This window comes from Stappia sp., from assembly GCF_965276915.1.
In the GTDB taxonomy this organism is placed as follows: Bacteria; Pseudomonadota; Alphaproteobacteria; order Rhizobiales; family Stappiaceae; genus Stappia.
In genome coordinates this window covers 3,963,878-4,074,002 of sequence record NZ_OZ255709.1, presented here as the reverse complement: position 1 = coordinate 4,074,002, position 110,125 = coordinate 3,963,878, and the positions used below count along the sequence as shown (strand labels likewise).

At 65.8% G+C, this 110,125-nt stretch carries 116 protein-coding genes, 5 tRNA genes and 1 pseudogene (2 of these 122 cut by a window edge); 82 read left to right on the top strand and 40 right to left on the bottom strand.

The window, feature by feature from the left end:
- Positions 1-703: the 5' portion of a hypothetical protein gene (locus ACQY46_RS19010; RefSeq protein ID WP_428697549.1), read on the bottom strand. The gene continues 365 nt to the left of window position 1, outside the view; the window shows 703 of its 1,068 coding nt (coding positions 1-703); it begins with the start codon at positions 701-703; its stop codon lies off the left edge, out of view.
- Between the two features lie 212 nt (positions 704-915).
- Between ACQY46_RS19010 and ACQY46_RS19005 the strand changes: the two genes are divergently transcribed.
- Together ACQY46_RS19005 and ACQY46_RS19000 are read left to right on the top strand one after the other, a co-directional pair.
- A complete protein-coding gene (locus ACQY46_RS19005) occupies positions 916-1,500 on the top strand; it encodes a nitroreductase family protein (RefSeq protein ID WP_428697548.1) in 585 nt (194 codons plus the stop codon).
- Positions 1,497-2,105 carry a flavin reductase family protein gene (locus tag ACQY46_RS19000; RefSeq protein WP_428697547.1) on the top strand — a complete coding sequence of 203 codons (609 nt, stop codon included), beginning with the start codon at positions 1,497-1,499 and terminating at the stop codon, positions 2,103-2,105. Before ACQY46_RS19005 ends, ACQY46_RS19000 begins: the two co-directional genes overlap by 4 nt.
- A 37-nt stretch (positions 2,106-2,142) precedes the next feature.
- Here the strand turns inward: ACQY46_RS19000 and ACQY46_RS18995 are convergent, their stop codons facing one another.
- Positions 2,143-3,024 carry an HpcH/HpaI aldolase/citrate lyase family protein gene (locus ACQY46_RS18995; RefSeq protein ID WP_428697546.1) on the bottom strand — a complete coding sequence of 294 codons (882 nt, stop codon included), beginning with the start codon at positions 3,022-3,024 and terminating at the stop codon, positions 2,143-2,145.
- Positions 3,025-3,026: 2 nt separating this feature from the next.
- Complete coding sequence (locus tag ACQY46_RS18990; protein ID WP_428697545.1) at positions 3,027-3,479, bottom strand: MaoC family dehydratase; 453 nt, start codon at positions 3,477-3,479, stop codon at positions 3,027-3,029.
- 175 nt (positions 3,480-3,654) lie between these two features.
- On the opposite strand from ACQY46_RS18990, the gene ACQY46_RS18985 reads away from it, so the two are divergent.
- Both ACQY46_RS18985 and ACQY46_RS18980 read left to right on the top strand, forming a co-directional pair.
- Positions 3,655-4,743, top strand: coding sequence for a lytic transglycosylase domain-containing protein (locus ACQY46_RS18985; RefSeq protein ID WP_428697544.1), 1,089 nt, complete (start codon positions 3,655-3,657; stop codon positions 4,741-4,743).
- 249 nt (positions 4,744-4,992) lie between these two features.
- On the top strand, positions 4,993-6,147 hold the full coding sequence (locus ACQY46_RS18980; protein WP_428697543.1) for a DUF2336 domain-containing protein: 1,155 nt from the start codon (positions 4,993-4,995) through the stop codon (positions 6,145-6,147).
- Between the two features lie 90 nt (positions 6,148-6,237).
- Here the strand turns inward: ACQY46_RS18980 and ACQY46_RS18975 are convergent, their stop codons facing one another.
- The 3 genes from ACQY46_RS18975 to ACQY46_RS18965 all read right to left on the bottom strand — a co-directional run bounded on the left by ACQY46_RS18975 (position 6,238) and on the right by ACQY46_RS18965 (position 8,362).
- Positions 6,238-6,762 (bottom strand): Hpt domain-containing protein, encoded by a 525-nt coding sequence (locus ACQY46_RS18975; RefSeq protein WP_428697542.1) that lies wholly within the window; start codon positions 6,760-6,762, stop codon positions 6,238-6,240.
- Between the two features lie 88 nt (positions 6,763-6,850).
- The gene (locus ACQY46_RS18970; RefSeq protein ID WP_428697541.1) at positions 6,851-7,426 is read right to left on the bottom strand and encodes a response regulator; all 576 of its coding nucleotides are present in this window, start codon (positions 7,424-7,426) and stop codon (positions 6,851-6,853) included.
- A 153-nt stretch (positions 7,427-7,579) separates the two neighbouring features.
- A complete protein-coding gene (locus tag ACQY46_RS18965) occupies positions 7,580-8,362 on the bottom strand; it encodes an NAD kinase (protein WP_428697540.1) in 783 nt (260 codons plus the stop codon).
- Between the two features lie 69 nt (positions 8,363-8,431).
- Here ACQY46_RS18965 and cutA point away from each other — a divergent pair, with 69 nt between their 5' ends.
- Positions 8,432-8,755 (top strand): divalent-cation tolerance protein CutA, encoded by a 324-nt coding sequence (gene cutA, locus ACQY46_RS18960; protein ID WP_428697539.1) that lies wholly within the window; start codon positions 8,432-8,434, stop codon positions 8,753-8,755.
- Between the two features lie 2 nt (positions 8,756-8,757).
- On the opposite strand, the gene ACQY46_RS18955 is transcribed toward cutA, so the two are convergent.
- The 3 genes from ACQY46_RS18955 to ACQY46_RS18945 all read right to left on the bottom strand — a co-directional run bounded on the left by ACQY46_RS18955 (position 8,758) and on the right by ACQY46_RS18945 (position 11,199).
- A complete protein-coding gene (locus ACQY46_RS18955; protein ID WP_428697538.1) occupies positions 8,758-9,675 on the bottom strand; it encodes a c-type cytochrome in 918 nt (305 codons plus the stop codon).
- 127 nt (positions 9,676-9,802) lie between these two features.
- Entirely contained in the window at positions 9,803-10,336 is a 534-nt protein-coding gene (locus ACQY46_RS18950) for a c-type cytochrome (RefSeq protein WP_428697537.1), read from the bottom strand.
- On the bottom strand, positions 10,333-11,199 hold the full coding sequence (locus ACQY46_RS18945; protein ID WP_428697536.1) for a helix-turn-helix domain-containing protein: 867 nt from the start codon (positions 11,197-11,199) through the stop codon (positions 10,333-10,335). Before ACQY46_RS18945 ends, ACQY46_RS18950 begins: the two co-directional genes overlap by 4 nt.
- Positions 11,200-11,382: 183 nt before the next feature.
- Between ACQY46_RS18945 and ACQY46_RS18940 the strand changes: the two genes are divergently transcribed.
- The gene (locus ACQY46_RS18940) at positions 11,383-12,378 is read left to right on the top strand and encodes a fatty acid desaturase (RefSeq protein ID WP_428697535.1); all 996 of its coding nucleotides are present in this window, start codon (positions 11,383-11,385) and stop codon (positions 12,376-12,378) included.
- A 3-nt stretch (positions 12,379-12,381) separates the two neighbouring features.
- Here the strand turns inward: ACQY46_RS18940 and ACQY46_RS18935 are convergent, their stop codons facing one another.
- The 5 genes from ACQY46_RS18935 to ACQY46_RS18915 form a co-directional block, all read right to left on the bottom strand.
- Positions 12,382-13,077 carry an orotate phosphoribosyltransferase gene (locus ACQY46_RS18935; RefSeq protein ID WP_306030800.1) on the bottom strand — a complete coding sequence of 232 codons (696 nt, stop codon included), beginning with the start codon at positions 13,075-13,077 and terminating at the stop codon, positions 12,382-12,384.
- A 125-nt stretch (positions 13,078-13,202) separates the two neighbouring features.
- Positions 13,203-13,278 (bottom strand) — tRNA-Thr (locus ACQY46_RS18930).
- A 102-nt stretch (positions 13,279-13,380) separates the two neighbouring features.
- A complete protein-coding gene (locus ACQY46_RS18925; protein WP_428697534.1) occupies positions 13,381-14,538 on the bottom strand; it encodes a cytochrome-c peroxidase in 1,158 nt (385 codons plus the stop codon).
- Between the two features lie 10 nt (positions 14,539-14,548).
- The gene (locus ACQY46_RS18920; protein WP_428697533.1) at positions 14,549-17,245 is read right to left on the bottom strand and encodes a hypothetical protein; all 2,697 of its coding nucleotides are present in this window, start codon (positions 17,243-17,245) and stop codon (positions 14,549-14,551) included.
- Between the two features lie 198 nt (positions 17,246-17,443).
- Complete coding sequence (locus ACQY46_RS18915; RefSeq protein WP_428697532.1) at positions 17,444-18,367, bottom strand: TrmH family RNA methyltransferase; 924 nt, start codon at positions 18,365-18,367, stop codon at positions 17,444-17,446.
- A 209-nt stretch (positions 18,368-18,576) separates the two neighbouring features.
- Here ACQY46_RS18915 and ACQY46_RS18910 point away from each other — a divergent pair.
- The 46 genes from ACQY46_RS18910 to ACQY46_RS18685 all read left to right on the top strand — a co-directional run bounded on the left by ACQY46_RS18910 (position 18,577) and on the right by ACQY46_RS18685 (position 57,235).
- Positions 18,577-18,661: transfer RNA gene (locus ACQY46_RS18910), tRNA-Tyr, on the top strand.
- Between the two features lie 19 nt (positions 18,662-18,680).
- A tRNA-Gly gene (locus ACQY46_RS18905) sits at positions 18,681-18,754 on the top strand.
- Positions 18,755-18,887: 133 nt separating this feature from the next.
- Positions 18,888-20,063 (top strand): elongation factor Tu, encoded by a 1,176-nt coding sequence (tuf, locus tag ACQY46_RS18900; RefSeq protein ID WP_428697522.1) that lies wholly within the window; start codon positions 18,888-18,890, stop codon positions 20,061-20,063.
- Positions 20,064-20,398: 335 nt separating this feature from the next.
- Positions 20,399-20,474, top strand: a tRNA-Trp gene (locus ACQY46_RS18895).
- Between the two features lie 104 nt (positions 20,475-20,578).
- Complete coding sequence (secE, locus tag ACQY46_RS18890; RefSeq protein ID WP_428697531.1) at positions 20,579-20,776, top strand: preprotein translocase subunit SecE; 198 nt, start codon at positions 20,579-20,581, stop codon at positions 20,774-20,776.
- 34 nt (positions 20,777-20,810) lie between these two features.
- A complete protein-coding gene (gene nusG / locus ACQY46_RS18885; protein WP_306031378.1) occupies positions 20,811-21,341 on the top strand; it encodes a transcription termination/antitermination protein NusG in 531 nt (176 codons plus the stop codon).
- Between the two features lie 230 nt (positions 21,342-21,571).
- On the top strand, positions 21,572-22,003 hold the full coding sequence (gene rplK / locus ACQY46_RS18880; protein WP_428697530.1) for a 50S ribosomal protein L11: 432 nt from the start codon (positions 21,572-21,574) through the stop codon (positions 22,001-22,003).
- Positions 22,004-22,007: 4 nt separating this feature from the next.
- A complete protein-coding gene (gene rplA, locus ACQY46_RS18875) occupies positions 22,008-22,703 on the top strand; it encodes a 50S ribosomal protein L1 (protein ID WP_428697529.1) in 696 nt (231 codons plus the stop codon).
- Positions 22,704-23,041: 338 nt separating this feature from the next.
- Entirely contained in the window at positions 23,042-23,560 is a 519-nt protein-coding gene (gene rplJ, locus ACQY46_RS18870) for a 50S ribosomal protein L10 (protein WP_428697528.1), read from the top strand.
- Between the two features lie 60 nt (positions 23,561-23,620).
- Positions 23,621-23,998 (top strand): 50S ribosomal protein L7/L12, encoded by a 378-nt coding sequence (gene rplL, locus ACQY46_RS18865; RefSeq protein ID WP_306031374.1) that lies wholly within the window; start codon positions 23,621-23,623, stop codon positions 23,996-23,998.
- 204 nt (positions 23,999-24,202) lie between these two features.
- A complete protein-coding gene (gene rpoB / locus ACQY46_RS18860; protein WP_428697527.1) occupies positions 24,203-28,345 on the top strand; it encodes a DNA-directed RNA polymerase subunit beta in 4,143 nt (1,380 codons plus the stop codon).
- Positions 28,346-28,447: 102 nt separating this feature from the next.
- On the top strand, positions 28,448-32,647 hold the full coding sequence (rpoC, locus tag ACQY46_RS18855) for a DNA-directed RNA polymerase subunit beta' (protein ID WP_428697526.1): 4,200 nt from the start codon (positions 28,448-28,450) through the stop codon (positions 32,645-32,647).
- A 156-nt stretch (positions 32,648-32,803) separates the two neighbouring features.
- Complete coding sequence (locus tag ACQY46_RS18850) at positions 32,804-33,103, top strand: regulator (RefSeq protein WP_428697525.1); 300 nt, start codon at positions 32,804-32,806, stop codon at positions 33,101-33,103.
- A 704-nt stretch (positions 33,104-33,807) separates the two neighbouring features.
- Complete coding sequence (gene rpsG, locus ACQY46_RS18845; RefSeq protein WP_428697524.1) at positions 33,808-34,278, top strand: 30S ribosomal protein S7; 471 nt, start codon at positions 33,808-33,810, stop codon at positions 34,276-34,278.
- A gap of 22 nt (positions 34,279-34,300) precedes the next feature.
- Complete coding sequence (gene fusA / locus ACQY46_RS18840; protein ID WP_428697523.1) at positions 34,301-36,376, top strand: elongation factor G; 2,076 nt, start codon at positions 34,301-34,303, stop codon at positions 36,374-36,376.
- 49 nt (positions 36,377-36,425) lie between these two features.
- Positions 36,426-37,601: an elongation factor Tu gene (gene tuf / locus ACQY46_RS18835; protein WP_428697522.1), complete on the top strand. Its 1,176-nt coding sequence runs from the start codon at positions 36,426-36,428 to the stop codon at positions 37,599-37,601.
- 52 nt (positions 37,602-37,653) lie between these two features.
- Positions 37,654-37,962 carry a 30S ribosomal protein S10 gene (gene rpsJ / locus ACQY46_RS18830; protein ID WP_067216522.1) on the top strand — a complete coding sequence of 103 codons (309 nt, stop codon included), beginning with the start codon at positions 37,654-37,656 and terminating at the stop codon, positions 37,960-37,962.
- Between the two features lie 23 nt (positions 37,963-37,985).
- Positions 37,986-38,696, top strand: coding sequence for a 50S ribosomal protein L3 (gene rplC / locus ACQY46_RS18825; protein ID WP_428697521.1), 711 nt, complete (start codon positions 37,986-37,988; stop codon positions 38,694-38,696).
- Complete coding sequence (rplD, locus tag ACQY46_RS18820; protein ID WP_306031039.1) at positions 38,696-39,316, top strand: 50S ribosomal protein L4; 621 nt, start codon at positions 38,696-38,698, stop codon at positions 39,314-39,316. The genes rplC and rplD overlap by 1 nt, the downstream gene beginning before the upstream one ends.
- Positions 39,313-39,606, top strand: coding sequence for a 50S ribosomal protein L23 (locus tag ACQY46_RS18815; RefSeq protein WP_306031038.1), 294 nt, complete (start codon positions 39,313-39,315; stop codon positions 39,604-39,606). The genes rplD and ACQY46_RS18815 overlap by 4 nt, the downstream gene beginning before the upstream one ends.
- Before the next feature lie 16 nt (positions 39,607-39,622).
- Entirely contained in the window at positions 39,623-40,456 is an 834-nt protein-coding gene (gene rplB, locus ACQY46_RS18810) for a 50S ribosomal protein L2 (protein WP_428697520.1), read from the top strand.
- Positions 40,457-40,468: 12 nt separating this feature from the next.
- A complete protein-coding gene (rpsS, locus tag ACQY46_RS18805; protein ID WP_158192884.1) occupies positions 40,469-40,747 on the top strand; it encodes a 30S ribosomal protein S19 in 279 nt (92 codons plus the stop codon).
- Between the two features lie 2 nt (positions 40,748-40,749).
- Positions 40,750-41,130: a 50S ribosomal protein L22 gene (rplV, locus tag ACQY46_RS18800; RefSeq protein ID WP_428697519.1), complete on the top strand. Its 381-nt coding sequence runs from the start codon at positions 40,750-40,752 to the stop codon at positions 41,128-41,130.
- On the top strand, positions 41,130-41,846 hold the full coding sequence (gene rpsC, locus ACQY46_RS18795; RefSeq protein ID WP_306031034.1) for a 30S ribosomal protein S3: 717 nt from the start codon (positions 41,130-41,132) through the stop codon (positions 41,844-41,846). The genes rplV and rpsC overlap by 1 nt, the downstream gene beginning before the upstream one ends.
- Before the next feature lie 45 nt (positions 41,847-41,891).
- The gene (gene rplP / locus ACQY46_RS18790; RefSeq protein WP_306031033.1) at positions 41,892-42,305 is read left to right on the top strand and encodes a 50S ribosomal protein L16; all 414 of its coding nucleotides are present in this window, start codon (positions 41,892-41,894) and stop codon (positions 42,303-42,305) included.
- Positions 42,306-42,328: 23 nt separating this feature from the next.
- A complete protein-coding gene (gene rpmC, locus ACQY46_RS18785; RefSeq protein ID WP_306031032.1) occupies positions 42,329-42,529 on the top strand; it encodes a 50S ribosomal protein L29 in 201 nt (66 codons plus the stop codon).
- A 10-nt stretch (positions 42,530-42,539) separates the two neighbouring features.
- Positions 42,540-42,782 carry a 30S ribosomal protein S17 gene (gene rpsQ / locus ACQY46_RS18780; RefSeq protein ID WP_306031031.1) on the top strand — a complete coding sequence of 81 codons (243 nt, stop codon included), beginning with the start codon at positions 42,540-42,542 and terminating at the stop codon, positions 42,780-42,782.
- 55 nt (positions 42,783-42,837) lie between these two features.
- Positions 42,838-43,206, top strand: coding sequence for a 50S ribosomal protein L14 (rplN, locus tag ACQY46_RS18775; protein WP_067216497.1), 369 nt, complete (start codon positions 42,838-42,840; stop codon positions 43,204-43,206).
- Positions 43,206-43,523 (top strand): 50S ribosomal protein L24, encoded by a 318-nt coding sequence (gene rplX, locus ACQY46_RS18770; RefSeq protein ID WP_428697518.1) that lies wholly within the window; start codon positions 43,206-43,208, stop codon positions 43,521-43,523. Before rplN ends, rplX begins: the two co-directional genes overlap by 1 nt.
- Entirely contained in the window at positions 43,516-44,073 is a 558-nt protein-coding gene (rplE, locus tag ACQY46_RS18765) for a 50S ribosomal protein L5 (RefSeq protein ID WP_428697517.1), read from the top strand. The genes rplX and rplE overlap by 8 nt, the downstream gene beginning before the upstream one ends.
- Positions 44,074-44,096: 23 nt before the next feature.
- A complete protein-coding gene (gene rpsN, locus ACQY46_RS18760; protein ID WP_306031028.1) occupies positions 44,097-44,402 on the top strand; it encodes a 30S ribosomal protein S14 in 306 nt (101 codons plus the stop codon).
- 12 nt (positions 44,403-44,414) lie between these two features.
- Positions 44,415-44,813, top strand: coding sequence for a 30S ribosomal protein S8 (rpsH, locus tag ACQY46_RS18755; protein ID WP_428697516.1), 399 nt, complete (start codon positions 44,415-44,417; stop codon positions 44,811-44,813).
- A gap of 43 nt (positions 44,814-44,856) precedes the next feature.
- Positions 44,857-45,390 carry a 50S ribosomal protein L6 gene (rplF, locus tag ACQY46_RS18750; RefSeq protein ID WP_428700521.1) on the top strand — a complete coding sequence of 178 codons (534 nt, stop codon included), beginning with the start codon at positions 44,857-44,859 and terminating at the stop codon, positions 45,388-45,390.
- Positions 45,391-45,401: 11 nt separating this feature from the next.
- Complete coding sequence (gene rplR, locus ACQY46_RS18745) at positions 45,402-45,764, top strand: 50S ribosomal protein L18 (protein ID WP_428697515.1); 363 nt, start codon at positions 45,402-45,404, stop codon at positions 45,762-45,764.
- Between the two features lie 42 nt (positions 45,765-45,806).
- The gene (rpsE, locus tag ACQY46_RS18740) at positions 45,807-46,379 is read left to right on the top strand and encodes a 30S ribosomal protein S5 (protein WP_306031022.1); all 573 of its coding nucleotides are present in this window, start codon (positions 45,807-45,809) and stop codon (positions 46,377-46,379) included.
- Between the two features lie 42 nt (positions 46,380-46,421).
- Entirely contained in the window at positions 46,422-46,613 is a 192-nt protein-coding gene (gene rpmD / locus ACQY46_RS18735) for a 50S ribosomal protein L30 (RefSeq protein ID WP_306031021.1), read from the top strand.
- 19 nt (positions 46,614-46,632) lie between these two features.
- Positions 46,633-47,103 (top strand): 50S ribosomal protein L15, encoded by a 471-nt coding sequence (rplO, locus tag ACQY46_RS18730; protein WP_306031020.1) that lies wholly within the window; start codon positions 46,633-46,635, stop codon positions 47,101-47,103.
- A gap of 48 nt (positions 47,104-47,151) precedes the next feature.
- Complete coding sequence (gene secY, locus ACQY46_RS18725) at positions 47,152-48,486, top strand: preprotein translocase subunit SecY (protein WP_428697514.1); 1,335 nt, start codon at positions 47,152-47,154, stop codon at positions 48,484-48,486.
- A complete protein-coding gene (locus ACQY46_RS18720; protein WP_428697513.1) occupies positions 48,483-49,079 on the top strand; it encodes an adenylate kinase in 597 nt (198 codons plus the stop codon). The genes secY and ACQY46_RS18720 overlap by 4 nt, the downstream gene beginning before the upstream one ends.
- Before the next feature lie 156 nt (positions 49,080-49,235).
- Complete coding sequence (gene rpsM / locus ACQY46_RS18715) at positions 49,236-49,604, top strand: 30S ribosomal protein S13 (RefSeq protein ID WP_428697512.1); 369 nt, start codon at positions 49,236-49,238, stop codon at positions 49,602-49,604.
- A 70-nt stretch (positions 49,605-49,674) separates the two neighbouring features.
- On the top strand, positions 49,675-50,064 hold the full coding sequence (rpsK, locus tag ACQY46_RS18710; protein ID WP_428697511.1) for a 30S ribosomal protein S11: 390 nt from the start codon (positions 49,675-49,677) through the stop codon (positions 50,062-50,064).
- Between the two features lie 80 nt (positions 50,065-50,144).
- On the top strand, positions 50,145-51,167 hold the full coding sequence (locus tag ACQY46_RS18705; protein WP_428697510.1) for a DNA-directed RNA polymerase subunit alpha: 1,023 nt from the start codon (positions 50,145-50,147) through the stop codon (positions 51,165-51,167).
- A gap of 72 nt (positions 51,168-51,239) precedes the next feature.
- A complete protein-coding gene (gene rplQ / locus ACQY46_RS18700) occupies positions 51,240-51,665 on the top strand; it encodes a 50S ribosomal protein L17 (protein ID WP_428697509.1) in 426 nt (141 codons plus the stop codon).
- A gap of 154 nt (positions 51,666-51,819) precedes the next feature.
- On the top strand, positions 51,820-53,265 hold the full coding sequence (locus ACQY46_RS18695) for a DegQ family serine endoprotease (RefSeq protein ID WP_428697508.1): 1,446 nt from the start codon (positions 51,820-51,822) through the stop codon (positions 53,263-53,265).
- A gap of 40 nt (positions 53,266-53,305) precedes the next feature.
- On the top strand, positions 53,306-54,613 hold the full coding sequence (locus ACQY46_RS18690; protein WP_428697507.1) for a replication-associated recombination protein A: 1,308 nt from the start codon (positions 53,306-53,308) through the stop codon (positions 54,611-54,613).
- Positions 54,614-54,736: 123 nt separating this feature from the next.
- Positions 54,737-57,235, top strand: coding sequence for a patatin-like protein (locus ACQY46_RS18685; protein WP_428697506.1), 2,499 nt, complete (start codon positions 54,737-54,739; stop codon positions 57,233-57,235).
- On the opposite strand, the gene folB is transcribed toward ACQY46_RS18685, so the two are convergent.
- From folB to lipB, 3 genes are all read right to left on the bottom strand, one after another.
- The gene (gene folB, locus ACQY46_RS18680) at positions 57,201-57,578 is read right to left on the bottom strand and encodes a dihydroneopterin aldolase (RefSeq protein WP_428697505.1); all 378 of its coding nucleotides are present in this window, start codon (positions 57,576-57,578) and stop codon (positions 57,201-57,203) included. The genes ACQY46_RS18685 and folB overlap by 35 nt on opposite strands.
- Before the next feature lie 174 nt (positions 57,579-57,752).
- Complete coding sequence (locus ACQY46_RS18675) at positions 57,753-58,217, bottom strand: hypothetical protein (RefSeq protein ID WP_428697504.1); 465 nt, start codon at positions 58,215-58,217, stop codon at positions 57,753-57,755.
- 132 nt (positions 58,218-58,349) lie between these two features.
- Positions 58,350-59,060, bottom strand: coding sequence for a lipoyl(octanoyl) transferase LipB (gene lipB, locus ACQY46_RS18670; protein WP_428697503.1), 711 nt, complete (start codon positions 59,058-59,060; stop codon positions 58,350-58,352).
- 125 nt (positions 59,061-59,185) lie between these two features.
- Here lipB and ACQY46_RS18665 point away from each other — a divergent pair, with 125 nt between their 5' ends.
- From ACQY46_RS18665 to crcB, 6 genes are all read left to right on the top strand, one after another.
- The gene (locus ACQY46_RS18665) at positions 59,186-59,452 is read left to right on the top strand and encodes a FliM/FliN family flagellar motor switch protein (protein ID WP_428697502.1); all 267 of its coding nucleotides are present in this window, start codon (positions 59,186-59,188) and stop codon (positions 59,450-59,452) included.
- 143 nt (positions 59,453-59,595) lie between these two features.
- A tRNA-Leu gene (locus tag ACQY46_RS18660) sits at positions 59,596-59,682 on the top strand.
- Between the two features lie 146 nt (positions 59,683-59,828).
- A complete protein-coding gene (locus ACQY46_RS18655; RefSeq protein WP_428697501.1) occupies positions 59,829-60,818 on the top strand; it encodes a class I SAM-dependent methyltransferase in 990 nt (329 codons plus the stop codon).
- Between the two features lie 271 nt (positions 60,819-61,089).
- A complete protein-coding gene (gene mgtE / locus ACQY46_RS18650) occupies positions 61,090-62,505 on the top strand; it encodes a magnesium transporter (protein ID WP_428697500.1) in 1,416 nt (471 codons plus the stop codon).
- Between the two features lie 31 nt (positions 62,506-62,536).
- The gene (locus tag ACQY46_RS18645) at positions 62,537-62,965 is read left to right on the top strand and encodes a VOC family protein (RefSeq protein WP_428697499.1); all 429 of its coding nucleotides are present in this window, start codon (positions 62,537-62,539) and stop codon (positions 62,963-62,965) included.
- Positions 62,966-62,970: 5 nt separating this feature from the next.
- Positions 62,971-63,357, top strand: coding sequence for a fluoride efflux transporter CrcB (gene crcB / locus ACQY46_RS18640; protein ID WP_428697498.1), 387 nt, complete (start codon positions 62,971-62,973; stop codon positions 63,355-63,357).
- Between the two features lie 7 nt (positions 63,358-63,364).
- On the opposite strand, the gene ACQY46_RS18635 is transcribed toward crcB, so the two are convergent.
- On the bottom strand, positions 63,365-63,763 hold the full coding sequence (locus tag ACQY46_RS18635; RefSeq protein WP_428697497.1) for a RidA family protein: 399 nt from the start codon (positions 63,761-63,763) through the stop codon (positions 63,365-63,367).
- Between the two features lie 160 nt (positions 63,764-63,923).
- Between ACQY46_RS18635 and ACQY46_RS18630 the strand changes: the two genes are divergently transcribed.
- Entirely contained in the window at positions 63,924-64,520 is a 597-nt protein-coding gene (locus ACQY46_RS18630; RefSeq protein WP_428697496.1) for a TetR/AcrR family transcriptional regulator, read from the top strand.
- A 30-nt stretch (positions 64,521-64,550) separates the two neighbouring features.
- Here the strand turns inward: ACQY46_RS18630 and ACQY46_RS18625 are convergent, their stop codons facing one another.
- Positions 64,551-65,150 (bottom strand): TetR/AcrR family transcriptional regulator, encoded by a 600-nt coding sequence (locus ACQY46_RS18625; protein WP_428697495.1) that lies wholly within the window; start codon positions 65,148-65,150, stop codon positions 64,551-64,553.
- Between the two features lie 193 nt (positions 65,151-65,343).
- Here ACQY46_RS18625 and ACQY46_RS18620 point away from each other — a divergent pair, with 193 nt between their 5' ends.
- From ACQY46_RS18620 to ACQY46_RS18605, 4 genes are all read left to right on the top strand, one after another.
- Complete coding sequence (locus tag ACQY46_RS18620) at positions 65,344-65,880, top strand: DUF1772 domain-containing protein (protein ID WP_428697494.1); 537 nt, start codon at positions 65,344-65,346, stop codon at positions 65,878-65,880.
- 84 nt (positions 65,881-65,964) lie between these two features.
- Positions 65,965-66,975 carry an RluA family pseudouridine synthase gene (locus ACQY46_RS18615; protein WP_428697493.1) on the top strand — a complete coding sequence of 337 codons (1,011 nt, stop codon included), beginning with the start codon at positions 65,965-65,967 and terminating at the stop codon, positions 66,973-66,975.
- A 3-nt stretch (positions 66,976-66,978) separates the two neighbouring features.
- Entirely contained in the window at positions 66,979-67,674 is a 696-nt protein-coding gene (locus tag ACQY46_RS18610) for an HAD-IA family hydrolase (protein WP_428700520.1), read from the top strand.
- Positions 67,674-68,465 (top strand): ATP12 family chaperone protein, encoded by a 792-nt coding sequence (locus ACQY46_RS18605; RefSeq protein WP_428697492.1) that lies wholly within the window; start codon positions 67,674-67,676, stop codon positions 68,463-68,465. Before ACQY46_RS18610 ends, ACQY46_RS18605 begins: the two co-directional genes overlap by 1 nt.
- Positions 68,466-68,587: 122 nt before the next feature.
- Here ACQY46_RS18605 and ACQY46_RS18600 read toward each other — a convergent pair whose 3' ends face one another.
- Together ACQY46_RS18600 and ACQY46_RS18595 are read right to left on the bottom strand one after the other, a co-directional pair.
- Positions 68,588-68,983: a hypothetical protein gene (locus ACQY46_RS18600; protein ID WP_428697491.1), complete on the bottom strand. Its 396-nt coding sequence runs from the start codon at positions 68,981-68,983 to the stop codon at positions 68,588-68,590.
- A 73-nt stretch (positions 68,984-69,056) separates the two neighbouring features.
- Positions 69,057-69,947 carry a hypothetical protein gene (locus tag ACQY46_RS18595; RefSeq protein ID WP_428697490.1) on the bottom strand — a complete coding sequence of 297 codons (891 nt, stop codon included), beginning with the start codon at positions 69,945-69,947 and terminating at the stop codon, positions 69,057-69,059.
- Between the two features lie 205 nt (positions 69,948-70,152).
- On the opposite strand from ACQY46_RS18595, the gene ACQY46_RS18590 reads away from it, so the two are divergent.
- Positions 70,153-71,007, top strand: coding sequence for an endonuclease/exonuclease/phosphatase family protein (locus ACQY46_RS18590; protein ID WP_428697489.1), 855 nt, complete (start codon positions 70,153-70,155; stop codon positions 71,005-71,007).
- A 28-nt stretch (positions 71,008-71,035) separates the two neighbouring features.
- Here ACQY46_RS18590 and ACQY46_RS18585 read toward each other — a convergent pair whose 3' ends face one another.
- Positions 71,036-71,695, bottom strand: a complete 660-nt coding sequence (locus ACQY46_RS18585; protein ID WP_428697488.1) for a TetR/AcrR family transcriptional regulator — start codon at positions 71,693-71,695, stop codon at positions 71,036-71,038.
- A 61-nt stretch (positions 71,696-71,756) separates the two neighbouring features.
- On the opposite strand from ACQY46_RS18585, the gene ACQY46_RS18580 reads away from it, so the two are divergent.
- From ACQY46_RS18580 to ACQY46_RS18570, 3 genes are read left to right on the top strand one after another with little or no spacing between them, the layout of a single operon-like run.
- Positions 71,757-73,085 carry an HlyD family efflux transporter periplasmic adaptor subunit gene (locus tag ACQY46_RS18580; RefSeq protein WP_428697487.1) on the top strand — a complete coding sequence of 443 codons (1,329 nt, stop codon included), beginning with the start codon at positions 71,757-71,759 and terminating at the stop codon, positions 73,083-73,085.
- On the top strand, positions 73,082-74,257 hold the full coding sequence (devC, locus tag ACQY46_RS18575) for an ABC transporter permease DevC (RefSeq protein WP_428697486.1): 1,176 nt from the start codon (positions 73,082-73,084) through the stop codon (positions 74,255-74,257). Before ACQY46_RS18580 ends, devC begins: the two co-directional genes overlap by 4 nt.
- 2 nt (positions 74,258-74,259) lie before the next feature.
- Complete coding sequence (locus ACQY46_RS18570; RefSeq protein ID WP_428697485.1) at positions 74,260-74,949, top strand: ATP-binding cassette domain-containing protein; 690 nt, start codon at positions 74,260-74,262, stop codon at positions 74,947-74,949.
- 12 nt (positions 74,950-74,961) lie between these two features.
- Here ACQY46_RS18570 and ACQY46_RS18565 read toward each other — a convergent pair whose 3' ends face one another.
- The 6 genes from ACQY46_RS18565 to ACQY46_RS18540 all read right to left on the bottom strand — a co-directional run bounded on the left by ACQY46_RS18565 (position 74,962) and on the right by ACQY46_RS18540 (position 82,143).
- Positions 74,962-75,693, bottom strand: a complete 732-nt coding sequence (locus ACQY46_RS18565) for a peptidase (RefSeq protein ID WP_428697484.1) — start codon at positions 75,691-75,693, stop codon at positions 74,962-74,964.
- A gap of 116 nt (positions 75,694-75,809) precedes the next feature.
- Positions 75,810-76,628, bottom strand: a complete 819-nt coding sequence (locus ACQY46_RS18560) for a transglutaminase family protein (protein WP_428697483.1) — start codon at positions 76,626-76,628, stop codon at positions 75,810-75,812.
- Between the two features lie 111 nt (positions 76,629-76,739).
- Positions 76,740-77,687, bottom strand: coding sequence for an alpha-E domain-containing protein (locus tag ACQY46_RS18555; RefSeq protein WP_428697482.1), 948 nt, complete (start codon positions 77,685-77,687; stop codon positions 76,740-76,742).
- A 6-nt stretch (positions 77,688-77,693) separates the two neighbouring features.
- Positions 77,694-79,115, bottom strand: a complete 1,422-nt coding sequence (locus ACQY46_RS18550; protein ID WP_428697481.1) for a circularly permuted type 2 ATP-grasp protein — start codon at positions 79,113-79,115, stop codon at positions 77,694-77,696.
- A 408-nt stretch (positions 79,116-79,523) separates the two neighbouring features.
- Positions 79,524-81,314, bottom strand: a complete 1,791-nt coding sequence (locus ACQY46_RS18545; protein WP_428697480.1) for a methyl-accepting chemotaxis protein — start codon at positions 81,312-81,314, stop codon at positions 79,524-79,526.
- Between the two features lie 232 nt (positions 81,315-81,546).
- Entirely contained in the window at positions 81,547-82,143 is a 597-nt protein-coding gene (locus tag ACQY46_RS18540) for a hypothetical protein (protein ID WP_428697479.1), read from the bottom strand.
- Positions 82,144-82,226: 83 nt separating this feature from the next.
- On the opposite strand from ACQY46_RS18540, the gene ACQY46_RS18535 reads away from it, so the two are divergent.
- Entirely contained in the window at positions 82,227-82,982 is a 756-nt protein-coding gene (locus ACQY46_RS18535) for a helix-turn-helix transcriptional regulator (RefSeq protein WP_428697478.1), read from the top strand.
- Here ACQY46_RS18535 and ACQY46_RS18530 read toward each other — a convergent pair.
- From ACQY46_RS18530 to ACQY46_RS18520, 3 genes are all read right to left on the bottom strand, one after another.
- Positions 82,937-83,305, bottom strand: coding sequence for a hypothetical protein (locus tag ACQY46_RS18530; protein WP_428697477.1), 369 nt, complete (start codon positions 83,303-83,305; stop codon positions 82,937-82,939). The two genes, ACQY46_RS18535 and ACQY46_RS18530, sit on opposite strands and share 46 nt — an antisense overlap.
- Before the next feature lie 132 nt (positions 83,306-83,437).
- Complete coding sequence (locus ACQY46_RS18525; RefSeq protein WP_428697476.1) at positions 83,438-84,259, bottom strand: aldo/keto reductase; 822 nt, start codon at positions 84,257-84,259, stop codon at positions 83,438-83,440.
- 169 nt (positions 84,260-84,428) lie between these two features.
- Positions 84,429-85,043, bottom strand: coding sequence for an ATP-dependent Clp protease proteolytic subunit (locus tag ACQY46_RS18520; RefSeq protein ID WP_428697475.1), 615 nt, complete (start codon positions 85,041-85,043; stop codon positions 84,429-84,431).
- Between the two features lie 266 nt (positions 85,044-85,309).
- Between ACQY46_RS18520 and ACQY46_RS18515 the strand changes: the two genes are divergently transcribed.
- Positions 85,310-85,774 (top strand): Lrp/AsnC family transcriptional regulator, encoded by a 465-nt coding sequence (locus tag ACQY46_RS18515; protein ID WP_428697474.1) that lies wholly within the window; start codon positions 85,310-85,312, stop codon positions 85,772-85,774.
- Between the two features lie 21 nt (positions 85,775-85,795).
- Here ACQY46_RS18515 and ACQY46_RS18510 read toward each other — a convergent pair whose 3' ends face one another.
- Positions 85,796-86,674 carry a MurR/RpiR family transcriptional regulator gene (locus ACQY46_RS18510; protein ID WP_428697473.1) on the bottom strand — a complete coding sequence of 293 codons (879 nt, stop codon included), beginning with the start codon at positions 86,672-86,674 and terminating at the stop codon, positions 85,796-85,798.
- Between the two features lie 254 nt (positions 86,675-86,928).
- Here ACQY46_RS18510 and ACQY46_RS18505 point away from each other — a divergent pair, with 254 nt between their 5' ends.
- From ACQY46_RS18505 to ACQY46_RS18495, 3 genes are all read left to right on the top strand, one after another.
- Positions 86,929-87,879 carry a sugar ABC transporter substrate-binding protein gene (locus tag ACQY46_RS18505; RefSeq protein ID WP_428697472.1) on the top strand — a complete coding sequence of 317 codons (951 nt, stop codon included), beginning with the start codon at positions 86,929-86,931 and terminating at the stop codon, positions 87,877-87,879.
- Positions 87,880-87,995: 116 nt separating this feature from the next.
- Positions 87,996-89,117 carry an ABC transporter permease gene (locus ACQY46_RS18500; protein WP_428697471.1) on the top strand — a complete coding sequence of 374 codons (1,122 nt, stop codon included), beginning with the start codon at positions 87,996-87,998 and terminating at the stop codon, positions 89,115-89,117.
- A 2-nt stretch (positions 89,118-89,119) separates the two neighbouring features.
- Positions 89,120-89,929, top strand: a complete 810-nt coding sequence (locus ACQY46_RS18495) for an ATP-binding cassette domain-containing protein (protein ID WP_428697470.1) — start codon at positions 89,120-89,122, stop codon at positions 89,927-89,929.
- A 112-nt stretch (positions 89,930-90,041) separates the two neighbouring features.
- Here the strand turns inward: ACQY46_RS18495 and ACQY46_RS18490 are convergent, their stop codons facing one another.
- From ACQY46_RS18490 to ACQY46_RS18470, 5 genes and pseudogenes are all read right to left on the bottom strand, one after another.
- The gene (locus ACQY46_RS18490; RefSeq protein ID WP_428697469.1) at positions 90,042-90,839 is read right to left on the bottom strand and encodes an adenylate/guanylate cyclase domain-containing protein; all 798 of its coding nucleotides are present in this window, start codon (positions 90,837-90,839) and stop codon (positions 90,042-90,044) included.
- A gap of 96 nt (positions 90,840-90,935) precedes the next feature.
- A complete protein-coding gene (locus ACQY46_RS18485; protein ID WP_428697468.1) occupies positions 90,936-91,475 on the bottom strand; it encodes a DUF2867 domain-containing protein in 540 nt (179 codons plus the stop codon).
- Positions 91,476-91,592: 117 nt separating this feature from the next.
- Positions 91,593-92,075: a hypothetical protein gene (locus ACQY46_RS18480; RefSeq protein WP_428697467.1), complete on the bottom strand. Its 483-nt coding sequence runs from the start codon at positions 92,073-92,075 to the stop codon at positions 91,593-91,595.
- Between the two features lie 972 nt (positions 92,076-93,047).
- Positions 93,048-93,611, bottom strand: coding sequence for a hypothetical protein (locus ACQY46_RS18475; protein WP_428697466.1), 564 nt, complete (start codon positions 93,609-93,611; stop codon positions 93,048-93,050).
- Positions 93,608-94,611: pseudogene (locus ACQY46_RS18470) on the bottom strand (ornithine cyclodeaminase family protein). Before ACQY46_RS18470 ends, ACQY46_RS18475 begins: the two are co-directional and overlap by 4 nt.
- 786 nt (positions 94,612-95,397) lie before the next feature.
- Between ACQY46_RS18470 and ACQY46_RS18465 the strand changes: the two are divergent.
- The 7 genes from ACQY46_RS18465 (at position 95,398) to ACQY46_RS18435 (ending at position 102,164) form a co-directional block, all read left to right on the top strand.
- Positions 95,398-95,871, top strand: a complete 474-nt coding sequence (locus tag ACQY46_RS18465; protein ID WP_428697465.1) for a MerR family transcriptional regulator — start codon at positions 95,398-95,400, stop codon at positions 95,869-95,871.
- Positions 95,868-96,317, top strand: coding sequence for a PaaI family thioesterase (locus ACQY46_RS18460; protein ID WP_428697464.1), 450 nt, complete (start codon positions 95,868-95,870; stop codon positions 96,315-96,317). Before ACQY46_RS18465 ends, ACQY46_RS18460 begins: the two co-directional genes overlap by 4 nt.
- Complete coding sequence (locus ACQY46_RS18455; RefSeq protein ID WP_428697463.1) at positions 96,310-96,774, top strand: N-acetyltransferase family protein; 465 nt, start codon at positions 96,310-96,312, stop codon at positions 96,772-96,774. Before ACQY46_RS18460 ends, ACQY46_RS18455 begins: the two co-directional genes overlap by 8 nt.
- Positions 96,775-96,839: 65 nt before the next feature.
- Complete coding sequence (locus ACQY46_RS18450; RefSeq protein ID WP_428697462.1) at positions 96,840-98,015, top strand: isovaleryl-CoA dehydrogenase; 1,176 nt, start codon at positions 96,840-96,842, stop codon at positions 98,013-98,015.
- A gap of 43 nt (positions 98,016-98,058) precedes the next feature.
- Complete coding sequence (locus ACQY46_RS18445) at positions 98,059-98,724, top strand: hypothetical protein (RefSeq protein WP_428697461.1); 666 nt, start codon at positions 98,059-98,061, stop codon at positions 98,722-98,724.
- A 1,522-nt stretch (positions 98,725-100,246) separates the two neighbouring features.
- Positions 100,247-101,212, top strand: coding sequence for a YeiH family protein (locus tag ACQY46_RS18440; protein WP_428697460.1), 966 nt, complete (start codon positions 100,247-100,249; stop codon positions 101,210-101,212).
- Positions 101,213-101,261: 49 nt separating this feature from the next.
- On the top strand, positions 101,262-102,164 hold the full coding sequence (locus tag ACQY46_RS18435; RefSeq protein ID WP_428697459.1) for a LysR substrate-binding domain-containing protein: 903 nt from the start codon (positions 101,262-101,264) through the stop codon (positions 102,162-102,164).
- A 42-nt stretch (positions 102,165-102,206) separates the two neighbouring features.
- On the opposite strand, the gene ACQY46_RS18430 is transcribed toward ACQY46_RS18435, so the two are convergent.
- Positions 102,207-104,726, bottom strand: coding sequence for a hypothetical protein (locus ACQY46_RS18430; protein WP_428697458.1), 2,520 nt, complete (start codon positions 104,724-104,726; stop codon positions 102,207-102,209).
- A 548-nt stretch (positions 104,727-105,274) separates the two neighbouring features.
- Here ACQY46_RS18430 and ACQY46_RS18425 point away from each other — a divergent pair.
- Positions 105,275-106,378 (top strand): NAD(P)/FAD-dependent oxidoreductase, encoded by a 1,104-nt coding sequence (locus ACQY46_RS18425; protein ID WP_428697457.1) that lies wholly within the window; start codon positions 105,275-105,277, stop codon positions 106,376-106,378.
- A 42-nt stretch (positions 106,379-106,420) separates the two neighbouring features.
- Here ACQY46_RS18425 and ACQY46_RS18420 read toward each other — a convergent pair whose 3' ends face one another.
- Together ACQY46_RS18420 and ACQY46_RS18415 are read right to left on the bottom strand one after the other, a co-directional pair.
- Complete coding sequence (locus ACQY46_RS18420; protein WP_428697456.1) at positions 106,421-108,598, bottom strand: DUF294 nucleotidyltransferase-like domain-containing protein; 2,178 nt, start codon at positions 108,596-108,598, stop codon at positions 106,421-106,423.
- Positions 108,595-109,221 (bottom strand): esterase, encoded by a 627-nt coding sequence (locus ACQY46_RS18415; RefSeq protein WP_428697455.1) that lies wholly within the window; start codon positions 109,219-109,221, stop codon positions 108,595-108,597. The genes ACQY46_RS18420 and ACQY46_RS18415 overlap by 4 nt, the downstream gene beginning before the upstream one ends.
- 250 nt (positions 109,222-109,471) lie before the next feature.
- Between ACQY46_RS18415 and ACQY46_RS18410 the strand changes: the two genes are divergently transcribed.
- On the top strand, positions 109,472-109,738 hold the full coding sequence (locus tag ACQY46_RS18410; protein ID WP_306031284.1) for a DUF4212 domain-containing protein: 267 nt from the start codon (positions 109,472-109,474) through the stop codon (positions 109,736-109,738).
- Between the two features lie 12 nt (positions 109,739-109,750).
- On the top strand, positions 109,751-110,125 hold the 5' portion of the coding sequence (locus ACQY46_RS18405) for a sodium:solute symporter family protein (protein ID WP_428697454.1). The gene runs 1,485 nt beyond the window's last position; the window shows 375 of its 1,860 coding nt (coding positions 1-375); the start codon lies at positions 109,751-109,753; its stop codon lies beyond the right edge, outside the window.

Genomic DNA, 110,125 nt, shown 5'->3' with positions numbered 1-110,125 from the left:
TCAGCCGGACGATGGCGCCCGGCTTGACGTTGCCGGCGACCAGCTTGCGCTCGCCGCGGCTGTCGAAATCCCGCTCGTAGATGTCGAAGACGACGCGCCCGGTCTGGATCGGCTGCTGGCCGGAGAACTGGGCGTCGAGCTTGATGCCGCCGGCATTGAGCATCACCGTCTGGCTGGTCAGCCCGTCACGCACGGCGATCCGGCTGGTGCGGCCGGCATAGCCATAGGCGGTGTGGACGAAATAGTCGCCCGGCGAGAGGCGGAAATCCGCGTCGCCGCCCTGCGCCGTCGCCACCAGTTCCAACTTGCCTTGCTCGTTCGGGGCGTTGGCATAGACACGCCAGCGAACGCCCTGGGTGAGGGAGGGGCCGTCCTCGGCCAGGCGGGCCACCAGATAGACCGGTGACAGGGTGGAAGGGCCGGGCATGCCGGTGTTCGGAGTGACCGCGGGGGCATAGGGCACGACGGGGGTGGAGGAGCCCGGCACGGCATTGCCGCCGAGCAGGCTTCCAAGCGGAGCGGGCGTGTCGAGCAGGGCCGGCGCGTTGAGCGGAGCGGGATCGTCCGGCAGCGCGGTGGCCGGCGCGGAAGCTCCGAGATCCCCGGGCTTTGCCTGCGGTGTGATCACGTCCTGCGCGGAGAGAGGCTGGACCGCCAGCCCGAGGGCGCACAGCGCGCATGCAATAAGCCTGGTCACCCGCATTGGCCGGTACGTCCCACCCGTTTCACGATCGATTTCATCCACCCTGTTTCCAACCCAAAACTGGGGCGATTTCAAGTCATCTCGGCCGATCGGCATGGGATGATTGACAGGGGCGAAAACCTGACTAGGTCATTGAGGTGAAAAATGCTGCCAGTTCAGCCCACCTTCTCATGCCCCGACCGCCGGTCGGGGGCCGATATCAAGGAAATGCGATGACGACGGAGCAATCCGAAACCCTGCGCCTGCTGCTGACGCGCCGGTCGCATCCGGCAATCAGCCTGGTCGAGCCGGCGCCTGCAGGCGACGTGCTGCGGGACATCCTGCAGGCGGCCTCGCGCGTGCCGGACCACGGCAAGCTGGTTCCCTGGCGCTTCATCCTGCTGAGGGGCGAGGCGCGTGCCGACCTCGGCAACCGCCTCGTGTCGCTGCTGGAGACCCGCGAGGGACCGCTCGCCGGGGATCGCCGCCAGCAGGAGGCGACGCGCTTCACCCGCGCGCCGCTGGTGGTCGCGGTCGTCAGCCGTGCCGCGGTCCATCCGAAGGTTCCCGTCTGGGAGCAGCAGCTTTGCGTCGGCGCGGTCTGCATGAACCTGGTGACCGCCGCCCATGCGAGCGGCTTCGCCGCGCAGTGGCTGACGGAATGGATGGCCTTCGACGATGATGTGTCGGCGATGCTGGGACTGGCCGAGGCCGAACGCATCGCCGGGTTCGTTCACCTGGGAACGCCGTCGGAGACCCCGAGCGAGCGGCCCCGGCCGGACCTTGACGGCCTGATCAGCGAGTGGACGGGCGCATGAGCACCTACAGCTACGAAGTGGCGAAGGGCCACGGCCTGCCGCACAATCCCTTCAAGGCGATCGTCGCGCCGCGGCCGATCGGCTGGATCTCCACCCGCTCGCCCGAGGGCACGCTGAACCTTGCGCCCTACAGCTTCTTCAACGCGGTGTGCGACACGCCGCCGATCGTCATGTTCTCCTCGTCCGGCTACAAGGACAGCGTGACCAATGTGGATGCCAGCGGCGAGTTCGTCTTCAACCTGGCGACCGAGGATCTGAAGGATGCGATGAACGTCTCCTCGGCGCCGTATCCGCACGGGACCTCGGAATTCGAGAAGGCCGGCCTGACGGCAGCCGCATCGACGCTGATCGGCACGCCGCGCGTTGCCGAGGCGAAGGCCGCGTTCGAGTGCCGCCACCTGCAGACCCTGCGCCTTGCCGGACTGGACGGCAGGCAAGCCGACAACTGGGTGGTGTTCGGCGAGGTCGTTGCCGTGCATATCGATGAAAGCGTGCTCGTCGACGGGCTCTTCGACGTGACCCGCGCCCGGCCGCTCGCCCGTCTCGGCTACATGGACTATTCGGTCGTCGACGCCGTGTTCCAGATGACGCGCCCGCGCGCCTGACGTTTGCATACCCGGCGCGAGGCCGTCTCGCCGCCCGTCACGAGCGGCTGGCGGCCTCGGCCCGCGCCAGCACCTTTTCGGCGCGGCGCAGGTGAGGACGGTCGAGCATCTCGCCGTCGAGGCCGACCACGCCCGGATTGCCGGCCGCCGTAAAGGCCCCGATAACCGCGCGCGCCTTGGCCACTTCGCCCTCGGACGGGGTGAAGACCTCGTTGATCACCACGACCTGGGCGGGGTGGATCGCCATCTTCGCGGTGAACCCGTCATGCAGGGCCTGAAGCGCTTCCGCCCGCAAGCCGTCCATGTCCCGGAAATTGGTGAAGACCGTGTCGATGGGCGCCGCACCGGCCGCGACCGCGCCGAACAGGCAGAGATTGCGTGCCAGCCGGAACGGCTCGCTGAAGGCGCCGTCCGGCATGCGGCTGGCCAGCGCGCCGATATCCGCCGAAAGGTCTTCAGCGCCCCATGTCAGGCCTTCCAGGCGCGGGCTCGCGCCCTGGTAGGTGCCCAGATTGAACAGCGAGGCGGCGGTTTCCGTGGCGACGGCGAGGATACGGGTCTGGCCGTCCGGGATGTCATTCTCCGCCTCCTGCACGGCGAGCTTCGCGGCGAGGTGCTGGACATCCGCGCCGGAGGCGGACTTGGGCAGCATGATGCCTTCCGGCATCGCCGCCATCACCGCCGCAAGGTCCGCGTCCGTCTTGCCGGTGTCGAGCGCGTTGACCCGCACATAGAGGCGGGGCCGGCTGGCGACCTCGCGCTGGGCGGCAAGGAAGCGGGCGGTGATGTCGCGCGCGGCCTGCTTGGCGTCGAGGGCGACCGAATCCTCCAGGTCGACGAGCAGCACGTCGGCACCGCTCGTCACGGCCTTTTCGAGCTTGCGCTCGCTGTCGCCGGGAACGAAGAGAAGCGAGCGCATGACTATCCCTTCTTTCGCATGAACGCCTGGCGCCGGCAGATGGCGACGAGCTTGTCGTGCTGGTTGAACGCCTTGTGCTCGAACTCGACAATGCCGGCGTCGGGACGCGACTTCGATTCGCGCGTGGAAATCACCTCGGTCGTGCAGTGCACGCTGTCGCCCTGGAACAGGGGATGCGGGAACTTCACGTCGTTCATGCCGAGATTGGCGATCGTGGTGCCGACCGTCGTGTCATTGACCGAAATGCCGATCATCAGGCCGAGCGTGAACAGGCTGTTCATCAGCGGCTGGCCCCACTCGGTCTGCGTTTCGCAGAAGTGCCGGTCGATATGGAGCGGCTGCGGGTTCAGCGTCATGTTGGAAAACAGCATGTTGTCCATCTCCGTCACCGTACGGGTGAGCGTGTGTTGGAATACATGGCCGACGGTGAAGTCCTCGAAGTGCAGGCCCGGCATGGTGTCCTCCCTGTGGATTCCGGCGATATGGCGCCAAAAGCGGCGAATCGATTCTCCCGATTAAAGCCACAAAACCCAATGAGCAACGGGCCTTAGCGGGTGTTAACCACTCGTTAACCAAATCTTCACGACTGTTAAATAAATCCTAAGACATGCGTTGCCAGGAGAGCGGAGCATGAAAGTCGGCGAACCGTTCTCGATCGCGTCCAGGATCGAGCAAGCTTTTCAGTCCGCGAGCACCTCGACCGGAGCCTCTTTCGAGTATCTGGTCAAGACCGCGAAGCGGGAATCCAATTTCGACGAGACGGCCAAGGCGCGCACCTCGAGTGCGACCGGGCTGTTCCAGTTCATCGAAAGCACCTGGCTGGAGACCCTCAAGGAATCGGGCGGCCGGCACGGGCTTGGACAATATGCCGAGCATATCGAGCGCGGGGCAAACGGCCGGTATCGCGTCTCCGATCCGGCGATGCGCGCCCAGATCCTCGACCTGCGCAACAATGCCGAGATCTCGTCGCGCATGGCCGGCGAACTGACGCAGAAGAACGCGGCCTATCTGACCGAGAAGCTCGGCCGTCCGCCGAGCGAGGGTGAGCTGTACATCGCCCACTTCCTCGGGGCGGGCGGCGCGCGCAAGCTGATCAGCCTGGCGCAGAGCCAGCCGGATCTCGCCGCCGATCGCGTCTTCTCCCGCCAGGCAAAGGCGAACAAGCCCATCTTCTACGACCGGGGCGGCGCGCGCAGCGTCTCCGAGGTCTATGCCAATCTTGTCGCCAAGCACGGCGGCCCGATGCCGACGCTGCCAGGCACGACCCAGATTGCCGCGCTGCCCGAAGCCAAGCCCGGCGCGTCCGCCGCGACGACGGTTGCAGCCGCCGCCACGACGGGCACGGAGACGGCCGGCGAAGACCTTTCGATGGGCGATCCGACGAGCCGTGTCCTGACCGCGTGGTCGGCGACCACCGACGTTTCCTCGCCGTTCCATGCACTGTTCCGCAATGGTGTCGAGGCGAAGCGGGTGTCGTTCGATTCGCGCTTCACGTCGGCCTTCGCGGCGCAGGAGGCCGGGCAGGCGGAGGCGCTTGAGCGCGCCGCCGCGCGTGCCGACAGCCAGACGGATGCCTACAGCCAGCGGCGCTCGCGCATCCTCACCGAGGCGGGCACCACCCGCACGGCCAGTCTCGTCAGGGGCCAGCCGATGGACCTGACGGGCTTCCTCAACTACCGGCCGACGCTTGAGCAGAAGGACCTGCTGCCGCCGGTGTGACCCCGTCCGTCGGTCCGGTCTGTCTGCAACGCGCAGGCGAAACCTGCGGATCATTTTACCAGGCGCGCGGCTTCCAACCGGACCGTGCGCCTTTTTCATGAGCGCGGGGCCGGCCGAAACAGCACGCGGCAGGCGTTGAGCGAGCCGCCTTTCGGCGGCTTTCTTTTATGGTGAACGAAGCTTTAAGCGTTTCCGTCGCAGACTGGTCCTGTCGCCGCTTCATGCGGCGCGGCAGGAGACTATCGCACCATGATCGTACAACAGTTTCTGCGATGGATGGCCGACGCACCGGTGGCGCGGCGGGCCGAGGCGACCAGCGCGCTGGCGCGGGCCTATCTCCATTCGGCAATGACCGAGGCGGACCGCGAAGCGGCGGAAGCCGCGATGACGATCCTGCTCGACGATCCCGCCGTCCAGGTGCGGCGCGCGCTGGCCGAGGCGCTGTCGCGCAGCGCCGACGCGCCGCGCGAGGTGATTCTGGCGCTCTCCGCCGACCTGCCGGACGTGGCGAGCCTCGTGCTGGAACGCTCGCCCGTGCTGCTCGACATGGAACTGGTCGACGCGGTTGCCGGCTTTGCCGATCCGCTGCCGGCTGCCGTCGCCCGGCGCGTCGGTCTGGGATCGCAGGTTGCCGCCGCGATCGCCGAGGTCGGATCTCTGCAGGCATGCCAGGCGCTGGCCGGGAACCGCGAGGCGGAGATCCCGCGCTTCAGCATGATCCGGCTGGTCGAGCGCCATGGCACGGACGCCACCTTGCGCGAGGCGCTGATGGCGCGCGGCGAAACCCCCATCGAGATCCGTCAGATGCTGCTGAAGCAGGTCGGCGATCTCCTGAGCGATCATCCGCTGGTGCGGCGAGGGCTCAAGGACGACCGCGCCCGCGCCGTCGTCACGGAAGCGCGCGAGCGCGCCACGGTGACACTGGCCAGCACGGCGGCGCCGCACGAGACGCCGGCGCTGGTGGAGCATCTCGTCCAGTCCGGACAGTTGACGCCGGCGCTGTTGTTGCGGGCGGTGTGCACCGGAAACATCGTCCTGTTCACGGCCGCGCTGGCACGCCTGTCGGGTCTTGGCGTGTCGCGGGTCGAGGCGGTGCTCGGCGCGGCCCGCGGCCTGCCGCTGCGCGCGCTGCTGTCGCGCGCCGGGCTTCCTCAGCGCACGCATGGCCTCTTCCAGGTGGCAATCGGGGTCTGGCGCGATCTTGCCCGGGAAGTGACGCCGGTTCTTGCCGTTCCGGGCAATCCTGCCGTCGCGCGGCTGCTGATCGGCGAAGTGCTGGACAGGTATCAGGAACAGGATGGGGTCGAGGCCGACGACCTGGTCGTCATGCTGCGCCGGTTCTCGGCGGAAATCGCGCGGGATGCGGCACGCGCCTATATGGACCGGACACTGGCGGCCGCATAAGCGACCGGCAGGGGAGCAGGCCGGATAACGGCAGACCGGACAACAGCCGGCCGGAAGGCGGGGACCAGTCCCGGCCGCCGGCCTTGAGCATCAGTCCTCGGCGTCGGGCGCGGCGCGCCTGATGAAGTCCTCGGTCACGTCGGCGAGACGCTCGACCAGTGCGCGCGCGGTGGCATTGTCCTCCTGCCGCGAGGTCTCCGCGACCATGGCGCGGACGGCGTCGACATGCTGGGCGACCAGCGGCTCGGGCAGGTCGGAGGGCGGCACATGCTCGATCAGGTGGCAGAGGTTTCCGGCAACGGCGCCGACCAGCGGATAGCCGAAGGTGCTGGCCTGTCCCTTGATGTCGTGAGCGGCCCGGAACAGGGACGCGCACCGCTCCTCGCTCATTCCGTTGGCCTGTATGTCTGTCCAGGCATCGACCAGGGCCGTCGCCTCCGTCGCCATCCAGTCGTCGAAATCGTGGGAGAGACGCTGCAGCGCGGCTTCCGCCGACTTGACCGGATCGAACCGGGCGGCCTCGCGGTCGCTCATCACGCGCACCTTCGAGCGCAGGTCGCGCGGCGGCTTCACCAGTTCATAGCCGTCGTTCTGCTTTGTCGGGTCGCTCGTCATCTTGCTTCTTTTCCCGGCCGTGTTCCGGCGTGTCGGTTTGCGTGCTGCCTTGGCAACCGGAGCACCTGATCACTGAAATACGGCGTCATCACGCCGCCGATTCCCTTGACATGTCGTTCGGATGACTTTGCGGGAGATCGTTCGGGTCGTCCAGAGTGTATCCGTCGTCGACCTTCACGCCGCGTCTTTCCGCGCCGCTGAAGGAGGGGTTCTGGAAACGTCGCCTGTCGGGGCCGAAGAAGCCCTTGGTCCTGACGAAGTCGCGCTGGTTCAGGACGCAATTCGCGACCCGCAGATAGAGGCCCTTTGCCGAGACCGGCTTGCACATGACCTCGGTGGCGCCGGCGTCGCGGGCCGACATCACACGGTGCTTCTGGGTATGCGCGGTGACCGCCACGATCGGAACGAAGCAGCCGGGCTTCTTCGAGGCACGTATCTTGCGCGTGAGTTCCCGTCCGTCGACGATCGGCATCAGCCAGTCGAGAATGACAAGGTCGGGGTCGTTGTTCTTGATTTGCTCGAGCGCGGCCGCGCCGTCTTCGGCCTCATAAATCTGGCCGACGCCGAAACCCGAGGCCATCGTCCTCAGGATCCGTCGCATGTTGGTGTTGTCGTCGACGATCAGAATGCGGAGCGCACTCAGGTCCAGATGGGGTATCTTCATCTTCCGCACGGGCGATCTGGGCAGCGCCAGCCACCAGCGCAATATTGCGCCAGGACCGGCGCGCAGCCGGTTCTTCGTTGGTGTGCGCGAGTCTGGATCGGATAATTAAATAAATCGCGAATATAATGGTATATCAGTGTTCTTCCGTAGTGATCAGTACCTGAACATCTCCGAAAGAATACGCTCGTCCCAGTTGTGGTCGGCGTCGAAGAGCGCCAGGCTGGAGGAATTCTTCTCCTCCCGAACCCGAACCTCGATGACGTTGCGGATCTCCGTATAGTCGGCCGCCGCGCTGACCGGCCGCTTTGCCGGATCGAGGACGGTGATGCGCACTTCGACATAGTTGGGCAGCAGCGCGCCGCGCCAGCGCCGCGGCCGGAAGGCGCTGATCGGAGTGAGAGCCAGCAGTTGCGCGTCGATCGGCAGGATCGGGCCGTGGGCGGAGAGGTTGTAGGCGGTGCTGCCGGCCGGCGTGGCGACGAGAACGCCGTCGCAGACCAGTTCCTCCATGCGGATGCGCTCGTCCACCGACAGGCGCAGCTTCGCCGCCTGGTGAGTTTGCCGCAGCAGCGAGACCTCATTGATTGCCAGCGCTGAATGAACATGGCCGAGGGCGTCGGTGGCCTCCATCACCAGCGGATGGATGCGGCTGACGACGGCCGAGCCGATGCGCTCGATCAGGTCGTCGGCGCCGTATTCGTTCATCAGGAAGCCGACAGACCCTCGGTTGAGGCCGTAGATCGGCTTGCCGGTGTTCATGAAGCGGTGCAGCGTCTGCAGCATCAGCCCGTCGCCGCCAAGGGCGACGATCACGTCCGCCTTCTTGGGGTCGTGGGCGCCGTAGCGGGCCTCGAGCTCGCGGCGCGCGTCGTCCGCCTCCTCGGTCTCGCTTGAGACGAAGGCCAGTTTCTCGATAGGGTGCGGCAGCCGGTCCATGTTTCTGACGTAGCACGGGCCGGAGTGATTTGGGACCCGTCTTTTGAGGCAGGCGATATGGATATCCGGTTGATCTACGCGACTTTTCCGGACATGGCCACGGCTCGAACGGCAGCCGGCCCGCTGGTGCGGGGCGGGCTCGCGGCCTGCGTCAACATGTGGCCGGGCATGGTTTCGCTCTATTGCTGGGAAGGCGCTGTGGAGGAAGGCGAGGAGGTCGTCTTCCTCGCCAAGACCACCCTTGCCAGGCAGGACGAGGCGGTGGAGGCGATCCGCGCGCTGCACCCCTACGACGAGCCGGCCATCCTGGTGCTGCCGGTGGAGGGCGGCAGTGCGTCCTTCCTCGACTGGATCCGCGCGGGAAGCAGCGGGCAAGGCCCTGGCGCGAGCTGACCTCAGTCCGCGGCCGCGGCCGATGGCGGGATCGTCTTCAGATAGGCGGCGACGGCCTCGCGGTCGGCGGCGGGCAGTTTCGCCCAGCTTTCCTGCACCGCCGTCATGCTGCCGCCGACGCTGTCGAAATCCGGGGTGAAGCCGCTTTCCAGATAATAGGCGATGTCGGTCGCCGACCAGGAGCCGATGCCGTGCGGGGAGGGTGTGATGTCGGGGATGGAGCCCTCGCCGTCCGGATTCGGTCCGCCGCCCAGCCAGCGCGCCGTGTCGAGCCCGCCCAGCGCGTTGCGCGGCGTGTGGCATTCGGCGCAGTGGCCGGGTCCGGCGACCAGATAGGCGCCGCGTTCGGCCAGCTCGCCGGCACCCGGCGGTGCCGGGACCGGGGTCGTGTCGAGGAAGAGAAGCTTCCACAGCCCGAGCGCGCTGCGCCAGGAGAAGGGGAAGTCGAGAGCGTGGTCGGCGACCTGGTTGGCGGACGCCGGCAGCGTGTCGAGATAGGCCTTCATGTCGATCAGGTCGGTGAGGGCCATGTTGCGATAGGAGCCATAGGGGAAGGCCGGATAATAGTGCAGCCCCTCCGGCGAGGTGCCCTTGGTCATCGCGTTGAGGAAGTCCCCGTTCGACCAGCCGCCGATGCCGTGCTCCGGCGAGGGCGAGATGTTGGGAACCCGGAACAGGCCGAAGGGGGTGTCGAGTTCCAGCCCGCCGGCAAGTACCAGTTTGGCGTCGCCGCTCGCGCCCGGTGTCGCGTGACAGGAGGCGCAACCGCCGGCCCAGAACATGCGCTCGCCATTGGCAAGGTCGGGTGCGTGATCGGGGATCGACGCGGGATCGACCCGTTCGGGCCGGGTCAGGTAAAGCCCGCCGGCAATCAGCAGCAGGACGACGCCGACCAGACGGCGAAAGGTGCGACGGGTCATTCGGCGGTCTCCCTGCGAGAAAAAGGGCCCGTGGCCCGCAAGAAAAGGGCCTGCGGCGGCGGCTGCCGCGACGCAGGCATTCCCCGGGGAATGTCTCCCCGGGGATCATCTTCGTGCCCTTGTTAGATCAGTTTTTCTTGACGCGGTAGGTCTCGTGACAGGCGCGGCAGTTCTGCGCCACCGAGCCGAAGGCGCCCTTCAGCGCGTCGAGGTTCTCGCTGGCCGCCGGGATCGCGGCGAGCGCTGCGTTCTGCATGTCCATGGCGACCTTCTCGAAGCCGGCGCGGTCTTCCCAGATTTTCGGGCCGGCCTCGCTGGTGGCGGAATCGGAGCCTTCCGGGAACTGGGTGACGAAGCCGGCCGGCGTCGTGAACAGGATGCGCATGGCCAGCCCGGCAAGGGCGGCGTCATAGGGGATTTCGCCCTTGACCATCTTGCCGAGCGTGCCGGTGGCGGCGCCGACGGATTTCATCATGTTCTGGCGGATTTCGATCGGTTCGGCGGAGGCAATCGACGACGCTGCCAGCAAAGGCAGCGCGACTGCGATGGCACGGACGCAGGACTTGAGCATGTTCGGTTCTCCCTCGGTCGCGGCGACACTGGGCCGCGCGACCGGAATCTCGGCATTTTTCTCGTTGCCGCTCAAGCGCTTCGTCTTCACGAAGGCGTGACCTGACGGGCGCCGGCGAGCTGGCGGATGTGCTCGGCGGCCCGGTCGGGACCGACGCTCGCCGCGCGGATCAGCATGTCGAAATGCCGGGTCAGGGCGCGGATGTGCTCGACGGAATTGACCACGAGGTAGAGCGAGCCGAGAAAAAGGGCCGCGCGTTGCGGTCCGAACACCGTGTAGGCGGCCGAGTAGCGGTTGCGCGCGTCGAAGAGAAACAGGCGGAAGGTCGGGTAGAGCTCGTCGGCCAGACGGGCCATGTGATCGAGCTGATCCTGCCGGTCGCCGGGGCTGAGGGCGCTCCAGATGCCGGAGCCGGCTGCGATCTCCTCCAGCGTCTGCAGGGGCATGCAGACTTCCATGTCGGTCTCCGGGCGCCTTGTGTAGGCAAGCAGCCGGCGCCCCTGGTCGGCCTTGGCGGCGGCCTTGGCGGTTTCCGGCGCGCCGAACTCGTAGGCGAGCACCGCTTCGGTGCGCAGCAGGTCGGGAATGGTGGAGGGGACGTAGCGGATCTTGTAGCCGATCGCCTCCTGATGCCAGCTTGCCAGCAGCGTGTCGCCGCGCCCGTTCTCGGTCTGCTCGATCTGGATCGCAGGGGCGATACCGGCGGCATCCGCCGTCGTCTGCGTCAGGCCGAGCAGCCAGTCGGTGGTCACGCCCTCGGCGCGGGCGACGTCGGCGAGCGCCTCGGCACGCGGCATGCGGGTTGAGGCGGGGTCGAGGAAATGGCTGAGCGCCGAACGGTCGAGCCCGACGCGCTGCGCGAAACGGCCCGGCGGCTCGCCGCGCCGCGCAATCAGGACTGCCAGCCGTTCGCGGAAGAGTTCCGCCAGTTCCCGCTTGTCAGCCCGTGCCATACGAGCACCCCGCTTCCGCCGCGGGACGATCCACGGCACTTGTGATTACGAGATCAATTTGTGAATTCACACCAAAAATACGTTTTAGTTATTAAATCACATTTTGATTTGGATATCGACACATTGTCTCGGGGCATCGCCGGGAGGATGACTTGAGGGATCACCCTCAAGGAGTTGCAATCCGTGAAGCCCGATACCGTCCGACCGTCCCTTGCCGCGCATCCGGAGGCAGGTGCGGGAGGTCCGGTGTCGGCCCGGCTCTCTCCCGTATCCGGCCTTGCGGCGGGCATCGAGTGGCCGACCATCGCGCTCCTGGCCGGGGTGCATGTGCTCTTCGCGCTGCTGGTGATCGGCGCGCCCACGGTCGGGCCGCTCGCCTGGCTGGCGCTGGTGCCGGTGATCACGCTGCATTCCTCGCTGCAGCATGAATTGCTGCACGGGCATCCGTTCCGCAATCCCCGGCTCAATGCGCTGCTGGTGGCGCTGCCGCTCGGTCTCTTCATTCCCTACTGGCGGTTCCGGGCGTTGCATATCGCCCATCACGACGACCCGCGCCTGACCGACCCTTACGAGGATCCGGAAAGCTGGTACCTGCATCCGCGCGACTGGGCATCGGCCGGCCGGGCGCGGCGCGGCCTGCTCCGCATCAACAACACGCTCGCCGGGCGGATCGTGCTGGGGCCGCTGATCGGGCTTTCGGGCTTTCTGGCGGCGGAATTCCGGCTGGCCCTTTCCGGCCGGCGGGACGTGCTGCGCGCCTGGGGCTGGCATCTTGTCTTCGCCGGTGTCCTGGTCGCTCTGCTGCGCCAGGTGCCGGGCTTTTCCTTCGGCTGGTACCTTGCCGCCTGCTACGGCGCCTATGCGCTTTTATGCGTGCGCACGTATCTGGAGCACCGGGCGGAGGAGGAGGTCGGCCACCGCACCGTGCTGATCGAGGATCGCGGGCCGCTGGCCTTCCTGTTCCTGTTCAATTCCCTGCACGCGGTGCATCACCGCTTTCCGCGCCTGCCATGGTACCGGCTGCCGGAGGTGTATGCGCGGCACAGGGAGACCTTCGTCGCCGACAATGGCGGCTACGTCTACCGGTCCTATCTGGAGATCGCGCGGCGCTACGCCTTCACCGAGAAGGAGCCGGTGCCCCATCCGCTCGCCGGACGGGGCAACGCCCCCGATCGCTGAAGGTCAGACGGCGAATTCCGAAATGCCGCCATGGGCGGCCGACCAGGCCAGCGGCGCGTCGAGGAAGGCTTCCACCGAGGCAAGCGTCTCGGGCGGGAAGTGTCCGCCCTCGCGCGCGGCCGCGAGCACGTCGCGCCAGGTGGCGAGATAATGCAGCGTCAGGCCGTTGCGGGCCATGGCGTCGTGGGTCTCGGGGAAGATGTCGTAGAAGAACAGCACGATCGCATGATCGACCTGGGCGCCCGCCTTGCGCAGCGCCTCGGCGAAGCGGACCTTGCTGCCGCCGTCGGTGGTCAGGTCCTCGACCAGCAGCACCCGGTCGCCCTCCTTGAGCACGCCCTCGATCTGCGCGTCGCGGCCGAAACCCTTCGGCTTCTTGCGCACATACTGCATGGGCAGCGCGAGGCGTTCGGCAATCCAGGCGGAAAAGGGGATGCCGGCCGTCTCGCCGCCGGCGACCGCGTCGAGCGATTCGAAACCGATGTCGCGCAGGATCTTGGCCGTGGCGAAATCCATCAAGGTGGCGCGCAGGCGCGGATAGGAGATCAGCTTGCGGCAGTCGATATAGACCGGGCTCGCCAGCCCCGAGGTGAGCTTGTAGGGCTCGTCGGCGCGGAAATGGACCGCCTTGACCTCGAGCAGCATCTTCGCCGTCTGGCGGGCGACGAAGGCGGGATCCGGAAAGCTGATCAGGGTCATGTTCTGTCCTCTTGCTGCTGCCGCGTCTTGCGCGCTGCCGGCCCGGCCGGGGTGCCGGCAGGCGAAACCGTTCGACCCGCGATGCGGACCGTGCCGTTTTCGGACTGGGAAACATCGGGGAAAGATGGTGCCGGCAACAGGATTCGAACCCGTGACCCCCTGATTACAAATCAGGTGCTCTACCAGCTGAGCTATACCGGCATCGCGGCGGCATTTAGCACACCTTTGCCGCGCGCGCACCCGTTTCGAACGCGACTTTCCTCAAAAACCACCTTGTCCCCTGTACCGGCATGCAAACGGGGCTCACAGGGTCTCGAGAAAGGCGACCAGCGCCTCGATTTCGGCCCGCTCCAGTTCGAGTCTCTTCAGAAGCGCCGATGTGCGCGCAGCGTGGGGCAACAGAGGATCGGCCGCCTCCGCCTCGTTGCGCGGACGGATTCGCCCGCCGCCCTGGACGTAGAAGGCGATGACGTTGACGAGGCGGGGCAGGACCCCGTTGTGCATGTAGGGCGCGGTCAGGCGTACATGGCGCAAGGACGGCGTGCGGAACAGGCCGACATCCTGCGGGTCGCCGGTCTCCTCGTAGCGGCCCAGATCCTGAAGCCGCCTGCGAAAGAAGGTGAGCCCGAGATTGTGCATTTTCTCGTCGGTCAGCATCGGGCCGAAATGGCAGTTGGCGCAGCCCGCCTTGCCGCGAAAGAGGTTCAGGCCCCAAAGCTCCTCGTCCGAAAAGCGGACCGGCAGTCCGGCGGCGAAGCGGTCGAAACGGGTGCCGCGTTCCAGGGTGCGCTGGAAGGCGGCCAGGGCGTCGGCAACCTGCGAGAAGGAGATGGGCGTGTCGTCGTAGATTTGGCCGAAGGCGCGGACATAACCGGGTCTTGCGCGCAGGCGCGCGACCACGTCGGCGAGACTTTCGTTGGCCATCTCGACCGGGTTGAGCAGCGGGCCGGCGGCCTGTTCCTCGAGACTTGCCGCGCGGCCGTCCCAGAAGAAGGCGTCGCGATAGCCGACCCCGAAAAGCGGCGGGGCGTTGCGCCGCCCGGTCTTTCTTCCGTGGCCGACCGAAACCCTCAGCCCGTCGCCCCAGCCAAGCTGCCGGTTGTGGCAGGACTGGCAGGAAAAGTGCCCGGATGCCGAGAGCAGCGGGTCCTCGAACAGCCGCCGCCCGAGGCGGACCTTTTGCAGTTCCGCGCCCTCCGGTCGGGGACGTATCTCGAGCGGCCCGAGTTCGACGAAGGCGACCTCCGGCGCGACGTGAGCCGAAGGCCAGTCGGAGGCGGGGCGGGAGTATGCCCGGCGCAGCGCCTCGAAATCATCCGCGGCCGGCTGCGCCGGGAAGGTCGCGGCAAGCCTTGTGTCGCTTGCACGCCGCCAGTCCTCGCGCACGAGCAGGGCCGGCATGACGAAGACGATGGCGATGAACAGTCCCCAAAGGAGAACGAAGAGCCGGAAGAAGGGCATGGCGAGGTCTTCAGAACGTGGTGTTGAGGCCGACCCAGAAACTGCGCCCTTTCCGGAAAGGATTGCTGTTGCCGGCGCTCGCGTTGCCGATCTCGTTGAAGAGATTGTCGACCACGAGGTTGAGGCGCACGCTCCTGTGCTCCTGGCGCAGGAGCTCCAGGCTCGAATGCAGGTCGACCGTGAGCGTGCCGTCGAAGTCCCTGTCTTCCCAGACGTCGTGGCGGATGCCGTTGAATATTTCCGTGCGCCCGGTGTCACTGACACCGATGAAGGGGAAGTTGTAGTTGGCGGCGACGCCAAGACTGAACTTGCCTTCGTACCAGTTCGTCGTCATCGCGAGCTGGGCGCGCATGGGAATGTCGAGATTGCCGGTGACCACGGAGAAGCCGCCGACCGAATAGGACCTGCCGTTGTAGAGAATGCGGTCGAGAAGGTCGTCCTCGTCATAGAAGTAGCTGTCGGGCGAGAGTTCCTGCGCCGACCAGGTGAAGGACCCGGTCAGGGTCACCCGGTCGAGGGAACGCACCCGTTCGACATCCCAGGTCCTGGCATATTCGGCGGTGGCGGATTCGTAGGCGCCGGTGCCGGAATTGGTCAGGCGTCTGGTGTTGTTTCCAAGGTCTGCGCTGGCATACTGGTCCTTCATCGCCCTGTTGATGTAACGCAGGCGGAACGTGCCCTCGGTCAGCGGGTCGACGACCTTGATGCCGGCCGTCCATTCGTCCGTGTAGGGGGTGCGCAGGTCCGAGGCCTTGTTGCCGTAGACGCCGGTTTCGGTACGCATCGTCCAGGTGTCGGTGACATTGCCGCTGCCGTCATGGCTGCGGAGATAGGCCTGGCCGCGCGGCTGGTTGTCGCGGATGGCATACTTGACGCCTTCCGCGTCGTAGTAGCGGTTGAAACCGGCGGAGAGCTCGATCCGCTCGGTCGGCGTGATCGTCGCGGCGATGCGCGGGGCGACGTTGACGTTCTTCTGGTAGTCGTCGACCTGGAGGCGCAGGCCCGGCCGCACCGTCAGCCAGCCGAACGTCTGTTCGAGCTGCAGCCAGGCGTCGAACGAGTTGAGCGTCACCTTCGTGTCGTGGGCGTCCCAGACGGTCCTGGTATTCGCATACTGGTCGGGGCCGCAGGCCTCGCTCCCCAGGCAGTTGAACTGGCTCAGGCCGAGCGCGCGGGCATCCCACAAGGTGTTGACGCTGGTGTAGAAGGTGAAGTCGTTTTCGCGTGCCCGCCGGGCACTGGTATGGGCCAGGTCGTAGCCCGCCTCGAAGGTGCCGGCCCAGATCGAGCCGGCCGCGTTCTGGCTGAAGAGATACTGGGTCTGCCCCTGTTCCTTGTTTGCGCCGTATCCGCCCTCGCGGCAGATGACATTTCCGGTGGAGGTCGGGTCGACACGGCACCAGGAGAGGATGTCCGGGTCGCTTGAGGTCCAGTAGACAGTGTTGGTGCGGGCACTGCCTTCCCTGATCTGATAGACCCGCGCCACGTCGCTGTTGGTCTCGTTCCGGGTCGCGGTGTGCGAAACGACGGCCTTGCTGTCGAGCGTCAGGCCGAGAATCTGGCCAAACGGTGTGTCGAGGTTGCCGAACGTGTAGGAGTGCTTGAGCTTGCCGGCATAGGTCAGTGTGGAGACATTGACATGCAGGTCGCGCCAGTCCTTGCTTTCGAAGCCTTGCGAATAGTCGGTGACCATGCCTTCCAGCGAGAAGGTGCCGTAGTCGGTATTGGCATCCACCTGGAGCCGGTAGAACGCGTTCAGGGATTTTTCCCGGATGTCTCCCGAGTAGTAGATGTATTCCTTCTGCTTCTTCGTCGCCGCATCCGTCCGGCTGTATTGCACGATCGCGGAGAAGACTTCATTGATCGGGCCGCTGAGCGAGAACGACGATCTGATCTTGGTGAATTCGGGCGGCTTGCGTCCGAGCGGATTGGTGCCGTCCTCGGTCGCCACCACATAATTGACGAACCTGTCGGTTTCCACCGCGACGCTGGCCGTTCCCCTCCAGCGCCGACGGTCCGGCTTGGTCAGTTCGTAGGACACGACGCCGCCCTGGAAATTGCCGTATTTCGCCTGGGCGTTGCTGTCGATCACCGTCGCGCTCTCGACGAAGTCGGACGGCACGAAGATGGTCTGCGGGTGAAGGCCGTAGACCCGGTCGGCATTCGGTGTGTTCTCGTCGCTGGTCAGTTCCCCGCCGCCGTGGCGCTCGACCGAGCCGGTGACCGTGTTGGCCGGAATGCCGTTGACGATGAAATTGTTCTCGTAGATGCGCCCGCCGGAGATGGAGAGGAGCTCGGGGCGCGTGTTGAGGATCTGCTGCCCGTCGATGCCGGCGTCGGTGTCGGTCTCGTTCTGGTACTGGATGTTGGGCAGGCCGCGCAGGAAGGTGTTGGCATCGCCGCTGCCGTCGGTGCGCACGACGAAGTTGCCACGGTCGAGAGACGTCGTGCCGATATCGGCCGGGCTCTGGCTTCCCAGATAGTCGAGCAGCGGAACAACGATCTTCTGGAGTGCGGAGACGCCCAGCTGTGCGCCGGCCGCCGGCCGTTCGGCCGTATTGCGGTCCGTGGCTTCGCTGGCCGGGTCTTCGGCGATCGCCTCCGGAAGGGGGGCGGGGGCCTGCGTCTGGGCAAGGGAGGCTGTCGGCAGGGCGAGCACGAGCGTTGCGACACCGCTGATCGCGGTGCGCCTGGAAGTGGTGAGCACGATGGGACCCTCAATGAGTGTTTTGGGGCGGGAAGGGAGGGGTGGCTCGCGCTCGGGCTGGCTCGGGCGATCAGGCGCCCGGAAGGCAGCGGATATTTAAGTTGAGTAAATGAGTCAAGAATTATTGCGAAAATTCACAGGAGCGGTTTTCCGGGGCGCGAAAACCGCGCTCCGGACATGTTCAAACCCGAAAGGGCGTCAAAGCCCCATTTTCGTCCGGGTGACGTAGAGCGACAGCACGGCGGCGTTGGAGACATTGAGCGAGGCGATGGCGCCGGGCATGTCGAGCCGGGCGAGCGTGTCGCAGGCCTCGCGCACGCCCTGGCGCACGCCCTTGCCCTCCGATCCGAGCACCAGCAGCACCTTGTCGCCGAGTTCCGTTTCCTCCAGCCGGGCGGGGCCCTCGCTGTCGAGCGCGATGGTGCGGAAACCGGCCTCGCGCATGTCGGTGACGAAGCGGGCCATGTTCTTCACCCGCACATGGCGGACCATGTCGAGGGCGCCGGAGGCCGACTTGGCGAGCACGGACCCTTCTTCCGGCGCGTGCCGTTCCGTCGTCACCACCGCGTCGGCGGCAAGGGCGACGGCCGAGCGCAGGATCGCGCCGACATTGTGCGGATCGGTGATCTGGTCGAGAGCCAGGACCAGCCGGGCGCGGGCGAGATCGCGCGCGCCGAAGGCGGGCAGGGGATCGGCCTCCAGCACGGCGCCCTGGTGCACCGCGTCGCGGCCGACGAGGTGATCCAGCTGGCGCGGGGCGACCGTCTCGACGGGCACGTCGAAGGAGATGCCGCGTTCGCCCAGCCGGCGCTGGGCGTTCTCGGTGGCAAGCAGCCGGTGGCGCCGGCGGTCCGGATTGCGGAAGGCGGCCTCGACCGTGTGCAGCCCGTAGAGAAGCACGGGGCCGTCCTCCTCGCCGCGGTCCTGGCCGGGGCGGCCGCGCGGCTTCGCCCAGGGGCGGCGTCCGTCGCCGTCATGGGCGGCGCCGGGTCGTGCGGCGCCCTGGCCGCCGCTGCGCCCCGGGGGTCCCTTGCGCGCGAAGCGCGGTTTTTCGCGTGGGCTGCGCGGGCTGCCGCCGTCTTTGGCGGGCGGGCCGCCGGTGGGGTTCTTCGGTCCTGTCATGAAACGAGCGCTTATCCCGGAGGTGGCCGGCCGGCAAGGAGAAACCGCTTCGCGGCGGGGCGGTGTTTTTGTGTCCACAGCGGGCAAATGGGTGTTGACACCCCCATGCCTGTTCTACATAACACGCGCCACGGCAGCGGCCTTGCAATTGTTTTGCGAGGCGTTTTCGTGAAGCCATCCAGGACGCTTCGGCGATAGGGCGGTGAAACGGAGGAGTGCCCGAGTGGTTAAAGGGGACGGACTGTAAATCCGTTGGCTTTGCCTACGTTGGTTCGAATCCAACCTCCTCCACCATCCCTCCCTGCGGCCTGCGGCGGGTGTAGCTCAATGGTAGAGCAGCAGCCTTCCAAGCTGATGACGAGGGTTCGATTCCCTTCACCCGCTCCACTTGACGAGTTGCGTTCGATCCCGGTCTGGTTTCATGGCAACAGCTTGCCAAGCCGCAGCATCCACCGTCCTTAGGCGGTCGGGTCTCATTCGGATTTGATGGACTTAACCGCAAGCTAAGAGAGCGACGCCGATGGCGAAAGCAAAGTTTGAGCGGACGAAGCCGCACGTTAACATTGGCACGATCGGCCACGTCGACCATGGCAAGACGACGCTGACGGCTGCGATCACGAAGTTTTTCGGCGAGTTCAAGGCGTACGACATGATCGACGCCGCGCCGGAAGAGCGTGCACGCGGCATCACGATCTCGACGGCGCATGTGGAGTACGAGACGGAGAACCGTCACTACGCCCACGTGGACTGCCCGGGTCACGCCGACTACGTGAAGAACATGATCACGGGTGCGGCGCAGATGGACGGCGGCATCCTGGTTTGTTCGGCCGCCGACGGCCCGATGCCGCAGACGCGCGAGCACATCCTGCTTGCCCGCCAGGTCGGCGTTCCGGCGCTTGTCGTGTTCCTGAACAAGGTCGACCAGGTCGACGATGCGGAGCTTCTGGAACTGGTCGAGATGGAAGTGCGCGAGCTGCTTTCGTCCTACGAGTTCCCGGGCGACGACATTCCGATCGTTGCCGGTTCGGCGCTTGCGGCCCTCGAAGGCCGCGACGAGGCGATCGGCGAGACGAAGATCCGCGAGCTGATGGCTGCGGTCGACGACTACATCCCGACGCCGGAGCGTCCGGTGGACATGCCGTTCCTGATGCCGATCGAGGACGTGTTCTCGATCTCGGGTCGCGGCACGGTGGTCACGGGCCGCGTGGAACGCGGCATCGTCAAGGTCGGCGAGGAAGTCGAGATTGTCGGCATCCGCGACACCAAGAAGACGACGGTCACGGGCGTCGAGATGTTCCGCAAGCTTCTGGACCAGGGCCAGGCAGGCGACAACATCGGCGCACTGATCCGCGGCGTCGGCCGCGAGGACGTGGAGCGCGGTCAGGTTCTGTGCAAGCCGGGTTCGGTCACGCCGCACACGAACTTCAAGGCCGAGGCCTACATCCTGACGAAGGAAGAGGGTGGCCGTCACACGCCGTTCTTCACCAACTACCGTCCGCAGTTCTACTTCCGCACGACGGACGTGACGGGCGTGGTGAGCCTTCCGGAAGGCACGGAGATGGTGATGCCGGGCGACAACGTGTCGGTCGAGGTCGAGCTGATCGTGCCGATCGCCATGGAAGAGGGCCTGCGCTTCGCCATCCGCGAAGGCGGCCGTACCGTTGGCGCCGGCGTCGTCGCTTCGATCATCAAGTAATTGCGGACATCAGGCGGGAAAAATCCCGCCTGACCCGCACGGTATCAAGGGGCGCGGTCCGCAAGGGTCGCGCCCCTTTTTTCTTTGTCCGGCTTCCCTTGCCGGGGCGGGGACGAAAGTGAGCCCGCATGCGCGGCAGCGATGCGGCGGGGACGGGGACAGGAGGCAGGCGACCGCGACCAGGGCGCCGCTTTTGCCCGTCGCGGGTGCCGGAAGGTCCCGGGCAGCGTTCCACCGCGTCGGAAATTCGCGAGATATGTGAATAATTTGCGGGCTTTCACATTTCGCGCTTGAAGCCACCGGCAAAGTTATCTAAGTGAGACTGCGAAAGGTCTAGGGGTGTAGCTCAGCTGGTAGAGCATCGGTCTCCAAAACCGAGGGCCGGGGGTTCGAGTCCCTCCGCCCCTGCCACCTTTGCTCTTGATCGACGGGCCGTTAGGCCTTAATTAGGGCTTTCGACCAAGGCGCGTGGATGATTCCGCGCGCCTGTGTGTCGTGACAAGACCGGCAGTTGAATGGCGAAATCGAATCCTTTCACGTTCATCCAGCAGGTGCGTTCGGAAACGTCCAAAGTGACGTGGCCCACGCGCCGGGAAACCGCGGTGACGACCGTCATGGTGTTCATCATGGTATTCCTCGCCGCCATCTTCTTTTTGCTCGCCGACTGGCTGATGGGCCAGGGTATCGGCTTGCTTCTGGGTCTCGGCGGCTAAAGCGGGATCCGGTTCACAATCGGCTTGAGGGATTATGGCCAAGCGTTGGTATATCGTCCACGCCTACTCGAATTTCGAGAAGAAGGTGGCGGACGCGATTCGGGAAAAGGCGCTGCAGCAGGGTCTTGAGGATCTGTTCGAGGAAATCCTCGTTCCGACCGAGAAGGTCGTCGAGGTGCGGCGCGGCCGCAAGGTCGACGCGGAGCGCAAGTTTTTCCCCGGTTACGTTCTGGTCAAGATGGAGATGACCAACGAGGCGTTCCATCTGATCAAGAACACGCCGAAGGTCACCGGTTTCCTTGGTGCCGACCAGAAGCCGATGCCGATTTCCGAGGCCGAGGCCATGCGGATCCTGCATCAGGTGCAGGAAGGCGTCGAGCGTCCGAAGCCCTCGATCAGCTTCGAGATCGGCGAGCAGGTGAGGGTGGCGGACGGTCCGTTCGCGTCCTTCTCCGGTCTTGTCGAGGAAGTCGACGACGAGCGGGCGCGGCTCAAGGTGGCGGTGTCGATCTTCGGTCGGGCAACGCCCGTGGAGCTGGAATACGGTCAAGTCGAGAAGCTTTAAGCGGTTTTGCGGTTCGGGCGTGCTGTGTCGCTGTTCGGACCGCTTTCCCGTGTCTGGTCAGCCTTTCGGGGTTGATGCGCGGGTGGTTTCCGCCGGAAACGGCGGGATTGTCGGGATGAAAGTCCCGCTCCCTGGTGGGAGGTCGAGCGCGGTTCCTTCGCCGGACGCGCAAAGCCGGACCACCTGATCTGAGAACGCCGGTTCGCCGGCAGCGCCAGTTGGAGAGACGAATGGCGAAGAAAATTGAAGGTTACATCAAGCTGCAGGTGCCGGCCGCCTCGGCGACCCCGTCGCCGCCGATCGGTCCGGCACTTGGTCAGCGTGGTCTGAACATCATGGAGTTCTGCAAGGCGTTCAACGCGCAGACCCAGGATATCGAGAAGGGCACGCCGTGCCCGACCGTGATCACCTATTACTCCGATCGCTCCTTCACCTTCCAGGTGAAGACGGCTCCGGTCTCTTTCTTCCTGAAGAAGGCCTCGGGCCTGAAGTCGGGTTCGAAGACCCCGGGCAAGGGCGGCTTCGTCGGCAAGGTCACCCGTGACCAGGTCCGCGAGATCGCGGAAGCGAAGATGAAGGACCTGAACGCGAACGACATGGACGCAGCGATGCTGATGGTCGAGGGCTCGGCGCGGTCCATGGGTCTCGAGGTCACGGAGTAAGACGATGGCGAAGGTTGGAAAGCGCATCAAGGCTGCCCGCGAGGGCGTCGACCGCAACAAGCTCTACGCACTTGACGAAGCACTCGCGATGGTCAAGGAGCGGGCCGCGTCGAAGTTCGACGAGTCCGTCGAGATCGCCCTCAATCTGGGCGTCGACCCACGTCACGCCGACCAGATGGTCCGCGGCGTGTGCGTGCTGCCGAACGGCACGGGCAAGTCGGTTCGCGTCGCGGTGTTCGCGCGCGGCGACAAGGCCGACGAGGCGACGGCCGCAGGTGCCGACATCGTCGGCGCCGAGGAGCTGGTCAACGAGGTCCAGTCGGGCAAGATCGATTTCGATCGCTGCATCGCCACGCCGGACATGATGCCGCTCGTCGGCCGTCTCGGCAAGGTGCTCGGCCCGCGCGGCCTGATGCCGAACCCGAAGGTCGGCACGGTGACCCCGGACGTGGCTTCGGCCGTGCGTGACGCCAAGGGCGGCGCCGTGCAGTTCCGCGTCGAGAAGGCCGGCATCGTGCATGCCGGCGTCGGCAAGGCCTCCTTCGAGGCCGACAAGCTGAGCGAGAACATCAAGGCGATCGTCGATGCCGTGGTCAAGGCCCGCCCGACGGGCGCCAAGGGCACCTACCTGAAGCGTGTCGCCCTCAGCTCGACCATGGGTCCGGGCCTGAAGGTCGACCCGTCGACGGTGACGGCCTGATTTTTCCCGGCGCGTTCGCGCGCCGGATTTGAAGAATTCCGTCCGGTGCAAGCCGGGCGGATCGCCTGCCGGAAACGGCAGGTGTCCTGTCCGAGACTGCAGGTGTGTTCCACGCGGCCAAGGCCACGGGGGATCGCTTAAGCCCACAGCGGGCCTGCATAGACGGGTGCGAACCGAATTCGCGGCGCTGCCGCCGGTTCGAACCGTTTGTCCTTGCCGCGCCGTAAGGCTCGCGAGGGGGCAGGATCCTCGGTGTTGTCCGCCGAAGGTTCCGAAAGGCACCGTCGACGGGCGGCAAAGACAAACCGGCGGCGCAAGCCGCCAGATGGAGTAGGCAAGTGGAAAGAACGGAGAAGCGAGAGTTCGTCGCGTCGTTCAACGAGGTGTTGAATAACACCGGCGTTGTCGTCGTTGCGCACTACGCCGGCCTTTCGGTTGCGGAGATGACGGCCTTCCGGTCGCAGGTCCGTGCAGCCGGCGGATCGGTCAAAGTCGCCAAGAACCGTCTTGTAAAGCTTGCCCTTCAAGGCACTGAGCTCGAACACATCGCCGACCTTTTCAGCGGCCCGACGGTCCTTGCGTATTCGCAGGACCCGATTGCCGCCGCCAAGGCCACGATGGCGTTCGCCAAGAACCAGAGCAAGCTCGTGGTTCTCGGCGGCGCACTGGGCTCGACGAACCTGGACGCGGACGGGGTCAAGGCACTTGCCGACATGCCGTCGCTCGACGAGCTGCGCGCAAAGCTGCTGGGCATGATCCAGACGCCCGCGTCGCGCATCGCACAGGTCGTCAACGCACCGGCCGGGCAGCTCGCCCGCGTCTTCGCTGCGTATGCCGAGAAGGACGAAGCCGCATAAGGCGGATTGCATTCACACTGTCGAGACCGAATACGGTTCGAACTATAGGGACTTACGCAAATGGCTGATCTCGAGAAGATCGTTGAGGAACTGTCCGCGCTCACCGTCATGGAAGCTGCGGAGCTTTCGAAGCTGCTTGAGGAGAAGTGGGGCGTTTCCGCCGCTGCTCCGGTCGCCGTCGCCGCTGCCGCCGGTGGCGCTGCTGCCGCTCCGGCCGAGGAAGAGAAGACCGAGTTTGACGTGATCCTCACCGACGCCGGTGACAAGAAGATCAACGTCATCAAGGAAGTCCGTGCGATCACGGGTCTTGGCCTGAAGGAAGCCAAGGACCTGGTCGAGGGCGCTCCCAAGCCGGTCAAGGAAGGCGTCAACAAGGACGAAGCCGCAGAGCTGAAGAAGAAGCTCGAAGAGGCCGGTGCCAAGGTTGAGCTGAAGTAATCGGGTTTCATACCCGGCCGGTCCCGGCGCTCATTGGGCGCCGGGACCGCTAGTTTGCCAAACCCCGGCGGGAAATCCTGTCCGGGGTATCAGTCCCTAAGAAGGGACGGTTCTCCGAAGGGCCGTAAGCATGCCAGGCATGCGCGCGGTTGAGCCGGGATCGGCTTTTCGGAGAGCCGTACCAGATCGAAACGAGGAGCGACAATGGCGCACACGTTCAACGGTCGCAAGCGGGTCCGTAAGGTCTACGGATCGATCCGCGAAGTCGCCGCGATGCCCAATCTCATCGAGGTCCAGAAGGCGTCCTACGACCAGTTCCTTCAGGTTGAAAAGCCTGAGGCCGGGCGTGGCGACGAAGGCCTGGAGGCGGTCTTCCGCTCCGTCTTCCCGATCTCCGACTTTGCGGGCACCGCATTGCTGGAATTCGTGTCCTACGAGTTCGAAGCGCCGAAATACGACGTCGAGGAGTGCCGCCAGCGCGGCATGACCTTTGCCGCGCCGCTCAAGGTGACGCTGCGCCTGATCGTGTTCGATGTCGACGAGGACACCGGCGCCAAGTCCGTCAAGGACATCAAGGAGCAGGACGTCTACATGGGCGACATGCCCTTCATGACGGACAACGGCACCTTCGTGGTCAACGGCACCGAGCGCGTCATCGTCTCGCAGATGCACCGCTCGCCGGGCGTCTTCTTCGATCACGACAAGGGCAAGACCCACTCCTCGGGCAAGCTCCTGTTCGCCGCGCGCATCATTCCCTATCGCGGGTCGTGGCTCGACATCGAGTTCGACGCGAAGGACATCGTGCATGCGCGCATCGACCGCCGCCGCAAGATCCCGGTCACCTCGCTCCTCAAGGCCCTCGGCCTCGACGGCGAGGAGATCCTCAACACGTTCTACAAAACCATCGACTACACCCGCGACGAGCCGGGCTCGTGGCGCGTGGCGTTCGACGGCGACCGCCTGAAGGGCACCAAGGCCTCGTTCAACCTGATCGACGCCGACAGCGGCGAGATCGTGGTCGAGGCCGGCCGCAAGATCACCGCGCGCACCGTGCGCCAGCTCGCCGACAAGGGCGTCAAGGCGCTCAAGGTGATGGATGAGGACCTCTACGGCCAGTACCTGGCCGAGGACATGGTCGATCCGTCTTCGGGCGAGGTCTATGCGGAAGCCGGTGACGAGATCACCGAGAAGGTGCTCGGCGACCTGATCGACCAGGGTTACAGCGAGATCACCATTCTCGACATCGACCATGTGACGACCGGCGCCTATATCCGCAACACGCTCTCGGTCGACAAGAACGAGACGCGTGAAGACGCGCTGTTCGACATCTACCGCGTCATGCGCCCGGGCGAGCCGCCCACGGTGGAGACGGGCGAGGCGATGTTCAAGTCGCTGTTCTTCGACAGCGAGCGCTATGACCTGTCGGCCGTCGGCCGCGTCAAGATGAACATGCGTCTCGACCTGACGGCCGAGGACACCGTGCGCACGCTGCGCAAGGACGACATCCTGGCGGTGATCCGCGAGCTTCTCGAGCTGCGCGACGGTCGCGGCGAGATCGACGACATCGACAATCTCGGCAATCGCCGGGTGCGTTCGGTCGGCGAGCTCATGGAGAACCAGTACCGGGTCGGCCTGCTGCGCATGGAGCGCGCCATCAAGGAGCGCATGTCGTCGGTCGAGATCGACACGGTGATGCCGCAGGACCTGATCAACGCCAAGCCGGCGGCCGCCGCCGTGCGCGAGTTCTTCGGTTCCTCGCAGCTGTCGCAGTTCATGGACCAGACCAACCCGCTGTCGGAAGTCACCCACAAGCGCCGCCTGTCGGCGCTCGGGCCTGGCGGCCTGACACGCGAGCGCGCCGGCTTCGAGGTGCGCGACGTGCATCCGACGCATTACGGCCGTATCTGCCCGATCGAGACACCGGAAGGCCCGAATATCGGTCTGATCAACTCGCTCGCGACCTTTGCCCGCATCAACAAGTACGGCTTCATCGAGAGCCCGTACCGCAAGGTGAAGGAAGGCCAGGTGACGGCCGAGACCGTCTATCTCTCCGCAATGGAAGAGGCGAAGTACCACATCGCCCAGGCCAATGCCGAGATCGACGTCGACGGCCGCTTCGTCTCCGACCTGATCACCTGCCGCCATGCAGGTGAGAACATGCTGCTGCCGCCCGAGCGGGTGGAGTTCATGGACGTGTCGCCGAAGCAGCTCGTGTCGGTTGCCGCCTCGCTCATTCCCTTCCTTGAGAATGACGACGCCAACCGTGCGCTGATGGGCTCGAACATGATGCGTCAGGCCGTGCCGCTGGTGCGTGCCGAGGCGCCGTTCGTCGGCACCGGCATGGAATCGGTCGTTGCCCGGGATTCCGGTGCCGCGATCGGCGCGCGCCGGACCGGCGTCGTCGACCAGGTCGACGCGACGCGTATCGTCATCCGCGCCACGGAAGATCTCGATCCGTCCAAGTCGGGCGTCGACATCTACCAGCTGATGAAGTTCCAGCGCTCGAACCAGAACACCTGCATCAACCAGCGTCCGCTGGTGCGTGTCGGCGACGTCATTTCCAAGGGCGACATCATCGCCGACGGTCCGTCGACGGATCTCGGCGACCTGGCGCTCGGCCGGAACGTGTGCGTCGCGTTCATGCCCTGGAACGGCTACAACTTCGAGGATTCGATCCTGCTTTCGGAGCGCATCGTGCGCGACGACGTGTTCACCTCCATCCACATCGAGGAATTCGAGGTGATGGCGCGCGACACAAAGCTCGGACCGGAGGAAATCACCCGCGACATCCCGAATGTCTCGGAAGAGGCCCTGAAGAACCTCGACGAGGCCGGTATCGTCTATATCGGTGCCGAGCTGAAGCCGGGCGACATCCTGGTCGGCAAGATCACGCCGAAGGGCGAAAGCCCGATGACGCCGGAGGAAAAGCTCCTGCGCGCCATCTTCGGCGAGAAGGCCTCCGACGTGCGCGACACGTCCCTGCGTCTGCCGCCGGGCGTTGCCGGCACGGTCGTCGAAGTGCGCGTCTTCAACCGCCACGGCGTGGAGAAGGATGAGCGCGCGATGGCGATCGAGCGCGAGGAGATCGAGCGTCTCGCCAAGGACCGCGACGACGAACAGGCGATCCTGGATCGCAACGTCTATGGCCGCCTGGCCGAGATGCTGCTCGGCAAGGTCGCGGTTGCCGGCCCGAAGCACTTCAAGAAGAGCACCGAGGTCACCGGCGACGTCCTCAACGAGTTCCCGCGCTCCCAGTGGTGGCAGATCGCGGTCGAGGACGAGAAGCTGATGAGCGAGGTCGAGGCGCTTCGCGGTCAGTACGACGAAAGCCGCAAGCGGCTCGAGCAGCGCTTCATCGACAAGGTCGAGAAGCTGCAGCGCGGCGACGAACTGCCGCCGGGCGTGATGAAGATGGTCAAGGTCTTCGTCGCCGTGAAGCGCAAGATCCAGCCGGGCGACAAGATGGCCGGCCGCCATGGCAACAAGGGCGTGGTGTCCAAGATCAACCCGATCGAGGACATGCCGTTCCTGGACAATGGCGAGCATGTCGATATCGTGCTCAATCCGCTCGGCGTGCCGAGCCGGATGAATGTCGGACAGATCCTCGAGACGCATCTCGGCTGGGCCTGCGCCGGCATGGGCAAGAAGATCGGCGAGCTCTACGATGAGTACAAGCGCTCCGGCAAGATCGAGGCGCTGCGCGGTGAAATCATCCAGGTGTTCGGCGACACCACGAAGAGCGAACCGGTTGCCGACTATGACGAGGAGTCGCTCCTGCGGCTTGCCGACCAGTTGCAGACCGGCGTGCCGATCGCGACCCCCGTCTTCGACGGTGCGCGCGAGCCGGACATCGTCACCATGCTCGAGCAGGCCCGCTACAACGGGTCCGGTCAGTCCACCCTCTATGACGGGCGGACCGGCGAGGAATTCGACCGTCAGGTGACAGTGGGCTATATCTACATGCTCAAGCTGCACCACCTGGTGGACGACAAGATCCACGCCCGTTCGATCGGCCCGTACTCGCTCGTGACCCAGCAGCCGCTGGGTGGCAAGGCGCAGTTCGGTGGCCAGCGCTTCGGCGAGATGGAGGTCTGGGCACTCGAAGCCTATGGCGCCGCCTACACGCTGCAGGAGATGCTGACCGTCAAGTCGGATGACGTCGCGGGCCGGACCAAGGTCTACGAGGCGATCGTTCGCGGCGACGACACGTTCGAGGCAGGCATTCCGGAGAGCTTCAACGTTCTCGTGAAGGAAATGCGTTCGCTCGGACTGAATGTCGAGCTGAAGGACGAGAAAGTTCCGCTGCCCGCAGATCCGGGCGTACCGGCGGTCGATGCGGCGGAGTGACCTTCGCCCTGACGACAGCCGCAGAAACACGATGCCGCATTGCCGGATCGGGAAGCAGGGCACAGACCCTGCTTCCCTTCCGCGCGCTCGAGGAGAGAGCCCATGAATCATGAGGTCATGAACCTGTTTAATCAGCAGGCTCCCGCGCAGACCTTCGACCACATCAAGATCTCGATCGCTAGCCCCGAGAAGATCATGTCGTGGTCGTTCGGCGAAATCAAAAAGCCGGAGACGATCAACTACCGCACGTTCAAGCCGGAGCGGGACGGGCTGTTTTGCGCGCGCGTGTTCGGTCCGATCAAGGACTACGAGTGCCTGTGCGGCAAATACAAGCGGATGAAGTACAAGGGCGTCATCTGCGAGAAGTGCAATGTCGAGGTGACGCTGTCGCGCGTTCGCCGCGAGCGCATGGGCCATATCGAGCTGGCTGCCCCGGTCGCTCACATCTGGTTCCTGAAGTCGCTGCCCTCGCGCATCGGCCTCTTGCTCGACATGACGCTGAAGGATCTCGAGCGGGTGCTCTACTTCGAGTACTACGTGGTGATCGAGCCCGGCCTGACGCCGCTGAAGCCGAACCAGCTTCTGTCGGAAGAGGACTATATCCGCGCCCAGGACGACTACGGCGAGGACGCCTTCACGGCGATGATCGGCGCGGAAGCCATCCGCGAGATGCTGATGTCGCTCGACCTGGAGAAGGAGCGCGATCACATCCGCAAGGAGATCGCCGAGGCGACGACCGAGCTGAAGCCGAAGAAGCTGGCCAAGCGCCTCAAGGTGGTCGAGGCCTTCATCGATTCCGGCAACCGCCCGGAATGGATGATCCTCACCGTGATCCCGGTCATTCCGCCGGACCTGCGCCCGCTGGTGCCGCTGGATGGCGGCCGTTTCGCGACCTCGGACCTGAACGACCTCTACCGCCGGGTGATCAACCGCAACAACCGCCTGCGGCGCCTGATGGAGCTGCGTGCGCCGGACATCATCATCCGTAACGAGAAGCGCATGCTTCAGGAATCGGTCGATGCGCTGTTCGACAACGGCCGTCGCGGCCGCGTCATCACGGGCGCCAACAAGCGTCCGCTGAAGTCGCTCTCCGACATGCTGAAGGGCAAGCAGGGCCGCTTCCGCCAGAACCTTCTGGGCAAGCGCGTCGACTATTCGGGCCGTTCGGTGATCACCGTGGGCCCGGAGCTCAAGCTGCACCAGTGCGGCCTGCCGAAGAAGATGGCGCTGGAGCTGTTCAAGCCGTTCATCTACTCGCGTCTCGACGCCAAGGGCTTCTCCTCCACGGTGAAGCAGGCGAAGAAGCTGGTGGAGAAGGAGCGTCCGGAGGTCTGGGATATCCTCGACGAGGTGATCCGCGAGCATCCGGTGCTGCTGAACCGCGCGCCGACGCTGCACCGTCTCGGCATCCAGGCGTTCGAACCGACCCTGATCGAGGGCAAGGCGATCCAGCTGCATCCGCTGGTCTGCGCGGCCTTCAACGCCGACTTCGACGGCGACCAGATGGCCGTCCACGTGCCGCTTTCGCTGGAAGCCCAGCTCGAAGCGCGCACGCTGATGATGTCGACCAACAACATCCTGCACCCGGCCAACGGTTCGCCGATCATCGTGCCTTCGCAGGATATCGTGCTCGGTCTCTACTATCTCTCGCTCATCGCCGACGGCGAGCCGGGCGAGGGCATGGTGTTCGGCAATATCGGCGAGCTGCATCACGCGCTGGAGACCAAGACGGTCACCCTGCATGCGATGATCAAGGGCCGTGTCCACTCGGTCGATGCCGAGGGCAACAAGGTCACGCGCATCGTCGAGACGACGCCGGGCCGCATGCTCATCGGCGAGCTGCTGCCGCACCATCACGAGGTGCCCTACGACGTCTGCAACAAGCTGATGACCAAGAAGGACATCAGCCGCATGATCGACGCCGTGTACCGTGCCTGCGGCCAGAAGGAGACGGTGATCTTCTGCGACCGCATCATGGGCCTGGGCTTCAGCCATGCCTGCCGCGCCGGCATCTCGTTCGGCAAGGACGACATGGTCATTCCGGACACGAAGGCGGGTCTCGTCGACGAGACCGCGACCCTCGTGAAGGAATACGAGCAGCAGTACAATGACGGCCTGATCACCCAGGGCGAGAAGTACAACAAGGTCGTCGACGCCTGGGCCAAGTGCACCGACCGCGTCGCCGACGAGATGATGAAGCGCATTCAGTCGGTCCAGCGCGACGAGGAGACGGGGCGTCAGAAGCAGATCAACTCGATCTACATGATGTCGCATTCCGGTGCCCGTGGCTCGCCCGCCCAGATGAAGCAGCTTGCCGGCATGCGCGGCCTCATGGCCAAGCCGTCGGGCGAGATCATCGAGACGCCGATCATCTCGAACTTCAAGGAAGGCCTGTCGGTTCTCGAGTACTTCAACTCGACCCACGGCGCCCGCAAGGGTCTGGCCGACACCGCGCTGAAGACGGCCAACTCGGGTTACCTGACCCGTCGTCTGGTCGACGTGGCGCAGGACTCGATCATCCTGGAGACGGATTGCGGTTCGGAGAACGGCATCACCATCCAGGCGATCGTCGATGCCGGCCAGGTCATTGCCTCGCTGGGCCATCGCGTTCTCGGACGTACGGCGGCGGAGGACATCCTCAACCACCAGACGGGCGAGCTGATCGTTCCGCGCGGCACCCTGATCGAGGAGAAGGACGTCGAGGCCATCGAGGCCGCGAATGTCCAGATGATCAAGATCCGCTCGGTGCTGACCTGCGAGACCAAGCGCGGCGTCTGCGCGACCTGCTACGGTCGCGATCTGGCCCGCGGCACGCCGGTCAACATGGGCGAGGCGGTCGGCGTCATCGCGGCTCAGTCGATCGGCGAGCCGGGCACCCAGCTGACCATGCGCACGTTCCACATCGGCGGCACGGCGCAGGTTGTCGACCAGTCGTTCATCGAGTCGAACTTCGACGGCAAGGTGACGATCCGCAACCGGAGCGCAGTGCGCGATTCCGACGGCAACCTGGTCGCCATGGCCCGCAACATGGCCGTGGTCATCATCGACGGCGACGACAACGAGCGCGCGGTGCACCGCATCGCCTACGGCTCGAAGCTGCATGTCGACGAGGGCGACGCGGTCAAGCGCGGCCAGCGCATCGCGGAGTGGGATCCCTATACCCGCCCGATGCTGTCCGAGGTCGACGGCATCGTCGATTCCGAGGATCTCGTCGAGGGTGTTTCCGTGCAGGAGACCACCGACGAGGCGACCGGCATCACCAAGCGCGTCGTCATGGACTGGCGCACCTCGCAGCGCGGCAACGACCTGAAGCCGGCGATCGTCGTCAAGGACGCCTCCGGTGCCATCAAGAAGGTGCCGCGCGGCGGTGACGCCCGTTCGCTCTTGTCCGTGGACGCGATCCTCTCGGTGCAGATCGGCGCCGAGGTGAAGGCGGGTGACGTGCTTGCGCGTATCCCGCTGGAAAGCGCCCGTACCAAGGACATCACCGGCGGTCTGCCGCGGGTGGCCGAGCTGTTCGAGGCGCGTCGTCCGAAGGATCACGCCATCATCGCAGAGATCGACGGCACGATCCGCTTCGGGCGCGACTACAAGAACAAGCGCCGGATCATCATCGAGCCGCATGACGAGAGCATGGAGCCGGTCGAGTACCTGATCCCGAAGGGCAAGCACTTCCATCTGCAGGAAGGCGACACCATCGAGAAGGGCGAGTACATCCTCGACGGCAACCCGGCGCCGCACGACATCCTGGCGATCCGCGGCGTGGAGGCGCTGGCCGCCTACCTCGTCAACGAGATCCAGGAGGTCTACCGGCTCCAGGGCGTGGTGATCAACGACAAGCACATCGAGGTGATCGTTCGCCAGATGCTGCAGAAGATCGAGATTACCGATGCCGGCGACACCGAGCTGCTGTCGGGCGAGCATATCGACCGTCTGGACCTGGACGATATCAACGACCAGGCCATCGACGATGCGCGCAAGCCCGCCTCCGGCGTCCCGGTGCTGCTTGGCATCACCAAGGCCAGCCTGCAGACCCGGTCGTTCATCTCGGCCGCGTCGTTCCAGGAGACCACCCGCGTCCTCACCGAGGCGGCGGTCAACGGCAAGGAAGACACGCTCGAGGGGCTCAAGGAGAACGTCATCGTCGGACGTCTCATCCCGGCCGGCATGGGTGGCATGATGACCAGCATCCGCGAGATCGCGCAGCATCGCGACGACCTGATCCTCGAGGCCCGCAAGGCGGCGTCGACGGCGGAACAGGCCGATCCGATGCTGGAGGACCTCACCGGGGTCGGCGAATAGTCCGGCCACCGGCGAACCGAAGACCAGGAAGGGGCCGCCATCGTGCGGCCCTTTTCGTTTTCCGGCCCGCCCCGCGACTTGTCGCCCGGTCCGCCGCCCCGCCGGGGCACGCGGGAACTCGGCACCCGGGGGGAGGCAAACAGGAAGGAGAGCGCCATGAAGGCCAGCGACCGCGACGGGTCGGACGCCCCGACCGTCTACATCATTCTCGGGCATGCCCGCGAAGGCGACATGGGCACGCCGGAGGCGGACATTCCCGTCAACATCCTCCTCAGTGCGCCGGACGAGGACAGCGCCGTGCGCCTGGCCCTGGAGGCGTTGAAGGGGCAGGGTTTCGTCGAGGCTGCCCTCGACCAGATCGGTGTCATCCTGGAGGAGCCCGACGATCCCACCTTCGAAAGCGCTTACGAGGACGCGCTGGCCGGCGAGGTCGCGGTGATCGCCTACCGCGAGTGAGGGAATCGCTTGCGGGGCTGGCGGCCAGCGATTCCCGCCGGAATCGCCGGCGGGGTTGAAAAAGCGTAAACGGCGCGCCCGATCGCGGGTCCGGCGGGACGCGGAAACGACGGCCGGGCCTTGCGGATCCGGTGCGTGTCCGGTCGAGGCATGGATGCTGTTGCAGATGATGCGCGGATCAGGGGATCGGCTTTCCTGATATGTCGCAACACGGGTGTTTGCGGCAAGGAATTCCGCCCGTCGGTCCGGCTCGCCGGGATTGGCAGAATCTTTCGCCCCGCACTTGACGGGAGCAGGGGGTGACTGTAGGTTCCGCGCATCCCGAAGGCAGGCGGTAAGCACCTGTTGGATCCGATGCGTCACGCGCCGGACCTAGAAGTGCTTAAACGCTGCCGGGATTACGAGGCGAAAAGTATCGTAAGCATGACCGCCGAAAGGTGGTCCTCTCGATTGGCGGCGCCTTTCCCGTGTCTGACGGGAACAGGTGCGATTCCGTATGCGTTACGGGATCTTCGGCGGAGCGGGCTTGTCCCGGAACCGGCCGGCCGCAGCGCCTTCCGCCCGTCTATTCGGGCGGGTGAGAAATTCACGTGCGCCGTCAGGCGACGTAAACAGAGTTGGGGGTTCGGCAACGGCCCCTTGTTGAGCGCAAAAAGGCCAGCCCCGGGCTGGTACTTTGGGAAGTCAAGGTCTGAGGATCTGCCATGTCACGCCGTCACAGGGCTGAAAAGCGCGAAATCATTCCCGATCCGAAGTTCGGGGATACGGTCGTTACCAAGTTCATGAATTCGATCATGTACCACGGTAAGAAGTCGGCCGCCGAAGGCATCGTTTACGGTGCGTTCGATGTTATCGAAGGCAAGGTTCGTCAGAACCCGGTGGAAGTGTTCCACACGGCGCTCGACAACGTCATGCCGCAGGTCGAGGTCCGCTCCCGCCGTGTCGGCGGTGCGACCTACCAGGTCCCGGTCGAGGTTCGCGTCGACCGTCGCCAGGCGCTGGCGATCCGCTGGCTGATCTCGGCTGCGCGCAATCGCAACGAGACGACCATGATCGACCGTCTGTCCGGCGAGCTGCTGGATGCCGCGAACAACCGCGGCTCCGCCGTGAAGAAGCGCGAAGACACGCACCGGATGGCCGAAGCCAACCGTGCATTCTCGCACTATCGCTGGTAATCGGACGGGAGAGGCTGACGCCATGGCGCGCACTCACAAGATCGAAGACTACCGCAATTTCGGTATCATGGCCCACATCGACGCGGGCAAGACCACGACGACCGAGCGGATTCTGTTCTACACCGGCAAGAGCCACAAGATCGGCGAAGTCCATGACGGCGCCGCGACGATGGACTGGATGGAGCAGGAGCAGGAGCGTGGCATCACGATCACGTCCGCTGCCACCACGGCGTTCTGGAACGAGAAGCGCCTGAACATCATCGACACCCCGGGCCACGTCGACTTCACCATTGAAGTCGAACGCTCCCTGCGCGTGCTCGACGGTGCCGTGGCGCTGCTCGATGCCAATGCCGGCGTCGAGCCGCAGACCGAGACCGTGTGGCGCCAGGCGGACAAGTATCACGTCCCGCGCATGATCTTCGTCAACAAGATGGACAAGCTTGGCGCGGACTTCTACCGCTGCGTCGACATGATCAAGTCCCGTCTTGGTGCGAAGCCGATCGTCATGCAGCTGCCGGTCGGCGCCGAGAGCGATTTCGCCGGTGTTGTCGACCTTTTGAAGATGAAGGCCCTTGTCTGGCGCGACGAGTCGCTCGGCGCCGCCTGGGACGAGGTCGACATTCCGGCTGACCTGGCCGACAAGGCCCAGGAATACCGCGACCTTCTGGTGGAGATCGCCGTCGAGGCCGAAGAGTCCGCGATGGAAGCCTACCTGGAAGGCGTGGAGCCGGACGTCGAAGGCCTCAAGAAGCTGATCCGCAAGGGCACGATCAACAGCGAGTTCGTTCCCGTGTTCTGCGGCTCCGCCTTCAAGAACAAGGGCGTGCAGCCCCTGCTCGACGGCGTCGTCGACTTCCTGCCGAGCCCGGTCGAGGTTCCCTCGATCAAGGGTATCGACCCGAAGACCGAGAGCGAAATCATCCGCAAGTCGGGCGATGAAGAGCCGCTCTCCATGCTGGCCTTCAAGATCGCCAACGATCCCTTCGTCGGGTCGCTGACGTTCTGCCGCATCTACTCCGGCGTTCTGAACAAGGGCATCTCGCTCCAGAACACCGTCAAGGAGAAGAAAGAGCGCGTCGGCCGCATGATGCAGATGCACTCCAACTCGCGTGAGGACATCGACGTTGCCTATGCCGGCGACATCGTGGCCATCGCGGGCCTGAAGGACACGACGACGGGCGACACGCTTTGCGATCCCCTGAAGCCGGTCATCCTTGAGCGCATGGAGTTCCCGGACCCGGTCATCGAGATCGCGGTGGAGCCGAAGACCAAGAGCGACCAGGAGAAGATGGGCCTTGCGCTCAACCGCCTGGCTGCCGAGGATCCGTCCTTCCGCGTCAAGACCGACGAAGAGTCCGGCCAGACGATCATCGCCGGCATGGGCGAGCTTCACCTCGACATCATCGTCGACCGCATGAAGCGCGAGTTCAAGGTCGAGGCCAATATCGGTGCGCCGCAGGTGGCTTACCGCGAGACGATCACCCGTCAGGCGGAAGTCGACTACACGCACAAGAAGCAGACCGGTGGTACGGGCCAGTTCGCCCGCATCAAGCTGATCATCGAGCCGAACGAGACCGGTGCCGGTTACTCGTTCACCAGCACGATCGTCGGCGGTTCCGTCCCCAAGGAGTACATCCCGGGCGTGACCAAGGGTATCGAGAGCGTCATGTCGTCGGGCCCGCTCGCCGGCTTCCCGATGGTCGACATCAAGGCAACCCTCATCGACGGTGCCTACCACGATGTCGACTCCTCGGTGCTCGCGTTCGAGATCGCCGGTCGTGCCGGTTTCCGCGAGGCCATCCAGAAGGCCGCGCCGAAGCTCCTCGAGCCGATCATGAAGGTCGAGGTGGTGACACCGGAAGATTACATGGGTGACGTGATCGGCGACCTGAATTCGCGTCGCGGCCAGATCACCGGCACCGAAAACCGGGGTGTGGTCACTGTGGTGAATGCCATGGTGCCGCTCGCCAACATGTTCGGATACGTGAACAACCTGCGCTCGATGTCGCAGGGTCGCGCACAGTATTCGATGGTGTTCGATCACTACGAACAGGTTCCGCAGGCCGTCGCGCAGGAAGTCCAGGCGAAATACGCCTGATTGCTGTCAACGCCACATCAACTGAATAACGAAGGTACGGAGAAATCCGATGGCGAAAGCAAAGTTTGAGCGGACGAAGCCGCACGTTAACATTGGCACGATCGGCCACGTCGACCATGGCAAGACGACGCTGACGGCTGCGATCACGAAGTTTTTCGGCGAGTTCAAGGCGTACGACATGATCGACGCCGCGCCGGAAGAGCGTGCACGCGGCATCACGATCTCGACGGCGCATGTGGAGTACGAGACGGAGAACCGTCACTACGCCCACGTGGACTGCCCGGGCCACGCCGACTACGTGAAGAACATGATCACGGGTGCGGCGCAGATGGACGGCGGCATCCTTGTTTGTTCGGCCGCCGACGGCCCGATGCCGCAGACGCGCGAGCACATCCTGCTTGCCCGCCAGGTCGGCGTTCCGGCGCTTGTCGTGTTCCTGAACAAGGTCGACCAGGTCGACGATGCGGAGCTTCTGGAACTGGTCGAGATGGAAGTGCGCGAGCTGCTTTCGTCCTACGAGTTCCCGGGCGACGACATTCCGATCGTTGCCGGTTCGGCGCTTGCGGCCCTCGAAGGCCGCGACGAGGCGATCGGCGAGACGAAGATCCGCGAGCTGATGGCTGCGGTCGACGACTACATCCCGACGCCGGAGCGTCCGGTGGACATGCCGTTCCTGATGCCGATCGAGGACGTGTTCTCGATCTCGGGTCGCGGCACGGTGGTCACGGGCCGCGTGGAACGCGGCATCGTCAAGGTCGGCGAGGAAGTCGAGATTGTCGGCATCCGCGACACCAAGAAGACGACGGTCACGGGCGTCGAGATGTTCCGCAAGCTTCTGGACCAGGGCCAGGCAGGCGACAACATCGGCGCACTGATCCGCGGCGTCGGCCGCGAGGACGTGGAGCGCGGTCAGGTTCTGTGCAAGCCGGGTTCGGTGACGCCGCACACGAACTTCAAGGCCGAGGCCTACATCCTGACGAAGGAAGAGGGTGGCCGTCACACGCCGTTCTTCACCAACTACCGTCCGCAGTTCTACTTCCGCACGACGGACGTGACGGGCGTGGTGAGCCTTCCGGAAGGCACGGAGATGGTGATGCCGGGCGACAACGTGTCGGTCGAGGTCGAGCTGATCGTGCCGATCGCCATGGAAGAGGGCCTGCGCTTCGCCATCCGCGAAGGCGGCCGTACCGTTGGCGCCGGCGTCGTCGCTTCGATCATCAAGTAATTGCGGACATCAGGCGGGAAAAATCCCGCCTGACCCGCACGGGGATTGAGACATGAACGGTCAAAACATTCGGATCCGTCTCAAGGCGTTCGACCATCGCGTTCTCGATGCGTCGACCCGCGAGATCGTCAACACGGCGAAGCGGACCGGTGCACAAGTGCGCGGCCCCGTGCCGCTGCCCACGCGGATCGAGAAGTACACCGTGCTTCGTGGTCCGCATATCGACAAGAAAAGCCGTGATCAGTTCGAGATGCGCACGCATAAGCGCCTCCTCGACATCGTTGATCCGACGCCGCAGACCGTGGACGCGCTGATGAAGCTCGACCTCGCGGCCGGTGTCGACGTCGAGATCAAGCTGTAAGGCGCTCACAAGGGGACACGCCGATGCGTTCTGGAGTGATCGCACAGAAGGTGGGTATGACTCGCATCTATAACGATGCGGGAGAGCATGTGCCGGTAACGGTGCTGAAGCTCGAAAACTGTCAGGTTATCGCCCACCGGACGGAAGAGAAGAATGGCTATGTCGCGCTGCAGGTCGGCGCCGGTCTGGCCAAAGTCAAGAACACGCCGAAGGCGATGCGCGGCCACTTTGCGGTGGCCAGCGTCGAGCCGAAGCGCCGACTTGCCGAGTTCCGGGTCTCTTCGGAGAACCTGATCGAGGTGGGGGCCGAAATCACGGCCGACCATTTCGTCGAGGGACAGTTCGTGGATGTCACGGGCACCTCGATCGGCAAGGGCTTTGCGGGTGCCATGAAGCGGCACAATTTCGGTGGCATGCGCGCCTCTCACGGCGTGTCCATTACCCACCGTGCGCATGGCTCTACCGGCCAGTGCCAGGACCCCGGCAAGGTGTTCAAGGGCAAGAAGATGGCCGGCCAGATGGGCGCCGAGCAGGTAACGACCCAGAATCTGAAGATCGTGCGCACCGACGTGGAGCGCGGATTGATCATGATCCAGGGTGCGGTGCCGGGCTCCAAGGGCGGCTGGATCGTTGTCCGCGACGCGGTCAAGAAGGCGCTGCCGGACGGCGTGCCGATGCCGGGTGCGTACCGTTCGACGGACGCTGCCGTTGCGGTCGAGAAGGAGAGCGAGTGATGGAACTTGAGGTGAAGACCCTGGACGGGGCCGCCGCCGGTTCGATCACGGTGTCGGACGAGATCTTCGGTCTCGACCCGCGCACCGACCTGATCCACCGCGTCGTGCGCTGGCAGCTGGCGCGTCGCCAGGCCGGCACGCACAAGGCGCTGCAGCGTTCGGAAGTTTCCGGCTCGACGAAGAAGTTCGTCCGCCAGAAAGGCTCCGGCGGCGCGCGTCACGGCAACAAGAAGGCCCCGCAGTTCCGCGGCGGCGGCAAGGCTCACGGCCCGGTCGTGCGCAGCCACGCCCACGATCTGCCGAAGAAGGTCCGCGCTCTCGGCCTGCGTCACGCGCTTTCGGCGAAGTTCAAGGCCAACGGCCTGATCATCGTCGACGCGGCGAGCGCCGAGGAAGCGAAGACCAAGGCTCTTGCGGCCCGTTTCGCGAAGCTCGGGCTGAAGAACGCGCTCTTCGTGGATGGCAGCGACGTCGATGCGAACTTCCGCCTCGCCTCGCGCAACATCCCGGCGATCGACCTGCTGCCGATCGAGGGCATCAACGTCTATGACATCCTGCGTCGCGAGAAGCTGGTGCTGACCAAGGCGGCGGTGTCGGCTCTCGAGGAGCGGTTCAAATGAGCACGCTGAAGCACTATGACACGGTCGTTTCCCCGGTGATCACCGAGAAGGCGACTTTCGCTTCGGAGCAGAACAAGGTCGTTTTCAACGTCTCGTCGACGGCGACCAAGCCCGAGATCAAGGCGGCAGTCGAGGCCCTTTTCGGCGTCAAGGTCACCGCGGTGAACACGCTCGTCCGCAAGGGCAAGCAGAAGCGTTTCCGCGGCCGGCTCGGCCAGCAGTCCGACGTCAAGAAGGCGGTCGTGACCCTGCAGGACGGCCAGGCCATCGACGTGACCACCGGACTCTGAGGGCGGAGAAGGAAGAATGGCACTCAAGACCTTTAATCCGACGTCGCCCGGCCGTCGCCAGCTCGTGCTGGTCGACCGGTCCTCGCTCTACAAGGGCAAGCCGGTCAAGACGCTGACGGAAGGCCTGTCGAAGACGGGTGGCCGCAACAATACCGGCCGCACGACGGCACCGAACCGCGGCGGCGGCCACAAGCGCCGCTATCGCCTGGTCGACTTCAAGCGGACCCGTGCGGACATTTCCGCGACGGTCGAGCGGATCGAGTACGATCCCAACCGGACGGCGTTCATCGCCCTCATCAAGTATGAGGACGGCGAGCTCTCCTACATCCTGGCGCCGCAGCGCCTGGCGGTTGGCGACAAGGTCGTTTCCGGCAAGCAGGCCGACATCAAGCCGGGCAACGCAATGCCGCTGGCGGCGATCCCGGTCGGCACGATCGTGCACAACATCGAGCTGAAGCCCGGCAAGGGCGGTCAGATCGCACGCTCGGCTGGCGCCTATGCGCAGATCGTCGGCCGTGACCAGGGTTACACCACCGTGCGCCTCCAGTCGGGCGAGCAGCGCCGTATTCTCGGCACCTGCATGGCCTCGATCGGCGCGGTGTCGAACCAGGACCACGGCAACATCAATCTCGGCAAGGCCGGCCGTTCGCGGTGGCTGGGTCGTACCCCGCATGTCCGCGGCGTCGCCATGAACCCGGTCGACCACCCGCATGGCGGTGGTGAAGGCCGGACCTCGGGCGGCCGTCACCCGGTCACCCCGTGGGGCAAGCCGACCAAGGGCAAGCGCACGCGTCGCAACAAGGCCACGGACAAGTTCATCGTCCGCAGCCGCCACGCGCGCAAGAAATAAGAGGGGCCTGGAATGGCACGTTCTGTTTGGAAGGGCCCGTTCGTCGACGGCTTTCTGCTTAAAAAGGCAGACAAGGTCCGCGCCTCGGGTCGCAACGAGATCATCAAGATGTGGAGCCGCCGCTCGACGATCCTGCCGCAATTCGTGGGATTGACCTTCGGCGTCTACAACGGCCAGAAGCACGTTCCGGTTCTGGTGTCCGAGGACATGATCGGGCACAAGTTCGGCGAGTTCTCGCCGACCCGTACCTACTATGGCCACGGCGCCGACAAGAAGGCGAAGAGGAAGTAACGATGGGCAAGCCGAAGGGCGAGCGCGCGCTCGCCGACAACGAGGCGAAGGCGGTCGCCCGGATGCTGCGCGTTTCACCGCGCAAGCTGAACCTCGTCGCGGCGTCGATCCGCGGCAAGAAGGTTGAAAAGGCTCTCGCCGACCTGACCTTCTCTCGCAAGCGCATTTCCGACGACGTCAAGAAGGCGCTCATGTCGGCGATCGCAAATGCGGAGAACAACCACGATCTCGACGTCGACAGTCTGGTCGTCGCCGAGGCGCATGTGGGCAAGGCTTTCGTGATCAAGCGCTTCCAGGCGCGTGCCCGGGGCCGCGTCGGTCGGATCGAAAAGCCGTTTTCGAACCTGACCATCGTCGTCCGCGAAGTCGAGGAGACTGCCTGATGGGACATAAAGTAAATCCGATCGGCCTCCGCCTCGGGATCAATCGCACCTGGGATTCGCGCTGGTACGCGGACAAGGGCGAGTACGGCCAGCTGCTGCACGAGGATTTCCGCATTCGCGAGTATATCCTCAAGGCGCTGAAGCAGGCCGCCGTGTCGAAGGTCGTTGTCGAGCGTCCGCACCGCAAGTGCCGCGTCACCGTCCACTCGGGTCGTCCGGGCGTGGTGATCGGCAAGAAGGGCGCCGACATCGAGAAGCTCCGCAAGGCGCTTGGCGAGATCACCTCGTCGGACGTGCACATCAACATCGTTGAAGTGCGCAAGCCCGAGGTCGACGCCCAGCTCGTTGCCGACAGCATCTCGCAGCAGCTCGAGCGCCGCGTGGCGTTCCGCCGGGCCATGAAGCGTGCCGTCCAGTCGGCCATGCGCATGGGCGCCCAGGGCATCCGCATCAATTGCGGTGGCCGTCTGGGTGGTGCCGAGATCGCACGTACCGAATGGTACCGCGAGGGCCGGGTGCCGCTGCACACGCTGCGCGCCGACATCGACTACGGCGTGTCCACGGCGCACACCGCCTACGGCACCTGCGGTGTCAAGGTTTGGATCTTCAAGGGCGAGATCCTGGAGCACGATCCGATGGCGTCCGAGCGACGCGCGGTTGAAGGCGACGGGTCGAACCAGGGCGGCGGACGCCGCGAGCGCGGCCGCGCAGCCTAACGGCGCCGGTCGGGTCTTGGACAGAAGCAAAGAGCGAGAGAAGAGATGCTGCAACCGAAGCGAACGAAGTTCCGCAAGCAGCACAAGGGCCGGATCCACGGCACCGCCAAGGGCGGTACGGATCTCAACTTCGGCGCCTTCGGCCTTAAGGCCGTCGAGCCGGAGCGGGTGACCGCGCGCCAGATCGAGGCGGCCCGTCGTGCCATGACCCGTCACATGAAGCGTGCGGGCCGTGTTTGGATCAGGATTTTCCCGGACGTGCCGGTGTCGTCGAAGCCGACCGAAGTGCGTATGGGTAAGGGTAAGGGTTCGCCGGATTACTGGGCCGCCAAGGTCAAGCCCGGCCGGATCATGTTCGAGATTGACGGCGTGTCGGAAGATACGGCGCGCGAAGCGATGCGGCTTGCCGCGGCAAAATTGCCGATCAAGTGCCGCTTCGTCCAGCGGATCGCCGACTAAGGCGCGACCAGGAGACAGGTGCCATGAAGGCGACAGACGTTCGGGCAAAGACCACGGATGAGCTGGGTACGGAGCTCGAGAGCCTGAAGAAGGAGCAGTTCAACCTGCGCTTTCAGCGGGCGACGGGCCAGCTCGAGAACACGGCGCGTGTGCGCCAGGTGCGTCGCGACATCGCGCGCATTCAAACGATCATGCGCGAAAAGCGCGTGTCGACAAGCGCGTAAGGAGATCGAGATGCCGAAACGCGTTCTGCAGGGCGTCGTGGTCAGCGATGCCAATGACAAGACGGTGACGGTTCGTGTGGAGCGCCGCTTCACGCACCCGTTGTTCAAGAAGACCGTTCGGCGCTCGAAGAAGTATCGGGCGCATGACGAGACCAACGCGCACAAGGCCGGGGACACCGTCCTCATCCAGGAATGCGCGCCGGTCTCGAAGACCAAAACCTGGACCGTTGTCGAAGGGTCGACCGCGGACTGACGTGACTTCCGGCGTCCCGTCAGGGACGCGGTGATAAAATACAAGGCGGCCAGTCATGATTCAGATGCAAACAAACCTCGACGTGGCGGACAATTCCGGCGCCCGTCGTGTCATGTGCATCAAAGTGCTCGGCGGCTCGAAGCGGAAATATGCCAGCGTTGGCGACATCATCGTCGTCAGCGTCAAGGAGGCCAATCCGCGCGGCCGCGTGAAAAAGGGCGACGTGATGAAAGCGGTCGTCGTGCGTACGGCGAAGGATATCCGCCGGCCCGACGGCTCAGTGATCCGGTTCGACCGCAATGCGGCAGTGCTGGTCAACAACAACAAGGAACCGATCGGCACCCGTATCTTCGGCCCGGTTCCGCGTGAACTGCGTGCAAAGAACCACATGAAGGTGATTTCGCTCGCGCCGGAGGTGCTGTAATGGCCGCCAAGCTGAAGAAGGGCGACACCGTCGTCGTGCTCACCGGTCGTGACAAGGGCAAGTCCGGCGAGATCGTTCAGATGTTCCCGGACGACAACAAGGCTCTCGTGCGGGGCGTGAACGTCGTTCGTCGCCACACCCGCCAGTCGGCTCAGTCCGAAGGCGGCATCATTTCGAAGGAACTGCCGGTTCAGCTTTCGAACCTGGCAATCGCCGATCCCAAGGACGGCAAGCCGACGCGCGTCGGGTTCCAGATCAAGGAAGACGGCACCAAGGTGCGCGTGGCCAAGCGTTCGGGGGATCTGATCGATGGCTGAGACGAAGACGCTTCCGCGTCTGAAGACGGAATATCTGGAAAAGATCCGTCCGATGATGCAGGAAAAGTACAACTACAAGAATCCGATGCAGATTCCGACGCTTGAGAAGATCGTTCTCAACATGGGCGTTGGCGAAGCGGTGGCCGACAGCAAGAAGGCCAAGATCGCTGCAGAGGATCTGGCACAGATTGCCGGCCAGAAGCCGGTGATCACCAAGGCGCGCAAGTCGATCGCCACCTTCAAGGTGCGTGAAGAGATGCCGCTGGGTGCGAAGGTCACGCTGCGTGGCGAGCGCATGTACGAGTTCCTGGACCGCCTGATCACCATCGCGCTGCCGCGCGTTCGTGACTTCCGCGGCCTGAATGCCAAGAGCTTCGACGGGCGCGGCAACTTCGCAATGGGCATCAAGGAGCACATCGTGTTCCCGGAGATCAATTACGACAAGGTCGACCAGATCTGGGGCCTTGACGTGATCGTGTGCACGTCCGCGGACAATGATGATGAGGCGCGCGAGCTTCTGCGCGCGTTCAACTTCCCGTTCCGTAAGTAAACGGGAAAGAACGAGGACAGACGATGGCGAAGAAGAGCGCGATCGAGAAGAACAAGCGGCGCGAGCGGCTCGTTAAGAAATACGCCGAGAAGCGTGCGACGCTGAAGGCCGAGGCAAAGGACGAGAGTCTTTCGCTCGAGGAGCGCTATGCGGCGCGCCTCAAGCTTGCCAAGCTGCCGCGCAACTCTGCGGAGATCCGCGTGCGCAACCGGTGTGAAGTCACCGGCCGTCCGCGCGGCTACTACCGCAAACTGAAGATGTCGCGCGTTGCGCTTCGCGAACTTGGCTCCAAGGGCCTGGTCCCGGGCCTCGTGAAGTCGAGCTGGTAAGGAGACGGTCTGATGGCGATTTCCGATCCCCTGGGCGATATGCTCACCCGGATCCGCAATGCCCAGATGCGGCGCAAGACCAAGGTCTCGACGCCGGCATCGAAGCTGCGCGAACATGTACTCGACGTCTTGGCCGCAGAAGGCTATATCCGCGGTTACTCGACCGTGGAATACGAGGGCGGCAAGGCCGAACTCGAGATCGAGTTGAAGTATTTTGACGGCGAGCCGGTCATCCGCTCCATCGAGCGGATTTCGAAGCCGGGTCGGCGGGTGTATTCTTCCGTGAAGAACATCCCGCGCGTCGCGAACGGCCTCGGCGTTTCGATCCTCTCCACGCCGCGTGGCGTGATGGCGGATCATGACGCCCGGGAAAACAATGTTGGTGGCGAGGTTCTCTGCCGCATCTTCTGATGCGGCGGGGCTTTCGCAACGTTTAACTGGACAGGTTGGTCACATGTCTCGAATTGGCAAAAAGCCAGTCCCCGTGCCTAGCGGGGTAACGGCAACGATCAACGGCCAGAACGTAGAGGTCAAGGGACCGAAGGGGCAGTTGTCCTTCGTTGTCAATGATCTGGTTCTGGTCGAAATGACGGAAGACGGTATCTCGGTCAATCCGCGCGTCGACAGCAAGCCGGCGCGCGCGATGTGGGGCATGTCCCGCACGATGATCGAGAACCTGGTGACGGGCGTGAGCGCGGGCTTCGAGAAGAAGCTCGAGATCACCGGCGTGGGTTACCGCGCGCAGGTGCAGGGCAAGAACGTCCAGCTGGCGCTTGGCTTTTCTCATGACGTCGTCTATCCGATGCCGGAAGGCATCGATGTCGTCTGCCCGAAGCCGACGGAAATCGTCGTCTCCGGCATCGACAAGCAGCGCGTCGGCCAGGTGGCCGCGGAACTGCGCGATTACCGTCCGCCCGAGCCCTACAAGGGCAAAGGCATCCGCTATGCGGGCGAATTCATCGTCCGCAAGGAAGGCAAGAAGAAGTAACGGACCGGATCATGGCGAAGACAAACACAGGCTTCGAGCGCCGCCGCGACCGCGTCCGTCGTTCGATCAAGAAAGTTATGAACGGCCGTCCGCGTCTGTCGGTCTACCGTTCGTCCAAGCAGATCTACGCTCAGATCATCGACGACGCCAAGGGTCACACCCTGGCTGCCGCCTCGACGATCGAGAAGGATCTTCGTGCGTCGCTGAAGACGGGCGCCGACGTTTCGGCCGCCGCTGCGGTGGGCAAGATGCTCGCCGAGCGTGCCAAGGCTGCCGGCGTCACCCAGGTCGTGTTCGACCGCGGCGGCTACATGTACCACGGGCGCGTCAAGGCTCTGGCCGATGCCGCGCGCGAGGGCGGACTGGAATTCTGATCGTCGTTACAAGACGCTCACAGACAAACGGAAGCGAAAATTATGGCGAGACAGGATACACGGGAGCGCGGTGGCGATCGCGCGGAGCGTGACAGCGAGTTTGTCGACAAGCTCGTCCACATCAATCGCGTCGCCAAGGTCGTGAAGGGCGGACGCCGCTTCGGATTTGCCGCACTCGTCGTGGTCGGCGATCAGAAGGGCCGCGTCGGCTTCGGTCATGGCAAGGCGCGCGAAGTGCCGGAAGCGATCCGCAAGGCGACGGAAGCCGCCAAGCGCTCGATGATCCGCGTGGCGCTGCGCGAGGGCCGGACCCTGCACCATGACGTCAACGGACGTCACGGCGCCGGCAAGGTGATCCTGCGTGCGGCTCCGGCCGGTACCGGCATCATCGCCGGCGGTCCGATGCGTGCGGTGTTCGAGACGCTCGGCGTCCAGGACGTCGTGGCGAAGTCGCTCGGCTCGGCCAACCCCTACAACATGGTGCGCGCCACCTTCGAGGCCCTCAAGCAGGAAGACAGCCCGCGTTCGGTCGCGGCGCGTCGTGGCCTCAAGGTTTCGCAGATCCAGTCGCGTCGCCGCGACATCGACGATAGCGTGCCGGCCGCCGAGGCTTGAACCTGGCAGCTGCCGACCCCAGCTTGAGAAAGGCTTGGTTCCATGGCGAACGAAAAGACCGTTACGGTCGAGCAGGTGGGTAGCCCTCTTCGGCGCCCGAAGGACCAGCGGGCAACGCTCGTCGGTCTTGGTCTGAACAAGATGCACCGCCGCTCGACGCTGAAGGATACCCCGGAAGTGCGTGGCATGATCCGGAAGGTTCAGCACCTCGTGCGCGTCGTCGCAGACGCGTAAGGGTGCGGGGAGACAGACGATGAAACTGAATGAACTCCAGGACAACCCGGGTGCCACCAAGGACCGCATGCGCGTTGGCCGTGGTATCGGCTCGGGCAAGGGCAAGACCGGTGGCCGTGGCGTCAAGGGTCAGAAGTCCCGTTCGGGCGTCGCGATCAAGGGCTTCGAGGGCGGCCAGATGCCGCTCCATCGCCGCCTGCCGAAGCGCGGCTTCACGAACATTTTCGCGAAGTCCTTTACCGCCGTCTCGCTCGGCCGCGTGCAGATCGCCATCGATGCGGGCAAGCTCGACGGTTCGCAGACGGTGACGGCCGAGGCTCTCAAGGCCGCCGGCGTCATTCGCCGGGTCAAGGACGGCGTCCGCCTGCTCGCCGACGGCGAGTTGAAGGGCGCGGTGTCCTTCGAGATCGCCGGTGCCTCCAAGACCGCCGTCGCCGCGGTCGAGAAGGCCGGCGGCAAGGTCGCGATTATCGGAGCCCAGGCTGAATAAGCCTGGGTTTTCCAGTTTCTGATTGCTCAAATTTGACCGGAGCCCGGAATGGCATCAGCTGCCGAACAGCTTGCGGCTAATCTGAATTTTTCAGCTTTCGCCAAAGCCGAGGAATTGAAGAAGCGTATCTGGTTCACACTGGGTGCGCTTCTTGTGTATCGGTTCGGCACCTACGTGCCGCTGCCGGGGATCAACCCCGAGGCCTTCGCCCAGGCCTTCGGCCAGGCGCAGCAGGGCATCGTCGGGCTGTTCAACATGTTCACCGGCGGTGCCGTGGAGCGTATGGCGATCCTGGCGCTCGGCATCATGCCGTATATCTCCGCGTCGATCATCATCCAGTTGCTGACTTCCGTCGTGCCCTCGCTCGAGCAGCTCAAGAAAGAGGGCGAGCAGGGCCGCAAGGTCATCAACCAGTACACCCGCTACGGTACGGTGGTGCTGGCGACCTTCCAGGCCTACGGCATCGCCGTCGGGCTGGAGAGCGCGACCAACGTGGTCGTCGATCCGGGCTGGTTCTTCCGCGCCAGCGCCGTGGTGACGCTTGTCGGCGGCACCATGTTCCTGATGTGGCTCGGCGAGCAGATCACCGCGCGCGGCATCGGCAACGGCATCTCGCTGATCATTTTCGCGGGGATCGTCGCGGGTCTTCCCTCGGCCATCGCCTCGACGCTCGAACTCGGCCGCCAGGGCGCGCTGGCGACCCCGATCATCATCGGCATCATCGCCCTGTCGATCGTCGTGATCGCGCTGATCGTGTTCATGGAGCGGGCGCAGCGCCGGCTGCTGATCCAGTATCCCAAGCGCAATGTCGGCAACAAGATGTTCGAGGGCAACACCTCGTTCCTGCCGCTGAAGCTCAACACGGCCGGCGTCATTCCGCCGATCTTCGCCTCGTCGCTGCTTCTGGTTCCCGCAACGCTGTCGGGCCTCGGCTCGACCGGCGACGAGAACAGCATCCTGACGACGGTGACGGCGCTGCTCGGCCACGGTCAGCCGCTCTACATGCTGCTCTATGCGGCGCTGATCGTCTTTTTCTGCTTCTTCTACACCGCGATCGTGTTCAATCCGTCTGACACCGCGGACAACCTGAAGAAGCACAACGGCTTCATTCCGGGCATCCGCCCGGGCGAGCGCACCGCGCAGTATATCGATCATGTGCTGACCCGCATCACCGTCGTCGGCGCCATCTATATCGTTCTGGTCTGTCTATTACCCGAATTCCTCATTTCCGCGACCGGCGTTCCGTTCTACTTCGGAGGCACCTCTCTGCTGATCGTCGTCAGCGTGACCATGGATACGGTTTCCCAGATCCAGGGCCATCTGCTCGCGCATCAGTATGAAGGGCTTGTGAAGAAGTCGAAACTCAGGGGGAAGCGCAGATGAGGTTGATTTTTCTCGGTCCGCCGGGGGCCGGAAAGGGGACGCAGGCTGCACGCCTGGTCGTGAAGCACGGCATTCCCCAGCTCTCGACCGGCGACATGCTGCGGGCCGCTGTGGCGGCCGGGACACCCGTCGGCCAGAAGGCGAAGGCGGTGATGGATGCCGGCGGGCTCGTCTCGGACGAGATCGTCATCGGCATCGTCGCCGACCGGATCGAGGAAGCGGACGCGCAGAAGGGCTTCATCCTCGACGGCTTTCCGCGCACCGTGGCCCAGGCCGAAGCGCTTGACCAGATGCTGGCCGGCAAGGGGCTGAAGCTCGACACCGTGCTGGAACTGGAGGTCGACCAGTCGATCCTCGTCAACCGCATCATAAAGCGCGCGGCGGACGCCAAGGCCGCCGGACAGCCGGTGCGCAAGGACGACGACCCGGACGTCTTCAAGCAGCGGCTCGATGCCTATAATCGCGATACCGCGATCGTCGCTCCCTACTATCGCCAGCGCGGCCAGCTGGTCGCCATCGACGGGATGAAGTCGATCGACCAGGTCTCCGCCGAGATCGATTCCGCGCTTGACGCGGTTGCGGCGGCGGGCTAAGGCTCCCGCTCTGCAAAACAGATAGCATCCGGGCTGCGTGACACGCGCGGCGCGGATGTTTTTGCGCAAGTCATTCCCCGCAGGGGCCGGGCTCCACCGGACGCGGGGCTAACCCAGGCACCGCCCATCAGGGCGGGCCAGAACATGGAGACGGCAGTGGCCCGTATCGCAGGCGTAAACATTCCGACAAACAAGCGCGTCGTTATCGCGCTTCAGTACATTCACGGCATCGGCCCGAAGTTCGCCCAGGAGATCATCTCCAAGGTGAACATCGCTCCCGAGCGCCGCGTCAACGAGCTTTCCGACGCCGAGGTCCTGGCGATGCGCGAGGCGATTGACCGCGACTACCTCGTCGAGGGCGACCTGCGCCGCGAGACCGCGATGAACATCAAGCGTCTGATGGACCTTGGCTGCTACCGCGGCCTGCGCCATCGTCGCGGACTTCCGGTGCGCGGCCAGCGCACCCACACGAACGCCCGCACCCGCAAGGGTCCGGCGAAGCCGATTGCCGGCAAGAAGAAGTAATTCACTGGCAACTCGGCCCGGTGGAGCCGCCGCACTACGGCGGTGACGAGATCGACCAAAGGACAGACAAATGGCAAAAGACACCACGCGCGTCCGCCGCCGCGAGCGAAAGAATATTTCCTCCGGCGTGGCGCATGTGAACTCCACGTTCAACAACACCATGATCACCATCACCGACGCGCAGGGCAACACGATCTCGTGGTCGTCCGCCGGCACGATGGGCTTCAAGGGCTCGCGCAAGTCGACCCCTTACGCGGCACAGGTCGCGGCCGAGGACGCCGCCAAGAAGGCGGCCGATCACGGCATGCGTACCCTCGAAGTCGAGGTTCGCGGTCCGGGTTCGGGGCGTGAGTCGGCGCTTCGCGCGCTGCAGGCCGCCGGGTTCATGGTGACCTCGATTCGCGACGTGACGCCGATCCCGCATAACGGTTGCCGTCCGCGCAAGCGCCGCCGCGTCTGAGGCCCAGTCGCACACCTTTCATTCCCATGGCACAGCATGGCCGGCCCCTGGTGGCCGGCGGGACAGCCGGAGGAAGAGATTTGAGCATTCACAAAAACTGGCAGGAACTGATCAAGCCGAACAAGCTTGAGGTGAAGCCGGGTCACGATGCACGGGTTCTGGGTTCGGTTGTCGCCGAGCCGCTGGAGCGCGGCTTCGGCCTGACCCTCGGCAACGCCCTGCGCCGCATTCTCCTGTCCTCGCTTCAGGGCGCGGCAGTGACGGCGGTGCAGATCGACGGAGTGCTGCACGAGTTCTCGTCCATCCCGGGTGTGCGGGAAGATGTCACCGACATCGTCCTGAACATCAAGGAGATCGCCCTGCGCATGCAGGGTGAGGGACCCAAGCGCATGGTCGTGCGCAAGCAGGGTCCGGGCGTCGTGGTGGCCGGTGACATCCAGACGGTTGGCGATATCGAGGTCCTGAACCCCGATCTCGTGCTCTGCACCCTCGACGAGGGCGCGGAGATCCGCATGGAGTTCACGGTCAACACCGGCAAGGGCTATGTGGCTGCGGATCGCAACCGTCCGGAAGACGCGCCGATCGGCCTGATCCCGGTCGACAGCCTCTACTCGCCTGTCAAGAAGGTCTCCTACAAGGTCGAGAACACCCGCGAGGGCCAGGTTCTCGACTATGACAAGCTGACACTGACCGTCGAGACCGACGGTTCGGTGACCCCTGAGGATTCGGTCGCGTTCGCCGCCCGTATCCTGCAGGACCAGCTTTCGATCTTCGTCAATTTCGAGGAGCCGCGCCGCGAAGTGAAGGAGGACACCGTCCCCGAGCTCGCGTTCAACCCGGCGCTTCTGAAGAAGGTCGACGAGCTGGAGCTGTCGGTGCGTTCGGCCAACTGCCTGAAGAACGACAATATCGTGTATATTGGCGATCTCATCCAGAAGACCGAGGCGGAGATGCTGCGCACGCCGAATTTCGGCCGCAAGTCGCTCAACGAGATCAAGGAAGTTCTCGCCCAGATGGGTCTGCATCTCGGCATGGAAGTGGCCAACTGGCCGCCGGAGAACATCGACGAGCTCGCCAAGCGCTACGAAGATCATCAGTACTGATCGCGCGAAAGCGCGGTCTTCCAACGGGCAAGAGGCGGCATACATCCGCCGTCATAGAAAAAGGAGAGAGCCATGCGCCACGGCAATCGCGGCCGCAAGCTCAACCGGACATCCAGCCATCGCAAGGCGATGTTTGCCAACATGTCCGCATCGCTGATTGAGCATGAGCAGATCGTGACGACGCTTCCCAAGGCCAAGGAACTGCGGCCGATCGTGGAGAAGCTCGTTTCGCTGGGCAAGCGCGGCGACCTGCACGCACGCCGTCAGGCGATCGCGCAGATCCGCGACGTCGTCCTCGTTCGCAAGCTGTTCGACACGCTGGCCGAGCGCTACAAGGGTCGCAACGGCGGCTACACCCGCGTTCTCAAGGCCGGGTTCCGCTATGGCGACAACGCGCCGCTCGCCGTGATCGAGTTCGTCGATCGCGACGTCAGTGCCAAGGGCGCCGCCGACAGGGCGCGCAACGAGGCCGCCGAAGGCGCTGAAGAAGCGGCGTAAGGCCTGCTTTGCCATCGCTTTCACGATTTCAGGAAAGGCGGCCCTCGGGTCGCCTTTTTTGTTAGGTTTGGCTCGATGGATATCGGCTGGCGCGTGAGTCGGGCGGGCAGGCGCCCGACCGGCCGGCGCCGGCATTCGGGTGAGGGATCCTGGGATGACCGCAAATGCTTTCGCGGGCCGCACGCTTCTGGCGCTGGCGGCGCTCGCCTTTCTCGCAACAGCCTCCGGGCCCGCCACCGCCCAGGAGCGCGCCGCGCCGCGCGATGCGGCCGAGCTGCAATTGTCCTTCGCGCCGATCGTGCGCGAGGCGGCGCCGGCGGTGGTGAACGTCTATGCCAGCCGCACGGTGCAGAGCCGACCTGCCTCGCCGTTCTTCGACGATCCTTTCTTCCGCCGCTTCTTTGGTGGTCCGGGGGGCGGTCCCGGCCAGGGACAGGGCCGGACGCGCGAGCGGGTGGAGTCCTCGCTTGGCTCCGGCGTGATCGTCTCGGCGGACGGGATCATTGTCACCAACAACCACGTGATCGCCGAAGCGGATGCGGTGCGGGTGGCGCTGTCCGACCGGCGCGAGTTCGATGCCGAGATCGTGCTCAAGGACGAGCGCACGGATCTTGCCATTCTCAAGGTGCGCGATGCCGACGAGACGTTTCCCCATATCACCTTCGCCGATTCCGACACGCTCCAGGTCGGCGACATCGTGCTGGCCATCGGCAACCCGTTCGGCGTCGGGCAGACGGTGACGCAGGGCATCGTCTCGGCGCTGGCGCGCACCCGGGTCGGGGTCACCGACTACCAGTTCTTCATCCAGACGGACGCCGCCATCAATCCGGGCAATTCCGGCGGCGCGCTGGTCGACATGAAGGGCCGGCTCGTGGGCATCAACACGGCGATCTTCTCGCGCTCGGGCGGGTCCAACGGCATCGGCTTCGCCATTCCCTCCAACATGGTGCGCTTCGTCGTGCAGGCCTCGGAAGGGGGCGGCACCGTGCGCCGGCCCTGGCTTGGCGCCAGCATGCAGAGCGTCAGCGCGGAGATCGCTGAGGCTCTCGGTCTCGACCGGCCGAGCGGCGTGCTCGTCACGGAAGTGGGCGAGGGCAGCCCGGCCGACCGTTCCGGGCTCAAGGTCGGCGACCTGATCACCCGGGTCGGCGATGCCGAGGTCGCGGACCCGGACAGCTTCGGCTACCGCTTCGCCACCCGGCCGATCGGTTCGACGACGACGCTCACGGTCCTTCGCCCGCGCGGCGAGACGGTGCTGACCGTGGCGCTTGAACCGGCGCCGGAGACGGTGCCGCGCGACGAGCGCGTCGTCGAGGGCTACTCGCCCTTCTCCGGCGCGACGGTGATGAACCTGTCGCCGGCGGTGGCGGAAGAACTGCGCCTTGACGGTTTCGAGGAGGGCGTGGTCGTCTCGGCGCTGGCCCAGGGCTCGACGGCTGCCCGGGTCGGCCTGCAGGCGGGCGACATCATCCAGAGCATCAACGGCCGGCCGGTCGACAGCACCCGCACCCTTGAGCGGATGGCGAAGTCGGATCCGGGCGTCTGGCGCCTGGAAATCCGTCGGGGCGGGCGGGTTCTCAGGATCGCGCTTCGGGGTTGATCATGAACCAGCGAACCGGGGCCGGGGCGGGCCTTGCGACATGAGCGACCTCTTCCAGTCGGCAGGGCTTGGCGCGGATGCCAGGCGGCCGCTTGCCGACCGGTTGCGCCCCGCACGCCTTGGCGATGTCGTCGGGCAGGACCATCTTCTGGGCCCCGACGGCGTGCTCACCCGCATGCTGGAGACGGCGACGCTCGGCTCGCTTGTCTTCTGGGGGCCGCCGGGCACGGGCAAGACAACCGTGGCGCGGCTGCTCGCCGATGCGACGGACCTGCGGTTCGAGCAGATCTCGGCGATCTTTTCCGGCGTCGCCGAACTGAAGAAGGTGTTCGAAGCGGCCCGCGGCGCGCGGCTCGTCGGGCGCAACACGCTGCTCTTCGTCGACGAGATCCACCGCTTCAACCGTGCCCAGCAGGACAGCTTCCTGCCGGTCATGGAAGACGGCACGGTGACGCTGGTCGGGGCAACGACCGAGAACCCGAGCTTCGAGCTGAACGCCGCGCTTCTGTCGCGCGCGCATGTGCTGACCTTCCGCACCCTCGATGCGGCCGCGCTGGAGCGGCTGCTGGCGCGGGCGGAGACGGAGGAAGGCAAGGCGCTGCCGCTTGACGAGGGTGCCCGGGCGGCGCTTCTGCGCATGGCCGACGGTGACGGGCGGGCGGCACTGACGCTTGCCGAGGACGTCTGGCGGGCAGCGCGCAGCGAGGAGATCTTCGACGCCGAGCGGTTGCAGGCGCTCGTCCAGCGGCGCGCGCCGGTCTACGACAAGTCGAGCGACGGCCACTACAACCTGATCTCGGCCCTGCACAAGTCGGTGCGCGGCTCCGATCCAGACGCGTCGCTCTACTGGTTCTGCCGCATGCTCGACGGCGGCGAGGACCCGATGTTCCTGGCCCGCCGCCTCATCCGCATGGCGGTGGAGGATATCGGCCTCGCCGATCCGCAGGCTCTCGTCCAGGCCAATGCGGCGCGCGACGCCTACCAGATGCTCGGCACGCCGGAGGGCGAACTGGCGCTGGCCCAGGCGGTCGTCTATCTCGCCACCGCGCCGAAGTCGAACGGCGTCTATACCGCCTACAAGGCGGCGGTGCGCGCGGCGAAGGCAAACGGGTCGCTGCTGCCGCCCAAGCATATCCTCAACGCGCCGACGAAGCTGATGAAGTCGGAAGGCTACGGCGATGGCTACGCCTACGACCATGACGCGCCGGATGCCTTTTCCGGTCAGGACTATTTCCCCGAGAGCATGGGCCGCACCCGCTTCTACGACCCGCCCGAGCGCGGCTTCGAGCGCGAGATCCGCAAGCGTCTCGACTATTGGGAACGGCTGCGCAAGGAGCGCGGCGGCTGAACCGGCGTTCCCTGGCGGGCAGCAGGAAGCGTTACGGATTTGCGTTCATGCGTGATCGCCGCGCCCATTGCGGAACGGCGCGAATAAGCGGAGCATGACGGTCGGGGGAGTACCGGATCGGCCATGAAACAGATCGAGTTGCGCCTTGCGCTGGTTCTTTACGGTGGCGTTTCGCTTGCCGTCTACATGCACGGCATCACGCGCGAATTCCTGAACCTGGTGCGGGCCTCGCGGCGTCTGGAGGCGCGCGAGGGCAGGGGGCGAGGCAGCAGCTCCAGTCCGGCCGGCAGTGAAGCCGGGGGGCGCTCAGGGGCTCGTGCGGGGGGCAGCGCGGCGGCCTATGAACGCTTCCTGCTGCTCTTTGCACCGGCGCTCGACCTGCGCATCGTTGTCGATGTGATCTCCGGCGCCTCGGCCGGCGGCGTCAACGGGGTCATGCTGGCGCGCGCCCTTGCCCACAACCTGCCGCTCGACCGTCATCGCAATCTCTGGCTGGAAAATGCCGATGTCACCCGGCTTGCCAACGAGCCGGTGGGCCTCGCCCGCTATCTCAAGGGCTCGATCGCGCCGGTGCTCGACCGGCTCGTCGGCATGACGCTCAAGTCCGAGCTGACCGATCCGGAAACCCGGATGAAGCTGCGCCAGTTCATGCAGGCCCGCTGGTTCACGCCGCCTTTCTCAGGCGAGAGGTATGTCGGCTGGATGCTCGATGCGGCCCATGCCATGCGCGAGGATGCCGAGCCCGGCGCCGAGCAGACGCTGATCCCGCAAGGCCAGTCGCTCGATCTCTTCGTCACGATGACGGATTTCCATGGCGCGCGGCGGCGTTTCGCCATCGACGATCCGGTCGAGGTGGAGGAGACGGAGCACCGGCTGATCCTGCGTTACTCGGCTTCCTGCCGGGGCAATGGCGATCTTGTCTCCGACTTTGCCGACACGCGCATTCCCGATCTTGTCTTCTCGGCCCGGGCGACCTCGGCCTTTCCCGGCGCGTTTCCGCCGATGACGGTGGCGGAGATGGACCGGGTGCTGGCGCAGCGCGGCGAGGCCTGGCCGCTGAGGGGCATCTTCCTGCATCGGGCCTTCGGCAAGCTTGGCGGTGACGCCGCCTCGCGGGTGCTGGTCGACGGCAGCGTGGTGATGAACAAGCCGTTCCAGCCCTTGATCGAGGCGATTGCCGGCCGGCCGGCGGCGCGCGAGGTGGTGCGCAAGATCGTCTATGTGGACCCGATGCCGGACGACCCGGCGGAGCTCGCGCCCTCGGAGGAGAAGGGCGAGGCCGGCGCGCTTCCCGGCTTCTTCCGGGTGATCCTTGCCTCGCTTGCCCATATCCCGCGCAACGAGCCGATCGGCGACGCGCTGGAGCAGGTGGAGGAGTACAATCGCGACGTCCGCCAGGTGGCCGATGTGATCGCCGCGGCCGAGCCGGTGGTCGAGGGCGAGGTCCGGGCGATCCTGCGCGCCGACGGCGACCGGCCGATGACGGTCGGCGAACTGACCCGCTGCCGGGTGATGGCGAACGAGCGTGCCCATGCCTCGGCGGGCTATGCCTATCACGGCTACCAGCGGTTGAAGCTGTCTGGCGTGGTGTCGCGGGTGGCCGAATTGCTCGCAGCGCTGAGCGCGGCGCGCGCCGGCACGGACGGCGGCATCGGCGCCTCGGCCCGCGATTGCGCCGTGCGGCTGGAGGCCTGGCTTTCCCATCACCATGCCGGCGGCGAGGGCGGAGGGACGAACGGACCGACGCCGGAGCCGATCATCCGCTTCCTGCGGGGGCTCGATGTCGATTATCGCATCCGCCGGCTGCGTTTCGTCATTCGCCGGCTGAACCGGCTCTACCGCATGGCGACGCCCGAGATGGAGCTGAACCCGGCGGAGATGGACGAGCTGAAAAGCACGCTCTACGAACAGATCGATCATCTGGGACAGCGCTGGTCGGTCAGCTTCTATGGCGGGGAAACGGCGGCGGCCGCGGCCCGGCTCGCGGCCAGCGCGCCCGGCGACCGGGAAACTGTGGGGGAAGTGCTCGACGGCCTCTCTGCGCGCATGGGTCTGGCCGAGCTCGACTGCCTCAGCGACGATGTCTTTTCGGTGATGGCGTTCAACTACCTGCCTGAACCGCTGCGCATGTCGCTGACGGCAGCCTATATCGGTTTCGCCTTCTACGACCTGGTGACCCTGCCGGTGCTCCGACGGCTGGCCGCCTCGGAGTATAACGAGATCCGCATCGACCGGATCAGCCCCGCCGACGGGCATGCGCTCAGGCCCGAGGGTGTGAAGCTTAAGGGCAGCAATCTCAATGCGTTCGGAGCCTTCTTCAACCGCCGCTGGCGTGAGCACGACTACCTTTGGGGGCGGCTTGCCGCGGCCGACCGGCTGATGACCATGGCAACCCGCGTGGGCGATCCCATCGCCCCGCTCGCCCCGGAAGTGCTGCGCGCGGCGCGGCGCGACGTGTTTCTCGCCATCCTGGAGGAGGAGCGCCCCGAACTCGTCGCCGATCCGGATCTGGTTCCAGGTCTCGTCGCCGAGGTCGAGCGGGTGCTCGGGGAGCCGGCCGAGGCAGGCGGGGGCGTTCCGGACGCGCTTACGGAGTTTCGTCCCGGGACCGCGTCCGGCTGATCTCGACACTGACGCGCCCGGCTGCGATCGGCAGCGGCGCGCCTGGCTTGTGGACCTTGACGGTGATTTTCTCGATACGCGGATCGAGTTCGAAGACGGCCTCGGCGATGGCGCCGGCCAGCCGCTCGATCAGGTGGAAGCGGGACCGGGTCACCACGGCCTCCACCGCCCGTGTCAGGCTGGCGTAGCACAGTGTCTGGGCATAGACGTCGCTGCGCGAGGCCGGGCCGAGATCGAGCCAGCAGCTCAGGTCCACGACGAAGCGCTGGCCGAGGCGCGCCTCCTCGTCATGCACCCCGTGAAAGGCATAGAAGGACAGGTCTTGAAGATGGATCGCGTCCATGGGCAGCTCTTTTTCGTGAGCGCGCGGCCGGAGCGGGAGGTCCGGGCCGGAAGGCCATGCGATGCCTGCACAGGCATTGCATGTCGCTCGTGCCGAACAGGACCTAGCAGTGCGGGCGGCGGCCGGCAATGCAAAGAGACGGCACAGGCTTGCCTGGCTGCGTCATGGCGCCCCTCAGCCGGGGCTGCAGATGTCCGCACCCATCAGAGCTGCCGCGCCGCGCATGCTGAAGCCTGAATAGCGGCCATCGTCGAGCTGGATCTGCAGGAAGGAGCCGGCGCGCAGCTTGTTCCAGAGCCAGGTCATCTGGTCCTTGCATAAGCGGCAATCGCCGCGAATATAGCCGAGCTTGTCGCTGCGCAGCTTGATCATCGAGCGGTCGACGACGATTCGCACCAGCTGGTTCGGGGGTGGCGGCTTGCCGCTGATGACGACCTCGACCACCGGCCGGGCCGTGTGCGGACACCAGATGGCGAAGGTCGCTCCGTTCATCGAGCGCGTTGCGTAACGTGGCACGCCCGAGACTTCGGAGAGGCTCCACTGGCCGGCGAGCGCGGCCATGTCGTCCGCACGGGCCGTTGGCACCGGCAGCAGGACCAGCGCGGCTGCAAGCAGACCCGCGCATGCGGGTCTCGTCATCCATGTGGATTTCGAATCGATTGCTCCAGCCCTCCGTTCCCCAAAGTATGAAACGGCGGCATTGGTAAAAATACAAGGTGATATGCCTGCTTAACCGCAAAAAATTGCCGCAGCGTAAGCTTGAGGTTGCTCTCAGGGCGCTTCGACGGATCGTGTGGGCCCGAAGCGTTCCTCGAAACAGCGCTTCAGCACGATGTCGACATCGTCGAGGGTCACGGGAAGCCCGAGGTCGACAAGGCTGGTCACCCCGTGTTGCGTGACGCCGCAGGGCACGATGCCGGTGAAGTGGTCGAGCGTCGGATCGACGTTGAGCGCCATGCCGTGGAAACTCACCCATTTGCGCATGCGGATGCCGATCGCCGCGATCTTGTCCTCGCGCGCCTGCCCGAGTTCCGGCCGGCGCACCCAGACGCCGACCCGATCCTCGCGCCGCTCGCCGCGCACGTGATGCTCCCAGAGGCTCGAGATCAACCAGTCCTCGAGGGCGGCGACGAAGGCGCGAACGTCCTGGCGCCGGCGTTTCAGGTCGAGCATCGCGTAGACCACGCGCTGTCCGGGACCGTGATAGGTGTACTGGCCGCCGCGTCCGGTCCTGTGCACCGGGAAGCGGTCGGGGGAGATCAGGTCCTCGTCGCGGGCACTGGTTCCGGCGGTGTAGAGAGGCGGGTGCTCAAGCAGCCAGACGCGCTCGCCAAGCGTGCCGTCGGCGATGCCGGTGACGCGCCTTTCCATTTCCGCCAGGGCGACCTCATAGGGCACCGGCCCGTCGCTGATGGCCCATTCGACGGGGGGGGAGCCGGGCTGCGGAAGAAAGCTGCCCGCAAGGTCCGCGCGGTCTGTCATTTTGCAAGTCCGTTAGCGGTTTGTTAACCAGCGCCCGCCAGTGTCGGTTCAACGGGTGGTTCTTGATCGCGCCCGTATAGAATGAACGTGCTGGGATTGCCATCCTTCATCAAGCCGGTGGTTATATGGGTATCTTCGATAATATCTCCATCGACATCTCGGTGGTGCTGGGCTCCGCCGAGATGCCGATCCATCAGCTCTTGCGCATGGGCCGCGGCGCGGTGATCGAACTGATGTCGCGCGAGGACGATGATGTCCAGATTCTCGCCAACAACATCCCCATTGCCCGCGGACAGGTCGTGCTGCAGGGCGAGCGCGTCGGCGTGTCGGTGACGGAAGTCCTGGTGCGGCCGCCCGAGGCCCGTCCCGTGCGGGTGAGCGGCCCGGTCTGAGGGACGGCGGCGGGCGGACCGGCGCGCCTGCACACTATCTTGCAACCCTTGTGCATATCCTCGCGCAAACCGCTTGCGTGGCAAAAGTCGATTTGCTAGACGAGGGCTCCGCAGCGTGATGGAGCGCTTCGCGGAACGGTTATGCGGTCGTGGCGGAATTGGTAGACGCGCAGCGTTGAGGTCGCTGTGGGGTAAAACCCGTGGAAGTTCGAGTCTTCTCGACCGCACCAAAAAAGAACCCGGGCAATGCCCGGGTTTTTTTGTGCGCGCCTACCGGATACCCTCTTGCGGAGGGTGTCTCTGATTTTTTGGGGGGGATATGACGCCGGGCCTTGCTGACCTTCTTGCCGACCCGCGTGACGGCGGACCTCTGTCGTTGCGCAATCAGACACTTCGGGACGGGCGTATCGAAAGCGGTGAACTCGTCGCTGTCGACGGTACCGTCTACCCGATCGTGCGCGGCATACCCCGCTTCGTGGCAACGGAGATGTACGAGACCGTCCGTTCCTTCGGCGATCAGTGGAATCACTTCAATTTCGATGCCTTCAAGCAGAATTGGCTGGATCATACGGTCGCCAACACCTTCGGCGACACAGCAGCCTTCGAAGGCAAGGTGATTGTCGATGCCGGCGGGGGTAGCGGCGCCCAGTCACTGTGGATGCTCGAAAGCGGTGCCGAGCGGGTGATCCTGCTCGAACTGTCACATAGCGTTGACGATGTCGTCGCCCGGAATATCGATGTGACGAAATGGCCGAATTTCGATGCGATCCAGTGCTCGATCGACGCGCCGCCGCTCCGACGCCACTCCATCCGCGACTACGTGATCTGCCACAATGTCATCCAGCACACGCCCAGCGTCGAGAAGACTGCCGAGGCGCTCTATGAGACCGTCGCGCCCGGCGGAGCCTTTGTCTTCAATTGCTACAAGGCGCAGACACGCGGCCTGATGGGCTTCATTCGCACCTACTGTGTCTACAGGCCGGTGCGTGCAATGCTGTCGCGACTGCCTTTCGGAGCGATCCTTGCCTATTCGAAAGCGGTTGCCGCGCTTCGCCTCGTTCCCGGTCTCGGTTATCTGCTCAACAAGTTCCGCTTCTGCCTTAGCGGTCGACTGCCGCGCGTTGCCGGGGAGGGGTGGCTGGAGCGAAAGCGACGGCTCTATCGGCAGACGGTGCTCAACACGTTCGATATGTTCGGCTCGCACAGCTACCAGCATCACGTGAGTGACGGGGATATCCTGGCGCTTGTCGACCGGCTGCAGCCGGACCGGTCCGCCGTGGGCAACCTGGAGCGTTACTTCCGCAAACCGCAGCCGACAGGCTGTGCACTCATCGTCGCGCGGGCCGACGAAGACCGAGGGCACTGAGGCGCCTGGGAATCCGGCCTTCCGCGACCCTCGTTTCGCACCGCGAAGCCTGCGCCGGCCTGGCTCTTCCGCGTTGAAAATAATTCTTCGGTTTCAGTGTTATCGGCCTGAATTTCGCCTTGAGAAGACGAAAAAAGCATCCTCGGCGGGGCGGCATGCGATGCAGGGTCATGCTAAGAGTGGGCAGGGGTCGAGCCGCCGCTATCCGTGACGCCAGCGGATCGCGGACAGCGGGCCATCGCGGTTGCCGGGGATCAAGGGGAGGGCTGAGTTGGCCGAAGCCGAAAACGTCGACACTGCCGACATCCCGGTGGAGATCCCGACGGTGCGCGACGAGGACGGTCGCGTCAGTGAGGATTTTCTCGCCCTTGTCGAGGCCGGTGTCGAGGCCGAGAACGCACCCGCGCTGATCGGGCTTGTCGGCGATCTGCACGAGGCGGATGTCGCCGACCTGATCGAGTCGCTGCCGGAAGCGTCGCGCGTGCCGCTGGTGCGGCTGCTCGGCGACGAGTTCGACTATGCGACGCTGACCGAACTGGACGAGGCCGTCCGTCTGCGGATCCTCGAGGAACTGCCCTCCGACACGCTGGCGGAAGGCATCGGCGAGCTCGATTCCGATGACGCGGTCTACATCCTTGAGGATCTCGACGCCGAGGACCAGGCGGCGATCCTCGACCAGCTGCCCTATTCCGACCGCATCCAGCTGCAGCGCTCGCTCGACTATCCGGAAGAATCCGCCGGCCGTCTGATGCAGACGGACTTCATCGCGGTGCCGCCGTTCTGGAGCGTCGGCCAGACCATCGACTACATGCGCGAATCGAAGGACCTGCCGGACACGTTCCACGAGATATTCGCGGTCGATCCCGGCTTCCGCCTGACCGGCTCGGTGCCGCTCGACAAGATCCTGAGGACCAAGCGCGCCACCAAGATCTCGGCGATCATGACCGAGGACCCGCCGACCTTCAAGGCGACGGACGACCGGGAGGAAGTGGCGCGCAGCTTCGAGCGCTACAACCTGGTCTCCGCTCCCGCGGTCGACGATGCCGGGCGTCTCGTCGGCATGCTGATGATCGACGACATCGTCGACGTCATCCAGGAAGAGGCGGAGGAGGACCTGCGCGGTCTCGCGGGCCTGGGCGACGAGGAAATCTCCGATGCCGTGCTCGTTACCGCGCGTTCGCGCTTCAACTGGTTGTTCGTCAATCTGGGCACGGCCATCCTCGCCTCCGTCGTCATCTCGCTGTTCGAGGGCACGATCGAGGCGATGGTGGCGCTCGCCGTGCTGATGCCGATCGTCGCCTCGATGGGCGGCAATGCGGGCACGCAGACCATGACGGTCGCGGTGCGGGCGCTCGCCACCCAGGAACTGGACGGGCGCAACATGTGGCGGGTGCTGCGGCGCGAGGTGCTGGTCAGCCTGCTCAACGGGGTCGCGCTCGCGACGATCATCGGCGTTGCCGCCGCGCTCTGGTTCGCAAGCACCGGGCTCGGCGTCGTCATCGGCGTCGCCATCGTCATCAATCTCCTGTTCGCGGGTCTTTCCGGCTTGCTGATCCCCGTCGTCCTGGAAAAAATCAATGTCGACCCGGCGATCGCCTCCAGTGTTTTCGTCACCACGGTGACGGACGTGGTCGGCTTCTTCGCCTTCCTGTGGATCGCTGCGTTGTGGTTCGGCCTGCCACTCTGAGCCAGGTTGCCTTACGCTATGGGAGATGCTCATGCCTGTTGCTCCGCCGCTCGGCGGCATTCTCGAAACCTCGGTCTATGTGGAGGATCTCGAGCGTGCGCACGGTTTCTATTCCGGCGTCGTCGGGCTGAAGCGGATGGTCGCCGGCGAACGGCTGTCCGCCTATGACGCCGGCCCGGGGGAGACGCTGCTCGTCTTCGCCCGTGGCCTGACGGTGGAGGATGTCGAGACCGAGGGCGGCACGGTTCCGGGCCATCACAGCGAGGGGCCGAGCCATTTCGCCTTCCGCATCGCGGCCGACCAGTTGGACCCCTGGCGGGCGCATCTTGCCGCGTGCGGCATTGCCCTGCGCAGCGAGGTGGTCTGGCCGGCGGGCGGGCGCAGCCTTTATGTCGATGACCCCGACGGCAATGTGGTGGAGTTCGCCGCGCCGCCGCTCTGGCCCAATTTCACGGAGTGAACCCGATGCAGCATCTGTTCCTCGTGGCGCTGGGCGGGGGACTTGGCGCGGCCGGCCGGCACCTGGTCAATCTGGCCGCGCTCAGGACTTTCGGACCGGGGTTTCCCGCCGGCACGCTTGCCGTCAACGTCCTCGGCTCGCTGTTGATGGGCCTGCTGGTCGGCTGGCTGGCGTCACGCGCGGGCGGGACCGGCAACGCGCTGCGGCTCTTCCTGGCCACCGGCTTTCTCGGCGGCTTCACCACCTTCTCCGCCTTTTCGCTCGACGTCGCCACCCTGTGGGAGCGCGGCGCGCTCGGTGTCGCGGCGCTCTATGCGGGTATCTCCGTCACCGCCTCGATCCTGGCGCTTTTCGCCGGCCTCATCGCCATGCGCGCCATGGTCTCGGGGTAAGCCGCTACTATCCCCTTGCCGGAACACGGGCGATCACCTTGATCTCGAAATCGAAGCCGGCCAGCCAGGTGACGCCGACCGCGGTCCAGTTGGGGTAGGGCGCCGCCGGGAAGATCTCGTTCTTCACCTCCATGATCGTGCCGAACTGGTTTTCCGGGTCGGTGTGGAACGTCGTGACGTCGACAAGGTCGTCGAGGCTGCAGCCGGCTGCCGCGAGCGTTGCCTCGAGATTGGCAAAGGCGCGGCGGACCTGGTCGGCGAAGTCGGGCTCGGGCGATCCGTCCTCGCGGCTGCCGACCTGGCCGGAGACGAAGAGAAGATCGCCGGTACGGATTGCGGCTGAATAGCCATGTTGCTCGTAGAGGGCATGGCGGTTTGCGGGAAAAACGGCTTCGGGATGTGTCATGTCGCTGGTCCTTTTTTTCGGAGCGGGCGACCCGCAAGCTCCCGCCTTGGCAAGGCTTCACGAAACGCGCCCGGATTTGATATACGTTGCGTATGCAAATATCATATACGTTGCGTATGTCAAATTTCATACGGGGCGTATGCGAAAAGTGGGGACTGCCATGGCCTCGAAAAGCCGCCAGGAAGGAATGCGGGAGAACCGCGCGAAGCTGATCGCCGCGGCGCGTCGGGCCTTCGCCGAAAAGGGGTTTGCCGCCGCCTCCATGGACGAGCTGACGGCCGACGCCGGCCTGACGCGCGGCGCGCTCTATCACAATTTCGGCGACAAGAATGGCCTGCTTGCCGCTGTCGTTGCCGAGGTTGACGGCGAGATGGCGGCCCGCGCCAGGGCATTGGGCGCGGTGGAAGGCGAGGGCTGGGACGGGCTGATGGCGGAAGGGGCGGCCTATATCGAGATGGCGCTCGACCCGGAAGTGCAGCGCATCGTGCTGCTCGACGGGCCGGCCTTTCTCGGCGATCCCTCGCAATGGCCGAGCCAGAACGCCTGCCTGCAGGCGACCCGGCAGGCGGTGGCGCGGCTGATCGCGGACGGGGTGATGCGAGCCGTCGATGTCGATGCCGCCGCGCGGCTCTTGAGTGGCGCGGCGCTCAACGCGGCACTGTGGGTGGCGGCGAGCGAGGATCCGCGCTCGGCCCTGCCGAAGGCGATCGAGGCGTTCCGGATGATGGCCGAGGGGCTGCGCGCCGCGAAGTCGTGACCTTTCGCGCCGGGCGTCCGGCGGCGACTGTCACGGCGCCAGCAACCGACGCAGGCGGGCAAGCGCCAGCTCGGCGCGGGTCTGGCACCACGCATCGTCCGGTTCCGCCATGCGACCGATGACGCGACGGATCTGAAGATCGCCGACAAGCAGCGAGACATAGAGATCGGTCGCCTCCGCCGTTTCGTCGAAGACAAGCAGGCCGGCAGTCCTCGCGCGCTCGAGCACCGTGCCGATCAGCGGCGCGACGGTCTCGCGTCCTGCCTGCGCCAGGGCCGCGCCCAGTTCGCCGCTGGCATCGGCCGCGGCCGCCCGGTTCAGCGCCACGGCGCGGGTCCCCGTCAGCAGTCGCAGCAGCCTCGGACCGAGAAGCGCCAGCGTCTCCAGCGGTGAGCCGCCGGCCGTGATCCTCTCGCCAAGAAGCATCTCAACCTCCCGCGCGTTGCGCGCCACAAGTGCCGTGAACAGCTTCCGCTTGTCGCCATACCAGTTGTAGAGCGTCTCGTTGGAGGCGCGCGCCTTGCGGGCAATCGCCAGCATGGTCGTTCCGGCATAGCCCTTTTCCTCCAGCACCTCATAGGCTGCCTGCTCGATCTGCTGCTGGCGCTGCTGCCTGGTGTCGTCGCGCATGCCCGTTCCCGCTCCATGCCTGTCCTTGACAGGAACCGTAACGAGGATTACGGATTTACTCAACCGTACACTTTGTTACGGATATGATGATGGAGGCCGATGTGACGAGCCCTCGTGAATGTCTTCTTGTGGCGGCCCTTGCCGCGCTGGCCGCCGGCCCTGCACGCGCCGTCATCGCGCGGAGGACCGGGTGATGCCGGCGGTCGGGAACGCGTCTCTCGCGGTCGCGGCGCTGCTGTCGCTGCTTCTGTCGGGCGCGATCTTCGGTTTCTTCTATGCCTGGGTGTGCTCGACCATGTGGGGGCTCGATACGGCCGACCCGCGCGTTGCCATCGCGGCGATGCAGGCGATGAACGCCTCGGTGCGCAACGCCGTCTTCGCGCCGGCCTTTTTCGGCACGCCGCTCGTTCTGCTGGCGACGGCGGCGCTGGCGGCGCGGGCCCGGCTGCGGCCGGCCGGGTTGCTGTTTCTCGCCGCCGCGATTGTCTATCTCGTGGGCTGCATGGCGCCGACGATGGCCGTCAACGTGCCGATGAACGAGGCGCTGGCGGGACAGGCGGTGCCGGAGGATCCGGTGCGGGCGAAAGAGTTGTGGGCGGCCTTTTCGGGGCGCTGGCAGGCCTGGAACACGCTGCGGGCGGTTGCGGCGGGACTGGGCCTCGTGCTGGTTGGCGTGGCGCTCGTCCTCATTCCGCCAAACCTGTCGGGCGCGCGCCGCGCTTGCCCTTGAGGCTTGCGCGGATTAGGTAGGGCGCGAGATGCGCCGGGCCGGGAGGCAAGGGCCTGCGCGCGCGCCCCAGGTACAAGGACAGCCATGGCCGGCATCGAACAGAAGACCGTCACCTCCGACGAGGCCGGCATGCGGCTCGACCGCTGGTTCAAGACCCATTTTCCCGGGCTGGGCCATGGACACCTGCAGAAACTGTTGCGCACCGGACAGGTGCGTGTCGACGGCAAGCGCGCGGAGACCTCGACCCGCGTCGAGGACGGCCAGGTCGTGCGCATCCCGCCGCTGACCGTCGATGCGCATGTGGCGGCGAAGGACAGCGCCAACGCCAAGCCGAAGCCCCGCAAGCTTGTTGCCGGCGACCGCGAGGCGGTCGAGGCGATGATCCTCTACGAGGACCGCGAAGTCATGGTGCTGAACAAGTCCGCCGGCCTTGCCGTGCAGGGCGGTTCCGGCCTGACCCGCCATCTTGACGGCATGCTGGAAGCATTCCGCGACCAGAAGGGCGAAAAGCCGCGCCTGGTGCACCGGCTCGACCGGGAGACCTCCGGCATCCTGCTGCTTGCCAAGACGCGCAAGGCGGCCTCGGAAATGGCGAAATCCTTCCGCGCCCGCCAGACCCGCAAGATCTACTGGGCGCTCGTCGCCCATGTGCCCAAGCCCCGGCAGGGTCGCATTTCAACCTATCTTGCCCGCGACGAGGACGAGGAGCGCATGCGCGTTGCCCGGCACGGAGAGGACGACGCCCAGCATTCCGTCTCGCTCTATTCGGTGGTGGAGAACGCCGGGCCGAAGGTCTCCTGGGTGTCGCTCCGCCCGATCACAGGGCGAACCCACCAGCTGCGCGCCCACATGGCCCATATCCATCACCCGATCGTCGGCGACCCGAAGTATTTCAACATCGAGAACTGGGAGTTCCCCGGCGGCCTGCAGAACAAGCTGCACCTGCATGCGCGCCGCATCGTCATTCCCCATCCCTCGGGACGCGGCGTGATCGACGTGTCCGCGCCGCTGCCGGCCCATATGCAGCAGAGCTGGAACCTGCTCGGGTTCGATGCCCGCCAGTACGACCCCGACATCAACGATCCGGAGGAGTAGGCCCTGTACCTGGTCATCTTCGATTGCGACGGCACCCTGGTCGACAGCCAGGAGACCATCCTGCACGGGCTCGGCGTCGGTTTTGCCGCTGTCGGCCTGCCGGCTCCGGAACGTGCGACAGCGCTCTCCATCGTCGGGTTGTCGCTCGAGGTTGCCTTCGCGCAACTGACGGCGCCCGAACATCACCACATGGTGCCGGCGATGGCCGATGCCTACCGGGAGGCCAAGGTTGCCCGCCGGCTTGCCGGCCTCGATCACGACCCGCTCTATCCCGGCGCGCTTGCCGCGCTCGACGCGCTGTCGGCGCGCGAGGACGTCCTGCTCGGGGTCGCCACCGGCAAGGCGATGCGCGGCGTTCTCCACATGCAGGAGGCGCACGGGCTGGAAGGGCGCTTCGTCACCATCCAGACCGCCGACAAGGCGCCGTCCAAGCCGCATCCGGGCATGATCCTGCAGGCGATGGAAGAGACCGGGGCGGAGGCGTCGCGCACCGTCATGATCGGCGATACGGGCTTCGACATGGAGATGGCGCGGGCCGCCGGGGTTGCCGGCATCGGCGTCACCTGGGGGTATCACCCGCGCGAGCGGCTGGCGCAGGCGGCGCCGGCGCGGATCATCGACGGGTTCGACATGCTGCTGCCGGCGCTGGGCGAGACGCTCGGCTGGCAGCAGGCGGTTGCGGGACGGGAGGCGGTCTGATGCGAGATCTGTTGAGCGAGCTGGAGGCGGGCGATCCGGTCGATCCCGTCGAGCGGACCCGGGCCCTGTCGCGGCGTGCCCTGCCAAAGCGCTTCTACAAGGACGTCTCGCTCGGCTTGCAGGAGGGCGGCCATGCCGTGCTGCTCGACGGGCGCGCGGTGAAGACGGCCGGGCGCAAGCCGCTGGTGCTTGCCGAGGAGGCGCTTGCCCGGGTCGTCGCCGAGGAATGGCGGGCCCAGGGTGAGCAGATCGACCCGCAGACCATGCCGTTGACCCGGATCGCCAATGTGGCGATCGATTCGGTGCCGGCGCGCGCGGACGAGGTTGCCGACGATGTCGCCGCCTATGCCGGCAACGACCTCGTCTTCTACCGCGCGGAAAGCCCGCAGGAACTGGTCGAACTTCAGGAGGCCCATTGGGGGCCTGTCATCGCCTGGGCCGAAGCGCGCTATGGCGGACGCTTCCTCTTGGCCGAGGGGATCATGCCGGTCACCCAGGATGCGGGCCTGATCGCGCGCATCCGCGCAAGCCTGCAACCGTTCCCGGTGCTGCGCCTGACCGGGCTGCATGTCGCGACGACGCTTTGCGGGTCGGCGCTGCTGGCTCTGGCGCTGGCCGAGGGCAGGCTCTCGGCGGACGAGGCGTGGGCGGCCGCCTTTGTCGACGAGGACTGGAACATCCGCCTGTGGGGCACCGATCCGGAAGCCACCCAGGTCAGGGCATTGCGCCGCCGCGATTTCGACGCGGCGGCGTCGATCCTCGATGCCTGCTCCGGGCGCGATATCGGCTGACCTGATCCGGGGTGAGGGGTTTGATGAGGGACGGCCCGCCGGAGTGATCCGGCGGGCCGTTCTGCGTTTCAGGGCAGCGTTTCATGGCAGCGTTTCAGGGACGCGTTTCGACGTGGCGGGGATCAGGTGAGCTGGGCGGTGATGGTCCACACGGTGCTGGCCCCGCCATCGTCGGAACCCGTCGCCACCGAGGCGGTGGCAAGGTAGTTGCCCGAGGTCACGTTGTCCTGGGCGGTCGGCGTGCAGGGGCAGGCGCCGAAGTTGTTCGAGGGGGTGAAGGCGTAGTTCAGCGTGAGGGCGTAGCTGCCGTTGGCGGTCGTGATGGTGATGTAGCCCGAACAGGCGCCGTCCGTGCCGCCGCTCGAAAAGGCATAGCCGGAGGAACTGCCCTGGTCGGGAATGTCGGTCCCCTTGTCGAGGTCGTGCAGGTTGCCGACAACGCCGTCCGAGGCGGTGACGGTGAAGTCCGTACCGGAATTGTTGATGACCTTGACGAGGCTGGAATCGCAACAGCTCATGGGTGCAGTCCTTGCTGGAGGAAACGGAGCGACCGGGTGAACCGAAGGGCAGGATCGGCCCTGCGGCGGTTCTTCACCACATGCTGACCGGGGTCTGGCGCGCGACGAGCGCCGGGCGGACCTCCGCGGAAAGCAGGCTGGAGATATTGTAGGACTTGACGATGATCGGGTTCAGCCCGCTGACGATCGATGCCAGCGGCTGGTAACTCGGCGCGAACACGGTGATCATGTCCGTCATCTGCCAGCGCAGCACCACCATGTCGTCGGCGCCGGAATTGGTCACCGTGTCGGACACGTAGGAGGTGGTCTGTTCGTTGACGGAGACCTGCTGGAAAGTGGTCGATTGCGCATTGAGACTGGCGGAGATGCCGGCCGAGATCGGTCCCCAGCCGGCATGGGCGTCGACGCCGACGGAAGCCCCGACCGTGTCTTCGGTCGAGGAGGTCGTCTGGCGGCCGGAGACGATCGTGTAGCTCACGGTCCGGCTCTCCCCGACGCTCAGGCTGTAGCTGTCGCCCTGCAGGTTCCAGTATTGCTCGCGGGTGATGTAGTTGTCGGAACTCGCATTCGCCGGCGTGACGGTGGAGATCGCGACCATCACCAGAGGCGAGTTGACCGGGACCAGGACATCGGAGGTCGGCTGGGGGATCGAGCCGATGTCGTTCGGCTCGGTCAGGACGGAGTTGTCGACCGTATAGCTGGTCTCGCTCGTCGTCAGGGCATAGGCGCTTATGAAGCTGCCGCTCAGCGCCGAGGAGATCACCAGATAGTCGCCGTCCGTTCCGCCCACGGAAGCGTTGGAGCTCGGCTCGATATGGCCGAGAAGCACGCGGATGCCCGAGGCGGTCGTGTTGTAGAGCGCGATCCTTACGGGCAGCTTGTTGTAGACCTGGATGGTCACGGTCGTGTCCGTTTCGGTCGCATAGAGACGACCGGTCAGTGCCCTTGCGTAGAGATCGTTCATGAGGAATGCACCTTGTGGATGTGGCGTTCCGAGACGCTATCAAGGGGTGTGGCATCGTTCAATATCAAAAACTGCATAAACCAATCTTGCAATTCAAGGGTGTGAATGTTTACCTCGGCCGGTCGTGCGGGCGGCGCTCGCGATCCGGCTCCGCCGCCGGAGTTCCGTCGCCGGTCGTTTCCTTTTCGTTTCGGAGGGATCGTGCATGCGGGGCCGGGACTATCTGACCGTCGGTTTCTGGAACATCGAGAAGCACAACGTGCTCCCGGCGGAAGGGCAGGCGGCGTTCGAGAGCCAGATGCTGCGTCGCAGCAGTTTCGTCATGCGCTCCATAGATCGCTGGTTCACCTCCTCGCGCTTCGACATCCTCATTCTCGCCGAGGTCTCGCGGCGGCGCGACGGGGGCGACAGGTTCGCCCGCGAACTGGCAACGCGGCTCAGCCGCCGGATCGGCCTTCTGCAATTCGATATGCAGGGCGCCTTCCACTGGTCCGAGGGCAATGGCGACCAGGTCAGCCCCTGCAACTTTGCGGTCATCTGGAACAACAGCATTCCGCAGCTGAACGGCCTCGGCGGCCGGGTCCGGTTCTATTGGGAGCCGGACTGGGTGCGGCCGATGATCATCCTGCAGGGACAGACGCTGGCCGTTGGCGGTATCCACGCGAAGTCGGCGCGGTACGATCTTGCGCAGCAGGAGATACTGGAGGCCTGCCACCATCTCGACCAACTCGAGACGAGGGCGGTGCTGATCGGCGACATGAACATCCCCTACAACGAGTTTCCCAGGAACGCCGCGCGGGAACTGGCAAGTTTCGGCTGGGAGCGGCGACCGCCGGGACTTCAGGCAACGCATGTGTCTCGTGGTGGCGGCTACCGGCCAGCGGTTCTCGACTATATCTGGCACAATGAGGGCACGGTCCTGTGCAATCCCGATCCGCCCGATCCAGGTTACGACAGCTGGGACGAGAACGATCACGCGCCGATCCAGTACGATGTCGTCTGGAACGTCCGCGGTTACGACAAGGCCGACGAGATGGACTGGGACGAGCAGATGGCCTGACCCGGTTCATCGCCGCCGCCAGGTCGTCTCACGTGGCCGCGGCGCCGGGCTTTTTCACCAGGAGACCGTGCAGCACCAGCTCGACGTGGGCGGCGAGGAAGCGCTCGGTCTCGACGGGGTCGAAACGGTCGAAGGTCATCTTCCAGACGATGGTCATCACCGCCGGCGCGACGATCACCATCGGCAGGTCGGTGAGCGCGCTTTCGTGGACTTCACCACGCCGCACACCGCGCGCCACCAGCGCCGAGATCATCTCGCGGCCGCGGCTGATGACGCGGTGGTGATAAAGTTCGGCAATCGCCGGGAAGCGTCCGCCCTCCGTGATGATGATGCGCATCATCACATGCAGGCCCCCTTCGAACAGCGCCGCGTAGATGCGCGGCAACATGGCCCGCACGAGATCTTCCGTGGAGCCGGGAAAGGCGTCGACCATTCCCGAGACGTCGTCGAAGAACGGCGTCAGGCGCGAGGAGAGCGCCGCCTCGAACAGGTCTTCCTTGCTGGCGAAATAGCGGTAGATCGTGCCCTTGGCGATGCCGGCGCGCTTCGCGACATCCTCCAGCCGTGTCGCCGCGAAGCCGTTCTCGGCGAATTCCGCCAGCCCCGCGTCGATGATCTCGCCCGGACGGGCCTCCTTGCGCCGTCGCCTGCGCGGCGGGGTTGCCGGGGCGGTGTCGCTCTCCGTCATCGTCCTTGCATGTCCTTGCATTGCCTGTTAGTGACTTTCGGGTCATTAACAGGATCGTGTCATGTCATCAATCCCCGAGCCGAAGCCCGTCAAGGCCTGGGCTGCGGGCAGCCAGGACCGGGAAGATACGTCCGCCGCTGCCGCGCAGCCGCCATCGCTGCCGCTGAAGGTCGTCCGGCGCGGGGCGCCTGGCACGGCTGCGGCCAGAGGCCGACTATGGACGATCCCTGGCCGGCTGCGTAGCCTTGCGCTCGGTCTTGTCCTGCTTGTCGCGGGCGGGGCCGCCGGTGTCGTGTTTCAGGCGCGCGGCCTCGTGCCCTGGCCGGTGGGCGATCCCCGCCCGGCGGTACAGTCCGCTTCGGCCGGAACGGGTGCTGTTGTCGACGATGCCGGGCCGGAGGCCGTCTACGGGCTCGGCCGGCTGCTGCCGGACGGGTTTGTCGTCACCGTCGCGCCGCCCTTCGGTGCGGGCGATGCCCGCATGGCCGGCCTGCTGGTGGCGGAAGGCGACCGGGTCGCGGCCGGCGATCTTCTTGCCGAGCTCGACAACCGGCCGATACTCGAGGCTGCGGTTCTCTCCGCCGAGGCGACCGTGCGCCTGCGCGCGGCCGAGCTTGCGCAGCGGCGAGTGTCGGTTACCGCCAGCCTTGCCGAATCCCGGGCGGCCCTCGACCGCGCGCTGGTTGCCGCCGCCACCGCGCAGCGCGAATTCGCGCGCGCCGAGGAGCTGTTGGCGCGCGGCCACGTCACCCGGGCCACCTTTGACGCACGTGCGGCGGAACGCGACGCGGCGGAGCGGGCGGTGGAAAGCGCCCGTGCCACGCTCTCGCGCTATGCGGCGACGGATCCGGACGAGCAGACGGACATTGCCGTTGCGCGCAGCAATCTGGATGCCGCCCGGGCAGCACTTGCTGTGGCGCGCGGCGACCTTGCGAAATCCGTCGTGCGGGCGCCGATGGACGGCGTTGTCCTCGACATCCATGTGCGCCCCGGTGAGCGGCCGGGCACGGACGGCATTCTCGACATGGGCGAGGTCGACCGGATGGTCGCCGAGATCGAGGTCTACCAGTCGCGGATCGGCGCGGTCGAGGTCGGGAACCGGGTGGAGATCACCTCGGAAGCGTTCACGGGAACGATTCCCGGCCGGATCGAACGGATCGGCTGGGATGTCGGCCGGCAGACGGCGACGGGCGCGGATCCGGCCGCGCGCACCGATGCGCGCGTGGTGAAGGTCCGTGCGGCCATCGCCCCGGAGGCCGTTGCCCGCGTGCGCCGGCTGACCAACCTGCAGGTCACGGCGCGGATCGAGACGGGCCGCGCGACGGAGAGCGACATGGGTAGCGATGTGGGCAGCGATGTGGGCAGCAAACGGGGGAGCGGGAGGCGATGACCGCGCTGCTGACCCGGCTGCTGGGCCGCCTGCCGATCGGCTGGCTGCAACTCGTCCACAACAAGGGGCGGTTGGCGGCGGCGCTGTCGGGCGTTGCCTTTGCCAATGTGCTGATCTTCATGCAACTCGGCTTTCTCGGCGCCCTGATCGAGAGCATCCGTTTGCCCTACACGATCCTCAATGCCGACATTCTTGTCTCGGCCTCGGACGCCAACACCCTGTTCGACGGATCGCCGCTGCCGCGCAACCGGCTCTATCAGGCGCTCGCCGTCGAGGGCGTCGCCTCGGCGACCAGCCTCTATTACGGCCGCATCGACTGGAAGCAGCCGGACGGCACCATTCGCACCATGGACGTCTTCGGCGTCGATCCGCAGGGCGCTGCCTTCGACGAGCCGGCACTGGCACGGGCGAGCGAGGCCCTGACGCTGCCGGACGTGGCCCTGATCGACCGCAAGACCCGCAACGCGCCGCCCGGGCTCTTCGCCGCGATCGAGGCGGGTGAACCCTACCGTTTCGAGACGAAGGGGCGCGAGCTGACCGTCACCGGTACCTTCGCCATCGGCGGCGGGTTTTCCGCCGACGGCTATCTCATCGTCTCCGACCAGACCTTCCTGCGCCTGTTCCCGGCGCGGCTGCCGGGGGCGCCGAACTATGTTCTGGTGCGCCTTGCGCCCGAGGCCGGACGCGCGGCCGTGATCGCGGACCTCAGGGCCAGCCTTCCCGCTTCCGACAGCGCCGTGTGGACGATCGAGGAGGCGGCAACCCGCGACCAGCGCTTCCAGACGACACAGAAGCCGGTCGGTGTCGTCTTCGGCTTCGGCGTCGTCATCGGCGTGCTGGTCGGCGTGATCATCGTCTACCAGGTGCTTTCCACCGACGTTGCCGACCACATCCGCGAATACGCCACCTTCAAGGCGATGGGCTATCCGCAGCGCTTCTTCCTCGGCATCGTCTTCGAGGAGGCCTTCATCCTGGCGCTGTTCGGCTTCGTGCCCGGTGTCCTGTTGGCGCTCGGCCTTTATGCGGCGGTCGCCGCGGGCACGGGCCTGCCGATCTTCATGCCGGCCGGCCGGCCGGTCTTCGTCTTCCTTGGAACGCTCTCCATGTGCGCCCTGTCGGGGGCCATCGCCACGCGCCGTCTGGCGCGCGCCAACCCGGCCGAGCTTTTCTGACCATGCAGGAGGATCCCGACACTGCCATTCGCGTCGCCGGCCTCGACCACTGGTTCGGCGAGGGCGAGGCGCGCAAGCAGGTGCTCTTCGACATCGACCTGGAAATCCGCCGCGGCCAGCTCGTCGTGCTGATGGGGGCGTCCGGCTCGGGCAAGACCACCCTGCTGACGCTGATCGGCTGCCTGCGCCGGGTGGAGGCGGGCTCGGTCGACCTGCTCGGGCATGAACTCAACGGCGCGCCGGAAGCCGAACTCGTCCAGTGCCGGCGCGATCTGGGCTTCATCTTCCAGGCGCACAACCTGCATGAAAGCCTGACCGCGCTGCAAAACGTCCGCATGGGGCTGGAGGTGCACGGCGCGCGGGTTTCCGGCGACTGGCGTGAGGCGGCGCGTCATGTGCTGGGTCTCGTCGGCCTGTCGGAACGGGTGGACTACCTGCCGGGCAATCTCTCCGGGGGGCAGAAGCAGCGCGTTGCGGTCGCCAGGGCGCTTGTCGGCAATCCGCCGGTGGTGCTTGCCGACGAACCGACCGCGGCGCTCGACAAGGAAAGCGGCTTTGCGGTTGTCGAGATGCTGCGCCGGCTCGGCCGCGAGCGCGGAACGACGACGCTGATGGTCACCCATGACAACCGCATCCTCGATCTCGCCGACCGCATCGTGCGCATGGAGGACGGGCGCATCGTCGAGGGGTGAGGGCGGCGGCGCTCAGATCTCGAAGTCGGGGATCTCGGCGACCGCGTCGCGCAGCTTTTCCGACCACATCCGCGACAGGTCCGCGAAATAGGCATCGTCCTCGGCGATCCGGGTCTGCCGGTGGGCGGAGAAGCTGTCGGTGTTGTAGAGCAGCATGTCGATGGGCATGCCGACCGAAAGGTTCGAGCGCAGGGTCGAGTTGAACGACAGCAGCACCAGCTTGGCCGCCTGGCCGAGGCGCATGTCGGCCTGGGTCACCCGGTCGAGGATCGGCTTGCCGTATTTGTGCTCGCCGATCTGCAGGAAGGGCGTGTCGGCGGAAGCCTCGATGAAATTGCCGGCCGAGTAGATCTGGAACAGGCGCGGCGCCTCGCCCTTGATCTGGCCGCCGAGCAGCATGGTGACGCTGAAATTCTCGGAATTGGCGGCAAGCGCGTCGCCGTCGATGGCACGCACGTCGCGCACCGCGCTGCCAACGATGCGGGCGGCCTGGAACATCGTCTCGACGCTGTGCAGCGTCGCGCGGCCAGGCTCGTCGCCGTGCAGCCGTTCCGTCAGCAGGCTGACAACCGACTGGGTGACGGCAAGGTTGCCGGCCGACATCAGGCACAGCACGCGCTCGCCGGGCTTTTCCCAGACATGCAGCTTCTTGAAGGTGGCGACATTGTCGAAGCCGGCATTTGTGCGCGTGTCGGCGGCCATCACGAGGCCGCGGTCGAGCTTCAGACCGACGCAATAGGTCATGACCAGTCAGTCTCCGAACGGGGAGGACGCAATCCTGTCCGGCGGTGCCTTGGCGATTCGCGCAAGCGCCGGACCCGTGTGATTTGACAGGTTCGGTTGCCCGCGGGCAATGCCTGTCATTGCTGACTTTGCTGCGATTCCCGGGAAACCGCCACCTCGACATCCATGTTTTCGCCGGACCCGCCTATGCGAATCCCGCGGATCGGCGCGGCGGAGCGGGAATCGAGCCCGCTGGTCAGGCGGATGTAGCGGTCGGTCGGGCAGACGCCGTTGGACACGTCGAAGCCGACCCAGCCGAGCGTCGGCAGCAGCACCTCCGCCCAGGCGTGATGCGCTTCGGAATCCTGCGCGTCCTCCAGCAGCATGTAGCCGGAGACGTAACGGGCGGGGATGCCGATCGAGCGGGCGGCCGCGATGAAGATATGGGCGTGATCCTGGCACACGCCCTCGCCGGTGTTGAGCGCGTCGACGGCCGATGTATGGACCTCCGTCACGCCGGTGCGGTAGGCGACCTTTTCGCGGATCGCCTGCATCAGGTCGTGAAAGCCGGAAACGGCCTCGTCATTGGCGCGCTCGGCCAGCGCACCCAGCCGGCGGATTGCCGGATTGGCCTTTGTCAGCGGTGTGAAGCGGAGGAAAACGGCATCGGGCGGGCCGGGCGTGGCGCCGACGACGCCGGCGCGGTCCTCGGTTTCCACCACGCCCTCGACGCTGACGCTCAACTCGCTCACCGGATCGCGATGGCTGACCACGTCCACCCGGTTGCAGAAGGCGTCGTTGTAATGCGCCGAGGTCTCGTAGCCCGGCACGTCGATTTTCCACGACAGGATCTTCTGTCCCGCGCTTGCCGGCGGAGTCAGGCGGAGCTGCTGAACCATATGGGCAAGCGGACGGTCGTAGCTGTAGCGCGTGACATGCTTGACGTTCAGGCGCATAGCGCGTGGGTCTCCCTCGGTCTTGGCGTCCGGCTTCGCCCGGCGGGCGTCCGGCTTCTCGCTGGCGTGCTCCCGCGCGGCGGGGGATCGCTGTGCGGCGGCCCGGCGGCCTCAGGCAAAGTGGTAGTCGGCGGCGAGCTGCGCGCCAAGCGCGTTGTTGCGGGCGATCATGTCGGACAGGAACTCGTGCAGCCCGCTGACGAAGATCTGGTGCATGGTGCCGGCCTCCAGCAGGTCATGCGTGCCTTGCGCCATGTCGCAGCTCATCGGCCTTTCGCCGTAGCGCTGGGTCAGTTCGCTCAGGCTCTCGTTGATCCAGTCGCAGCAATAGGCGAGCGAGCGCGGCATTTCCTTCCGCAGGATCAGGAACTCGGCGACGTTGAAGGGGCGTACCTGCGCGTCCCGATAGGCATGGCGATAGCTGCGATGCGCCGAAACCGAGCGCAGGATCGTCGACCACTGGTAGCGGTCGAGATCGCCTCCGACGACCTCGTTGTCGGGCAGCAGGATCCAGTATTTCACGTCGAGGATGCGCGCCGTGTTGTCGGCGCGCTCGATGAAGCAGCCGAACTGCGAGAAGTGATAGCCCTCGTCGCGCATCAAGGTGCCGAGCATGGCGCCGCGGAACAGCATCGAACGCTGTTTGATCCAGGACAGGAAACCCGGCAGCTTGTCGTCGGTCATGTGCTGCGGGCGCACTTCCATGAACTCGATATAGGTCGTGTTCAGGCTTTCCCACATCTCCCCGGTGATGGCGGTCCTGACCGAACGGGCGTTGTTGCGCGCCGCCTCGATGCAGGAGCGCACCGAGGAGGGATTGTCGGCGTCGAACAGCATGTGCGAGACGACGGCGCGCTTGGTCAGTTCGTCATACTTGTCGAAAAAGGCGAGATCGCAGCCGGCGCTGGTCAGCGTCGAGCGCCAGTCGTCGGCCGTGTCCTGGCCAAGGCGCGGGGTCATGGCGATGCGATAGCCGACCTCGAGAAGGCGGGCCATGTTCTCTGCGCGCTCGTTGTAGCGCGAGGTCCAGAATAGCGAAGCGGCGGTGCGGCCGAGCATGTCGTGTCAGTCCTCCAGAACCCAGGTGTCCTTGGTGCCGCCGCCCTGGCTGGAATTGACCACCAGGGAGCCTTTCTTCAGTGCCACGCGGGTCAGTCCGCCAGGGGTGATGCGCACCTTGTCGCCGACCAGCACATAGGGCCTGAGGTCGACATGGCGCGGGGCAAGTCCCGAGGCAACATGGGTGGGGCAGGCCGAGAGCGACAGGGTCGGCTGGGCGATGTAGTTGGCGGGGTTGGCCTTCAGGCGCTTGGAGAATTCGGAGATCTCCCGCTTGGATGCGGTCGGGCCGATCAGCATGCCGTAGCCGCCCGAACCGTGCACCTCCTTGACCACCAGTTCCGGCAGCTTGTCGAGCACATAGGCCAGGTCGTCCTCGCGCGAGCAGTTCCATGTCGGCACGTTCTTCAGGATCGGTTTCTGGCCGGTGTAGAACTCGATGATGTCCGGGACGTAGGCATAGATCGCCTTGTCGTCGGCAATGCCGGTTCCCGGCGCGTTGCAGATCGTGACGTTGCCCGAGCGGTAGGCGTCGAACAGGCCCGGCACGCCGAGCATGCTGTCGGGACGGAAGGTGAGGGGATCGAGGAACGCGTCGTCGATGCGCCGGTAGATGACATGCACCTGCTGCGGCGAGCGGGTGGTGCGCATCCACACCTTGCCGTCCTCGACATAGAGGTCGCGCGCCTCGCACAGTTCCACGCCCATGCTGTCGGCCAGGAACGCGTGCTCGAAATAGGCCGAGTTGAAGATGCCGGGCGTCAACACGCAGATGGTCGGGTCGCCCTCGCAGTTCTTCGGGGCAACGCTCTCCAGTGTTTCGTAAAGCAGGTCGGGATACTGGTCGATCGGAGCCACCCGGTTCTGCTGGAAGAGCTCGGGGAACATCCGCATCATCGTTTCCCGGTTCTCCAGCATGTAGGAGACGCCGGAGGGGGTGCGGGTGTTGTCCTCCAGCACGTAGAAGTCGTTCTCGCCGACCCGTACCAGGTCGGTGCCTATAATATGGGCATAGACACGGCGCGCCGGGGCAAAGCCGATCATCTCGGGCAGGAACGCTTCGTTCTGGACGATCAGGTCGGCGGGAATGCGGCCGGCGCGGATGATCTCCTGACGGTGGTAGATGTCATGCAGGAAAGCGTTGAGCGCGCGCACCCGCTGGTCGATGCCGGCGGACAGGCGGCGCCATTCGGCGGCCGAGATCACCCGCGGGACGATGTCGAAGGGGATCAGGCGCTCGGTCGCCGCCGAGGTGCCGTAGACGGCGAAGGTGATGCCGAGCCTGCGGAAGATCGTCTCCGCCTCGCGGGACTTCTTGCGCATCTCGGCCGGCGACATCTTGCCGAACCAGTCCGCAAGGCGCCGGTAGGGCGCGCGCGGATTGCCCTCGGCGGTCAGCATCTCGTTGAAAAACTCGTTCTCCCCCATGCTGCCTCGATCCCCTCGTCGTTGCTCTTGTTGTGTTCTGCCGCTTTTCAAGCCGCTTGAACCGGTTCCGCAGCGTCGTGCGCCTGCCGGAGCGGTTGAACCGGGACGATGACGCGGTTGTCACCGTGCCGTTCGTCTGCATGGGTCATGTTTGCAAGTGCGGCTGTCCCCTCCAAGTCCGAAATTGCGCCAGTGCCTGTCCAGGTTTTCACCTCGCGCGGGGAGCCTGAACAGCTTGATCTTTCTGACCTGAGCTTAACGGGTTGGCGGTCTGCGTCAAATGTGGCGAATGGCGGAGGCTGCCGGGCGGGTTGGGGAGGGTGCCCTGCCGGTGGCCTTGCGCAGAACGAAAAAGGGGCGGCTTCGCGAAGGAAGCCGCCCCCTGGTTCGGGACCGTGGCCGGTCGGATCAGGCGGCCTTGCCGGCAGCCTCCGAGACAAAGCCGTCGATCGCGGTCTGCAGCTGCTCCGCCCGCTCGTTCAGCGTCTTGGATTCTTCCTGCAGCTGGTCGGCAAGATGGCTGTTGTCCTGGGTCATCTCGCCGACCTTGTTGACGGACAGGGTCAGGGTTTCGGTATTGTTGGTCGACACCTGCGCCGCCTGGGCGATCTCTCCTGTCGCCTCCTCCTGCTGGCGGACCGAATAGGCCAGGTCGTCGATGAAGCCCTGGATCTCGAGCATGATGCCGTTGATCGAGTTGATCGAGGTGACCGAGCTGGAGGTGGATGTCTGGATGGCCTCGATCTGGCTGCGGATGTCCTCGGTGGCGCGCGCCGTCTGGTTTGCGAGCGTCTTGACCTCGGCGGCGACGACAGCGAAGCCCTTGCCGGATTCTCCGGCTCGGGCCGCCTCGATGGTGGCGTTGAGGGCCAGAAGATTGGTCTGCTCGGCGATGTCCTGAATGAGCCCGATTACCGTGCCGATGCTGTCCGCCATCTTGTCGAGACGGTTCATGTTCTCGCTCGCCTGCGACGAGACGCTTGTCGCGGATTCGATCCGCGTCTTCACATCCGTGATGCGGGACGAGATCTCGGCCAGCGACGAGGTCAGCTCGGTTGTCGCCGATGCCACGGTCTGCGCGGCCGAGCCGGCTTCCGTCGTTGCCGCCAGCGAGCTGCGGGACTCCGTGTCGGTTGCCTGCGCCGACTGCTTCAGCGAGCTGGACATGCCCTGCAGGTCGTGCACCGAGACGGTCAGGTCCTTGAAGATCGAGGAAACGCGTTCCTGGAAGCTGCGGGCGATCCGGTTGCGCTCCTCGGTCAGGCGCTGTTTCATCGCCGCCGCTTCCTCGGACCGGCGTTCCTCCATCTGTCGCTTGTCGATCAGCGACTGGCGGAACGATTCCAGGGACACCGCCATGTCGCCGATCTCGTCCTTGCGGCCGAGCGCGCGGATGCTGGTGTCGATCTCGCCGCCGGCCACCGCCGTCATTTCATCGCCGAGCCGGGTCATGGAGCGAAGCACCCGCAGATAGACGACGGCGATGATGCCGGCGAGTGTCAGAAGCGTCGCCAGCACGCTGGCGAGCAGGGTGGTCTGGGCAGTGTTCCGGGAAGCCTCGGCGTCCTGGACCGCGCCTTGCGTGCGGGCCTCCATGAGCTGGTAGAACCTGTCGACCGGCTTCATGATCTCGGCCTTGATAGTGTGATACTGGCTGCTGTGCAGCATCTTTATCGGCCTGAGCGGATCGTTGCCGGCGATCGGCTTGCCGTCCTTGTCGAGGCCCTTGACATAGTTCATGGCCTCGACCTCGAGCGCGACGAGGCCATCCGAGTTGCTCTTTGCCTCGTTCAGAAGCTCGAACTCCGCGTCGGTGAACCCGAGATCCCGCATCTGGTCGAGAAGCGCCGCCGCGGCGCCGTCGGGGCGTGGCTTGGCATCGCCGGCCGCGACAAAATCCCAATAGATGCGATGGTAGCCCTGCGGCCTCGGCTTCTTGCCGTCGCGGATGGCGAGAATGTCGTTGTACTGCTGTTCGTAGGCCGAATCTCCCGTGGCCACATAGGTGCGCGCAAGTCGTGTCAGATCATCCGAACCCTGGCGCAGTTCATCTGCAAGAAGGTAGGAGTTATACTTGCGTTCGATGGCCGTGGTGACCCGATCCGTCGCGACCTGTGTCTCGTTCAGCGCATAGATGAGGGCGGCCGACGTTGCTATCGCCGCGCATCCTCCGGCGAGGATGTAAGTAATGATACGCATACTGCCTCCGGCAAACCTGATAACTATGCGGACGATCGCAGTGCGGACTAAATAATTCCTGAATCCATCTGCGTAACTTATCGTAATCATCAAGTTTAAATATGCATCCACAGGTTGTTTTTGGATTTTCTTGAATAATTTTCCCTATCCGAAGCAAAGGCTTGGCGCTTTGGTGCCCTTTGCGGGATGGGGCGCGACGTGATGCGGCGGCCCGCCGCGCCCGACATGTTTTTTAAATCACCTGACCGAACTCGATTCCCGCCGGTTCGATCAGGGCGAGAAAGGCCGCGCAATCGGGATTTCCCTGCCAACTGTCGCAGATTCGAATCGCGCTTTCCTGGCTGTCCGCGAAGGCGAGATCGAGGAAGCTGCCGTCCTGAAGCCGGACGAGGCGCTGTCCGCGCCAGCCGGGCAGACGGGAGAGGTGTTGCGCGACCATACGCTCATGCGCCTTGCGCATGTCGTCTTCGCTCACACCGGGCTTGAGGTGGAAACGGCCTATTTCCATCCCCTCGGCTGCGGCCATGGCGACCTGCGGGCGGGTTTCGGCGGAAAAATGCGCCATGCCGACGAGTTCACTGATGCTCTCGCGAAATCCGGCGAAGTCCGGCGATCCCCCGACGAGCGCCGCCGCGTTGCGGGCGTCTTCAAGACTGGCCCAGGTGACGATGTCGACCCGCTCAGTCCGGTCCTGGGCGCCGCTGAGCGGCACCCATCCGACAAATCCGGGAAGGCCCTTTGCAAGGTCCCGGGCGGCGCGGCGCTGGACGTCCGCTGTTTCGGGGTTTGCGATGCGGTAGGTGACGACTTCCATGCATGGACCGTTCATGAGTTCCTCCTTGGTTGCAGGAGCCGCCATCTAAGGCACTCATGCTGACACCTTCTGTCAGGGGTGTGGTCTAGGGTCCGGCCATGAAGGTCTTTCGGCTTTTTGCACTTCTCGACCACCTGCGCAGCGCGGTATCGCCGGTTTCCGCCGAGGTCCTGGCGCGCGCGCTCGACGTCTCGCCGCGCACGATCTATCGCGACATGGCAACGCTGCAGGCGATGGGCGCGCCGGTGCGCGGCGAGGCGGGGCTCGGCTACCAGCTCGAGCGGGGATATTTCCTGCCGCCGCTGCGCTTCGATGCGGATGAGCTGGAGGCCGTCATGCTTGGCCTGCGCCTGGTCCGGGCGCGTGGCGACAGCGCCCTGCGGGCGGCTGCCGAACGGGCGTCGGGCAAGATCGGCGCGACGGTCGCCGGCGATGCCGGCAACCCGTTCCAGCACCTGCCGCTGCGTGCTGTCTCAAGGCGCAAGGCCGGAGAGGAAATCGCCAACAGGTGGCTGCCGCTGTTTCGCGGCGCCGTCCGGGAGCGGCGTCTTGTCCGCCTCGGCTATGTGGACCTGGAGGGGCGGGGGAGCGTCCGCCAGGTCCGCCCGCTCGGCCTGACGCTGTTCGACGAGGTCTGGCTGCTCACCGCCTGGTGCGAGCACCGGTCCGGGTTTCGCAATTTCCGCCTCGACCGGATCGCGGAAGCGGCGGAGACGGGCGGCCGCTTTCGCCATGAAAGCGGCCGGCGGTTTCAGGACTATCTGGCGAGCCTGCGCGAGCCGGGCCCGGAGGCCGGCGGCTCCGCGGATCAATCGCGCTCGAAGGGGCTGAACAGCGGCGTCTCGCAGATATAGCCGACAAGACAGCGCGGGGCGTCGCGCGTTTGCTGCACCTCGGGGCGAACCGCCTCCCAGTGGTCGCAGAAGCGCGGGCCGGCGACGAAGCGCTGATAGGTGTGGCGGCCGGTGGTCATCACGATGGCGCCGTGCCGCGCCACCAGCGATTGCGCCTGGGCGCAGCTCATCCGGCGCAGATCCGGGCGCTGCGCCTCGGCCGGCTTTGGCAAGCCGGCGACGAGGGCAAGGCCGGCAAGGGCCACGGCGATCGGCCGGAGGCCGGCACGGTGTCCCCGGGAACTGTCAGTGCGGTCGCGCTTGCGCATCGTGCTGGCCTGCATGGTCGGGTCTCCTGACTGTCGTCCTGCCGCGTCTGGCGCCGCAGGCTGCAAACTCTGCCGTGCCTTCGCGGCAAGGTGATGGCGGAACGGGCCGGCCGCCGCCATCACCCCGGGGTCGGGTCATTCCCGGTTTCAGTCCCAGTCGGGGGCGAAGTCCGGGTCGATGCCGCGGCCGTCCGGGCGGGCAAGGCCGCCGATCGTGGCCATTTCATCGTCTGTCAGCTCGAAATCGAAGATCGCGGCATTCTCGGCAAGCCGGCCCGGGTTCGCCGTCTTCGGGATCGCGGCGACATTGTCCTGCTGCACCAGCCAGCGCAGGGCGACCTGCACTTCGCTCTTGCCGTGGCGCTTGCCGATGTCGCGCAGGGCCTGGGGTTCTGTGACGCGGCCCTTGGCGATCGGCGAATAGGCGGTGAGCGCCATGCCGGCGTTCTCGAGCGCACCGCGTACCGTCTCCTGCGACAGGAACGGGTGGTACTCGACCTGGTTGACGGCAAGCCGTCCGCCGGCGAGATCCTGGGCCTCGCGCACCATCGCGGCGGTGAAGTTGGAGACGCCGATCGCCCGCGTCCAGCCGCGCTCGCGTAGCTCCGTCAGTGCCTCCATCTGCTCCTTCATCGGCACGCGCGGGTTGGGCCAGTGGATCAGGAACAGGTCGAGATGGTCGAGCCCGAGCCGGTCGAGGCTGTGTTCGCACGACTTCAGCATCTTTTCCGGATCGAGACTGTCGTGCCAGACCTTGGTGGTCAGGAAATAGCTGTCGCGGGGCTGGCCGGCGGCGCGCAGGCCGGCGCCGACATCCTTCTCGTTGTCGTACATGGCCGCCGTGTCGACATGGGTCCAGCCGCTCTCGAGGGCGGCGCGCACCACGTCGCGGCAGATCTCGCCGGAGAGCGGCCACGTGCCAAGCCCGAGGGCAGGCATCTCGATACCGCCGACGATCAGGTGTTTCATGGGGAGGTCCTTCCCTTGGGGGTGATGGCGGGTGCGCTGACGCTGCGTAAAGAAAAGGCCCGGCCGGCACCTGCACCCGCCTTGAAGGGGGAGCGGGCGCCGACCGGGCCATCGTCAGCTTGCTGTCGGCCCGCTGTCCGCCTCACATGGCGGGCGGGCCGGCAGGTGTTCAGTCGAGATCGGCGACCGTCGTCGCGATCTTGCCGACCAGGCCGTACTCGATCGCCTCTTCGGGGCCCATCCAGTAGTCGCGGTCGGTGTCCTTCTCGATCCGCTCCATCGGCTGGCCCGTGGCGGCGGCGAAGAGATGGTTGAGGCGGTCGCGCATCTTGAGGATCTCGCGTGCCTGGATCTCGATGTCGCTGGCCTGGCCGCCGGCGCCGCCGGACGGCTGATGCAGCAGGAAGCGGGTGTTCGGGGTGCAGTAGCGGCGCTCCTTGGGCACCGAGATGTAGATCAAGGCACCGGCGCTCGCCACCCAGCCCATGCCCAGAATGCGGACTTCCGGGGCGATGAACCTGATCGTGTCGTGGATCATGTCGCCGGATTCGACGTGGCCGCCGGGAGAGGAGACGATCACGGTGATCGGGTCGTGCGAGACCTGCGCCATGGCCATCAGCCGGGCGCTGACGTCGCGGGCCAGCTCCTGGGTGATCGGCCCGGTGATCAGCACCGTGCGCGCGTCGAACAGATGCTTGTCGACCTGGATGGACGGCGGCGTCTTGGTCTTGTCCTCGTCCTCGTCGTCGAGGCGGCTCGGCACATCGGTCGTCTTGTTTGTCATGTGCAAGATCTGCTCCTTGTGAAGACGGAATCGGCCGCGTGCGGCCCTGTCTCGAACCCCATACTTAGGCGATGCGCGCCCGCGCGGCAAAGGGGTTCTCGCAAGAAGGTTGCCTGACGGGCGGTCGGCGGGCGGCTGGGCTGTGGACGCCGGGGACAGCCGCCGCGCGATCCCGCGATGTTTGCGCCTCTCGCGCGCCCGGCAATGCGTCGCTATAACCGGCAGATCGACGGACCGGGGCATCGTCCCCCAGTGAACGGATCGCCATGACCACGCCTCGCGATGCACTCGACCGCAAGCTGATCGCACTCCTGCAGATGAATGCACGCATGCCGACCTCGGACCTTGCACGGCGTCTCGGGGTGGCGCGGTCCACCGTGCACGAGCGCATTGCCAGGCTGGAGCGGTCGGGGGCGATCGCCGGCTACACCGCCGTGCTGGCGCGGCCGGATACGGGCAACATTGTGCGGGCGCTGGTCATGCTGGCGGTGGAGCAGCAGCAGGTGCGCGAGACGCTGAAGCGGCTGGCCACCTTTCCCGAGATACGCACCTGCCTGACGATTGCCGGCGAGTTCGACATCTTCCTCGTCGTCGAGGCGCCGCAGCTCGAGGATCTCGACGAAGCGCTCGACGAGATCGCCGTCGTGCCGGGCGTCCGGCGCTCGCAGTCCGCCATCGTGCTGGCCTCGAAATTCGACCGCAGCCCGGCCGGCATGCCGCCGGCAAGCTGACGGCAGCCTGCACATCGTTTCTCAGGCGGACGTGTCGCCGCCGCCGCCCTTGCGGCGGATCTCGGCCGCGGCGACGCAGAGCGCCATGGCAAGGCACAGCGTGCCGGAAAGCGAGCGGAAGGCGCCGAGATCGGCTTCCGCCACCTCGATCACCGTGCGTGCCGGCTGGATCAGCGGCGAGAACGGCGAATCCGTCACCGCCAGGACCGGCACGCCGCGCGCCGCCGCCGCATTGGCGACATCGACGGTCAGCGCGGTGTAGGGGGTGAAGCTGATCGCGACGACGAGATCGTCCGATGTTGCGGCAAGCGCCTGTTCGGGGCCGAGCGAGGCGAGGTTGTCGACAAGCACCGCCGCCATGCCGAGCTTCGACAGTGCATAGGCCATGTAGGCGCTGACGGGAAAGGCCCGTCGCTGGCCGATCAGGTAGATCACCCGGGCGCGGGCCATGGCACGCGCCGCCTCGTCCATGGTGGCCGGCGAGAGCGTGTTGCGCAGCCGCAGCAGCGAGGCGACGGCGGTGTCGACGAAATCGCCGAACAGGGCATGGGCACCTTGCGTTTCGCCCGCGCGCCGGCGCAGCACTTCCAGCCGCTCGTCATAATCGGGCCAGCGCTCGCGCAGCCTTGCGCGGAACACGTCCTGCAGTTCCGAAAAGCCCTGGTAGCCGAGAGACTGGGCAAAGCGCACCAGGGTCGAGGGCTGCACGCCGGCCTGCTCGGCGATGACGGCAACCGTTCCGAACGTCACGTCGTCTGGCCGGTCGACGGCAAAGGCCGCCACCTGCGCCAGCCGTTTCGGCATGGCGGGCTTGCGCTCGATCAGCAGCGCCCGCAGCGCGTCGTAGTCGCGCGGGGCTGCGGGGACATCGTCCTGTTCCTTGTCGCTGCTGGCGCTCACCGGCCTGCCTCCCTTTCGCCTTCCGCTGCGTCCCGCACGCGCCGAAGCGCGCACGAGGCGGATTTCAGCTTGACACCGCGAAAGCAAAAATGGAATAAAAATTCCATATGATGTTTTTTGGAATGCATCATTCTGAAATTTCCGGATGCCGCGCGGGAGGAGCCGGTGGCCGGAAACCGGCGAGGCGGCGCGCCAGGGGCCGCAACACAATCATTGAACGGAGCCCCGAAACGGGGACGATGGGAGGAAAGCACATGAAACGGTTCGTCACTCGCTTGCTCACGGCCGCGGCCGTGGTCGGTTTCGCCGCCACTGCCGGCACCGCGCCGGCAACGGCCGAAGATATCAATATTATCGTGGTTAGCCATGGCCAGGCTGCCGATCCGTTCTGGTCGGTGGTCAAGAACGGCGTTGCCAAGGCCGGCGAGGACATGGGCGTCACGGTCGACTACCGCGCGCCCGAGACGTTCGACATGGTGGCGATGTCGCAGCTGATCGATGCCGCGGTCAACCAGGAGCCGCAAGGGCTGATCGTCTCGATCCCGGACGCGGATGCGCTGGGCGATTCGATCCGCAAGGCGGTTGCAGCCGGCATCCCGGTGATCTCGATGAATTCGGGGTCCGACGTTTCCGCCTCGCTTGGCGCGGCGCTTCATGTCGGCCAGGAAGAATACGACGCCGGCAAGAAGGCGGGCGCGGCGCTCGCCGAAATGGGCGGCAAGAAGGGGCTCTGCGTCAATCACGAGGTCGGCAACGTCTCGCTCGACCAGCGCTGCCAGGGCTTTTCCGACGGCTTCGGCGGTCCGGTGACCGTCCTGCCGACCACCAACGACCCGGCCGAGATCCTCGCCAAGGTCAAGGCTGCGCTCGCCTCCGACGGGGACATCGACACGGTGATGGCGCTTGGCGCCTCGCTTGCCGGTGAACCGTCCCTGCAGGCGGTCAAGGACAGCGGCATGCTCTCGCAGGTGAAGGTCGCGACCTTCGATCTCTCCGCCAACTTCCTGCAGGCGGTGGCCGATGGCGAGGCCGCCTTCGGCATCGACCAGCAACAGTATCTGCAAGGCTACCTGCCGGTCGTGTTCCTGGCCAACCATGCCCGCTACGGCCTGATGCCGGGCGGCAACGTGCCGTCGGGTCCGAACCTGATCACCCAGGAAAAGGCGGCCCAGGTGGTCGAGTTGTCCGCACAGGGCATTCGCTGAGACAACGACCGCGCGGGGAGGGCGTGTCCTCCCCGCGCGGCCCGTCCGGCGCGGGTAATCCGCTGCCGGCCAGCATGCGCGCCGGTGTCCGGCGGACAAGGAACGGGTTCTTCAAGATGAGCGATGAACAGGCGGCCGCCTCTCCGCCCGTGCCGGCGGACGAGCGGCTGAGACAGACAACCGTGATGACGAAGCTCCTGCGCCGGCCCGAGCTCGGCGCGCTTGCCGGCCTCGTGCTGGTGACGGGCTTCTTCATGCTGGTCGCCAATCCGGCGATGTTCTCGCTCGCCGGCGTGATGAACTTCATGGCGCCTGCGGCCCAGCTCGGCATCCTCGCCATCGGCGCCGCGCTGCTCATGGTCGGCGGCGAGTTCGACCTTTCGGTCGGCTCCATGGTCGCCTTTGCCGGGCTCGCCTTCGGCGCGGTGCTGGTCACCTGGGAAATGCCGCTTGTCGTCGCCATTGTCGCGACGCTCGCCTTCGCCGGCGGCATCGGCGCGCTCAACGGACAGATCGTTTTGCGCACCGGTCTTCCTTCCTTCATCGTGACGCTGGCCTTCCTGTTCATCCTGCGCGGGCTGACGCTGGTGGGTCTCAAATGGGCGACCGGCGGGGCGACGCAGCTGCGCGGCGTCAAGGAAGCCGCCAGTGACAGCCCGGTGCTGGAGTTTTTCTCGGGCGAGGCCTTCGAGGGGCTGTTCGCCTGGCTCGCCGCCAACGGCTATACCGACACGTTCCGCAACGGGCTGCCCAAGGTCACCGGCGTTCCGGTCGAGATCCTGTGGTTCGCCGCGCTTGCGCTGGTCGCAACCTGGATCCTGCTGCGCACCAAGTTCGGCAACTGGATCTTCGCCGCCGGGGGCGATGCCAATGCGGCGCGCAATTCCGGCGTGCCGGTCACGCGGGTGAAGACCATCCTGTTCATGGCGACCGCCATGTGCGCGGCGCTGGTCGCCATCCTGACCGTTCTGGATGCCGGCTCGACCGATGCGCGGCGCGGCTTCCAGAAGGAGTTCGAGGCGATCATCGCGGCGGTGATCGGCGGCTGCCTGCTCACCGGCGGTTACGGGTCGGCGATCGGCGCCTTCTTCGGCGCGATCATCTTCGGCATGGTGCTGATCGGCCTCACCTATACCGGCATCGACCAGGACTGGTACCTGGTCTTTCTCGGCGGGATGCTGCTGATCGCGGTGCTGTTCAACAACTTCATCCGCAAACGCGCGACAGGGGAGCGCTGATCATGGGCAGCATCTCATCCTCGATCGCTTCCGCCGTGCCGCCCCTCATCGAGGTGCGTGACCTCGTCAAGCATTTCGGTTCGGTCATCGCGCTGGGCGGCGTCTCGATGAACGTTCATGCCGGCGAGGTCCTGTGCCTGCTCGGCGACAATGGCGCCGGCAAGTCGACGCTGATCAAGACGCTGTCGGGCGTGCACCGGCCGACTTCGGGCGCTTTCGAGGTGGAGGGCCGCCCCGTCTCCTTCTCCAGCCCGCGCGACGCGCTCGATGCCGGCATCGCCACGGTCTACCAGGACCTGGCGATGATCCCGCTGATGTCGATCACCCGCAATTTCTTCATGGGGCGCGAGCCGCTGAAAGGGGTGGGGCCGTTCAAGTACATGGACATGACCCATGCCGACGCGGTGACCCGCGAGGAAATGCACCGCATCGGCATCGACGTGCGCGATCCGCAACAGGCGGTCGGCACGCTGTCGGGCGGCGAGCGGCAATGCGTCGCCATCGCACGCGCCGTCTATTTCGGCGCCAAGGTGCTGATCCTCGACGAGCCGACCTCGGCGCTCGGTGTCGCCCAGACCTCGATGGTGCTGAAATACATCAACCAGGTGCGGGCGAAGGGGCTCGGGGTGATCTTCATCACCCACAATGTCCGTCACGCCTTTGCGGTCGGCGACCGCTTCACCGTGCTCAACCGGGGCAAGACGCTCGGCACCCACGGCAAGAGCGAGATCACCATCGACGCGCTGCAGAACCTGATGGCCGGCGGCAAGGAGTTGCAGGACCTTGGCGCGGAGCTTGGCGGCACGGTCTGAGGGCGATTCAATCGGGCAGGTTCGGCGGGGCTCCCTCCCACATCAAGGGTCCCGCCAAACGGCGAAACTCGGCCGCGGGCTTGTCCGCGGCCGCTTTTTTGTCACGTCGTCCTCAGCGTTCCCTGCGCCGCAACCCGCCAAACAGGATCATTGCCAGGAAGGGCAGCGACGGCCACTGGAACCAGAGCGTTCCCGGGCCTGTCAGCATGTTGAGGATGAAGAAGAAGGCGATGCCGCCGACGGCTGTCTGGACCCGTCGCGACTGGGACCGGTACCAGCCGAGCGCGGCGTGGACCGCCTGCCCGAGGGGCCGCTGCTCCGGTGACGGGATGGCGGGCGCGGACATGCCGGCGGGGTTGCCGTCCCGCGCCGGACGGGCCGCGTTGTCGCCGCCGACACGGATGCGCCAGGTGTCGACCGGATCGGAAATGTTCTTGACCGCGTGGGCGCCCAGCGGCTCGAAGCCCATGGCGAGTTTCGATTTCACCTGGTCGTGGACCGTGCCGGAAATGACGATGCCGCCGGGTTCGGCCATCTGCTGCAGGCGCGCGGCGATGTTGACCCCGTCGCCATAGATATCGTCGCCCTCGACCATCACGTCGCCGAGATTGAGCCCGATGCGGAAGGCCATGCGCTCGGCCTCGGGAAGCGCCTCGTTGCGCTTCGCCAGCTCGCCCTGGATCTCGGTGGCGCAGCGCACGGCCTCGATGACAGAGGCGAACTCGACGATCACCGCATCGCCCCAGGTGTTGACGATGCGTCCGTCGCGGGCGGCGACCAGCCCGGCGATCGCCTCGCGGCAGGTGCGAAGCCGGCCGAGCGTGCCGTCCTCGTCGGCCTCCATGAGCCTGGAATACTGGACCGCGTCGGCGCAAAGGATTGCCGCCAGCCGCCGTTTGACCTGGCTCATGAGCCTCGTCCCCGAGTTGCTTCAGGTCTCTTGAATGGCTCTTTGCAGGCCCGAGTTCAAGTCGGGTGGCGCAAGAAAGCGATCCGGCCGGGTCCCTCAGCCGGTTGCCGTCATCTTTTCCAGCCGCCTGAGGTCGGCGGCGACGATCATCCGGTGGGCGAGGGCGACCGGAACCATGTAGAGCCTGCCGAACAGATTGTGCACCTTGACCGAGCTGGTCACCCGATAGGTCCGCTCTTGCGCCGACAGCCAGGTCATCACGTCGAGATGGCGGTCGCGGACGCTCAGAACCAGGTCCGTGTCGCTTGCGTGCTCGACCAGGAAGAAGTCGAGCCGCTCGCCCGGCGCGACGCTGGTCCGTCGCGCGCCGGAAAAGCCCGAGATCGGCGCGACGCCGAAGCTGCCTGAGATCGCGTCCCGCACCCGCATGGCGGCGGCCAGAAGCGGCGATGGCCCTGAGCGGATGAGGTTCCATCCTTCCAGCGCGGTCACCGGCCGGTCGAGCGTCACGGAGCGCGCATGCAGGAAGGCGAGCTCGCTTTCGGGGGCGACCAGATAGGGCGGGCCGGAACCAGGGATGGTGGCAGCGGAGGCCATGGCTGCGGAGGCAAGGGCGCGCGGGTCGGTGTCGGGCATCGTGGGCTCGCGGGGTGCTGCCGGCGCCCCCTGGCGCCAGCCGACCCGGATCACGCTAGCAGCGCTTCCCCATGGTTGCAGCGCGCGCATTGACGCAGCCTTTGGCGGCAGTGCCGCTCAGCCGGCAAAACCGCTCTTGTAGAGCAGGGGCAGGGCGAGTGTCGGGGAGACGGCGAGGCCGGCGACGATCAGCAGGATCGCCGTCCGGTGCGGGGCGAGGACCGGCTGGCCTCCCGGCCTTGCCCTTGCGGCGAGCGTGTCGATCAGCAGCGGGATGAAACAGAGCACGCAGAAGGCCCCGATCACCGGCAGGATATGGGGAAACGGCAGCCAGAGCGCGAGAACGGCAACGGTCTTCCAGAACCCGCCACTCTTGAAAAGAAAGGCAAAGCCGAGAAGGCAAACGACCAGCCCGGCAAGGCCGGAAAGCAGATGTGTCGCCATCGTGGAAACGTCCATGCCGCTCGAAAGGCCCGCCACCGGCATCGCGGCGGCCAGCAGGATCAGCCCGGTGTTGGGAACAGTGCCCTTGCCCCGAAACAGGCAGACAAGGCCGAACCCGACAAAGGCCAGGCTCATGATCTGATTGTAATCGAACATCGGGCAATCCTCGTTTGGCGAAATGTCACTGATGCGAAAAGGCGCGGGCGCGTAAGGAGAGGGGGAAGCACCTGACTGCCCGTCGAGACTGCCTCAAATCCACTACCCATAGGTTTCGCCGGTCTGGCCCGCCGATGTCGGAAGCCTCCACGCCCGCAGCGCCCGCTGAGAGCCGTCACGCCGGCCGGGGTTGCCAATGGATCCCCGCTCGGGGGCGGGGATGACGGCGGAGAGGGGGGCAAGGGCGGCGTGACATCGGCGGCGGGGTTGGCCGGTGCCCGCTCCCCCCTCTGTCCCCTTTTCGGGGACATCTCCCCCTCAAGGGGGGAGAGGGGCGCGCGTGGCGATGCCCGTAGTCCTGTCATTCCGCCTGCGACCCGTTCCCAACCGTTACCCCACCCTCAGGCCGTCACCCCACTCTCCGCGCGTCACCCCCGCCGGAGCGAAGCGAAGAGCGGGGGCCCATTCGTTCCCGGAGCGGGAGTGATGGGATTGGGGTGGTCGCGCAGCGCTCCGCTGACACGGGCAGTGTCGGTACAAGGCGGAGGCGGCGAAGGGCCCCATGCCTGTCGAGATCGGCGAGAGCCATCACACATGCCGGGGTTGCCAATGGATCCCCGCTCGGGGGCGGGGATGACGGCGGAGAGGGGGCCAAAGGCGGCGTGTCGCCGCCCCACCCTCATGCCGCCGCCCCACTCTCCGCGCGTCACCCCCGCCGGAGCGACCGCGAAGAGCAGGGGCCCATTCGTTCCCGGAGCAACCGCAATGGGGACGCGGTGGCGGCGTGCCGGTTCGCCGGCACCAGCTGTGTCGCTCCGGTCCGCCGCCGGCGGTGACTCGCCTGTCACGGCCGGCCTGTCACGACCGGCCTGTCACGACCGGCCTGTCACGACCGGACAACGGACGAGGTGCCAGTCCCTCGACAGGCGTCGCTGATCGAGGGCGCGCTTCAACCGGTCGCTGATGAAGAAGTCATCCACAATGAGTTTGTCCCACCACAGATCGGGGCCTTCGAGCGCGGCTCTTGAGAAAAACAGCCAGGGGCTTGTCGCGACGTGCCCTTGGCACCCCCCAGCGTCCCAACGCAACTTGATCCAGGTTCGCGCTCTTCTCCGGCAGGAGGGCGTCCTTCCTGTTGCCCTGGCTGAGATAGAAGAACGCGCCCGGCATGGGCGTCTTGCCGTCCGGATGCCACAGGCGCACGGGGTAGAGCGCGCCCTTGCCCATGTCGAAGCTCCGCACCACCTCGGCGCTTTCGCCCGACAGGAAAATGAAGCCGTTGGAAAAGATCTGCGGCACGCGTTCTTCGTGCGCCGACGGATGGCTGTTCGGGAGCGGATAATTGTCTGTCGGAAACCGGTCCTGTGGCAGGAACCAGCCGATCTTGGTCTGCCCCATCGCTTCCAGGATCGGCTCCGGCGTCCTTCCGCCATTCTCGAATTCTTCGCGCGGTACCCAACCACGCGAGTTCACTATGCCGTGGCCTTGCACCAACCAGATGCAGGGTTCCGTTCCGCTTGTCTCCTGCCCGCTCATCCGCGCGCCCGCCTCCTCACATCACCGGCAGGACGCGGGGACGAGGCGGGGCGCTGTCCGGCGGAGGCCGTCTCATAGGCGAGGATCGCGCCGGCAAGATCCTCCAGCGCGGCGCCGACCGACTTGAACAGGGTGATGTCCTCGTCCTGGCGAAGCACCGGCGGACACCACGCGCGAGATCGAAGAGATCGCCCTCGATCGCCGTTTCCGTGAGCGCGCCGGAGGCCAGCGCCTGGACGATATCGCCACCTTCCTTGACGGCGCCGCCGCGGGTGTCGACGAAGACGCGGGCGCGGGAAACGGCCTCGTCGTCGCTCTCGCGCATGGTCGGCTTGAAGGCGCCGACAAGATCGAGATGAGAGCCCGGCTTCAGCCAGGCGCCGTGCACCAGCGGCGTCTCGGACAGGGTCGCGCAACTGACGATATCGGCCTCGCGCACCGCCGGTTCGAGATCGGGGGCGGCATTGGCGAGGATGCCGAGCTCTTCAGAAATCTCCCCGGCGACCGCCTTCGCCTTGTCGATGTCCCGCCCCCAGACGGTGATGCGCGACAGCGGCCGCACCGTGGCATGGGCGGCGGCGAGGTTGACCGACAGCCGGCCCGTGCCGGCGATCACCAGATGGCGGGCGTCCTCGCGGGCGAGATAGTCGGCGGCAAGCGCGGAAGCGGCGGCGGTGCGCCGGGCGGTGAGTTCGCCGCCATCGATCAATGCCACCATCTCGCCGGTGCGCGCGTCGTTGAGCATGTAGCTCGCCATCACTGCCGGCAGGTCGCGCGTGCCGTTGCCGGGCACGACAGTGGCAAGCTTCACCCCGAGATAGCGTCCCGGAACCCAGGCCGGCATCAGCAGCAGGGTGCCGTCCGCCTCGCCTGGCACGGCAAAGTCGTGATGGTGCCGAACCGGGCTCTCGCAGCCGTCGCGGAACATGGCGCGCAGGGCCTCGATCAGCGGACCCCATTCGAGCGCCGCGCGGGTCGCCTCACGGTCGAGTTGCAGCATGGCGGCGGTCTCCCTTTTCTCGCCGGTCGTCCGAAGGCTGTCGCGGCGGACAATTCCCGGTCCTTGCCGGGTCCCCTTTTCGCAATAGCTGTCCTGCGTCCCTGTGACAACCGCTCGCCTTGCCCGGAGTGACGGCCTGAGGGTGGGACCGGCGTCCGAATGCAGTCGGCCGGCTAGGACAGGGAGCCGGCCACACGCACCCCTCTCCCCCCTTGAGGGGGAGATGTCCCCGGCCGGGGACAGAGGGGGGAGCGGGCGCCGGCCACTCTCGCCGCCGTTTAGCTGTTGACGCCGGCCTTGCCCCCCCTCTCGGGCCGTCATCCCCGGCTTGACCGGGGATCCATTGGCAACCCCGGCAGACATGACGGCTCTCAGCGGTCACGGCAGGCGCTGAGCCCTTTGCCGCCCGTGCGTCGGAGTGCTGTGCAGCCTCCCCGATCTCCATCGCCGCCACTCTGGGAACGAACGGGCCCCCAAGACTTGCATCTCGCGGCTTCGCCTTGCCCGGGGGGGACGGCCTGAGGGTGAGGTGAAGGCCGAGAGCCTACCGGAGGTGCGGGTGTCCGCCTGAGCATGTCGCGACAACCGGGAGCCGGCCGCAATCGCCGGTGACTGCATGAGCGCGGGGCAACCGCGTCATTCCGCGTGCAGCGCAGCGGAGATATATAGGCGAGTGGCCGCCTGAAGCGAATTTAAGTTACGCGAACAAGCCAATGATATTAATCGCCTAAATTTACTCTATTGACTGGAACGTAAACGTCATGCAGGCTTTTCCGTGGAGGAGCCATGCAGCCCTATTATACAATCACACAGCTCACCCAGGAATTCGGCGTGACGACCCGGACGCTGCGCTTCTACGAGGCGGAGGGGTTTCTCAAGCCGCAGCGCCGCGGCCGCCAGCGGCTCTACCGGCCGGGCGACCGCACCCGGCTGAAGCTGATCCTGCGCGGCAAGCGGCTGGGCTTCTCGCTGGCCGAGATCCGCGACATCATCACCATGTACGACAAGGCGCCCGGCGAGGCCGGCCAGCTGCAGCTTCTCCTGCAGCGCATCGAAAGCCGCCGCGCCGACCTTCTGGCCAAGCGCCACGACATCGACCTGACCCTGTCCGAGCTGGACGAGGTGGAGGCCGGCTGCCGCGCCCGCATGGCGCAGCTCGGCCCGCTGGCGGACCTTTTTGCCGAAGCCGATGCCGAAAGCACACCCTCTCCCGAACGTTCCCCGCGCCCCGCGGGCAAGAAGAAGGCTACCAAGACATGAGCGGTTTCGAACCCCGCGATCCGGACTGGCGCGCCCGCGTCGAGGCAAGCTTCGTCCGCCAGGCCTTCATGGCGACGCTCGGTGCGACGATCGACCGGCTGGAGCCCGGCGCCGTCGATCTCGCGGCCGGCTTTGCCGACGGGCTGACCCAGCAGCACGGCTATTTCCACGCCGGCGTGACGACAACGCTGGCCGATACCGCCGCCGGCTACGCGGCGCTTTCGCTCTATCCGAAGGGGTTCGGCGTGTTGACCACCGAGTTCAAGATGAACCTGCTCAATCCCGGCCGGGGCAAGCGGCTGGTGGCACGCGGGCGCGTCATCAAGCCCGGCCGCACGCTGACGGTGGCCGCCGCCGATGTCTACGGGCAGACGCCGGGCGAGGCGGACATCCACATCGCCACGGGGCTTTTCACCATGATCGCGCTGGAGGGACTGAATGACTGAGGCAGAACGGATCGCGATCCGGCCGCTCGCCGCCGCCGACCGCGCCGACTGGCAGCCCCTGTGGCAGGCCTATCTCGACTTCTACCGGCAGGAGCTTGCCGAGGGAGTGACGGAGGCCGTCTTCGCGCGGATTTCCGGCGATGGCGCCCATTGCGGCCTCGTCGCCGAGCGGGACGGAAAGATGATCGGCTTCGTCCACTACATCGTCCACGAAACCACCTGGTCGCTGGCGCCGACCTGCTACCTGGAAGACCTTTATGTGGACGGTGCGACGCGCGGCGGCGGCGCCGGCCGGGCACTGATCGCGGCCGTTGGGGATGCGGCGCGTGCGCGCGGCTGCCGCTCCGTCTACTGGCACACCCATGACGACAATGCCCGCGCACGCACCCTTTACGACAAGGTCGCGGTGCTGAGCCCCTTCGTGCGCTACGACCAGATCCTGACCCCGCAATCCTGACCCAACCGCCCGGACGCGCGCCGCCCGCATCCCGGCCGCGCCCTTCCGAACCGGAGACCAAAGCCATGATCCGCAACGATTTCCCGTCGTTCAACTTCAACCTCGGCGACACCGCCGACATGCTGCGCGACAGCGTCCGCTCCTTCTCCCAGGACACGATCGCGCCGCTCGCCGACCGCATCGACCGGGAGGACTGGTTCCCCCGCGCCGAACTGTGGCCGGCGATGGGCGAGCTCGGCCTGCACGGCATCACCGTGGAGGAGGAATGGGGCGGCACGGGCCTTGGTTACCTGGAGCACTGCATCGCCATGGAGGAGGTCAGCCGCGCCTCCGCCTCGATCGGGCTCTCCTACGGCGCCCATTCCAATCTCTGCGTCAACCAGCTGCGCCGCTGGGGCAATCAGGACCAGAAGACGCGCTATCTCGGCAAGCTGGTCAGCGGCGAGCATCTGGGCGCGCTCGCCATGTCGGAGCCGGGCGCCGGGTCCGACGTGGTCTCGATGAAGCTCAAGGCCGAGAAGAAGGGCGACCGCTACATCCTCAACGGCACCAAGATGTGGATCACCAACGGCCCGGATGCCGACACGCTGATCGTCTATGCCAAGACCGATCCGTCCGCCGGCGCCAAGGGCATCACCGCTTTCCTCATCGAGAAGGGCTTCAAGGGCTTTTCCGTCGCCCAGAAGCTCGACAAGCTCGGCATGCGCGGCTCGGAAACCGGCGAACTCGTCTTCGACAATTGCGAGGTGCCGGAGGAAAACGTGCTGCACGAGACCGGCAAGGGCGTCAACGTGCTGATGTCCGGCCTCGACTACGAGCGCGCGGTGCTGGCTGCCGGCTGCATCGGCATCATGCAGGCGGCGATGGACGTGGTCATTCCCTATATCCATGAGCGCAAGCAGTTCGACCAGCCGATCGGCACCTTCCAGCTGGTGCAGGGCAAGGTCGCCGACATGTATGTGGCGATGAACGCCACCCGCGCCTATGTCTACGCGGTGGCGCAGGCCTGCGACCGGGGCGAGACGACGCGCGAGGACGCCGCCGGCGCCATTCTCTACGCGGCGGAGAACGCGACGAAGCTCGCGCTCGACGCGATCCAGCTGCTCGGCGGCAACGGCTATATCAACGAGTACCCGACCGGCCGGCTGCTGCGCGATGCCAAGCTCTACGAGATCGGCGCCGGCACCTCGGAAATCCGCCGCATGCTGATCGGCCGGGAGATCTTCAACAAGACGGCCTGACGCGCGGGACCGTTTGCGGTGATGTGAGGAGGCGGGCGCGCGGATGAGCGGGCAGGAGACAAGCGGAACGGAACCCTGCATCTGGTTGGTGCAAGGGCACGGCATAGTGAACTCGCGTGGTTGGCGGTCCCGTGAAACATTCGAAAATGGCGGAAGGACGCCGGAGCCGATCCTGGAAGCGGTGCGGCAGACCAAGGTCGGCTGGTTCCTGCCGCAGGACCGGTTTCCGACAGACAATTATCCGCTCCCGAACAGTCATCCGTCGGCGCACAAACGACGCGTGCCGCAGATCTTTTCCAACGGCTTCATTTTCCTGGCGGGCGAAAGCGCCGAGGTGGTGCGGAGCTTCGACATGGGCAAGGGCGCGCTCTATCCCGTGCGCCTGTGGCATCCGGACGGCAAGACGCCCATGCCGGGCGCGTTCTTCTATCTCAGCCAGGGCAACAGGAAGGACGCCCTCCTGCTGGAGAAGAGCGTGAACCTGCGGCAACAGCCTGGCTCAGGTCGCTGGCGGGTATCGACGGCACGTCCCCAAAAGCCCCTGGCTGTTTTCTCCGGGGCGGCGCTCGAAGGCCCCGACCTGTGGTGGGACAAACTCATTGTGGATGACTTCTTCATCAGCGACCGGTTGAAGCGCGCCCTCGATCAGCGACGCCTGTCGAGGGACTGGCACCTCGTCCGTTGTCCGGTCGTGACGGGCCGGTCGTGACAGGCCGGTCGTGACAGGCCGGCCGTGACAGGCGAGTCACCGCCGGCGGCGGACCGGAGCGACACAGCTGGTGCCGGCGAACCGGCACGCCGCCACCGCGTCCCCATTGCGGTTGCTCCGGGAACGAATGGGCCCCCGCTCTTCGCGTCGCTCCGGCGGGGGTGACGCGCGGAGAGTGGGGCGGCGGCATGAGCGCGGGCCTGCGAGGGGGCGGCCTTGCCTCTTCTCGGCGGTCATCCCGGACTTGATCCGGGATCCATTGGCAACCCCGGCGGGTGTGGCAGGCACTGTCAGTCGTGACGGGCGCGGAGCCCTTCACCTCCGCCCTTTACCGACACCGCCGGTCGCGACGGACCGTCACGCGACCGCCGCGCTCCTGTCGCCTCCGCTCTGGGAACGAATGGGCCCCGGGTCGCGCGATGCTTGCCCGGGGTGACGGCCTGAGGGTGCGGTGGCGACCGAGTGCCGACTGCACCGCGTGATGCGGGAGTGCGAGCATCGCCACACGCACCCCTCTCCCCCCTTGAGGGGGAGATGTCCCCGAAAAGGGGACAGAGGGGGGAGCGGGCACCGACCAATCCCGCCGCCAGATGGTGCTGGCGCCGACCCATGCCCCTTCTCGCACCTCACCCCTCCGCGCGGCCATCGACACGTCGGCCTTTGCCCTCTCTCGGACGTCATCCCCGCCTCCGAGCGGGGATCCATTGGCAACCCCGGCCGGCGTGAAGGCTCTCGCAGTTCGCGGCAGGCATGGAGCCCTTCGCCGCTTCCGCCTTGTACCGTGCCCGTGTCAGCGGAGCGCTGCGCGACCACCCCAATCCCATCGCCCCCGCTCTGGGAACGAATGGGCCCCGGGTCGCGCGATGCTTGCCCGGGGTGACGGCCTGAGCGTGGGGCGGCGGCAGAACGCCGACTGCACCGCGTGATGCGGGAGTGCGGGCATCGCCACACGCGCCCCTCTCCCCCTTGAGGGGGAGATGTCCCCGAAAAGGGGACAGAGGGGGGAGCGAGCACCAGTCAACCCCGCCGCAACCCGTCCGGAATGACAGGAGTGCGAGCATCGCCACACGCGCCCCTCTCCCCCCTTGAGGGGGAGATGTCCCCGAAATGGGGACAGAGGGGGGAGCGGGCACCGACCAATCCCGCCGCCAGATGGTGCTGGCGCCGACCCATGCCCCTTCTCGCACCTCACCCCTCCGCGCGGCCATCGACACGTCGGCCTTTGCCCTCTCTCGGACGTCATCCCCGCCCCAGAGCGGGGATCCATTGGTACCCCCGGCCGGCGTGAAGGCTCTCGCAGTTCGCGGCAGGCATGGAGCCCTTCGCCGCCCCTGGGCCGTTGCGATAAGAATAATCGTTTCACTCGATTGTATTGATTTAAATTACTTGTTTGATCGATTGAATGGTTCACGCCATGCTCGCCGCCAATGACGGAGAACAGGCCATGAGCGTTGCCGGGACAGGCAAAACCGACTCAATATTCGGACAGAATTTCGAAAAATTTGCGCAAATATTGCCCGGATTGTGCCTCTGTGCGCTTTTGGCGGCGGTCGGCCATGCGCTGCGCCTTGTCCCCGGCCTCGACCTCTTCGGCCCGATGATCCTGGCGATCGTGCTGGCGATCCTTGTGCGCGCCCTGTTCGGCCTGCCGGCGCTTCTGGTGGCCGGCACCGCCTTTGCCGCGCGGCCGCTGCTGCGGGCCGCCGTCATCCTGCTCGGATTGCAGCTGACATTCGCCGATCTTGCCGCGCTGGGGCCCGGCGGGCTTGCCGTGATCGCCGGATCGCTCGCCGCCACATTCGTGCTGACCCTTTGGCTCGGCAGGCTTTTCGGGGTTGAGCGCGGGCTGACCGAACTGATCGCCGCTGGCACCTCGGTCTGCGGCGCCTCGGCGGTGGCGGCGGCCAATTCCGCCACCCGCGCGGGCGAGGCGGACGTTGCCTATGCGATCGCCTGCGTCACCCTGTTCGGCACGCTGGCGATGCTGGCCTATCCGCTTGTCCCCGCGCTGGCCGGGCTGGATGCCGCCGGCTACGGGCTTTTCGTCGGCGCCTCTGTGCACGAAGTGGCGCAGGTGGCGGGCGCCGGTTTCCAGCATTCGGCCGCCGCCGGCGAGGCGGCGATGGTGGCCAAGCTGTCGCGCGTCATGCTGCTGGCGCCGGTGGTGTTTGTCCTCGCCGCGCTTGCCCGGCGCAGGGCGCGTGTCGGCGGGCATGGACAGGGGGATTGCAGCGTGCCGGTGCCCTGGTTCGTGCTCGGCTTTCTGGCCATGGCGGGCCTTGCCAGCCTCATCGATATTCCCGGGGCCGTGACCGGAGGTGCGGCCACCACGACCACGGTGCTGCTGACCCTGGCGCTTGCCGCCATGGGCCTGCAGACCGATCTCGGCGCCCTCAAGGCGCGCGGCCTGCGACCGCTGCTGCTGGCCGCTGTCGCCTCGCTGTTCATTGGCCTTCTCTCCCTGCTATTGGTGAGCGTCGTCGCCTGAGCGCTGCTTTCCGGCAGGCGCGAGCAGGCGGCAGGAGGGCGCGGAGCACATGACACTGGACCAGTTACGGATTTTCGTTGCTGTCGCCGAGCGCGAGCACGTCACCCGAGCTGCGGAAGCCCTCAACCTGACCCAGTCGACGATCAGCGCGGCGATTGCCGCGCTCGAGACGCGTCACGATGTCCGCCTGTTCGACCGGATCGGGCGCGGCATCCGGCTGACGGAGGCGGGCCGCGTCTTTCTCGGCGAGGCGCGTGCGGTGCTCACCCGGGCGGAGGCCGCAAGCGCGGCGCTGGCCGATCTTGCCGGGCTTTCGCGCGGCACGCTGCGGCTGGCCGCCAGCCAGACGGTCGCGAATTACTGGTTGCCCGCCCGCCTGCAGGGGTTTCGTACCGCCTATCCCCGCATCGATCTTTCCTTACGCATCGGCAATACCGAGCAGGTCGCCGGCTGGACAGGGGAGGGCAGTGTCGACCTCGGCCTTGTCGAGGGACCGGTGGATGACGAGGACCTGTCCCCGCAGCGCATCGCCGAGGACCGGCTGGTGCTCGTCCTGCCGCGCGGCCACCTGGTCGCCGCGCGCGGGATCGTCAATGCCCGCGCCTTGCGCGAACTTTCCTTCGTCACGCGCGAGGCGGGCTCGGGCACCGGGGTGATGCTGGAGCGGCTGGCGGAGAGTGTCGGGCTCAAGCTGCACGACCTTGACATCATTATGGAAATGGCCTCGAACGAGGCGCTGCGTAGCGCCGTCGAGGCGGGCATGGGAGCAGCCGTTCTCTCCAGCCTCGTCGCTGCCGGCGGGGTGCGGGCGGGCAAGTTGTCCACGCTGGAACTTGCCCTGCCGCCGCGCCCCTTCTTCGTCCTGCACCATCGCGCCCGGCATCTTTCCCATGCCGGACGTGCCTTCCTGGAGATGCTGGAGGCGAGGCCTTCAAGAAAAACGTCGCCCTGAACAGGCGGCGCGTTCTGTTTTACATGTTCTTTTCCAGGGTCCTCAGACAATGATGTCGTCAGTGCGGCCTTCCGTGAAGCCGTACTCTATATAGTGGATCGTCGCACCGAGATAATCGGATCCGAAAACCGACTGAAGGTCGGCGTAATTGGCGAGATACTGATCGACACCGAAACCTGTTGTGCTGCGCCCCTCGCCGAAACCGTATTCGACATAGTGCTGCGTGCCCATGGCGCCGTCGGTGCCGAAGATCTGCAGCAGGTCGACATTCGAGGCGATGTAGCGGAACTCGTCGAAATTATCCAGCGCGCGCCCCTCGCCGAAGCCGCTCTCCACGTAGTGCCGGGCACCCGGGGCGGCGCTGTTGCCAAAGGCGGTGATAAGATCAGTGTGGGAGGCGACATAGGACCATTCGTCGAACGTATCCAGCGCGCGCCCCTCGCCGAAGCCACTCTCGACATAGTGCCGGGCACCTGGATCGGCGCTGTTGCCAAAGGCGGTGATAAGGTCCGAATGCGAGGCAACGTAGGACCACTCGTCGAAGGCGTCGAGCGGCCGTCCCTCTCCGAAACCGTAGCGGACATAGTGTTCGGCGGTCGGAGCCGTGCTGCCGCCGAAAGCGGTGACAAGATCGGTGTTGGACGCAAGGTACGACCACTCGTCGAAACTGTCGCGCGCGCGTCCTTCGGAAAAACCACTCTCGACATAGTGCTGCGCGCCGGGGACGGCGCTGTTGCCGAAGGCGGTGATAAGGTCCGAATGCGAGGCGACATAGGACCACTCGTCGAACGTGTCGAACGCGCGTCCCTCGGCGATGCCGCTGACGAAGAAATGCTCGATCGCCGCATTCGGGTTGGGTCCGATGGCAACCAGCAGGTCTGCATGGGACGCCAGATACTGATACGGGTCGAGCAGCGGGAAACCGTCGAGATCCACCGTGCCGCTTTCTGCGAATTGCACCCGCTCGACATTGACGAGAAGATCGATCCCCTCCGCCAGCGTTGCCACGATGCTGATATCGCCGAAGAAATAGACCTGCGCGTTGTCGATATGCCCCAGATAGATGGCGGTATCGGTACCCGCCCCGCCGTCGATGCGGTCGTTGCCCGCTCCGCCATCCAGCGTGTCGTCGCCGTCCTCGCCGTCGATGACATCATCTCCGCCGAGCGCGATGATGATATCCGCGCCCCCGCCGCCGTAGAAGAACTCACTGAGGAAGCTGCCGGTGAGTTCGTTGACGAGCTCGTCGCCGGTATGGACCGGTGCCGGGATCAGTGCCGGGTCGATGTCAAAAATGTCGAGAAACGACGAGGTTCCGGAGACTTCGGTCGGATGCGGATCGGAGACGAGCGTCGTGCCGGCTGCCGTTCCGTCGGTTCGCCAGATGGTGTCGTTGCCCTCGCGGACGAAATAGAGATATCCGCCATGGCTGTAGAAGGAGGTCGGATTGGCGCTGGTCGAGCCCGGGACAAGATCCGTGACCAGACGGGTGCCGGCTTCGGTGCCGTCCGTCACGAAGAGCTCGAAGCCGACATCGCCGCGGAAGGCCTCGAAAAACACCTGGTCGCCAACGACCACCATCTGCACGATGTTGGAGAAATCGAGCGCGCCGATCGCCGTTCCCGTGCCGCTCAAGACATAGGTGCCGAGCGCAGTGCCGTCGGAATACCAGAGTTCCTCACCGTCGCTGCTGCCGTCATTGGCGTTGAAGACGATGCCGCTGCCGAGCGCGACGGTCTGCGGGCTGGACCAGGCGCCGGTGGAGCCGGGGCGGATGTCGAGCACGAGGGAGCCGCTGCCGAGGCTGCCGTCCGACACATGGAGTTCGGTGCCGAAACCGCTGACGAACTGCCAGTAGAAAATGTTGGTGCCGGCAGCCGTGACCGATTGAACATTGTCGCCGCCGCTGTTTGCGCCGATCGACATGGCTGTGACCGCATATGTGTCCGGGTTGATCCGGTAGAAGTCGTTCTGGGACAGGTTCGTCGAACCGCGGAAATAGAGCGTGCCGCCGACATCGAACATGTACTGGACGATGACGCCGTTGATCGTGCCGTCATGCACGAGCTCGTAGGAGAGATCGGGATGCACCACATAGATGCCGGCATTTCCGGCCCGCACGTAAAGCTCGCCGCCGGACATGGCGTAGTGGTTGACAGCGAAGGGCAGCACCACTTCCGGCGCCGCGCCGCCATTGGTGGTCATCAGGGCGAAATTGCCGCCGTCGACGCCCGGTACGCTTGAGGTCTGGGCGAAGAATACCGTCTCGCCGGCAAAGCTCGAGAACCAGGCCGGATCCTGCAGATCGTTGCCATTTGCGTCGGTCAGGAGGACGGTGGCGCCGCTGCCATCCGTGTAGACCAGATTGTCGTTGAAGCCGTCGGTGTTCTGGCCGCGAAAGACGAAGCCGTTTCCGGCCGGACTGAAGGAATTCTCAAGTTGCGTCAGGTTCTCGGCGCCACGGATACTGGTCACGAGATAGGTGTGATCGGTGCCGATAACATGTCCGTAGACGCCAAAGCCGGAATGTCCGTTTGCGCGAAAGAAGAGGACGTCCGTCATCAGAAATTCCTGTCTTCATGCAAATGAATACGGCTGCACTCGGCAGCCGTTCAGTAACCCATCGGTATTGGCAGAAGAGCGTATTGTCAATTCGACGAGGTCCTTGGTGTTGCAGGCCGGCAAGACCGGCTTTCCGGCGTTGCGGACCTGCAACACATCAGACGATGACACTGCCACCATAGAACTGGGTGATTGTTGCTGTAGGCATCGAAAACGTCCCCCCGGCAGCGATCGTCAGGGAAAATCCACGTTCTGAGCGATCACTGAAGTAAACAAAAAGTTAATCTTGAAAATTGGTACTTAGCACAAGGCGGACTGTCAACGCTGGCAGGTGCAGTCCATTCTCCTGCCTGGATCGATGATCGCCGGGAAATTTTCGCCCTTGTCTCCGGGTTGACTTGAGGAGGCAGGGTTTTTTCTATATCGATCAATCGGATACCTCCCTTGCGACGGGAGGCTGGCGGGCATATCCGTCCGGGATTTGTAAAGCCGGACAAGTTTTTCTCGCAGGCGGAAAAAAAAGACCGATTTTCAATCCGGAGGAGCAAGTGGCGCAGACCTGCGATTGCCTGATCATCGGTGGCGGCATTGCCGGCATTGGACTTGCCGCCCATCTCGGACGGGATGCCAACGCCGTCGTGCTGGAGGCGGAGGATGCACCGGGCCGGCACGCAACCGGCCGCTCGGCGGCGATTTTCATCCGCAACTACGGCAATGCGACCTTGCGGGCCCTGAATGGGGCCTCTTTCCCGGTGTTGTCGACCGGCGGCGCATTCTCCGAGGAGGGCTTTTTGTCCCCGCGTGGTGAACTCGTGGTGGCGCGGGCGGACGAGATGGAGAAGTTCGCCGCCTATCGCGACGGCGCGGACGGGCTCGACGAGATCGCTGTCGAGGAGGCACAGGCGCTCTTTCCGGTCCTGCGCGCCGACCGCATCGCGGCGGCTGCCTATGAGGCGAGTGCCGCCGATATCGACGTGGACAGGTTGCTGCAGGCCTATGCGCGCAGCGCCCGCCATGCCGGCGCGCGGATTGTCACCAGCGCCCCTGTCGGCGAGATCGAGCGACTTGGCGATGTCTGGCGGGTCAAGGCCGGCGCCGAGATCTGGGAAGCACCGGTGGTGATCAATGCCGCCGGAGCCTGGGCGGACGGGATCGCCAGGCTCGCCGGGCTCGCGCCGCTGGGTCTTGTGCCGTATCGGCGTTCGGCGGCGATCCTGCCGGCACCGGAGGGGATGGACGTGTCCTCCTGGCCTGCGGTGGTGAGCGCCTCGGAGCGCTGGTACGCCAAGCCGGAGGCCGGCAAGCTGCTCGTCTCGCCGGCCGACGAGGATCCGGTCGAGCCGCATGACGCATGGCCCGAGGACATGGTGCTGGCCGAGGGCCTCGACCGGTTCGAGCAGGCGACCACCGTCGCCGTGACCCGGGTGGAGCGGAGCTGGGCGGGCCTGCGCACCTTCGCGCCCGACCGCACGCCGGTTGCCGGCTTCTCGCCGGAGGCTGAGGGGTTCTTCTGGCTTGCCGGGCAGGGGGGGTACGGCATCCAGACCTCGCCGGCCCTGTCGCGACTGGCCGCGGATCTTGTTCTTGGTCGCCGATCCTCGCTTGCGGATGCGGTCGTCGCCGCGCTCGACCCCGGTCGGTTTGCGCGGTGAGGCGGGCGCCCGGCCGCAGCGTTTTCCGCCGCAGGCCCGAGCCTACAGGCCCTGCAACAGGTCCTGCAGCATGTGGTTGATCAGGTCGATGCGGCCGAGCGCCTCGCGCAACTCGTCCTGCTCCCTGTGGCCGACCAAGGAAAGATCGACCCGGTTCGAGGGAGGAACGCCCGCCTCCAGATCGGCGATCTGCTGGCTCAGGATGAGACGCATCAGGAAAGCGTGGATGTCGGCGAGGAGTTCGGCATCGGCCTGGGAGCGCCCGGCCCGTGCCGCAGCCTGAAGAAGCCGTTGCGGCGTCGACAGGTCGCTGACGCCGTGGCGCAGCGCGATCGCCCTTGCGCCGGAGACGATTGGCAGCAATCCGCCGGTCTTCAGGTCGACGCGGCCCTTGTCGTCCTTCTTGATCCGGCCGAAGAGACCGAGCGGGGCGGCATGGCCGCCGGCAGACGCGCCGAGCGCCCGCAGCATGGCGAGCGAGCCTTTGGCGATCTCCATCGTCTCGCGGCGTAGCTCGGCCGCCAGCCGGGCTCCACCCTTGCCGGACACATGCGCGGGGGTGAAATCGTAGAAGATGTCGACGCTGAGCAGTGACTGCGGCGTCGGCCGGGCGGCCCAGTTGCGCGCCTCGTCGAGCCAGGGGCCCAGACGCCGGCGCCATTGCCGGTTTTTGGCCATGACGCCCCCCTTGCAATAGGGGATGCCGGCGCGGTCGAGGATCTCGTTGACCCGGGCGGCAAAGCGGGTGAACCAGTCGTCGGGCGCATCAAGGTCGCCGTCATAACCGTCGGCGATCACCAGCGCATTGTCCTGGTCGGGAGCCAGCAGGCTCTCGCCGCGCCCGCCCGAGCCCAGCACGAGCAGGGCATAGTCGGCCGGGGCGGGGCCGTGCCCGGCTTCGGCGAGTTCCGCTTCCGCGATCTCGGCGGCGCGCGCGGTCATCGCCCGGGCCTCCGCGGCAATGATCTGCGCCACCTGGCGGGCATCCTGTCCGTCGGCGAGCAGGCCTGCCGCGAGCGAGGGCAGGGCAGCCTGCACGCGCGCAAGGTCGCGCGGGCGTTTGGCGGTGGCGATCTCGTCGCCGACGGTGAGGGTGGCGAGCGCCCGCTTGCGCAGCAGCGTGCGCAGCGTGAAGACGCCGGCGAGCCGCCCGGCCGCGTCGGTGACGCCGATATAGCGCAGGTTGCGGCGCGCCATCAGGCCGAGCGCCCGGTAGAGGAAGGTCTCGTCCGGGGCGCTGATGACCGGATGGCTCATGACGCTGCCGACGGTCACCGCGGAGGCGGCTGCTCCCTCGCGGGCAAGGGCATGCAGCACGTCGCGCTCGGTGAGGATGCCGGGTTCGTCGCCCGCATCTGCCGGATCGACGATGAGGCAGCCGATGCCGCGCTCGGCCATCAGGCTGGCGGCCTCGTGCAGGCTCGCCTGCGCATGGATCGCGATCGGCGGGCTGTTCATCACGTCGCCCAGCCGCTGACGATAGAGGAAACTGTCTATGGCGCGCTGGCTGCCGGTCTTCAGCGTGGCACGGGAGAAGTCGGGCCGATCCGTCGGACGGGCGAACCAGCCGGCCTCCTCCTGGCGGGCGATCAGGCCGGCGGGCTTGCGGCAGAGGTTTTCCGCCTCGGCAAGGGTGCGGATGCCATTGGCCAGCAGCCGCGGATTGAAGGCGGAGTAGATCCTGGCGGTGGCGAGCGCGTCGCCGATGGCGGTGTGCCGGCCCTCGATCGGGATGCCGAGGCCAAGCGCCAGACTGTCGAGCGAGGTGTCGATCATCTCGCGGTCGAGACCGGCGACCATCAGCGCGACGTCGAGCGCGCGCGGTTCGCGCCAGGCGATGCCGTGACGGTCGGCCTCGTGACGCAGAACGGCGAGATCGAAATGGATCGAATGACCGACGACAACCGCATCGCCGATGAATGCGAGCAGTTCGGGGCCGACCTCGGCGAAACCGGGCGCGCCGCGCAGGTCCTCGTCGCCAAGCCCGTGCACCCGTCGCGAAACGTCGGGAACGGGAATGCCGGGATCGACCAGCCTTTCAAAACGCTTGTCGGCCTGGATCTCGACGCCTTCCATGCGCACCGCGCCGATCTGCACGATACGGTCCTTGCGAATGTCGAGGCCGGTCGTCTCCGTATCCAGGACAACGACGTCGAGCCCGATCAGCGGGGTGGCGCCGGCGCGCTGGCCGTTGCCGCTCCCGGCGGACCCGAAGATCACGGCAGGGCCGCCATCCGCTCCGCCAGTTGTGCGGCGAAGGCGTCGAGGTCGATCCGCTTGCGCAGGGTTGCCTGGTAGTCGATGAAACGGAAGGCGACATTGTTGACGACCATGATCTGGTCGGCCTCGCGCACCGCCTTGTCGATGGGGGCGTGGTCGAGCAGGCGCATGGCCGTGGCGATGGAAATCGCGTCCGGCTTGAGCGGCGGCTTGGCCATGTAGACCTCAAGCCGGGCATCGAACTCGGCGATCAGGTCGCTCCATCCCTTGTCGGCCCGGTGCTCGGGCATCTCCTCTGCGGCCAGCACCTCGCGGTAAAGCTCGCCGAGCACACTGGCCCGGCGCACCGGATCCGCCGGCAGACCGTCCCTGTGGTCGGCCTCGATGATCAGAATCAGGTCCTGCACCGCAACAGCGAAGGCCTCCCATTTGCAGATTTGCAGGGCCAGGCCGAATCCCTCGTCCTGGAACAGACGGGGACCGGCGAGCAATGTGCGTGCCCGCAAGTAGGAGTAGCTGGCGCCCTGGGCCAGGAATGCGGCGCCGGCCCGGATTGCCTCGACGGCAGCCGGCCAGTCCGAGCGTTTGCGGCGCGGCATCAAGGTCCCAATCAATTCAAGCACTTGGCGGTTCTCCCTGCGGTTCGGCTCCCTTGCCGGGATTTGCCGATTAGTCTTTCGGATAACTTCCCTTTTCTACATTGAACAGAATAACCTTGGCGCGCAAGTATCTCTGCGCCGCAATATAATTCATGCTGCTAGTGCGAAAAGTCGGGAGGATCGACAATTCGACTTTAGGATTATCTTGCGCCGGAGAGGGTGGGGCTGACGAAGGTCGATCAGCCAACGGAATGCATCAGTGGGAGGATTTACCTTGACCGAGAAACTGCCACCGGAAGTGGCGGAGGCGCACTGGACGAAGACGCGGAACCTGATGTGGGTGACGCTGGCGGTCTGGGCGGTTTTCAGCTTCTTCATCCATTTCTTCGTGTCGGCGTTGAACAACGTCGTCATCCTGGGCTTCCCGCTTGGCTTTTACATGGCCGCGCAGGGATCCCTCATCGTCTTCGTCGTGCTGATTTTCTGGTTCGCCGCGCGCCAGAACGCCATCGACGAGGAATTCGGCGTTGCCGAAGACTAAGGGGGATCACCGATGGGCTTTTCAATGAAGGGTGATTTCACCGACAACCTTGGCAAGATCTATGGCATTTATGTCGGCGGTTTTGCGTTCTTCGTCGTGCTGATGGCGATCTTCGCCACGATCGGCGTGCCGGACCACATCATCCTGTGGTGCTACATGGCGGCGACGATCGGCATCTATGCCTTCATCGGCATCATGTCGCGCACCGCACAGGTGTCCGAATACTACGTTGCCGGGCGCTCCGTGCCCGCGGTCTATAACGGCATGGCGACCGGCGCCGACTGGATGTCCGGCGCTTCCTTCGTCGGCATGGCCGGCACGCTCTTCGTGCTCGGTTACGACGGTCTTGCCTTCGTGCTCGGCTGGACCGGCGGCTACGTGCTGGTG

Coding starts and splice junctions, on each gene's coding strand:
- rplN (WP_067216497.1), top strand. CDS start 42,838: ATGATTCAGATGCAAACAAACCTCGACGTGGCGGACAATTCCGGCGCC.
- ACQY46_RS18565 (WP_428697484.1), bottom strand. CDS start 75,693: ATGACCTATTGCGTCGGTCTGAAGCTCGACCGCGGCCTCGTGATGGCC.
- ACQY46_RS18570 (WP_428697485.1), top strand. CDS start 74,260: ATGCAGGAGGATCCCGACACTGCCATTCGCGTCGCCGGCCTCGACCAC.
- ACQY46_RS18430 (WP_428697458.1), bottom strand. CDS start 104,726: ATGACGGACGTCCTCTTCTTTCGCGCAAACGGACATTCCGGCTTTGGC.
- ACQY46_RS18665 (WP_428697502.1), top strand. CDS start 59,186: ATGGGTATCTTCGATAATATCTCCATCGACATCTCGGTGGTGCTGGGC.
- ACQY46_RS18925 (WP_428697534.1), bottom strand. CDS start 14,538: ATGCCCTTCTTCCGGCTCTTCGTTCTCCTTTGGGGACTGTTCATCGCC.
- secE (WP_428697531.1), top strand. CDS start 20,579: ATGGCGAAATCGAATCCTTTCACGTTCATCCAGCAGGTGCGTTCGGAA.
- ACQY46_RS18545 (WP_428697480.1), bottom strand. CDS start 81,314: ATGCGTATCATTACTTACATCCTCGCCGGAGGATGCGCGGCGATAGCA.
- ACQY46_RS18620 (WP_428697494.1), top strand. CDS start 65,344: ATGCCGGCGGTCGGGAACGCGTCTCTCGCGGTCGCGGCGCTGCTGTCG.
- rpmD (WP_306031021.1), top strand. CDS start 46,422: ATGGCGAACGAAAAGACCGTTACGGTCGAGCAGGTGGGTAGCCCTCTT.
- rpmC (WP_306031032.1), top strand. CDS start 42,329: ATGAAGGCGACAGACGTTCGGGCAAAGACCACGGATGAGCTGGGTACG.
- ACQY46_RS18995 (WP_428697546.1), bottom strand. CDS start 3,024: ATGCGCTCGCTTCTCTTCGTTCCCGGCGACAGCGAGCGCAAGCTCGAA.
- ACQY46_RS18580 (WP_428697487.1), top strand. CDS start 71,757: ATGTCATCAATCCCCGAGCCGAAGCCCGTCAAGGCCTGGGCTGCGGGC.
- ACQY46_RS18615 (WP_428697493.1), top strand. CDS start 65,965: ATGGCCGGCATCGAACAGAAGACCGTCACCTCCGACGAGGCCGGCATG.
- ACQY46_RS18605 (WP_428697492.1), top strand. CDS start 67,674: ATGCGAGATCTGTTGAGCGAGCTGGAGGCGGGCGATCCGGTCGATCCC.
- ACQY46_RS18965 (WP_428697540.1), bottom strand. CDS start 8,362: ATGGACCGGCTGCCGCACCCTATCGAGAAACTGGCCTTCGTCTCAAGC.
- ACQY46_RS18465 (WP_428697465.1), top strand. CDS start 95,398: ATGCAGCCCTATTATACAATCACACAGCTCACCCAGGAATTCGGCGTG.
- ACQY46_RS18980 (WP_428697543.1), top strand. CDS start 4,993: ATGATCGTACAACAGTTTCTGCGATGGATGGCCGACGCACCGGTGGCG.
- ACQY46_RS18495 (WP_428697470.1), top strand. CDS start 89,120: ATGGGCAGCATCTCATCCTCGATCGCTTCCGCCGTGCCGCCCCTCATC.
- ACQY46_RS18535 (WP_428697478.1), top strand. CDS start 82,227: ATGAAGGTCTTTCGGCTTTTTGCACTTCTCGACCACCTGCGCAGCGCG.
- ACQY46_RS18975 (WP_428697542.1), bottom strand. CDS start 6,762: ATGACGAGCGACCCGACAAAGCAGAACGACGGCTATGAACTGGTGAAG.
- ACQY46_RS18635 (WP_428697497.1), bottom strand. CDS start 63,763: ATGACACATCCCGAAGCCGTTTTTCCCGCAAACCGCCATGCCCTCTAC.
- ACQY46_RS18490 (WP_428697469.1), bottom strand. CDS start 90,839: ATGAGCCAGGTCAAACGGCGGCTGGCGGCAATCCTTTGCGCCGACGCG.
- rplR (WP_428697515.1), top strand. CDS start 45,402: ATGGCGAAGACAAACACAGGCTTCGAGCGCCGCCGCGACCGCGTCCGT.
- lipB (WP_428697503.1), bottom strand. CDS start 59,060: ATGACAGACCGCGCGGACCTTGCGGGCAGCTTTCTTCCGCAGCCCGGC.
- rplE (WP_428697517.1), top strand. CDS start 43,516: ATGGCTGAGACGAAGACGCTTCCGCGTCTGAAGACGGAATATCTGGAA.
- ACQY46_RS18850 (WP_428697525.1), top strand. CDS start 32,804: ATGAAGGCCAGCGACCGCGACGGGTCGGACGCCCCGACCGTCTACATC.
- ACQY46_RS18450 (WP_428697462.1), top strand. CDS start 96,840: ATGATCCGCAACGATTTCCCGTCGTTCAACTTCAACCTCGGCGACACC.
- crcB (WP_428697498.1), top strand. CDS start 62,971: ATGCAGCATCTGTTCCTCGTGGCGCTGGGCGGGGGACTTGGCGCGGCC.
- devC (WP_428697486.1), top strand. CDS start 73,082: ATGACCGCGCTGCTGACCCGGCTGCTGGGCCGCCTGCCGATCGGCTGG.
- secY (WP_428697514.1), top strand. CDS start 47,152: ATGGCATCAGCTGCCGAACAGCTTGCGGCTAATCTGAATTTTTCAGCT.
- ACQY46_RS18915 (WP_428697532.1), bottom strand. CDS start 18,367: ATGACAGGACCGAAGAACCCCACCGGCGGCCCGCCCGCCAAAGACGGC.
- rpsN (WP_306031028.1), top strand. CDS start 44,097: ATGGCGAAGAAGAGCGCGATCGAGAAGAACAAGCGGCGCGAGCGGCTC.
- ACQY46_RS18720 (WP_428697513.1), top strand. CDS start 48,483: ATGAGGTTGATTTTTCTCGGTCCGCCGGGGGCCGGAAAGGGGACGCAG.
- ACQY46_RS18600 (WP_428697491.1), bottom strand. CDS start 68,983: ATGAGCTGTTGCGATTCCAGCCTCGTCAAGGTCATCAACAATTCCGGT.
- ACQY46_RS18690 (WP_428697507.1), top strand. CDS start 53,306: ATGAGCGACCTCTTCCAGTCGGCAGGGCTTGGCGCGGATGCCAGGCGG.
- ACQY46_RS18555 (WP_428697482.1), bottom strand. CDS start 77,687: ATGCTCGGCCGCACCGCCGCTTCGCTATTCTGGACCTCGCGCTACAAC.
- rplF (WP_428700521.1), top strand. CDS start 44,857: ATGTCTCGAATTGGCAAAAAGCCAGTCCCCGTGCCTAGCGGGGTAACG.
- tuf (WP_428697522.1), top strand. CDS start 18,888: ATGGCGAAAGCAAAGTTTGAGCGGACGAAGCCGCACGTTAACATTGGC.
- ACQY46_RS18685 (WP_428697506.1), top strand. CDS start 54,737: ATGAAACAGATCGAGTTGCGCCTTGCGCTGGTTCTTTACGGTGGCGTT.
- rplA (WP_428697529.1), top strand. CDS start 22,008: ATGGCGAAGGTTGGAAAGCGCATCAAGGCTGCCCGCGAGGGCGTCGAC.
- ACQY46_RS18630 (WP_428697496.1), top strand. CDS start 63,924: ATGGCCTCGAAAAGCCGCCAGGAAGGAATGCGGGAGAACCGCGCGAAG.
- ACQY46_RS18485 (WP_428697468.1), bottom strand. CDS start 91,475: ATGCCCGACACCGACCCGCGCGCCCTTGCCTCCGCAGCCATGGCCTCC.
- ACQY46_RS18520 (WP_428697475.1), bottom strand. CDS start 85,043: ATGACAAACAAGACGACCGATGTGCCGAGCCGCCTCGACGACGAGGAC.
- rpsG (WP_428697524.1), top strand. CDS start 33,808: ATGTCACGCCGTCACAGGGCTGAAAAGCGCGAAATCATTCCCGATCCG.
- ACQY46_RS19005 (WP_428697548.1), top strand. CDS start 916: ATGACGACGGAGCAATCCGAAACCCTGCGCCTGCTGCTGACGCGCCGG.
- ACQY46_RS18530 (WP_428697477.1), bottom strand. CDS start 83,305: ATGCAGGCCAGCACGATGCGCAAGCGCGACCGCACTGACAGTTCCCGG.
- rpsQ (WP_306031031.1), top strand. CDS start 42,540: ATGCCGAAACGCGTTCTGCAGGGCGTCGTGGTCAGCGATGCCAATGAC.
- ACQY46_RS18945 (WP_428697536.1), bottom strand. CDS start 11,199: ATGGCACGGGCTGACAAGCGGGAACTGGCGGAACTCTTCCGCGAACGG.
- ACQY46_RS18560 (WP_428697483.1), bottom strand. CDS start 76,628: ATGCGCCTGAACGTCAAGCATGTCACGCGCTACAGCTACGACCGTCCG.
- rplL (WP_306031374.1), top strand. CDS start 23,621: ATGGCTGATCTCGAGAAGATCGTTGAGGAACTGTCCGCGCTCACCGTC.
- ACQY46_RS19000 (WP_428697547.1), top strand. CDS start 1,497: ATGAGCACCTACAGCTACGAAGTGGCGAAGGGCCACGGCCTGCCGCAC.
- ACQY46_RS18525 (WP_428697476.1), bottom strand. CDS start 84,259: ATGAAACACCTGATCGTCGGCGGTATCGAGATGCCTGCCCTCGGGCTT.
- rplQ (WP_428697509.1), top strand. CDS start 51,240: ATGCGCCACGGCAATCGCGGCCGCAAGCTCAACCGGACATCCAGCCAT.
- rpsC (WP_306031034.1), top strand. CDS start 41,130: ATGGGACATAAAGTAAATCCGATCGGCCTCCGCCTCGGGATCAATCGC.
- ACQY46_RS18445 (WP_428697461.1), top strand. CDS start 98,059: ATGAGCGGGCAGGAGACAAGCGGAACGGAACCCTGCATCTGGTTGGTG.
- ACQY46_RS18985 (WP_428697544.1), top strand. CDS start 3,655: ATGAAAGTCGGCGAACCGTTCTCGATCGCGTCCAGGATCGAGCAAGCT.
- rpsJ (WP_067216522.1), top strand. CDS start 37,654: ATGAACGGTCAAAACATTCGGATCCGTCTCAAGGCGTTCGACCATCGC.
- rpsH (WP_428697516.1), top strand. CDS start 44,415: ATGGCGATTTCCGATCCCCTGGGCGATATGCTCACCCGGATCCGCAAT.
- ACQY46_RS18475 (WP_428697466.1), bottom strand. CDS start 93,611: ATGAGCGGGCAGGAGACAAGCGGAACGGAACCCTGCATCTGGTTGGTG.
- rplO (WP_306031020.1), top strand. CDS start 46,633: ATGAAACTGAATGAACTCCAGGACAACCCGGGTGCCACCAAGGACCGC.
- ACQY46_RS18935 (WP_306030800.1), bottom strand. CDS start 13,077: ATGACCCTGATCAGCTTTCCGGATCCCGCCTTCGTCGCCCGCCAGACG.
- rpsS (WP_158192884.1), top strand. CDS start 40,469: ATGGCACGTTCTGTTTGGAAGGGCCCGTTCGTCGACGGCTTTCTGCTT.
- ACQY46_RS18505 (WP_428697472.1), top strand. CDS start 86,929: ATGAAACGGTTCGTCACTCGCTTGCTCACGGCCGCGGCCGTGGTCGGT.
- ACQY46_RS18625 (WP_428697495.1), bottom strand. CDS start 65,150: ATGCGCGACGACACCAGGCAGCAGCGCCAGCAGCAGATCGAGCAGGCA.
- rpoC (WP_428697526.1), top strand. CDS start 28,448: ATGAATCATGAGGTCATGAACCTGTTTAATCAGCAGGCTCCCGCGCAG.
- ACQY46_RS18435 (WP_428697459.1), top strand. CDS start 101,262: ATGACACTGGACCAGTTACGGATTTTCGTTGCTGTCGCCGAGCGCGAG.
- ACQY46_RS18675 (WP_428697504.1), bottom strand. CDS start 58,217: ATGACGAGACCCGCATGCGCGGGTCTGCTTGCAGCCGCGCTGGTCCTG.
- rpsK (WP_428697511.1), top strand. CDS start 49,675: ATGGCAAAAGACACCACGCGCGTCCGCCGCCGCGAGCGAAAGAATATT.
- rplK (WP_428697530.1), top strand. CDS start 21,572: ATGGCGAAGAAAATTGAAGGTTACATCAAGCTGCAGGTGCCGGCCGCC.
- ACQY46_RS18515 (WP_428697474.1), top strand. CDS start 85,310: ATGACCACGCCTCGCGATGCACTCGACCGCAAGCTGATCGCACTCCTG.
- folB (WP_428697505.1), bottom strand. CDS start 57,578: ATGGACGCGATCCATCTTCAAGACCTGTCCTTCTATGCCTTTCACGGG.
- ACQY46_RS18970 (WP_428697541.1), bottom strand. CDS start 7,426: ATGAAGATACCCCATCTGGACCTGAGTGCGCTCCGCATTCTGATCGTC.
- ACQY46_RS18550 (WP_428697481.1), bottom strand. CDS start 79,115: ATGGGGGAGAACGAGTTTTTCAACGAGATGCTGACCGCCGAGGGCAAT.
- rplV (WP_428697519.1), top strand. CDS start 40,750: ATGGGCAAGCCGAAGGGCGAGCGCGCGCTCGCCGACAACGAGGCGAAG.
- ACQY46_RS18455 (WP_428697463.1), top strand. CDS start 96,310: ATGACTGAGGCAGAACGGATCGCGATCCGGCCGCTCGCCGCCGCCGAC.
- ACQY46_RS18460 (WP_428697464.1), top strand. CDS start 95,868: ATGAGCGGTTTCGAACCCCGCGATCCGGACTGGCGCGCCCGCGTCGAG.
- ACQY46_RS18590 (WP_428697489.1), top strand. CDS start 70,153: ATGCGGGGCCGGGACTATCTGACCGTCGGTTTCTGGAACATCGAGAAG.
- ACQY46_RS18815 (WP_306031038.1), top strand. CDS start 39,313: ATGAGCACGCTGAAGCACTATGACACGGTCGTTTCCCCGGTGATCACC.
- ACQY46_RS18695 (WP_428697508.1), top strand. CDS start 51,820: ATGACCGCAAATGCTTTCGCGGGCCGCACGCTTCTGGCGCTGGCGGCG.
- ACQY46_RS18955 (WP_428697538.1), bottom strand. CDS start 9,675: ATGACCCGTCGCACCTTTCGCCGTCTGGTCGGCGTCGTCCTGCTGCTG.
- ACQY46_RS18645 (WP_428697499.1), top strand. CDS start 62,537: ATGCCTGTTGCTCCGCCGCTCGGCGGCATTCTCGAAACCTCGGTCTAT.
- rplX (WP_428697518.1), top strand. CDS start 43,206: ATGGCCGCCAAGCTGAAGAAGGGCGACACCGTCGTCGTGCTCACCGGT.
- nusG (WP_306031378.1), top strand. CDS start 20,811: ATGGCCAAGCGTTGGTATATCGTCCACGCCTACTCGAATTTCGAGAAG.
- rplC (WP_428697521.1), top strand. CDS start 37,986: ATGCGTTCTGGAGTGATCGCACAGAAGGTGGGTATGACTCGCATCTAT.
- ACQY46_RS18500 (WP_428697471.1), top strand. CDS start 87,996: ATGAGCGATGAACAGGCGGCCGCCTCTCCGCCCGTGCCGGCGGACGAG.
- rplD (WP_306031039.1), top strand. CDS start 38,696: ATGGAACTTGAGGTGAAGACCCTGGACGGGGCCGCCGCCGGTTCGATC.
- fusA (WP_428697523.1), top strand. CDS start 34,301: ATGGCGCGCACTCACAAGATCGAAGACTACCGCAATTTCGGTATCATG.
- rpsE (WP_306031022.1), top strand. CDS start 45,807: ATGGCGAGACAGGATACACGGGAGCGCGGTGGCGATCGCGCGGAGCGT.
- rpoB (WP_428697527.1), top strand. CDS start 24,203: ATGGCGCACACGTTCAACGGTCGCAAGCGGGTCCGTAAGGTCTACGGA.
- rplB (WP_428697520.1), top strand. CDS start 39,623: ATGGCACTCAAGACCTTTAATCCGACGTCGCCCGGCCGTCGCCAGCTC.
- ACQY46_RS18540 (WP_428697479.1), bottom strand. CDS start 82,143: ATGAACGGTCCATGCATGGAAGTCGTCACCTACCGCATCGCAAACCCC.
- ACQY46_RS18595 (WP_428697490.1), bottom strand. CDS start 69,947: ATGAACGATCTCTACGCAAGGGCACTGACCGGTCGTCTCTATGCGACC.
- rplP (WP_306031033.1), top strand. CDS start 41,892: ATGCTGCAACCGAAGCGAACGAAGTTCCGCAAGCAGCACAAGGGCCGG.
- ACQY46_RS18585 (WP_428697488.1), bottom strand. CDS start 71,695: ATGACGGAGAGCGACACCGCCCCGGCAACCCCGCCGCGCAGGCGACGG.
- ACQY46_RS18990 (WP_428697545.1), bottom strand. CDS start 3,479: ATGCCGGGCCTGCACTTCGAGGACTTCACCGTCGGCCATGTATTCCAA.
- tuf (WP_428697522.1), top strand. CDS start 36,426: ATGGCGAAAGCAAAGTTTGAGCGGACGAAGCCGCACGTTAACATTGGC.
- ACQY46_RS18480 (WP_428697467.1), bottom strand. CDS start 92,075: ATGTTCGATTACAATCAGATCATGAGCCTGGCCTTTGTCGGGTTCGGC.